The sequence below is a fragment of the Mesorhizobium sp. M0047 genome (assembly GCF_040323315.1).
Taxonomy (GTDB): Bacteria; Pseudomonadota; Alphaproteobacteria; order Rhizobiales; family Rhizobiaceae; genus Mesorhizobium.
In genome coordinates this window covers 54792-166573 of the sequence record NZ_JAMYUW010000011.1, presented here as the reverse complement: position 1 = coordinate 166573, position 111782 = coordinate 54792, and the positions used below count along the sequence as shown (strand labels likewise).

The 111782-nt window shown below is 63.2% G+C and carries 108 protein-coding genes, 2 tRNA genes and 2 riboswitches (2 of these 112 cut by a window edge); of the genes, 71 read left to right on the top strand and 39 right to left on the bottom strand.

All coding sequences use genetic code 11. The features are described 5' to 3' along the window. Together miaA and NKJ89_RS13490 are read left to right on the top strand one after the other, a co-directional pair. Positions 1–360, top strand: partial view of a tRNA (adenosine(37)-N6)-dimethylallyltransferase MiaA gene (gene miaA, locus NKJ89_RS13495; protein ID WP_352603012.1) — the final stretch only. The gene continues 585 nt to the left of window position 1, outside the view; the window shows 360 of its 945 coding nt (coding positions 586–945); its start codon lies off the left edge, out of view; its stop codon occupies positions 358–360. 130 nt (positions 361–490) lie between these two features. Continuing rightward, positions 491–1282: a GGDEF domain-containing protein gene (locus tag NKJ89_RS13490; protein ID WP_023757082.1), complete on the top strand. Its 792-nt coding sequence runs from the start codon at positions 491–493 to the stop codon at positions 1280–1282. Positions 1283–1506: 224 nt separating this feature from the next. Here the strand turns inward: NKJ89_RS13490 and NKJ89_RS13485 are convergent, their stop codons facing one another. Continuing rightward, positions 1507–3339, bottom strand: coding sequence for an ATP-binding protein (locus NKJ89_RS13485; RefSeq protein ID WP_352603010.1), 1833 nt, complete (start codon positions 3337–3339; stop codon positions 1507–1509). Positions 3340–3494: 155 nt separating this feature from the next. Here NKJ89_RS13485 and NKJ89_RS13480 point away from each other — a divergent pair, with 155 nt between their 5' ends. Genes NKJ89_RS13480 through NKJ89_RS13470 form a run of 3 tightly spaced genes read left to right on the top strand, consistent with a single transcriptional unit; the run spans position 3495 to position 4943 of the window. Continuing rightward, positions 3495–4058, top strand: a complete 564-nt coding sequence (locus NKJ89_RS13480; RefSeq protein ID WP_352603008.1) for a helix-turn-helix domain-containing protein — start codon at positions 3495–3497, stop codon at positions 4056–4058. Between the two features lie 4 nt (positions 4059–4062). Beyond that, positions 4063–4371 (top strand): hypothetical protein, encoded by a 309-nt coding sequence (locus NKJ89_RS13475; protein WP_352603006.1) that lies wholly within the window; start codon positions 4063–4065, stop codon positions 4369–4371. A 44-nt stretch (positions 4372–4415) separates the two neighbouring features. Then, positions 4416–4943 (top strand): GNAT family N-acetyltransferase, encoded by a 528-nt coding sequence (locus NKJ89_RS13470; RefSeq protein ID WP_352603004.1) that lies wholly within the window; start codon positions 4416–4418, stop codon positions 4941–4943. Positions 4944–5017: 74 nt separating this feature from the next. On the opposite strand, the gene NKJ89_RS13465 is transcribed toward NKJ89_RS13470, so the two are convergent. Next, positions 5018–6820: an NAD(P)-binding domain-containing protein gene (locus NKJ89_RS13465; protein WP_352603002.1), complete on the bottom strand. Its 1803-nt coding sequence runs from the start codon at positions 6818–6820 to the stop codon at positions 5018–5020. A gap of 361 nt (positions 6821–7181) precedes the next feature. Here NKJ89_RS13465 and NKJ89_RS13460 point away from each other — a divergent pair, with 361 nt between their 5' ends. From NKJ89_RS13460 to NKJ89_RS13415, 10 genes are all read left to right on the top strand, one after another. Beyond that, entirely contained in the window at positions 7182–8534 is a 1353-nt protein-coding gene (locus NKJ89_RS13460; protein WP_352603000.1) for a DUF6600 domain-containing protein, read from the top strand. Positions 8535–8653: 119 nt separating this feature from the next. Continuing rightward, positions 8654–10435: an acetolactate synthase 3 large subunit gene (locus tag NKJ89_RS13455; protein ID WP_352602998.1), complete on the top strand. Its 1782-nt coding sequence runs from the start codon at positions 8654–8656 to the stop codon at positions 10433–10435. 85 nt (positions 10436–10520) lie between these two features. Then, complete coding sequence (ilvN, locus tag NKJ89_RS13450) at positions 10521–11093, top strand: acetolactate synthase small subunit (protein ID WP_023757090.1); 573 nt, start codon at positions 10521–10523, stop codon at positions 11091–11093. Positions 11094–11205: 112 nt separating this feature from the next. Further along, positions 11206–11802, top strand: coding sequence for a LysE family translocator (locus NKJ89_RS13445; RefSeq protein WP_352602996.1), 597 nt, complete (start codon positions 11206–11208; stop codon positions 11800–11802). 238 nt (positions 11803–12040) lie between these two features. Further along, a complete protein-coding gene (locus NKJ89_RS13440) occupies positions 12041–13315 on the top strand; it encodes an efflux RND transporter periplasmic adaptor subunit (RefSeq protein WP_352602994.1) in 1275 nt (424 codons plus the stop codon). After that, positions 13312–16473, top strand: a complete 3162-nt coding sequence (locus NKJ89_RS13435; protein ID WP_352602992.1) for an efflux RND transporter permease subunit — start codon at positions 13312–13314, stop codon at positions 16471–16473. The genes NKJ89_RS13440 and NKJ89_RS13435 overlap by 4 nt, the downstream gene beginning before the upstream one ends. Positions 16474–16553: 80 nt before the next feature. Beyond that, positions 16554–17171: a nitrile hydratase subunit alpha gene (gene nthA / locus NKJ89_RS13430; RefSeq protein ID WP_352602990.1), complete on the top strand. Its 618-nt coding sequence runs from the start codon at positions 16554–16556 to the stop codon at positions 17169–17171. Next, positions 17168–17827 carry a nitrile hydratase subunit beta gene (gene nthB, locus NKJ89_RS13425; RefSeq protein WP_352602988.1) on the top strand — a complete coding sequence of 220 codons (660 nt, stop codon included), beginning with the start codon at positions 17168–17170 and terminating at the stop codon, positions 17825–17827. The genes nthA and nthB overlap by 4 nt, the downstream gene beginning before the upstream one ends. Further along, a complete protein-coding gene (locus NKJ89_RS13420; RefSeq protein WP_352602986.1) occupies positions 17814–18173 on the top strand; it encodes a nitrile hydratase accessory protein in 360 nt (119 codons plus the stop codon). The genes nthB and NKJ89_RS13420 overlap by 14 nt, the downstream gene beginning before the upstream one ends. A gap of 187 nt (positions 18174–18360) precedes the next feature. Beyond that, positions 18361–19488: an ATP-dependent DNA helicase gene (locus tag NKJ89_RS13415; RefSeq protein WP_023757098.1), complete on the top strand. Its 1128-nt coding sequence runs from the start codon at positions 18361–18363 to the stop codon at positions 19486–19488. Here the strand turns inward: NKJ89_RS13415 and NKJ89_RS13410 are convergent. Beyond that, a complete protein-coding gene (locus tag NKJ89_RS13410) occupies positions 19481–19906 on the bottom strand; it encodes a SpoIIAA family protein (RefSeq protein WP_352603080.1) in 426 nt (141 codons plus the stop codon). The two genes, NKJ89_RS13415 and NKJ89_RS13410, sit on opposite strands and share 8 nt — an antisense overlap. A gap of 136 nt (positions 19907–20042) precedes the next feature. Between NKJ89_RS13410 and NKJ89_RS13405 the strand changes: the two genes are divergently transcribed. Further along, positions 20043–20783: a pyridoxine 5'-phosphate synthase gene (locus NKJ89_RS13405; protein WP_352603078.1), complete on the top strand. Its 741-nt coding sequence runs from the start codon at positions 20043–20045 to the stop codon at positions 20781–20783. 103 nt (positions 20784–20886) lie between these two features. Next, positions 20887–22806: a potassium transporter Kup gene (locus tag NKJ89_RS13400; RefSeq protein WP_352602984.1), complete on the top strand. Its 1920-nt coding sequence runs from the start codon at positions 20887–20889 to the stop codon at positions 22804–22806. A 65-nt stretch (positions 22807–22871) separates the two neighbouring features. Here NKJ89_RS13400 and NKJ89_RS13395 read toward each other — a convergent pair whose 3' ends face one another. Then, a complete protein-coding gene (locus tag NKJ89_RS13395; RefSeq protein WP_352602982.1) occupies positions 22872–23765 on the bottom strand; it encodes an SDR family oxidoreductase in 894 nt (297 codons plus the stop codon). A gap of 136 nt (positions 23766–23901) precedes the next feature. Here NKJ89_RS13395 and NKJ89_RS13390 point away from each other — a divergent pair, with 136 nt between their 5' ends. Next, entirely contained in the window at positions 23902–24312 is a 411-nt protein-coding gene (locus NKJ89_RS13390) for a winged helix-turn-helix transcriptional regulator (protein ID WP_352602980.1), read from the top strand. Positions 24313–24432: 120 nt separating this feature from the next. Here the strand turns inward: NKJ89_RS13390 and NKJ89_RS13385 are convergent, their stop codons facing one another. Next, complete coding sequence (locus NKJ89_RS13385; RefSeq protein ID WP_352602978.1) at positions 24433–25161, bottom strand: glutathione S-transferase family protein; 729 nt, start codon at positions 25159–25161, stop codon at positions 24433–24435. Between the two features lie 144 nt (positions 25162–25305). Between NKJ89_RS13385 and NKJ89_RS13380 the strand changes: the two genes are divergently transcribed. Further along, positions 25306–25764 (top strand): MarR family winged helix-turn-helix transcriptional regulator, encoded by a 459-nt coding sequence (locus tag NKJ89_RS13380; RefSeq protein WP_352602977.1) that lies wholly within the window; start codon positions 25306–25308, stop codon positions 25762–25764. Between the two features lie 29 nt (positions 25765–25793). Here NKJ89_RS13380 and NKJ89_RS13375 read toward each other — a convergent pair whose 3' ends face one another. Beyond that, positions 25794–26228, bottom strand: coding sequence for an anthrone oxygenase family protein (locus NKJ89_RS13375; RefSeq protein ID WP_502904127.1), 435 nt, complete (start codon positions 26226–26228; stop codon positions 25794–25796). Between the two features lie 153 nt (positions 26229–26381). Here NKJ89_RS13375 and NKJ89_RS13370 point away from each other — a divergent pair, with 153 nt between their 5' ends. Both NKJ89_RS13370 and ilvC read left to right on the top strand, forming a co-directional pair. After that, a complete protein-coding gene (locus NKJ89_RS13370; protein WP_352602975.1) occupies positions 26382–27038 on the top strand; it encodes a TetR/AcrR family transcriptional regulator in 657 nt (218 codons plus the stop codon). 19 nt (positions 27039–27057) lie between these two features. Then, a complete protein-coding gene (ilvC, locus tag NKJ89_RS13365; RefSeq protein WP_023757108.1) occupies positions 27058–28077 on the top strand; it encodes a ketol-acid reductoisomerase in 1020 nt (339 codons plus the stop codon). A gap of 82 nt (positions 28078–28159) precedes the next feature. Here the strand turns inward: ilvC and NKJ89_RS13360 are convergent, their stop codons facing one another. Next, on the bottom strand, positions 28160–28756 hold the full coding sequence (locus tag NKJ89_RS13360; protein WP_352602973.1) for a BA14K family protein: 597 nt from the start codon (positions 28754–28756) through the stop codon (positions 28160–28162). A 193-nt stretch (positions 28757–28949) separates the two neighbouring features. Here NKJ89_RS13360 and NKJ89_RS13355 point away from each other — a divergent pair, with 193 nt between their 5' ends. The 3 genes from NKJ89_RS13355 to NKJ89_RS13345 all read left to right on the top strand — a co-directional run bounded on the left by NKJ89_RS13355 (position 28950) and on the right by NKJ89_RS13345 (position 32145). Continuing rightward, positions 28950–30062 carry an endonuclease/exonuclease/phosphatase family protein gene (locus NKJ89_RS13355; RefSeq protein WP_352602971.1) on the top strand — a complete coding sequence of 371 codons (1113 nt, stop codon included), beginning with the start codon at positions 28950–28952 and terminating at the stop codon, positions 30060–30062. 7 nt (positions 30063–30069) lie between these two features. Continuing rightward, positions 30070–30786, top strand: coding sequence for an NUDIX hydrolase (locus NKJ89_RS13350; RefSeq protein ID WP_352602969.1), 717 nt, complete (start codon positions 30070–30072; stop codon positions 30784–30786). Between the two features lie 93 nt (positions 30787–30879). Next, on the top strand, positions 30880–32145 hold the full coding sequence (locus NKJ89_RS13345) for a hypothetical protein (protein WP_352602967.1): 1266 nt from the start codon (positions 30880–30882) through the stop codon (positions 32143–32145). A gap of 29 nt (positions 32146–32174) precedes the next feature. Here the strand turns inward: NKJ89_RS13345 and NKJ89_RS13340 are convergent, their stop codons facing one another. The 4 genes from NKJ89_RS13340 to NKJ89_RS13325 all read right to left on the bottom strand — a co-directional run bounded on the left by NKJ89_RS13340 (position 32175) and on the right by NKJ89_RS13325 (position 35770). Beyond that, positions 32175–32414 (bottom strand): hypothetical protein, encoded by a 240-nt coding sequence (locus tag NKJ89_RS13340; RefSeq protein ID WP_352602965.1) that lies wholly within the window; start codon positions 32412–32414, stop codon positions 32175–32177. 131 nt (positions 32415–32545) lie between these two features. Then, positions 32546–33763, bottom strand: a complete 1218-nt coding sequence (locus tag NKJ89_RS13335; protein WP_352602963.1) for an ABC transporter permease — start codon at positions 33761–33763, stop codon at positions 32546–32548. Next, positions 33760–34473: an ABC transporter ATP-binding protein gene (locus NKJ89_RS13330; protein WP_023757113.1), complete on the bottom strand. Its 714-nt coding sequence runs from the start codon at positions 34471–34473 to the stop codon at positions 33760–33762. The genes NKJ89_RS13335 and NKJ89_RS13330 overlap by 4 nt, the downstream gene beginning before the upstream one ends. A 4-nt stretch (positions 34474–34477) precedes the next feature. Continuing rightward, a complete protein-coding gene (locus tag NKJ89_RS13325) occupies positions 34478–35770 on the bottom strand; it encodes an efflux RND transporter periplasmic adaptor subunit (protein WP_352602961.1) in 1293 nt (430 codons plus the stop codon). A gap of 102 nt (positions 35771–35872) precedes the next feature. Between NKJ89_RS13325 and NKJ89_RS13320 the strand changes: the two genes are divergently transcribed. The 3 genes from NKJ89_RS13320 to NKJ89_RS13310 all read left to right on the top strand — a co-directional run bounded on the left by NKJ89_RS13320 (position 35873) and on the right by NKJ89_RS13310 (position 38068). Then, entirely contained in the window at positions 35873–36781 is a 909-nt protein-coding gene (locus NKJ89_RS13320; RefSeq protein ID WP_352602959.1) for a PhzF family phenazine biosynthesis protein, read from the top strand. Between the two features lie 106 nt (positions 36782–36887). Then, positions 36888–36963 (top strand) — tRNA-Lys (locus NKJ89_RS13315). Between the two features lie 427 nt (positions 36964–37390). Continuing rightward, positions 37391–38068, top strand: a complete 678-nt coding sequence (locus NKJ89_RS13310; RefSeq protein WP_352602958.1) for an outer membrane protein — start codon at positions 37391–37393, stop codon at positions 38066–38068. 180 nt (positions 38069–38248) lie between these two features. On the opposite strand, the gene cobT is transcribed toward NKJ89_RS13310, so the two are convergent. The 7 genes from cobT to cbiE are packed head-to-tail and all read right to left on the bottom strand — an operon-like array spanning position 38249 to position 44589. After that, entirely contained in the window at positions 38249–39259 is a 1011-nt protein-coding gene (gene cobT / locus NKJ89_RS13305; RefSeq protein WP_352602956.1) for a nicotinate-nucleotide--dimethylbenzimidazole phosphoribosyltransferase, read from the bottom strand. A 39-nt stretch (positions 39260–39298) separates the two neighbouring features. Then, positions 39299–40075, bottom strand: a complete 777-nt coding sequence (gene cobS, locus NKJ89_RS13300) for an adenosylcobinamide-GDP ribazoletransferase (RefSeq protein ID WP_352602954.1) — start codon at positions 40073–40075, stop codon at positions 39299–39301. Positions 40076–40078: 3 nt separating this feature from the next. Beyond that, positions 40079–41392 carry a cobyrinic acid a,c-diamide synthase CobB gene (locus NKJ89_RS13295; RefSeq protein WP_352602952.1) on the bottom strand — a complete coding sequence of 438 codons (1314 nt, stop codon included), beginning with the start codon at positions 41390–41392 and terminating at the stop codon, positions 40079–40081. Next, positions 41389–42207, bottom strand: a complete 819-nt coding sequence (gene cobA, locus NKJ89_RS13290) for a uroporphyrinogen-III C-methyltransferase (RefSeq protein WP_352602950.1) — start codon at positions 42205–42207, stop codon at positions 41389–41391. Before cobA ends, NKJ89_RS13295 begins: the two co-directional genes overlap by 4 nt. Continuing rightward, positions 42204–42968, bottom strand: coding sequence for a precorrin-4 C(11)-methyltransferase (gene cobM, locus NKJ89_RS13285; RefSeq protein ID WP_352602948.1), 765 nt, complete (start codon positions 42966–42968; stop codon positions 42204–42206). Before cobM ends, cobA begins: the two co-directional genes overlap by 4 nt. Next, positions 42965–43351: a cobalamin biosynthesis protein gene (locus tag NKJ89_RS13280; RefSeq protein WP_352602946.1), complete on the bottom strand. Its 387-nt coding sequence runs from the start codon at positions 43349–43351 to the stop codon at positions 42965–42967. Before NKJ89_RS13280 ends, cobM begins: the two co-directional genes overlap by 4 nt. Continuing rightward, positions 43348–44589, bottom strand: coding sequence for a precorrin-6y C5,15-methyltransferase (decarboxylating) subunit CbiE (gene cbiE / locus NKJ89_RS13275; RefSeq protein ID WP_352602944.1), 1242 nt, complete (start codon positions 44587–44589; stop codon positions 43348–43350). The genes NKJ89_RS13280 and cbiE overlap by 4 nt, the downstream gene beginning before the upstream one ends. Position 44590: 1 nt before the next feature. Here cbiE and NKJ89_RS13270 point away from each other — a divergent pair, with 1 nt between their 5' ends. Continuing rightward, positions 44591–45367, top strand: coding sequence for a cobalt-precorrin-6A reductase (locus NKJ89_RS13270; RefSeq protein ID WP_352602942.1), 777 nt, complete (start codon positions 44591–44593; stop codon positions 45365–45367). Here NKJ89_RS13270 and NKJ89_RS13265 read toward each other — a convergent pair. The 8 genes from NKJ89_RS13265 to NKJ89_RS13230 all read right to left on the bottom strand — a co-directional run bounded on the left by NKJ89_RS13265 (position 45331) and on the right by NKJ89_RS13230 (position 55671). Next, positions 45331–46095 carry a precorrin-3B C(17)-methyltransferase gene (locus tag NKJ89_RS13265; RefSeq protein WP_352602940.1) on the bottom strand — a complete coding sequence of 255 codons (765 nt, stop codon included), beginning with the start codon at positions 46093–46095 and terminating at the stop codon, positions 45331–45333. The two genes, NKJ89_RS13270 and NKJ89_RS13265, sit on opposite strands and share 37 nt — an antisense overlap. Further along, a complete protein-coding gene (locus tag NKJ89_RS13260) occupies positions 46092–46850 on the bottom strand; it encodes a precorrin-2 C(20)-methyltransferase (RefSeq protein ID WP_352602938.1) in 759 nt (252 codons plus the stop codon). The genes NKJ89_RS13265 and NKJ89_RS13260 overlap by 4 nt, the downstream gene beginning before the upstream one ends. Further along, positions 46847–47479 carry a precorrin-8X methylmutase gene (locus tag NKJ89_RS13255; protein ID WP_352602936.1) on the bottom strand — a complete coding sequence of 211 codons (633 nt, stop codon included), beginning with the start codon at positions 47477–47479 and terminating at the stop codon, positions 46847–46849. Before NKJ89_RS13255 ends, NKJ89_RS13260 begins: the two co-directional genes overlap by 4 nt. 2 nt (positions 47480–47481) lie before the next feature. After that, on the bottom strand, positions 47482–48966 hold the full coding sequence (cobG, locus tag NKJ89_RS13250; RefSeq protein WP_352602934.1) for a precorrin-3B synthase: 1485 nt from the start codon (positions 48964–48966) through the stop codon (positions 47482–47484). Next, positions 48963–52712: a cobaltochelatase subunit CobN gene (locus NKJ89_RS13245; protein ID WP_352602932.1), complete on the bottom strand. Its 3750-nt coding sequence runs from the start codon at positions 52710–52712 to the stop codon at positions 48963–48965. Before NKJ89_RS13245 ends, cobG begins: the two co-directional genes overlap by 4 nt. Positions 52713–52730: 18 nt before the next feature. Next, positions 52731–53768: a cobalamin biosynthesis protein CobW gene (gene cobW, locus NKJ89_RS13240; protein WP_352602930.1), complete on the bottom strand. Its 1038-nt coding sequence runs from the start codon at positions 53766–53768 to the stop codon at positions 52731–52733. Continuing rightward, positions 53765–54199, bottom strand: coding sequence for a DUF1636 family protein (locus NKJ89_RS13235; RefSeq protein WP_352602928.1), 435 nt, complete (start codon positions 54197–54199; stop codon positions 53765–53767). Before NKJ89_RS13235 ends, cobW begins: the two co-directional genes overlap by 4 nt. 39 nt (positions 54200–54238) lie before the next feature. Then, positions 54239–54443: riboswitch (cobalamin riboswitch) on the bottom strand. 28 nt (positions 54444–54471) lie between these two features. After that, positions 54472–55671 carry a winged helix-turn-helix domain-containing protein gene (locus NKJ89_RS13230; protein WP_352602926.1) on the bottom strand — a complete coding sequence of 400 codons (1200 nt, stop codon included), beginning with the start codon at positions 55669–55671 and terminating at the stop codon, positions 54472–54474. Between the two features lie 318 nt (positions 55672–55989). Between NKJ89_RS13230 and NKJ89_RS13225 the strand changes: the two genes are divergently transcribed. From NKJ89_RS13225 to NKJ89_RS13105, 25 genes are all read left to right on the top strand, one after another. Then, positions 55990–56355 (top strand): NADH-quinone oxidoreductase subunit A, encoded by a 366-nt coding sequence (locus tag NKJ89_RS13225; protein WP_010910112.1) that lies wholly within the window; start codon positions 55990–55992, stop codon positions 56353–56355. Beyond that, the gene (locus NKJ89_RS13220; protein ID WP_023757133.1) at positions 56346–56927 is read left to right on the top strand and encodes a NuoB/complex I 20 kDa subunit family protein; all 582 of its coding nucleotides are present in this window, start codon (positions 56346–56348) and stop codon (positions 56925–56927) included. Before NKJ89_RS13225 ends, NKJ89_RS13220 begins: the two co-directional genes overlap by 10 nt. 4 nt (positions 56928–56931) lie before the next feature. After that, positions 56932–57534 carry an NADH-quinone oxidoreductase subunit C gene (locus NKJ89_RS13215; RefSeq protein WP_352602924.1) on the top strand — a complete coding sequence of 201 codons (603 nt, stop codon included), beginning with the start codon at positions 56932–56934 and terminating at the stop codon, positions 57532–57534. Between the two features lie 21 nt (positions 57535–57555). After that, a complete protein-coding gene (locus NKJ89_RS13210; RefSeq protein ID WP_352602922.1) occupies positions 57556–57939 on the top strand; it encodes a four helix bundle protein in 384 nt (127 codons plus the stop codon). 48 nt (positions 57940–57987) lie between these two features. Continuing rightward, positions 57988–59178 (top strand): NADH-quinone oxidoreductase subunit D, encoded by a 1191-nt coding sequence (locus NKJ89_RS13205; protein ID WP_352602920.1) that lies wholly within the window; start codon positions 57988–57990, stop codon positions 59176–59178. Further along, complete coding sequence (locus NKJ89_RS13200) at positions 59179–60468, top strand: NADH-quinone oxidoreductase subunit E (protein WP_352602918.1); 1290 nt, start codon at positions 59179–59181, stop codon at positions 60466–60468. Between the two features lie 10 nt (positions 60469–60478). Continuing rightward, a complete protein-coding gene (gene nuoF, locus NKJ89_RS13195; RefSeq protein ID WP_352602917.1) occupies positions 60479–61783 on the top strand; it encodes an NADH-quinone oxidoreductase subunit NuoF in 1305 nt (434 codons plus the stop codon). A 103-nt stretch (positions 61784–61886) separates the two neighbouring features. After that, on the top strand, positions 61887–62582 hold the full coding sequence (locus tag NKJ89_RS13190; protein WP_352602915.1) for a helix-hairpin-helix domain-containing protein: 696 nt from the start codon (positions 61887–61889) through the stop codon (positions 62580–62582). A gap of 73 nt (positions 62583–62655) precedes the next feature. Continuing rightward, the gene (nuoG, locus tag NKJ89_RS13185; RefSeq protein WP_352602913.1) at positions 62656–64737 is read left to right on the top strand and encodes an NADH-quinone oxidoreductase subunit NuoG; all 2082 of its coding nucleotides are present in this window, start codon (positions 62656–62658) and stop codon (positions 64735–64737) included. A 2-nt stretch (positions 64738–64739) separates the two neighbouring features. Next, complete coding sequence (gene nuoH, locus NKJ89_RS13180; RefSeq protein WP_023757141.1) at positions 64740–65783, top strand: NADH-quinone oxidoreductase subunit NuoH; 1044 nt, start codon at positions 64740–64742, stop codon at positions 65781–65783. Next, complete coding sequence (nuoI, locus tag NKJ89_RS13175; protein ID WP_013531098.1) at positions 65783–66274, top strand: NADH-quinone oxidoreductase subunit NuoI; 492 nt, start codon at positions 65783–65785, stop codon at positions 66272–66274. Before nuoH ends, nuoI begins: the two co-directional genes overlap by 1 nt. Positions 66275–66506: 232 nt before the next feature. Further along, complete coding sequence (locus NKJ89_RS13170) at positions 66507–67127, top strand: NADH-quinone oxidoreductase subunit J (RefSeq protein ID WP_023757142.1); 621 nt, start codon at positions 66507–66509, stop codon at positions 67125–67127. 1 nt (position 67128) lies between these two features. Then, positions 67129–67437 (top strand): NADH-quinone oxidoreductase subunit NuoK, encoded by a 309-nt coding sequence (gene nuoK / locus NKJ89_RS13165; RefSeq protein WP_019858930.1) that lies wholly within the window; start codon positions 67129–67131, stop codon positions 67435–67437. 10 nt (positions 67438–67447) lie between these two features. Then, on the top strand, positions 67448–69421 hold the full coding sequence (nuoL, locus tag NKJ89_RS13160; RefSeq protein ID WP_352602911.1) for an NADH-quinone oxidoreductase subunit L: 1974 nt from the start codon (positions 67448–67450) through the stop codon (positions 69419–69421). Next, on the top strand, positions 69421–70926 hold the full coding sequence (locus NKJ89_RS13155) for an NADH-quinone oxidoreductase subunit M (RefSeq protein ID WP_352602909.1): 1506 nt from the start codon (positions 69421–69423) through the stop codon (positions 70924–70926). Before nuoL ends, NKJ89_RS13155 begins: the two co-directional genes overlap by 1 nt. 18 nt (positions 70927–70944) lie before the next feature. After that, a complete protein-coding gene (gene nuoN, locus NKJ89_RS13150) occupies positions 70945–72381 on the top strand; it encodes an NADH-quinone oxidoreductase subunit NuoN (protein WP_352602907.1) in 1437 nt (478 codons plus the stop codon). Between the two features lie 5 nt (positions 72382–72386). Then, positions 72387–73208 carry a biotin--[acetyl-CoA-carboxylase] ligase gene (locus NKJ89_RS13145; RefSeq protein ID WP_352602905.1) on the top strand — a complete coding sequence of 274 codons (822 nt, stop codon included), beginning with the start codon at positions 72387–72389 and terminating at the stop codon, positions 73206–73208. Positions 73209–73326: 118 nt separating this feature from the next. Further along, positions 73327–74997 carry a ribonuclease J gene (locus tag NKJ89_RS13140; RefSeq protein WP_352602903.1) on the top strand — a complete coding sequence of 557 codons (1671 nt, stop codon included), beginning with the start codon at positions 73327–73329 and terminating at the stop codon, positions 74995–74997. Positions 74998–75098: 101 nt separating this feature from the next. Beyond that, positions 75099–75503 (top strand): methylmalonyl-CoA epimerase, encoded by a 405-nt coding sequence (gene mce / locus NKJ89_RS13135; protein WP_352602901.1) that lies wholly within the window; start codon positions 75099–75101, stop codon positions 75501–75503. Further along, positions 75500–75784 carry a DUF1467 family protein gene (locus NKJ89_RS13130; RefSeq protein WP_352602899.1) on the top strand — a complete coding sequence of 95 codons (285 nt, stop codon included), beginning with the start codon at positions 75500–75502 and terminating at the stop codon, positions 75782–75784. The genes mce and NKJ89_RS13130 overlap by 4 nt, the downstream gene beginning before the upstream one ends. 633 nt (positions 75785–76417) lie before the next feature. Further along, positions 76418–77746 carry a proline--tRNA ligase gene (gene proS, locus NKJ89_RS13125; RefSeq protein ID WP_023757149.1) on the top strand — a complete coding sequence of 443 codons (1329 nt, stop codon included), beginning with the start codon at positions 76418–76420 and terminating at the stop codon, positions 77744–77746. Then, positions 77743–79029 carry a lipoprotein-releasing ABC transporter permease subunit gene (locus NKJ89_RS13120; protein ID WP_352602897.1) on the top strand — a complete coding sequence of 429 codons (1287 nt, stop codon included), beginning with the start codon at positions 77743–77745 and terminating at the stop codon, positions 79027–79029. Before proS ends, NKJ89_RS13120 begins: the two co-directional genes overlap by 4 nt. Further along, a complete protein-coding gene (locus NKJ89_RS13115; RefSeq protein ID WP_023757151.1) occupies positions 79026–79709 on the top strand; it encodes an ABC transporter ATP-binding protein in 684 nt (227 codons plus the stop codon). Before NKJ89_RS13120 ends, NKJ89_RS13115 begins: the two co-directional genes overlap by 4 nt. A 406-nt stretch (positions 79710–80115) precedes the next feature. Beyond that, positions 80116–81258, top strand: coding sequence for a site-2 protease family protein (locus tag NKJ89_RS13110; RefSeq protein WP_352602895.1), 1143 nt, complete (start codon positions 80116–80118; stop codon positions 81256–81258). Further along, on the top strand, positions 81230–81367 hold the full coding sequence (locus tag NKJ89_RS13105) for a hypothetical protein (RefSeq protein WP_352602893.1): 138 nt from the start codon (positions 81230–81232) through the stop codon (positions 81365–81367). The genes NKJ89_RS13110 and NKJ89_RS13105 overlap by 29 nt, the downstream gene beginning before the upstream one ends. Before the next feature lie 21 nt (positions 81368–81388). Here NKJ89_RS13105 and lipB read toward each other — a convergent pair whose 3' ends face one another. Next, positions 81389–82132 (bottom strand): lipoyl(octanoyl) transferase LipB, encoded by a 744-nt coding sequence (gene lipB, locus NKJ89_RS13100; RefSeq protein WP_352602891.1) that lies wholly within the window; start codon positions 82130–82132, stop codon positions 81389–81391. Between the two features lie 178 nt (positions 82133–82310). Between lipB and NKJ89_RS13095 the strand changes: the two genes are divergently transcribed. The 3 genes from NKJ89_RS13095 to NKJ89_RS13085 all read left to right on the top strand — a co-directional run bounded on the left by NKJ89_RS13095 (position 82311) and on the right by NKJ89_RS13085 (position 84508). Further along, positions 82311–82395, top strand: a tRNA-Leu gene (locus NKJ89_RS13095). A 215-nt stretch (positions 82396–82610) separates the two neighbouring features. After that, positions 82611–84008, top strand: coding sequence for a magnesium transporter (gene mgtE, locus NKJ89_RS13090; RefSeq protein ID WP_502904128.1), 1398 nt, complete (start codon positions 82611–82613; stop codon positions 84006–84008). 113 nt (positions 84009–84121) lie between these two features. Continuing rightward, complete coding sequence (locus tag NKJ89_RS13085) at positions 84122–84508, top strand: MerR family transcriptional regulator (RefSeq protein ID WP_006203215.1); 387 nt, start codon at positions 84122–84124, stop codon at positions 84506–84508. Between the two features lie 41 nt (positions 84509–84549). Here the strand turns inward: NKJ89_RS13085 and NKJ89_RS13080 are convergent, their stop codons facing one another. The 5 genes from NKJ89_RS13080 to NKJ89_RS13060 all read right to left on the bottom strand — a co-directional run bounded on the left by NKJ89_RS13080 (position 84550) and on the right by NKJ89_RS13060 (position 91051). Beyond that, entirely contained in the window at positions 84550–86694 is a 2145-nt protein-coding gene (locus NKJ89_RS13080) for a beta-galactosidase (RefSeq protein WP_352602887.1), read from the bottom strand. A gap of 25 nt (positions 86695–86719) precedes the next feature. Then, entirely contained in the window at positions 86720–87859 is a 1140-nt protein-coding gene (locus tag NKJ89_RS13075) for an ABC transporter ATP-binding protein (RefSeq protein WP_352602885.1), read from the bottom strand. A gap of 67 nt (positions 87860–87926) precedes the next feature. Beyond that, positions 87927–88778, bottom strand: coding sequence for a carbohydrate ABC transporter permease (locus NKJ89_RS13070; RefSeq protein WP_023757157.1), 852 nt, complete (start codon positions 88776–88778; stop codon positions 87927–87929). Continuing rightward, on the bottom strand, positions 88778–89662 hold the full coding sequence (locus NKJ89_RS13065) for a carbohydrate ABC transporter permease (RefSeq protein ID WP_023757158.1): 885 nt from the start codon (positions 89660–89662) through the stop codon (positions 88778–88780). The genes NKJ89_RS13070 and NKJ89_RS13065 overlap by 1 nt, the downstream gene beginning before the upstream one ends. A gap of 117 nt (positions 89663–89779) precedes the next feature. Then, entirely contained in the window at positions 89780–91051 is a 1272-nt protein-coding gene (locus tag NKJ89_RS13060; RefSeq protein WP_023757159.1) for an ABC transporter substrate-binding protein, read from the bottom strand. Between the two features lie 114 nt (positions 91052–91165). On the opposite strand from NKJ89_RS13060, the gene NKJ89_RS13055 reads away from it, so the two are divergent. Then, a complete protein-coding gene (locus NKJ89_RS13055) occupies positions 91166–92341 on the top strand; it encodes an ROK family protein (RefSeq protein WP_352602883.1) in 1176 nt (391 codons plus the stop codon). Between the two features lie 37 nt (positions 92342–92378). On the opposite strand, the gene NKJ89_RS13050 is transcribed toward NKJ89_RS13055, so the two are convergent. Further along, positions 92379–92855, bottom strand: a complete 477-nt coding sequence (locus tag NKJ89_RS13050) for a methyltransferase family protein (protein ID WP_352602881.1) — start codon at positions 92853–92855, stop codon at positions 92379–92381. After that, complete coding sequence (locus NKJ89_RS13045) at positions 92852–93850, bottom strand: heparan-alpha-glucosaminide N-acetyltransferase (RefSeq protein WP_352602879.1); 999 nt, start codon at positions 93848–93850, stop codon at positions 92852–92854. The genes NKJ89_RS13050 and NKJ89_RS13045 overlap by 4 nt, the downstream gene beginning before the upstream one ends. Positions 93851–94074: 224 nt before the next feature. Between NKJ89_RS13045 and NKJ89_RS13040 the strand changes: the two genes are divergently transcribed. From NKJ89_RS13040 to cobO, 5 genes are all read left to right on the top strand, one after another. After that, entirely contained in the window at positions 94075–95274 is a 1200-nt protein-coding gene (locus NKJ89_RS13040) for an MFS transporter (protein ID WP_352602877.1), read from the top strand. Between the two features lie 125 nt (positions 95275–95399). Continuing rightward, positions 95400–95596, top strand: a riboswitch (cobalamin riboswitch). Between the two features lie 36 nt (positions 95597–95632). After that, entirely contained in the window at positions 95633–95812 is a 180-nt protein-coding gene (locus NKJ89_RS13035) for a CbtB domain-containing protein (protein WP_023757164.1), read from the top strand. Positions 95813–95827: 15 nt separating this feature from the next. Further along, positions 95828–96595, top strand: coding sequence for a CbtA family protein (locus NKJ89_RS13030; RefSeq protein WP_352602875.1), 768 nt, complete (start codon positions 95828–95830; stop codon positions 96593–96595). 172 nt (positions 96596–96767) lie between these two features. Continuing rightward, a complete protein-coding gene (cobU, locus tag NKJ89_RS13025; RefSeq protein ID WP_352485680.1) occupies positions 96768–97211 on the top strand; it encodes a bifunctional adenosylcobinamide kinase/adenosylcobinamide-phosphate guanylyltransferase in 444 nt (147 codons plus the stop codon). 1 nt (position 97212) lies between these two features. Further along, on the top strand, positions 97213–97827 hold the full coding sequence (gene cobO, locus NKJ89_RS13020) for a cob(I)yrinic acid a,c-diamide adenosyltransferase (protein ID WP_352602873.1): 615 nt from the start codon (positions 97213–97215) through the stop codon (positions 97825–97827). 40 nt (positions 97828–97867) lie between these two features. Here cobO and cbiB read toward each other — a convergent pair whose 3' ends face one another. After that, entirely contained in the window at positions 97868–98836 is a 969-nt protein-coding gene (gene cbiB, locus NKJ89_RS13015; protein ID WP_352602871.1) for an adenosylcobinamide-phosphate synthase CbiB, read from the bottom strand. Here cbiB and cobD point away from each other — a divergent pair. Then, positions 98835–99881 (top strand): threonine-phosphate decarboxylase CobD, encoded by a 1047-nt coding sequence (gene cobD, locus NKJ89_RS13010; protein ID WP_352602869.1) that lies wholly within the window; start codon positions 98835–98837, stop codon positions 99879–99881. The two genes, cbiB and cobD, sit on opposite strands and share 2 nt — an antisense overlap. After that, positions 99878–100387 (top strand): tyrosine phosphatase family protein, encoded by a 510-nt coding sequence (locus NKJ89_RS13005; RefSeq protein ID WP_352602867.1) that lies wholly within the window; start codon positions 99878–99880, stop codon positions 100385–100387. Before cobD ends, NKJ89_RS13005 begins: the two co-directional genes overlap by 4 nt. Here NKJ89_RS13005 and NKJ89_RS13000 read toward each other — a convergent pair whose 3' ends face one another. Both NKJ89_RS13000 and NKJ89_RS12995 read right to left on the bottom strand, forming a co-directional pair. Further along, positions 100388–101191, bottom strand: a complete 804-nt coding sequence (locus NKJ89_RS13000; RefSeq protein WP_352602865.1) for a creatininase family protein — start codon at positions 101189–101191, stop codon at positions 100388–100390. Positions 101192–101246: 55 nt separating this feature from the next. Then, on the bottom strand, positions 101247–101630 hold the full coding sequence (locus NKJ89_RS12995) for a RidA family protein (RefSeq protein WP_023757787.1): 384 nt from the start codon (positions 101628–101630) through the stop codon (positions 101247–101249). A 269-nt stretch (positions 101631–101899) separates the two neighbouring features. Between NKJ89_RS12995 and NKJ89_RS12990 the strand changes: the two genes are divergently transcribed. From NKJ89_RS12990 to NKJ89_RS12960, 7 genes are all read left to right on the top strand, one after another. Beyond that, positions 101900–102904, top strand: a complete 1005-nt coding sequence (locus tag NKJ89_RS12990) for an ABC transporter substrate-binding protein (RefSeq protein ID WP_352602863.1) — start codon at positions 101900–101902, stop codon at positions 102902–102904. 11 nt (positions 102905–102915) lie between these two features. Then, the gene (locus NKJ89_RS12985; RefSeq protein WP_352602861.1) at positions 102916–103743 is read left to right on the top strand and encodes an ABC transporter ATP-binding protein; all 828 of its coding nucleotides are present in this window, start codon (positions 102916–102918) and stop codon (positions 103741–103743) included. Then, positions 103730–104581, top strand: coding sequence for an ABC transporter permease (locus NKJ89_RS12980; protein WP_023757784.1), 852 nt, complete (start codon positions 103730–103732; stop codon positions 104579–104581). Before NKJ89_RS12985 ends, NKJ89_RS12980 begins: the two co-directional genes overlap by 14 nt. A gap of 78 nt (positions 104582–104659) precedes the next feature. Continuing rightward, a complete protein-coding gene (locus tag NKJ89_RS12975) occupies positions 104660–105961 on the top strand; it encodes a cytosine deaminase (RefSeq protein ID WP_352602859.1) in 1302 nt (433 codons plus the stop codon). Next, a complete protein-coding gene (locus NKJ89_RS12970; protein ID WP_352603074.1) occupies positions 105961–107364 on the top strand; it encodes an FAD-binding oxidoreductase in 1404 nt (467 codons plus the stop codon). Before NKJ89_RS12975 ends, NKJ89_RS12970 begins: the two co-directional genes overlap by 1 nt. A 202-nt stretch (positions 107365–107566) precedes the next feature. Then, positions 107567–108148, top strand: a complete 582-nt coding sequence (locus NKJ89_RS12965) for an NAD(P)H-dependent oxidoreductase (protein WP_352602857.1) — start codon at positions 107567–107569, stop codon at positions 108146–108148. Continuing rightward, entirely contained in the window at positions 108148–108735 is a 588-nt protein-coding gene (locus NKJ89_RS12960) for an NAD(P)H-dependent oxidoreductase (protein ID WP_023757780.1), read from the top strand. The genes NKJ89_RS12965 and NKJ89_RS12960 overlap by 1 nt, the downstream gene beginning before the upstream one ends. A 183-nt stretch (positions 108736–108918) precedes the next feature. Here the strand turns inward: NKJ89_RS12960 and NKJ89_RS12955 are convergent, their stop codons facing one another. Both NKJ89_RS12955 and NKJ89_RS12950 read right to left on the bottom strand, forming a co-directional pair. Continuing rightward, positions 108919–111369, bottom strand: a complete 2451-nt coding sequence (locus NKJ89_RS12955) for a GcvT family protein (protein WP_352602855.1) — start codon at positions 111367–111369, stop codon at positions 108919–108921. Continuing rightward, positions 111366–111782, bottom strand: the 3' end of a protein-coding gene (locus NKJ89_RS12950) for a pyridoxal phosphate-dependent aminotransferase (protein ID WP_352602853.1). Its footprint extends 765 nt past the window's final position; the window shows 417 of its 1182 coding nt (coding positions 766–1182); its start codon lies off the right edge, out of view; its stop codon occupies positions 111366–111368. The genes NKJ89_RS12955 and NKJ89_RS12950 overlap by 4 nt, the downstream gene beginning before the upstream one ends.

Here is a 111782-nt window from a genome sequence, read left to right as displayed (position 1 = left end):
CGCGGCCAGCCACTCATCGACAGGGAGACCGCGCATTTCTTCGTCATCGAGCCGGACAGGGCGGCGCTGGTCGACCGCATCGAAAAGCGCTTCGACCAGATGCTGGACAAGGGCGCGCTGGACGAAGTCAAACGACTATCGGCGCTTGGCCTCGACCCCCAATTGCCGGCGATGAAGGCGATCGGCGTTCGTGAACTGCAGGCCGCGATGGCGGGAGAGATTGGCTTTCCCGAGGCGATCGAACGCGCCAAGATCGCCACCAGGCAATATTCCAAGCGGCAAACGACCTGGTTCAGGCATCAACTGGGGCCGGAATGGCTGAGATTGCGCCCCGGTGATGATCTGGAAACCACGATCTGATTGGCTGTTTCAATTGCAACCTAAAAAGTTTATCTGCAAGGATAGGTTCTCGTTGCGGTTGTCCCAATTAACCCTCCGTAAGCCCTCCCATGCCATAAGGTCAGTGGGGTACTTTTCCAGCGGGGAGCAGATGCGTTTCCACAAGGCGGAATCAGCATTTTTCGTCTTTATCTTCGTGATCCTGGCCGCCGGCCTGGTGACGCTGCATGCCTATGGCCTTCTGCAATCCTTCGCCACCGAGTTGCATACGGCTTCGGGTCTGAACAAGGTCATTTATCTCAACAAGCTTTTGTTCGCGACCGGTGTGCTTTTGGCCACCGCGCTGTTCTTCGGCATTTTCTTCATCTACCCGCTGATCCGAAAACAGGCGACAGAAGAAGGCAAGCTACGTGCCATGACGGTCTCGCTCAGCGCGCGCTCGGAAACTTTCGAGCATGCGGCGCTGACCGACGGCCTGACCGGCATGCAGAACCGGCGTTATTTCGATGACGCGCTGAAGGAGTATCTTGAGGAGTTCCGGCGCATCGAAAAACCAGTCGGGCTGATGATCCTGGATCTCGATCATTTCAAGCAGGTCAACGATACTCACGGCCATGATGTCGGCGACGAGGTGCTCAAGGCCGTCGCGAACTGTCTCAAGGATATGACACGCTACCACGACGTGGTGGCGCGTTTGGGTGGCGAGGAGTTCGCCGTGGTCACGCCCAACATGGACGCCGACCTTCTGGGCAAGTTTGCCGAGCGGATCCGCAAGGCGATCGCCAACATGTCGGTGCTGTCGGGCAATGTCCGCCTCAAGATCACCACCAGCGTCGGGCTTGCCGTCTGGGACCGCAACGAAACGGCGGAGGAGTTCTATCGCCGGGCAGACCGCCAGCTCTATGAGGCGAAGAGGCAAGGCCGCAACCGCGTCTGCGCCTAGAATCCCGAAGAAGAATTCATGAGGCCGGTCGCCTGACGCGGCTTTCTCGACTTCCGGTGCTCACGGACTAAATGTCCGTTCCGCTCCGGCATCTCAAAAGCCACATCATGCAACTCGGCCTGATGAATTCTCTTTCGGGATTTACCCAGGCATGCCAACGAAGCTGAGCCCTGGAACCTTGGCGCCGTTCTCACTCAACCGGCAGAACAGCAGAGCCCGCAGGCTCAATCGTTTTGCGGGCGCAGGCCGAAGGTCGCGGGCTTGAGACCGTAGCGCATGTCGAAATCGTCGTCCGATGACGCGCGAGTGGTGGGTGGCTTGCGGTAGTCGGGATCGCCAGCCTGGCGGCCTGAATCGACGACTTCCGCGAAGGCCATCGCCTGCTGCGTTGGTTTCGGCACGTTGCGCAGTCGTTCGACGATTGCCACCAGATCGACATCGTCGCCTGACTTCGCAGAGGCGGCCTGTTCGCGCTTGGCCGTGCCCGGGAGCAGCTCGCTCGGCAGTTTTTCGAACTTCAGCCGCATGGTCGACGCCACGCCTTCGCCGAAGGCGATGGCTTCGCGCTGGCCCATGGAGGACAAGAAGGCAAGCGTCGAGGCGGAAGAGTCGGCAATCGCCGAACGGATGATCGCCTGGTCCTGCTCATTGGCAAGCCGCATGGCGAAGAAGGTCGAGCATTGCGACAGGATGGTCGGGTCGAGCTCGCCCGGGCGCTGGGTGACGACGCCAAGATAGCAGCCATATTTGCGGCCTTCCTTGGCGATGCGCGACAGCGCGTGCCTGGTCGGCGCGAAGCCGAGGCGCGGATCGGCCGGCATGTAGCGGTGCGCTTCTTCGCACAAAAACAGAAGCTGCAGCTTGCCTTCGCTCCACAAAGCGAGATCGAAAGCCAGGCGCGCCAGAACCGAGCAGACGGAATTGACCACTTCGGACGGCATGCCGGCCATCTCGAAGCAGGTCACCGGGCGGCCATGATGCGGCACGCGGAAGATGTTGCCGATCGTTTCGTGGATGGTGTCCTCGATCAGGCGCGAGTTGAACATGAAGCGGTAGCGTGGGTCGGCCGCCGCCGATTCGATGCGAGTCTTCAGCGATCTGAGCGTCGGGCGATCGGCCTTGCTTTCGAGCATGCCCATCCGCTCGTCGATCTGCTTGAGGAGGTCGGCGATCCGGTAAGGCACCGGCGTATCGGCGGTCAGCGCATCGTTGCCGCGCCGCAGATAGGCGCCGGAATTCGGATTGCGGTAAAGGTTCTTGGCGGCCGGGATGAGGTCGCGCAACGCGTCGATTTCTTCCGGCTCCGTCTCGCGGCCACGGAACAGTACCTCGGCGAATTCCTCCAGCGTGAACATCCAGAACGGAAGATCCAAGGTTTTGGAATCGACCCTGACACAATATTCGGGCAGCGACGCCGCGAACTCATTGTGCGGGTCGAGGATCAGGATGCGCAGGTCGGGTCGCGCCGCGATCGATTTGCGCAGCAGCAGCGAGACGGCGGTGGACTTGCCGACACCGGTGGTGCCGACAATGGCGAAGTGACGCGCCAGCGTATCGTCGATTGCGATGTTGGCGGCAATCGTTTCGTCCTGCGCGAGCGTACCGATGGTGATCGAATGACGCCCGGCGAGGTCATAGACAGCCTGCAGGTCACGGGTGCGGATGCGGTGCGCGACGGCGCCGATATGTGGGTAGGTGGTAATGCCACGGTCGAAGACCGGCTTGCCGCCGGGCTCTGCTGCATCACGTACTTCGCCGATCAGCTCGATGCTGACCTCGATGGCGTTCTGGCCCTCATTGCTCCAGGCGCGATCCGACTTGCCGATCCCGTAGACCAGGCCGACGGTTCGCGTGGGCCCGAGATTGATGGAAATCATCTTGCCGACCGTCCACAGGCCGGTCACCGCGCCGTCGACATCGTCCGCATAGGCGCTGATGGTGGCGCGTGCGCCGTCGCACTGCACGACATTGCCCAGGATGCGCCTGTCGTTCTGCTCGGCGTCGCGGCGCTCCTGCGATGTCGGTTCTCCAACAGAAGCTGCGCGTTCGACATACATGGACAGGCCAATCCCCATTTCCCCTGGAACATCGAGCCTACAGGAATGGGGTTAAGGCCCGATGAGGTCGGATGGTGTAGAGAGGCTTAATGGCCGCATGAAAATTGTCGCGAGGCACCTCTTTTGCGACGCAGATATTTCGCTATAATGGACGTATGGATGATATAGCGAACGATATTTCCTCGACGATCGGCCGAAGGATACACGCCGAAAGGATCATGCGGGACTGGTCCCTGGCCGAGCTTGCGGAGCGTTCCGGCGTCTCGAAAGCGATGCTGAGCACGATCGAGCGCGGCAAGACCAGTCCGACGGCTGCCCTTCTGGTGCGCATCGCGGCGGCCTTCGGCCTGACTCTGTCGACCTTGATCGCGCGTGCGGAGTTGCAAGGCGGCGGGCTGCTGCGCGAGGCCGACCAACCGGTGTGGCGCGACCCCGACACCGGCTATGTCAGACGGCACCTGTCGCCGGCTGGCGACATGCCGCTCGAACTCATCAGGGTGCAGCTGCCGGCGGGCGCCAAAGTCAGCTTTCCGGCCGCTTCCTACGCCTTCATCAAGCAGCAGATATGGCTGATTTCCGGGCGGCTCGAATTCGTCGAAGGCGAGGCGGTGCACAGGCTCGAACCCGGCGATTGCCTGGCGCTCGGGGCGCCGTCTGACTGCACCTTCCATGCTCTGGAGCACGGTGCCGACTATCTCGTCGCGCTGGTCAGGGCCTGACATCATGGCCACGAGACCAAAGCGCTCCCACAATGGGGGGCCGCCTCTTGATGAGTACAAGGGCCCGCCATGGGGCAAGGGCGATCCCTACATCTTCCTTGCCTGGCAGGCCGCCCATGCCAAGGCATGGAAGGCGCCGAGCCGCGAGGTCATGCTGCTGCGCATGGACAAGGCCGAGCGGCTGGGCCTGACCTATGAGGAGTACACGCTCGAAATTCTCGAGCGTGGGCGGCATCTCGGGCACGAAGACGCCGAACGCATCAGCGCCATCAAGGCGGCGCGAAAGCGACGCCGCGTGCGCCACCTGGACTGACGGCAATGTGCCACGCCTTTCGCAAACCACAGGACCTCATAAGCATGAACTCCATCGAGATCGGAACCCTGACCCCGACTGCCGAGACGCAAGACAAGCTGGCCGAATTGCTGGTCGCGACGGTGGCGGCCGGCGGATCGGTAAGCTTCATGCATCCGCTGGCGCCGCAGGCAGCCAGGGCATTCTGGGAGAAATCGCTAGCCGCGGCGGAAAGAGGGGAAAGAGCCGTGCTTGGCGCCTGGGACGGCGGGGTCCTGGTCGGCACAGTAACCCTGCTGCTCGACTGCCCGCCCAACCAGCCGCACCGGGCCGAGATCGCCAAGCTGATGACACGCGTCGACTACCGGGGCAGGGGTGTGGGAACGCGCCTGATGCGGGCGGCCGAGAGCCTTGCCGTCGAGAAGGGGCGGACGCTGCTGGTTCTCGATACGGCCGCTGACGAGGGCGCTTCAGGGCTCTACGAAAAGCTCGGCTTCACGCTGACCGGCGAGATACCGGACTATGCCCTGAAGCCGCATGGCGGGCTGACGGGCACGCTCATCTACTGGAAGCGTATCGGGCCAATCTCGTAAGGTCATCCAATCGGGGAAGGAGGCAGGGTGCAAGCCATGCCTCCATCATGCTGCTCAGCTGGAATGGCGGTCGACTAGCCCTTGTGGTGGACCTGCTGCAGGCCGTAGACCGGTGTCGCGATGCCTTCGTGCCGCGCCTTCAACTGCAGCGACAGGAACTGCGAATAGTGGCGTGACTGGTGCAAATTGCCGCCATGGAACCACAGCGCTTCCTGTTGCGTCGGCTTCCACATGTTGCGCAACTCGCCTTCCCACGGGCCGGGATCCTTGGTGGTGTTCGAGCCGAGGCCCCAGCATTTGCCAACCTTGTCGGCGACGTCCCTGGAGATCAGATCGGCGGCCCAGCCGTTCATCGAGCCGTAGCCGGTGGCGTAGACGATGAGGTCCGCGGGCAGTTCCGACCCGTCGCTGAGCAGAACAGAATGCTGCTTGATCTCCTCGACGTCTACGCCGCTCATCAGCTTGATCGAACCATCGATGATCAGCTGTGATGCGCCGACATCGATGTAGTAGCCAGAGCCGCGCCTCAGATACTTCATGAACAGGCCGGATTCGTCGTCGCCCCAGTCAAGCATGAAACCTGCGTTTTTCAGTCCCTCGTAGAACGCCGCGTCGCGTTTCTTCATCTCGGCATAGGCCGGGATCTGGAACTCGTGCAGGATCTTGTAGGGCAGCGAAGCAAAGATCAGGTCGGCCTTGGCCGTGGTGATGCCGTTCTGGACCGCCTGCTCCGAATAGAGCGAACCCAGCCCGATTTCCATCAGCGTGTCGGATCTGGAGATGTGGGTGGTCGAGCGCTGCACCATGGTGACGTCGGCGCCGGCTTCCCAAAGTGCCGCGGCGATGTCATGGGCGGAATTGTTGGATCCGATGACAACCGCCTTTTTGCCGACATAGGCGTCGGGCCCGGGATGCTTCGAGGAGTGATGCTGATCCCCCTTGAAGGTCTCCATGCCCTTGAATTTCGGCAGATTGGCCTTGCCGGACTGTCCGGTCGCCAGCACCAGTTGCTTCGGCCTCAGCGTGATGTCCTTGCCGTCGCGGTGGACGACGACGGTCCATTCCTTCTTCTTGTCGTCATAGGAAGCGCTTTTGGCCTCGGTCGAGGACCAGTAATTCAGCTCCATCACCTTGGTGTACATTTCCAGCCAGTCGCCGATCTTGTCCTTGGGCGAGAAGACCGGCCAGTTCTTGGGGAAGTCGATATAGGGCAGATGGTCGTACCAGACCGGGTCATGCAGGCAGAGCGACTTGTAGCGCTTGCGCCAGCTGTCGCCGGCGCGCTCGTTCTTCTCGATGATGATCGTCGGCACGCCCAGTTGCCGCAGCCGCGCGCCGAGCGCGATGCCGCCCTGGCCGCCGCCGATGATGACCGTATAGGGCTGCGTCTTGAAGCCGAGTTCGGCGGCCTCCTTTTCGCGCTCTTCCTTCCATGTCGGACGGTTCTTGCCCGAGCCATGTTTGGCGCCCATCGGCCGCGCGAAGCCCGCTGGCTCCTCGTGGCCCTTCAGCTCGACCATCGTGGTCAGCAGCGTCCAGATCTTGCCGTTCTTCAGCCTGATATGACCGAAACCGCGTGCAACTTCCGTCTCGAAGCTGATCCAGCCCTCGATCAGCCCGCCGCTCTCGGTCGCATCCTCGCCGTTGGCGATGGCAAAGTGTGACGGCTTGGTTTTCGACAGCTGGCTTTTCAGCATGTCGCGGACCTGGTCGCGGCCTTCCATGGTCTTGATGTTCCAGGTGAAGGTGACGAGGTCGCGCCAATAGCAATCCTCCTGAAAGCAATCGACCGCTTTCTCGATGTCATTGGCGGCCAGGGCGGCGCCGAATTGATCGAGCAGGTCGGACAGTTTCTTGTTTGGGGCCTTATCGAGCATCAGGGTTCCTCCCGTGAAATCCAGATCGTCATGATAGCTCAGCCCGACGTGCCGGCCGAACGATCAAGTATCGGCAAAGATAGTGGCCCTCGTCACGCCCCACCATAGTTTTCAGCGGTTTCAATGGCTTACCCGGAAATTGAGATCACCAAGCGGTTTTGGAACACCCAGCTGTTGGGAACGGACGCTCCGATTCCGAACGTCGGGGACAATGCCACGCCGGTCGCGCAAAATTGATGGTCATATGCCGCAATGCGGTCACCGGGGCTGACGACAACCGATCGGTGAGAAGCCGGGAAGCGGTGGCGGGCAACAGGGCGGTTCCCGGGGATTTTCTGGATGCGGAACTCTGGAGCCCGTTATGCAAGCATTTTCAGTTCATTCTATCGGCCGGCGCGGACGCGCCGCTGCCATGGCTCTGGTCATGGCCATGAGCGCGACCTTGACCAGCCCGCTGGTACTGCCCGGAACTCAGGCTCACGCGGCGGAAATTTCCGTTACCATCCGCGAAAGGCTTTCAAACTATGGCGGATGGCGAACCTCCGCGCGCTTCGGCGATGTCTGGGTTCCGACAGTCCGTACCGAATGGCGGCCCTACACCGAAGGTCACTGGGTCTGGACCGACGACGGCTGGTACTGGCAATCCACCGAGCCGTTTGGCGATGTCGTCTATCACTACGGCCGTTGGGCCTATGATCCAGATTTCGGCTGGGTGTGGATAGCCGGCGATCAATGGGCACCAGCCTGGGTGGTCTGGCGCCAGGGCGGCAACGATGTCGGCTGGGCGCCGGCGCCGCCCGATGTCGACGTCGCCTTCGACGATGCCTGGTGGTGTTTCGTGCCGGTGGCGGCGATCGGCGCGGTCGATCTGGTCAGGGTGGTGCGGCCGGTTCAGGAAAACGTCGTCATCGTGCGCAACACGACGATCATCAATCAGACCGTCGTGGTCAACAACGCGCCGCATGTGCGGCTCGGCAACCAGGTCGTTGCGATCAATGCCGGGCCCAGGCTGCAGCAATTGCCGAAGCCCGTCATCGAATCAATCCGGGCGGCAAAAGTGGTTCCGCCCCGCAAAGGGGTGTTTGCCAGTGCAAGGCTCGATGCTTCCAAGGGCGCGGAGATCAAGAGGCTGGCCGGCAATGGAATGCCCGTCGCCACGGCACCCAATGGAAACGGGCGAACTGTGGCGGGCCATGGCTCCAAGACGTCGATCGGCGACAAGGCCCTTTCTCCGGCCGCGGTGGCAGCGGGCAATCAGAGCGCCACCGTGCGCAAGCGCATGGCCGCCCGAAACGGTGCGAAGGCCGATGTGCTCAAGGCCCATGCCAACAAGACCGCAGGCAATGGGCGTATCATTGTAAAATCGCGGCCCAACCCGGCTTCGTCCAAGTCGGTTTCTGGCCAGCGCCTGACACGCGGGGCCGGGCCGCAAAAGCCGCACCAGCAGGCACTGGCCATGCGCGTGCCCCAGCACCGTGGCCCGGCGAAGGCGGCGCCCCACCACCCGCCGGCAAAGATGCAGGCCAGGAAGGTGTCCAAATGCGATCCGCGCGTTTCCCGCTGCAAGGCGCCGGCTGATCACCGCAATCGCGCCGGCACGCTGCGCGCCGGCGCGATTTTTCCCGTTGACAGGCTGCCTTTCCCGCCCTTAGTGTCCGCCACCATGAAAACGGCACTCATTCTCGTAGGAAAGCGCATGGGCAAGGCGGTGTAACCGCCGGGCGAAAACCCCCCATGCGCAGACACAGGCTCCCTCGGGAGCCTTTTTTATTGCCTGAAACACGACTAAACGACCAGCAATCGCCTGACGGCGGACAGTACGGGACAAGACCGATGAGCAACGGAAAGAACGAGCGGCGCGAGATGACAGGCGCCGAAATGGTGGTGCAGGCGCTGAAGGACAATGGCGTCAAGCACGTCTTCGGCTATCCGGGTGGCGCTGTCCTTCCGATCTATGACGAGATCTTTCAACAGGACGAGGTCGAGCACATCCTGGTGCGCCACGAGCAGGGTGCCGGCCATGCGGCTGAAGGCTATGCGCGTTCGACCGGCAAGGCCGGCGTGATGCTGGTGACCTCCGGTCCCGGCGCCACCAATGCCGTGACGCCGCTGCAGGACGCCTTGATGGATTCGATCCCGCTGGTCTGCCTGACCGGGCAGGTGCCGACCTCGCTGATCGGCTCCGACGCTTTTCAGGAATGCGATACGGTCGGCATCACGCGCCCCTGCACCAAGCACAACTGGCTGGTGAAGGACGTCAACGAACTCGCCGCGACCATCCACGAGGCTTTCCATGTCGCGACCACCGGCCGCCCCGGTCCGGTCGTCGTCGACATCCCAAAGGATGTGCAGTTCGCCAAGGGATTCTACGTCCCGCCGCAGATCGCGCCGCGCACCAGCTACCAGCCGAAGGTCCAGGGCGACCTGGACAAGATCAAGGTGGCGGTCGAGCTGATGGCCGGCGCCAAGAAGCCGATCATCTATAGCGGCGGCGGCGTCATCAATTCCGGCCCGGAAGCAAGCCATCTGCTGCGCGAGCTGGTCGATCTCACCGGTTTTCCGATCACCTCGACGCTGATGGGCCTCGGCGCCTATCCGGCATCGGGCAAGAACTGGATGGGCATGCTGGGCATGCACGGCACCTATGAAGCCAACATGGCCATGCATGATTGCGACGTGATGATCTGCATCGGCGCTCGGTTCGACGACCGTATCACCGGGCGGCTGACCGCGTTTTCGCCGAACTCGAAGAAGATCCACATCGACATCGATCCGTCGTCGATCAACAAGAATGTTCACACCGAGGTGCCGATCATCGGCGATGTCGGCCGGGTGCTGGAGGACATGGTGCGGCTGTGGCGGGCGAGCGCCAAGGCCGACAAGAAGGCGCTCTATCCCTGGTGGGAGCAGATCGCCAAATGGCGCGCGCGCGACTCGCTCGCCTACAAGATGAACAACGACGTGATCATGCCGCAATACGCCATCGAGCGGCTCTATGAACTGACCAAGGGCATGGACACCTACATCACCACCGAGGTCGGCCAGCACCAGATGTGGGCGGCGCAGCACTATCATTTCGAGAAGCCGAACCGCTGGATGACTTCGGGCGGGCTGGGCACGATGGGCTATGGCCTGCCGGCGGCGCTCGGCGTGCAGATCGCGCATCCCGACGCATTGGTCATCGACATCGCCGGCGATGCCTCGGTGCAGATGACAATGCAGGAGATGAGCGCTGCCGTGCAGCACGACGCGCCGATCAAGATCTTCATCTTGAACAACCAGTATATGGGCATGGTGCGGCAGTGGCAGCAGCTGCTGCACGGCAATCGCCTGTCCCATTCCTATACCGAGGCAATGCCCGACTTCGTCAAGCTGGCGGAGGCCTATGGCGGTCACGGCATCCGTTGCGAGAAGCCGGGTGAGTTGGACGACGCGATCAAGGAGATGATCTCGGTCAGGAAGCCGGTGCTGTTCGATTGCCGCGTGGCGACGCTCGCCAACTGCTTCCCGATGATCCCGTCGGGCAAGGCGCACAACGAGATGCTGCTGCCCGACGAGGCGACCGACGAGGCGGTGGCCAACGCCATCGACGCCAGGGGCAGGGAGCTGGTGTAGCCAGCAGAACCGGGGCAGGGCTGTCGCTAGAAGCCGTGCGCAAACAGAGAATTAGATCCAAGAGCTTGAAATCGAGATTCATGTCATGAACGCACAGCTACAACCGACCGGTTCCGCCTATTTCATCGCCAAGGAAACCGAAAAGCCGGAAAACCACACGCTTTCCGTGTTGGTCGACAACGAGCCGGGCGTGCTTGCCCGGGTCATCGGCCTGTTTTCAGGGCGCGGCTACAACATCGAGAGCCTGACCGTCTCCGAGACCGAACATGAGAAGCACTTGTCGCGTATCACCATCGTGACGCGCGGCACGCCGCATGTGCTGGAGCAGATCAAGCATCAGCTGGAGCGCATCGTGCCGGTGCACCGCGTCGTCGATCTGACCGTGCGTTCGCACGAATCCGGCCAGGAGCGGCCGCTGGAGCGCGAACTGGCGCTGGTCAAGGTGGCCGGCACCGGCGAGGCCCGCGTCGAGGCACTGCGGCTGGCCGACGCGTTCCGCGCCAGCGTCATCGACGCCAATACCGAGCATTTCATCTTCGAGATCACCGGCAAGGGCTCCAAGATCGACCAGTTCATCGCCATCATGAAGCCGCTCGGCCTGGTCGAAATCTGCCGCACCGGCGTGGCGGCGTTGAACCGCGGCCCACAGGCGATGTAAGCCCGCCGCATCGACAGTTTCGGCGGGGGCCTGGTTCGACCAGGAGCCGGCCGCTGGCCTTTGCGCTGCCCTCACGAAGCGACAATAATGCTGACATATCTGGGAGGATATCATGTCGCTTGACGCATTCCTTGCCCTGCTTGTCTACGCTTTCGTAACCTCGATCACGCCGGGGCCGAACAACCTCATGCTTCTGGCATCGGGAGTGAATTTCGGCCTCGTCAGATCGGTTCCACACATGCTGGGCATCAGCATCGGTTTTCTGGTGCTGCTGGTCGCCGTGGGTCTTGGCCTGGGTGCGGTGCTTACGGCTTTCCCGGCGTTGCACACCGGATTGAAGATCGCCGGCGGTGTCTATCTGCTCTATCTCGCCTGGAAGATCGCCATGTCGCGCTCGCTCAACGGCAAGGGCGAGGTGAAGGCGCGGCCGATGCGCTTCGTCGATGCGGCGGCGTTCCAGTGGGTCAATCCCAAGGCATGGGTGATGGCGATCACCGCCATGGCCGTCTACGCCAATCCTGAGCGTCCATTCCTGTCGGTGGTGTTGATCGCCGTGGCCTTCACCGTCGTCAATCTGCCAAGCGTCTCCGTGTGGGCGGGGTTCGGCACCGCGCTGCGCGGTTTCCTGTCGGATCCGGTGCGGTTGAAATGGTTCAACATCTCCATGGGCGTGCTCTTGGCGGCGACGCTTTGGCCGATGCTTGGATAGGTCGTGGGGCGCACCATCTGATCGTTACGAAACGGGATCCGGACTCTCGGATTGAGAGCCAAGCCGTGTTGCACATCCATTGTGCAGTGCACATTAAATCTTCGTAATGCCGTGTTTTGGCCCTTTTCCGACAAAGGCGTGACCTATCTATTCGGCGAAATCGCGGCAATGAGCCGTGAGTTGCGCTAGAATACGACCACCTGGCTATGGCGTGTCGGACAGAGAGGGCCTTTTGTCGATGCGTGGAAAAGTCATTCTTTCATTGCTTGCGGTCGCCTGTGTCGGCGCGGCCTGGCTCTATCTGTCTCCGGACACGCTGAGCAGAGTTCAGCAACTTACCGGCGCAAAGCAGGTCGCGGCGGCGGACAAACCGGCAACCGACAAGCCGACGGCGGGGGACAAGTCGGCAGGTGGCGGCAGTGGCGCCCGCTCGGCCTCGATCCTCTCGGCCGTCGCCTCCACCGCCGATTTCCCGATCCGGCGCTATGCGATCGGTTTCGTCTCCTCTCCGGCGGTCGTCAGCATCAATGCGCGGGTATCCAGCCAGATCGTCTCGATCGACGTCAAGGACGGGCAGATGGTCAGGGTTGGCGACGTTCTGTTTTCGCTTGATGACCGGGCGCTGAAGGCGCAACTGGCCAAGGACCAGGCGGCGCTCGCCAAGGACCAGGCAATGCTCGCCAGCTCGCAGTCCGATCTGCAGCGCGCCAAAGACCTGGTCGCCAAGCAGGCCGGCACGCAGCAGACCTATGACCAGGCAGTCGCTGCGGCGAAGGCTGCCGCGGCGACCGTCGATGCCGACAAGGCGACGATCGACGCCGACAACGTCCAGCTTGGCTTTGCCACGATCACGGCGCCGATTGCCGGCAGGCTGGGTGCGGTCAACGTCACCGTCGGCGACCTCGTCACCACCAGCAATGGCAACAGCAGCACGGCCACTCCGCTGGTGACCATCACCCAGATGGACCCGCTGCAGGTCAACTTCAATCTTCCTGAGAGCAACCTGGCGCTGCTGCACAAGGCACTCGCAAATCCGCAGCAAGGGGCAGTGACGCTGACCAAGGACGGCGACCCGACGCCGATCGGCAAGGGCACGCTCGATTTCGTTGATTCAAGCGTCGACACGGCGTCGGGCACGATCGCCACACGGGCAAGCATTCCGAATGCCGATCTTTCGCTATGGCCGGGGCAGTATGTGAATGTCGTGCTCGACGCCGGCATCATGCCGCGGATGACCTCCGTTCCCACGGTAGCGGTCCAGCCTAGCCAGAAGGGGCCGTTCGTCTATGTCGTCAATCCGGACAACACCGTCGAAATGCGCCCGGTGCAGGTGGCGCTGACCGAGGGCGAGAACAGCGCCATCAGCCAAGGGCTGAAAAGCGGTGAGAAAGTTGTCACCGAAGGCCAGACAAAGCTGAAGGACGGCGCCGCTGTGCATGAGGGCAACGCTGCGGCGGGTGCTGCCGCGCCCAAGGTGGCCGAGGCGGCCAAGGCCGGCGAGGCAGCCCGATGATCTCCGAATTTTGCATACGCCGGCCTGTCGCCACCCTTCTGATGTCGTTCGCCCTCGTGCTGGGCGGTCTGTTCGCTTACAAATTCCTGCCGGTGGCAGCACTTCCGAGTGCCGAATTCCCGGTGGTCAACGTCTCGGCTTCGCTGCCCGGCGCCTCTCCGGAAACCATGGCCACATCGGTGGCGACGCCCCTGATCAAGCAGTTCGCCACCATAGCCGGCATCGATTCGATCTCGACCAGCAACTCGCTTGGCTCGACCTCGATCGCCATCCAGTTCGTGCTTAACCGGGACATCGACGCCGCCGCCGCTGACGTGCAGGCGGCGATCGCGCGCACGCAAAGATCCCTGCCGCCGCAGATGACGTCGCCGCCGAGCTATCGCAAAGTCAATCCGGCCGACGCGCCCATTCTTTTGATGTCGCTGGTCAGCGACACGGTTCCACTGACCGATCTCGATGCTTTCGCGGAAAACGTCATCTCGCCGTCGCTGTCGACCATCGACGGGGTGGCTCAAGTTTCGATCTTCGGCCAGCAGAAATACGCCGTGCGCATCCAGATCGACCCGACCGCGCTTGCCGCGCGCGGCATCTCGATCGATCAGCTGCAGGCGGCGATCGCGTCCGCCAACAGCAACACGCCGCTCGGCGTGCTCCAGAACGACAAGCAGCAGCTCACGATCACCGCCAACACGCAGCTCAATGACGCGGCCGGTTTCTCCAACATCATCATCGCCACCAAAAACGGTCACCCGGTGCGGCTGGGCGAGGTGACCCGCGTCGTCGATTCGGTGCAGACGACCACGACCGCAAGTTGGTACGATGGCACCCGCGCGATCATCATGGCGGTGCAGCGCCAGCCCGACGCCAATACGGTCGACGTCGTCGACAAGGTCAAGGCGATGCTGCCGTCCTTCCAGGACCAGATGCCGGGCGCTGCCTCGATCAAGCTGCTCAACGATCGCTCGACCTCGATCCGCCAGGCCGTCGACGACGTGCAGTTCACGCTGGTGTTGACCATAGCGCTGGTGGTGATGGTGATCTTCGTGTTCCTGCGCCGGGTGACGGCAACCATCATCCCGGCCGTGGCGGTGCCGATTTCGCTGATTGCCACGCTTGGCGCGATGTTCCTGTTCGGCTTTTCCATCGACAACATATCGCTGATGGGCCTGACGCTGGCGGTCGGCCTTGTCGTCGACGACGCTATCGTGATGCTGGAAAACATCTTCCGCCACATGGAGGAGGATGGATTGTCGGCCTTCGATGCGTCGCTGAAGGGCGCGCGCGAAATCGGCTTCACCATCATCTCGATCTCGATCTCGCTGGTGGCCGTGTTCATCCCGGTGCTGCTGATGGGCGGCGTTATCGGCCGCATCTTCAACGAGTTCGCCGTCGTGGTGACGGTCGCCATCCTGGCGTCGATGTTCGTATCGCTGACGCTGACGCCGATGCTGTGCTCGCGCCTGCTGTCGGTCAGCAAGGCGGACCGCGACAAGCATGGCCCTGGCCATAAGCGGGATCTCGTTACACGCGGCTACGACCGGATCTTGAGTTTCTGCCTGAGGCACACCTTCCTGGTGTTCCTCGTCTTCATGGGAACCGCGGCAGCCTCGGTGTGGCTGATCGAGGCCTCGCCGAAGGGCTTCTTCCCGCAGGAGGATATCGGCCAGATATCGGTGACCACCATCGCGCGCCAGGACATCTCGTTCGACGCCATGTCCAAGCTGCAAGGGCAGGTCGCCAGCGTCTTCTCGCATTCGCCCTATGTCGACCATGTGGCGTGGTCGGCGGGCAGCGGCAACAATGCGCTCAACCAGGGGCAACTCTTCGTCCAGCTCAAGGGCAAGGACCAGCGTCCCGATATCGACAAGGTGCTTTCGGATCTGCGCAAGCAACTGGCCGGCGTGGCGGGTATCGAGACCTACATGCAGCCGGTGCAGAACCTGAGGCTGGGCGCACGGTCGTCGGCCAGCGCCTACCAGCTCGTGGTTCAAGGGCTCGATACCGGGCTGACCAACACCTGGGCGCAGAAACTGAATGACGCGATGGCAGCCGACCATACGAACTTCACCGACGTCACCAGCGATCTGCAGAACAATGCACTGCAGGCGACGCTGGTGGTGGATCGCGATAAGGCCGCGCAGCTCGGCATCGATACTGCCACGCTGCGCTCCGCCCTTTATGGCGGCTTCGGCACCGACCAGATTTCAACGATCTTCGGTTCGGCCGACAGCTACGAAGTCGTCACGGAGCTCGATCCCAAGATCGAATGGTCGCCGGAGCGGATGCTCGCCATCCAGATGAGGACTGCGAGCGGCAGTCTAGTTCCGCTTGGCGCCTTCGCCCGGGTCGATCGCACGGCAGGCGCCTTGACCGTCAACCAGCTCGGCCAGCTTCCGGCGGTGACGATCTCCTATAACCTGCCGCAGGGCGTGGCACTGGGTGACAGCGTAGCGCGCATCGACGCGCTCAAAGAGCAGATCGGCATGCCGACGGCGATCTCGACCACCTTTGCCGGCACGGCCAAGACCTTCCAGGATTCGCTAGCCAACCAGGGTCTTCTGGTCGGCGGCGCGATCCTGACCATCTATATCGTGCTCGGCATCCTGTACGAGAGCTTCATCCACCCGCTCACGATTCTCACCGGCCTGCCGTCGGCTGTGCTGGGTGCCGTCGTTGCCTTGCGCTTCGCCGGCATGGATCTGTCTGTCATCGCGGTGATCGGCATCCTGATGCTGATCGGCATCGTCAAGAAGAACGGCATCATGATGGTCGACGTCGCGCTCGAGCTCCGACGTGATGGCATGTCCGCGAAGGAATCCATCCACAAGGCCTGCCTGATGCGGTTCAGGCCGATCATGATGACGACGCTGGCGGCATTGATGGGAACCTTCCCGATCGCGCTCGGCACCGGCGCCAGCGCCGAGCTGCGCCAGCCGCTAGGTGTTGCCGTTGTCGGTGGTTTGCTTGCCTCGCAGGCGCTGACCCTGTTCGTGACCCCGGTGATCTATGTCTACATGGAGAATTTCTCGGGCTGGCTGGTCGGGCTTTGGTCGAAGCGCAAGGGCGATCGGAGCGCGGTCGAAGATGTCGACCAACCCTCATTACTCGATGCCAAGCAGGAAATGCCGCCCGAACCGCAGCGGGCGGCCGCCGAATGATGTAGCAGGGCCAGCGCCATGTGCCGCTGGCCCAAGGCGTTGCGCTTGCGGTGGCATCACGGGAAACGTAATTTGTCGCCATGTCCCACGACCATGACCATGACCACGACCACGACAACGAACTCGATCCGTTTGCCGCCCGCGTGCGCGCGCTGGAAACCATCCTCACTCAAAAGGGGCTGATCGATCCGGCGGCGATCGACGTCATCGTCGACACCTATGAAACAAAAATCGGGCCGCGCAACGGCGCCAGGGTGGTGGCCAGGGCCTGGGCCGACGCGGACTTTGCCGACTGGCTGAAACGCGATGCGACGGCGGCGATCGGATCGCTCGGCTATGCCGGCCGTCAGGGCGAACATATGCAGGCTGTCTTCAACACCGAGGAGACGCATAACCTCGTCGTCTGCACGCTGTGCTCCTGCTATCCGTGGTCGGTGCTCGGTCTGCCGCCGGTCTGGTACAAGGCCCCGCCCTATCGGTCGCGCGCCGTCATCGATCCGCGCGGGGTGCTGGAGGAATTCGGGCTGACGCTGCCGGCGGACAAGAAGATCCGCGTCTGGGATTCGACCGCGGAACTGCGCTACCTCGTCGTACCGATGCGGCCTGCGGGCACCGAGGGCTGGAGCGAGGAGCGGCTGGCGGAACTGGTGAGCCGCGACGCGATGATCGGCACCGGCCTGGCGAGACAGCCGGCGTGAACGGGCCGCAGGATCTCGGCGGACAGATGGGGTTCGGCCCGGTCGCGCCCGAAAAGGACGAGCCGTATTTTCATGCCGCCTGGGAAAGGCGGGCGCTCGGCGTGACGCTGACTGCCGGCGCCATGGGGGCGTGGAATATCGACGAGAGCCGGCATGCACGGGAATCGCTGCATCCGGCCGACTATTATGCCTCCAGCTACTACGAGATCTGGATCAAGGCGCTGGAGATCCTGCTCAAGCGCCATGGCTTCGTCAGCGAGCGCGATCTCGAGGCAGGCGTGGCGGTCGATCCGGCGGCGACACCAAAAAGGGTGCTGAAGGCGGAAAACGTGCCCGCAGTGCTGGCCAAGGGCGGTCCTTGCGACCGGGCGGTGGCGCAGCCGGCACGGTTCAAGGCCGGCGATGCCGTGCGGACCAAGAACTTCAACCCGACCGGCCACACGCGGCTGCCGCGCTACGCACGCGGCAAGCATGGAACGATCGAGGCGGTGCGCGGCGGGTTTGTGTTTCCCGACAGCAACGCGCATGGGCACGGCGAAAACCCGCAATGGGTCTACACCGTGGTTTTCGACGGGTTGGAGATTTGGGGCGAGGGGGCCGACCCGACACTGAGCGTGTCGATCGACGCCTGGGAGAGCTATCTTGAGCCGGCGTGACGGCGTCGTCGCAGATCTGCCACCGGGGATCGATGCCCCGGTGTTTGCCGAGCCATGGCAGGCCGAAGCCTTCGCCATGACGGTGGCGCTGCACGACAAGGGTGTGTTTTCGTGGAGCGAATGGGCGCAGGCGCTGTCGGCGCAAGTGAAGAACCCAGGCGCCGCGGCTGACGGCCATGACTATTACGAACATTGGCTGGCGGCGCTGGAGGGCCTGCTTGCCTCGAAAGGACTGGCCGCCAAGGCGGATGTAGACGCGATGGCCGAGTCCTGGGAACGCGCCGCACATGCCACCCCGCACGGCAAGCCGATCCTGCTGGAGAACGATCCCGGCCCGGCCCGATAGGGTCGTGGCGGCCCGACCCGATAGGTCGGCAACCCGTCCCAAGGACGTCGAGCGAGATCGTGTGTTCTCTTTACGTTCTGATTTGCCCCTGATAGCCTGACCCTGTCGGCGGCACTGAGGCGCCCGACCCGTCGATGGTGGTGATGGCTGTCTTGTCTTTCCCTTGCGAATCCGGTCTCTCGCGCTGATGGAATTCTCTCCCCAACAGGACGAGGCGTTGCAAGCGGTTGCTCGCTGGCTGAAGACCGGAAAGCCGCAGCTGTTCCGGCTGTTCGGCTATGCTGGCACCGGCAAGACGACGCTGGCACGTTATTTCGCCGAACATGTCGACGGCCAGGTGCAGTTCGCCGCCTTCACCGGCAAGGCCGCGCAGGTTCTGCGCTCCAAGGGCGCGGTCAATGCGCGCACCATCCATTCGCTGATCTACAGGCCCAAGGGCGAGGAATCGGTGTCGGACGAGGTCACCGGCAAGACCTCCATGTCGCCGACCTTCTCGCTCAACCGGCAAAGCCCGATCTCGCGGGCGAAACTGGTCGTCATCGACGAATGTTCGATGGTCGACGAACAGCTTGGCCGCGACCTGATGAGTTTCGGCACGCCGATCCTGGTGCTCGGTGACCCCGGCCAGTTGCCGCCGATCTCGGGTGGCGGTTTCTTCACCGATCACGAGCCGGATTTCCTGCTCACCGAAATTCACCGGCAGGCGCGCGACAATCCGATCCTGCGGCTGGCGCTCGACGTGCGCGAGGGCCGCGAGTTCATGCGCGGCGACTACGGCACGGCGCAGGTGATCGGCAAGGAAGACGTTACCCAGGAGCTGGTGCTGAAGGCGGACCAGGTGCTGGTCGGCACCAACCGCACCCGGCGCCGCTACAATCAGCGGCTGCGCGAGCTCAAAGGCTTCAATGCCGAGTATCCGCAGGCCGGCGACAAGCTGGTCTGCCTGCGCAACGATCCGGCCAAGGGCTTGCTCAACGGCTCGCTGTGGAAGGTGATGACCTCGTCGCGCGAGACAGTGAAGCCAGGCATCAATCTGCTGGTTTCACCGGAAGAGGACGATCCGGATCGCGGCGTCGCCAAGATCAAGTTGCTCAAGGCGGCTTTCGAGGATCCCGACGCCGATATCCCCTGGCAGCAGAAGAAGCGATTCGACGATTTCGACTATGGCTATGCGCTGACCGTGCACAAGGCACAGGGCTCGCAGTGGAACGAGATCGTGCTGTTCGATGAAAGCTGGGCCTTCAAGGAAACCCGCCAGCGCTGGCTCTACACCGCCATCACGCGGGCGGCGGAGCGGCTGACGATCGTCAGGTAGAGGCGGCGGGACGCTGTCGGTCCCCGACAGGCCGCGCAGCAAGCCATTGCCAGGCCGCGGCTTCGTCCTCGATCTTGAAGTGCCTGAATTCGATGGGCGGCGAGGACGGCAGAAAGCGTTGTGCGTCCGCTATCCAATCCGGTTCGCCTATCGTCGCGCAACGTCCGACATGTTCCAATGCATGGATGGCGCCCTGCTTCAGGGTCTCGTCCGCGATATCGGCCCAGTCGACGCCCTCATGGTCGATGAGGCGCACCAGCACGTCGATGCGCTGGTGGAGGGCATAGGCAGCCTCCAGCAACCCGAAAAGGTTTTCGCCGTCGGCCGCGGAAACGTGCCCGACGACATCGATGGCTAAAAGGTCGTCACGAGTGGTCTCGACACGGCGAATAGCCGGCACGGCATCGAGAAAATTCATGGGTGCGTCCTTTCCCGGACTCATTCATCAGGCTCCTGGAACACCCGAAACCCCCAGTCTGTTCCCACCGAAGGCATTACTGTTCCCGCTAAACGCATTATAGGTGGCGCATCGAATGATTTCCGAGGCCATCGCCATGCCCGCAAAACTCTCCGTCAATCTCAATGCCATCGCCATGCTGCGCAACCGGCGCGACCTGCCGTGGCCCAGCGTCACCGGCCTCGGCCGCATTGCACTCCAGGCTGGGGCGCACGGACTGACGGTGCATCCGCGCCCCGACGAGAGGCACACAAGACACTCCGACCTGCCCGAGATCCGGTCGCTGATCGACGACGAGTTTCCGCGCGCCGAATTCAACATAGAGGGCTATCCAACCGAGGAGTTCCTGGCACTTGTGGAAAAGCATCAGCCCGAACAGGTGACGCTGGTGCCGGACGATCCCGCCCAGGCAACCTCCGACCACGGCTGGAACTTCGCGGCCCAGGCTGCGTTCCTTACTCCGGTCGTCAAACGCCTGAAAAAGGGAGGCTTTCGCGTGTCGCTGTTTGCCGATCCGGACCCCGATTGCGTGGCTGCCGCGCGCGATACCGGGACCGATCGTATCGAGCTCTACACGGGTCCGTATGGAAGCTGTCATTCGGATTCCGCCAAGGCGGCCAAGGAATTGGAAAGGTTGGGAAAAACCGCCGATGCAGCGCTTGCTGCCGGGCTTCAGGTCAATGCCGGGCATGATCTGGTGGTTAGCAATCTGCCTGCGCTTGCCAAGCGCATTCCGGCATTGGCCGAAGTGTCGATCGGACACGGGTTGACAGCCGACGCGTTGGAGTATGGCATGGCCGGCACGGTGGGGCGATTTCTCAAGGCCTGCGGGTGGTAGCGATGGCAGCTTCGCGCGACAGACATGGCAGCCATTACCCGACGGCACTTGATATTGCATCGCAGCAAGCGTAGAGCACCGCGCGCTTATCGGAGTGTCGTCCATGGCCCTTACCAATGCTGGTACTGAGGCAGAACCCGTCGAACAATCAAGCCATCCAGAGGTCGAACAGCACAGCACCAAGGTCCTGATGCTGGGCGCGCTCGGTATCGTCTATGGTGATATTGGCACCAGCCCGATCTACGCCTTTCGCGAAGCTTTGCACGCCTCGTCCGGCGGCGATGTCGCCGATCGTGGCGACATCCTTGGTGTGTTGTCGCTGATTATCTGGTCGCTCACGATTACGGTTACTGTAAAATATATCATGTTCGTGCTGCGCGCCGACAACCGTGGCGAGGGCGGCGTGCTGTCCCTGATGGCGCTGGCGCGCGGCAGCTTCCCGACGCGCTCGGCGATCATTCTCGCCATCGGCATCGTCGGGGCCTCTCTGTTTTTCGGCGATGCCGTCATCACGCCGGCCATCTCGGTCCTTTCGGCGGTCGAGGGCATGAATGTCGTCACGCCTGCCTTCCAGCCTTATGTGGTACCGCTGACGTTGGTTATCCTGGCCATATTGTTCGCGGTGCAGCGGTTCGGCACGGGTGGTGTTGGCTTGGTGTTCGGCCCGGTAACCGCCGTGTGGTTCCTCGCCATTGGCCTTTCCGGCCTCAATCACATCATCGCCGACCCGGAAATCCTGTGGGCGGTGAGCCCGCACCATATCGTCGCCTTTCTGATCAATTCGCCCGACGTTGCCTTCGTCACCGTCGGCGCCGTCTTCCTTGCCGTCACCGGCGCCGAGGCGCTCTATGCCGATCTCGGTCATTTCGGCCGCAAACCGATCGTGCTCGCCTGGCTGGCGATCGTGTTCCCTTGTCTGCTGCTCAACTATGCCGGGCAGGGCGCCTTCGTGCTGGCCAACGGCGGAGTCGTCGGCCATCCATTCTTCGAGATGAACGGGGGTTGGACGCTGATCCCGATGGTGGTGCTGGCGACCGCTGCGACGGTGATCGCCAGCCAGGCGGTCATATCAGGCGCTTTCTCGCTGACCCGGCAGGCGGTGCAGCTCAACATGCTGCCGCGCCTGGAAATCCTGCACACGTCGGAAAAGCAGTCCGGCCAGATCTACATGCCGCGCGTCAATCTGTTGCTGGCGCTGGTGGTGATGATGCTTGTCGTTGGCTTCGGCGAGTCCAGCAGGCTGGCCTCGGCCTATGGCATCTCGGTGACCGGCAACATGCTGGTGACGACGACCCTGCTCTTCGTGATCATGACGCGTATCTGGAAATGGAACCTCTGGCCGGCAATCGCGCTGACGGCGCTGTTCTTGTTCATCGATATCGGCTTCTTTGCCTCCAACATCGTCAAGGTATTCGAGGGCGGTTGGGCCTCGTTGGCGGTGGCCTTCGCTATCATCATGGCCATGTGGACCTGGGTGCGCGGCAGTCGCTATCTGTTCGACAAGACCCGCCGCAACGAAATCCCGCTCGATTTCCTCGCCGGCAATCTGTTGAAGAAGAAACCTCAGCTGGTGTCGGGCACCGCCGTGTTCCTGACCAGCGATCCGCTCAGCGCGCCAACCGCGCTGATGCACAGCCTCAAGCACTACAAGGTGCTGCACGAGCAGAACGTCATCCTTTCGGTGGTGACGGCGCCTCAGCCGGTGGTGCCCGACAGCGACCGGGTCAAGATGGAGACGGTCAACGAGCTGTTCATGCGGGTGACGCTGACCTTCGGCTACATGGAGCAGCCCAACATCCCGCGCGCGCTGGCGATCTGCCGCAAGCAGGGGTGGAAGTTCGACATCATGACGACCTCGTTCTTCCTGTCGCGGCGCTCGCTCAAGGCCTCGCCCAATTCAGGCATGCCGGTGTGGCAGGACCGGTTGTTCATTGGCCTGGCGCGCACGGCGGCCGATGCGACCGAGTATTTCCAGATCCCGACCGGTCGTGTCGTTGAGATCGGTACACAAGTAGCGATCTAAACAGGCGATTGGCAAACGGGCTGTGCCTGACAGCACAGCCCTGCCATACCGGCGAAAATGCCGCCTCAGCCCGCCAATGCGGTTTTGTTCGCCTCGAGAAATTGCTTCAACGTCTTTGGCGTCCTGCCGGAAAGCGTCTCGATCGCGTCGGTCACAATGGCGATGCGGCCTGCGCGCGTGTTTGCGTCGAACGACACGACGACGTCAGCGAAATCCTCGGGAACGCCTGCTGCCTTCACCCCTTCCGTCAAGGCTTCATCCGGAACCTGCACGACATTGAGCGGCTTTCCGGTGACCTCGCTCACCAGGGCGGCGATTTCGGCCGTGGTGTAGGCGTGCGGGCCGGTCAACGTGTAGGTCTTGCTTTCGTTCGAGGCGCCGGCGAGGCCGGCGGCAATCGCTGCTGCCATGTCATCGCGTGCGCCGTGCGCAATGCGGCCTTCGCCGGCGGACGTATACCAGTGTCCAGAGGCGATCGCGTGCGGCAGGGCCATGAACAGGTTCTCCTGGTACCAGCCGTTGCGGAAGATCGTGTAGGGGATGCCACTCGCCTTGATCGCCTGCTCGGTGCCGTAGTGGTCGCCGGCAAACAGGACCGGCGACACCGGCTCCGGATTGGGCATCGAGGTGTAGAGCAGATGCGAAACGCCGGCGTTCTTGGCCGCCGCGACTGCATTTTCGTGCTGCCTCAGGCGCTTGCCGCTTTTGAGATCGAGATCGCCGGTCGAGATGATCAGCACCTTGTCGGCGCCCTTGAATGCGGTTTCCAGCGAGGCCGCGTCGTTGAAATCGGCGGCCCTGACGACAACGCCGCGCGCCGCTAGATCGGCCCCGTTTTCTGGATTGCGTGTGGTGGCGATGATCTTTGCCGGCGGAACTTTGTGCGTGTCCAAGAGATAGTTGATGACGCCGCGGCCAAGCTGGCCGGAGGCGCCGGTGACGAGAAGGGTTTCGGTCATGGGGGATCCTGACGTTGCGCCCGCAAGGGCGGATCGAGTGATGGTCTCGGAAAGAGACCAGCGCTAAAATAGGAATTGACCCACCGCCGTAAAGAAGGCAGTTTTTCGGGAGGTAGGCACAGGCAGGGAACCAGCCATGGACGGCAAGGTCATCAATCTGAAATCGAAGATGGAGGTCTACAAGGCCATCTCCGGCGGCGGCAATTTCGCCAATTGTCCAGTTCGCGATGTCATCCAGGGCGTCAGCGGCAAATGGAGATCGCTGCTGATGATGGCGCTGGCTGAAAGACCCTATCGCTTCGGCGAGTTGAGGCGCCTGGTGCCCGATATTTCGCAACGCATGCTGACCCAGACGCTGCACGATTTGCAGCGCGATGGCTATGTCCATCGTGAGGTGTTCCCGACCAAACCACCGAGTGTTGAATACAGCCTGACCGATCTCGGGCGCTCGATGTTCGGCGTCTTTCATCAATTGATTCTGTGGGCCGAACTCAACCACGATGCGGTGCGGGCAGCGCGCGCCGATTTTGATGCCGCCCAATGTTGAGCCGGTCCGTCAGCCGGAGAAAGCCCGATCCGCAACCTGATTTCGTCCGGCCGCTGAAGGATTGTCCCGGCCATTCGGCTTTCCTCGCCTCGATGGTGGCTGGAACCGTGATCGATCCGTTCAGGCGGATCGGGCTTGCAGAGGCGAAGTGGCCGGATCGCTTCGGCCAATGAGGCTCGAAAGGTACGATCCCTTTGCCTGCAGGAAGGCACCCAGGCCTTGCGGGTAGTCCGGCGCCACGGCATGCTTGATCGACGCCCGTTCACTCAACGCCTTGCGCCAGGCCCGGACGAGCGGCTTGCGGTCAAGAATGCCGAAATCGCCGATCCGGTCGAAGGCATCGAAGTAACGGAAGATCGGGCCGTAGACGGCATCGACGAGCGAAAAGCGCTCACCCGCGAACCATGGTCCGTTCCGTATGCATTCCGCCAACTCGGCCTCCACACGGTCGAACATCGCTGACAATGAACCGGATTCGGCAAGGAAGCCGGCCTCGGTCGACGCTGAATAGAACCGGCCGATGGCGTTTAGGGTTGCCGAGCCGAACTCGATCCAGGCACGATGCCGAGCGCGGGTATAGGGGTCGGCGGGATGGAGAGGATTGGCCTGCGTCTCTTCGAGGAATTCGAGGATGACGGCCGACTCGAAGACCACCGTTTCCTCGCCATTTCGCTGCACGCGCAGCAGCGGCACCTTGCCGAGCGGCGAGATCGCCCTGAACCAGTCCGGCTTGTTGGCAAGGTCGATATCGACGCGTTCGAACGGCACGCCCTTTTCAGCCAGTGAAATCGCGGCGCGCTGCACATAGGGGCAGAGATGATGGCTGACGAGGATGAGTTTATTGGCCATTTCGCTTTCCCCAATTTCGGTGAGTTTCCAGATTTCGTGTTTCATCGGGTTGGCTTTCCATAGTTAATGCAATTGCATCTATCTAGATGCATACGCATCGATCGTCGAGCTTGATGCAATTGCATCTATTGCCTATGCTGGGCCATGACCGAGAAAGCCGCGCCTTCGCCCGAAGCCATCAAGGCCTGGGCCCGCCTGATGCGCGTTTCGCGCCAGCTGATGGAAAGCGCTGAAGAGGCGTTGAAGGCCGCTGGCCTGCCGCCGCTTGCCTGGTACGACGTGCTGCATGAGCTCGCCGAGGCGGGCGAGGGCGGGCTGCGGCCGTTTCAGCTGATCGAGCGCACTCTGTTCGCGCAATACAATATCTCCCGGCTGCTGGCGCGGCTGGAGGCCGATGGGCTTGTGGAGAAGCTGCCGGTGGCCGATGACGGTCGCGGCCAGACCATCCGCATCACGGCCAAGGGCCGCGAGACGCGTCGTCAAATGTGGGCTGTCTACGGACGATCGATATCCGAACTGGTCGGCGCCAAACTCTCGGCCGAAGAGTTGACCATGGTCTCAGCACTGCTCGGACGGTTGCGTCATCCGCCCGCCGCAGACTGATGCCACGGCGGCGAGCCGGCTTGGCGAGATCAGGCCAGATGGCTGCCCCAGAGAAACGCCAGCGTCGCCAGCACGCCAAGTGCGGTGCGAACCAGATGCAGATTGCCCCATTTGACGATCAGGGACCTGGCTTGCGGATTGGCGGCGCCTGCGTCCATCGCCTCCAGCACCCTGTTGGTCGGCATCATGGCGATCAGCGTCCACGGCCAGGGCAGGATGATCAACACGGCGCCAACCAGAAAGGCGAGACCGCCGGCCTGCCACCAGGCAACCAGACCGAGAACGCAGGCGACAATGGCAATCGACGCCTGCATAGCGGCGCCTCGTTTGTAGGAAGGCTGCCATTCCTGCAGCAGCGCCTTGTCATCGAGACGAAGCCGCGCCGGTTGCTCGGCGACGCTGACATAGATCGCAGCGCCGAAGAACGCGGCGGCAACCGTCAAGGCAAGCAACCCGATCAGCATCTTCTTTCCCGCGCAAGCCGTCCGGCGCTGATGCCGTGCAGACAGAAATAGGGCTTGCAAGGCTCAAAACAATGCGCCATAGATTAGGCGAACCGTAACGTACGGTACGGCCGGCCGGGGATAACCGGTCAGCCTTGCCTTTGAGAGAAGAGCGTGTTGCACATCCTGCCCGAGGTCGACAACAGCCAAGCGCTGACAGAGCGGCAGAAGGCCGTTCTCGACGCGGCGTTGCGGCTGCTGGTCGAGGAGGGCGACCAACTGACCATGACAGCCGTGGCACGCCGTGCGAGTTGCTCCAAGGAAACGCTCTACAAATGGTTCGGCGATCGTGATGGATTGCTGACGGCGACAGTGCAGTGGCAGGCTTCGAAAGTGCGGGTGGCGCCGGTCGACGGCAAGGGGCTCGATCTGGACTCGCTGACGGCAAGCCTGGAACGCTTTGCTTCCGACTGGCTGAAGGTAATTTCGAGCGACACCTCGATCGCGCTCAATCGTGTGGCGGTCGGCCATGCCGGATCGGGAAAGGACAATCTCGGCGCCGTGGTGCTGGAGAATGGCCGTTTCGCGCTGGCCAAGCGGTTGAAGCCTGTCCTTGAGGCCGGTCGCCAGGCCGGGTGGCTCGACTTCGCGGATGCCGAAACGGCGTTCCGCACCTTTTTCGGGCTGGTCGCCCGTGACGTGCAGATACGTCTGCTGCTCGGCGACCGGCTGGAATTGACTGAGGCGGCGATCGGCGGCGATGCCGCGCGGGCGACGCAGCAGTTTCTCGCTCTTTTCGGAGCAAAAACCGGCCGCAAGGCTGATTCATAAAAACGGGAAGGAAGACAAAATGCGCGTCTATTACGATCGTGATGCCGATCTCAACCTGATCAAGGGCAAGAAGGTCGCCATCATCGGCTATGGCAGCCAGGGCAGGGCGCATGCGCTCAACCTCAAGGATTCCGGCGCCAAGGAGATCGCAATCGGCCTCAAGGCTGGCTCGGCGACCGCCAAGAAGGTGGAGGCCGATGGGCTCAAGGTGATGAGCGTGGCCGACGCCGCCAAATGGGCCGACCTGATGATGATGGCAACGCCTGACGAACTGCAGGCCGACATCTACAAGAACGAGATCGCGCCGAACATCCGCGACGGTGCCGCGATCGCCTTCGCGCACGGCCTCAACGTGCATTTCGGCCTCATCGAGCCGAAGTCGACCGTCGACGTCGTCATGATCGCGCCCAAGGGTCCCGGCCATACCGTGCGCGGCGAATACCAGAAGGGCGGCGGCGTGCCCTGCCTGGTCGCCGTCAACCAGGACGCTTCGGGCAATGCGCTCGATCTGGCTTTGTCCTATGCCTGCGGCGTCGGCGGTGGCCGTTCGGGCATTATCGAGACCAATTTCCGCGAGGAATGCGAGACCGATCTGTTCGGCGAGCAGGTCGTGCTGTGCGGCGGCCTGGTCGAACTGATCCGCGCCGGCTTCGAGACGCTGGTGGAAGCCGGATACGCGCCGGAAATGGCCTATTTCGAGTGCCTGCACGAGGTCAAGCTGATCGTCGACCTGATCTATGAAGGCGGCATCGCCAACATGAACTACTCGATCTCGAACACTGCCGAATGGGGCGAATACGTCTCCGGTCCGCGCATCATTACCGCCGAGACCAAGGCCGAGATGAAGCGCGTGCTGAAGGACATCCAGACCGGCAAGTTCACGTCGGAGTGGATGCAGGAATACCGCGCCGGCATGTCTCGCTTCAAGGGCATCCGCCGCATGAACGACAGCCACCAGATCGAGGAAGTCGGCGCCAAGCTGCGCGCGATGATGCCCTGGATTTCGAAGAACAAGCTGGTCGACAAGGCGAAAAACTAAGCGAAATCAGCACATACAGCTGGAATCGGAAACGGCGCCTCGAGGCGCCGTTTCCTTATCCTGCCGGTAGGTCGGCTGCAGCTCAGCTATAGGGCGAGTAGCACTGCTGGCGCGGGCCGCTATACGGCTGGAACGTGTTGTCCCAGGCGCGATACGACCGATAACGGTTGTAGCACCATTGGACATGGGCGCTCGAAAGCCGTCCTGCACGGTAATAATGGCGCGGCGCCGGCCTGACATAGTACCTGTCATAGTAGTTGTAGTTGTTGTACATGCTGCCGAGGCCGAGCCCCAGCCCAAGGCCCAGGATCGCGGCCGCTCCATCATCGTAATAGCGGCCGCCGCGATAATGGTGGCGACCGTGGCGCCAACGCCAGTCATCTCCGCCATTCCAGTTGCCGCGGTTCCATCCATTCCAGTTGCCGCGGTCCCAGTTGTCACGGTTCCAGTGGCGACGCCCATCATGGCGGCGCCACCTCCAATTATCACTGTAGAACGGACGGTTGTTGCCGCCCGCCCATTCCTCGCGGACCGGGGTGACCGCCGGTGCCGCCGTGCTGGTGGGAATCGACAGTGTCGGCTGTATGATCGGGCCGGCAGCGGACGGTGCCGTGGTGCCGGAGAGGATACTGAGCGCTACCAGTCCTGATGTTATCGTGGACGAAAAGAGCGAATTCATTGCACTCTCCAAGAGGTACAGGCCCCACGCCTACCCGAGGAATGGGCCTAATGTGGATGTTTGCATCTGAACGGCGGATGAACGGAAAGGTTCCGGTCAACCACGGCGCGTATGCCCCCAGGACCAACCGGTCTCCCTAGGAGGTGGTCCTGCAACCTTGTTTTCTGCAGCGCTTGCGGGCAAAGGTCATGGCATGTCGCTGCGCCTTGCCACTTTCAATGTCGAGAACCTGATGAACAGGTTCGATTTTTCCGGCTATCGCAACCAGCTCAACGAAGATCGAACGTTGGCGCTGTTCGATATCCAGAGCGAGGCGGAATACAAGATGCTGGAGCAGGCACGCGCCATCGCCCAGTCCGACGACACGCGCCAGTTGACGGCACTGGCAATCGCGGCCACCCGCGCCGACATCGTCTGCATGCAGGAGGTCGACAATATCGAGGCGCTGAAGGCCTTCGAATACGGTTACCTGTTCAAGATGGTGGGACAAGGCTACCGGCAGAAATACATCACATCGGGCAATGATTCGCGCGGCATCGACGTTGCCGTGATGATGCGCAACCAAACCGCGCACGGCCAGCCGATCGAATTCGTGCGCATGACCAGCCACGCCTATGTCACCTACGAGCAGTTCGGGCTGCATACGCCGGAGTTGGCGGCACTTGGCAACCAGGCCAATGAGCGCATCTTCCGGCGCGATTGCCTGGAAATCGACATCACGGTGGGCGGCGTGCCGCTGACGCTCTATCTCGTGCACTTCAAGTCGATGGGCTCGCCGCGCAACGGGTTTGACGGGCGTGAGGCGACGATGCCGGTCCGCATCGCCGAGGCGCAGGCCGTGCGGCGGATCATCGAGGAGCGCTTCGGCAAGGACCATGCCGCCGACAAGCGCTGGGCGATCTGTGGCGACATGAATGACTACCGGCAACGCGTAATGGTCGCCGGCGATGCGATCGACGGCTACCGCTTCGAGGTGATCGACGAGACCCTATCCTGCATCAACGTGCTGACGGCGGGCGGCTTCTGCGAAAATGTCGTCGAGCGGCGGCCCGAGATAGACCGCTGGAGTTTTTATCACACGCGCGGACCGGAAGAGCGGCATCTGTGCCAGCTCGACTATATCCTGCTGTCGAAGGGGCTCGCCGCCAGCAATGCTACGGCTGTTCCCGACATCATCCGCAACGGCCAGCCCTGGCGCACGATTTTCCCACCCGGCCAGGAGGTCGATCGCTTTCCGCGCGCCGGCTGGGATCGGCCGAAGGCGTCGGACCATTGTCCGGTGGCCATCACCCTGGACATCGTTTGATACGCCCATGAGTTTCGACCTGCCGCGCAATGTCATCCTGCCGGTCGACGCCGTCGACGTCAGGCTCGATCCCCGCCCGCATCCCTTCGCTTGGGACAATGCAGAGGCCATCGCCGAGAACTGGCAGCGCGAAATCGCCGCCAATCCGGCGCTGTTCGACGGCATAGTGGTGTTGCTGTCGCAACTCGCGTACCGCGACAACCGTCTCGTCGGCCGCTGCCATGCGGTCAATTACTCGACGTTCCTGCTATGGCGAAAACGGCGCGAGAATTCGGGCGCCGAGCATGCCTATGCGCATGCCGTGCTGGTGGCCGGCGACAATGCGCTGGTGGCGATCCGCATGGGGACGCACACGGTCAATGCCGGCCGCGTCTATTTCGCCGCCGGCTCGTTCGAGCCGCTCGATTTTCGCGATGGGCTGGTCGATGTCGATTTCAACATGATCCGCGAGGTGCGCGAGGAAACCGGCCTCGACCTGTCGGGTGCCGAACGCGGCAAGCGCTACCACGCCCTGTCGACCAACAGCGGAACGGTGATCTTCCGCCGCTATCACGCGACGGCGCCCGCCGATGAGATCGCGCGCCGCATCTCCGCCTTCGTCGCCACCGAAATCGATCCGGAGATCGAGGGACCGGTGATCATCCGTGATGCCGCCGACCTGCCGAAAGGGCTGTCGCCGCACATGAAGCCGCTGATCGATTGGCATTTTTCTGGCGGGAAGTAGTTGGGCCAACGTGACTAACTTGTACGCTGTAGCTTGAGCAACTTTCCCGGTCTTTATGACCCGCGGTTAACCTCTGTGCGCCATGATGCATATATGCGAAAGCTTGCGCTCTTCCTTGGTGGGCTGGTCCTGCTCATTGCCCTTTGGGCGACAATGACGACGAGCGGGCAGATCCTGACCGGTCGCTGGAGCTATACGGAGGAAACCCATCTTGATCGCGGCACCTATTTCCGCCTGAAGGTCGATGTAACCTATCGCGGTGAGCCGCAGCATTTTGACATCGTCGTCGGCTGCAACGTTCGCGGCATCGGCTACAAAGATGGGTCGAGCACACGCGAAGTTGGCCTGGTGCCGACCGTTTATGGCCGACGTATGAGCGATGGCAAAGGCCTCGTGGTCCGGGTGCCGGACGCATGTCACGGCGATACGAGCGCGGACGGTCGTGTGCCGGCGGATTTCGTGCCGGTGATGGTCGTCTACGACGACGCCGCTACGCTGGGCTTCGGCATGGCCTACATGGTCGATGAAGCCTATCACAGCCCGCACTCGCTGATGAGTTTCAGCAAAGCCTCAGTCGAAAAGGCTACGCGCGCCGAATTCGACGCCTTCCGGCAGAACGGTCAGCCAAATCTGGTCACGCGCGAACAATACCATTCCGCGCAGCCCCGGGATGTTGTGGAAAAAATGGGGCTCACGAAGATTTATCCGGCCTTTGGTCGGTCATGCTGGGCCTATAGCCGCTCGCTTATTCCGGAGGGGTATCGCGCCAATGTACGAAAATACTGGCCTGCCGAGCGTCCGAAATACTGGATGATCCCGGACTACAAGTCGCTGGCCGAACTCCGCGAGTCTATCAAGGAGGCCAATTTTTCGCGTGACGACGGTGGCAAATTGAAAGGGATTGGGCCGTGGATCGGCTCTGAGTGGCCGGATTATGGAATGATGCATCGAAGCGGCAGCAAGCCCATCGGACCCGCAAGCCGGAGTACGGTCAACACTCCTGCGTTTTACCCATTCACCAGTGATGTTTCGGAGGCCAGTTGGCCGCGCGACCCAAGCAAGTGGATAAGCTACATATCTCACCTTTCGCCAGTAAATATTCTGAACATTAGTATGGCCGAAACGTCAAACAGAGGGTTTGCCTATTGCTATCAACCCCCCAGTTTCTCTTCAAATGCCGAGGCAATCGATCTCCTGAAGAAACGCATTGCTTCCTTGACGATCGAAGACGATCCAGTCTGGGGTGCACCAACAAACTGGCAAATGGGTGTTTGGCTGACAGGGACACTCTTTGAAGACGACAAATTTATATACTATCACCAACAATTCTATCTTGAATCGACGGGAGGAGACGTTTGACTGTCGACAGCGCGGCCGCCTAGGGACGTTCAGCGTTGCGTCTTGTCCTGCGCCTTGCGGTCGTTGCGGGCGGCGACGAAGAACAGGATTACGCCGATGCCCAGCAAGCCGCCCATCGCCATCCCCATGGTCTGGCCGACGACTGCCTGGAAATCTGGTGTGACGCGGTCGGGATTGGCCATGCCGTAGCGGGCGAGATACCACCAGATGCCTGCAAGGAAGGCCTCGATGATAACCATCGCCAGGATCAGGCGCGCCTTCTTGCTCATGCGCTATTCCTCCACCCAGGGTGAATTGCCTAGCATCGCGAATGGTGCGGCGACAGTGGCGGGGCGGGGTGGGAACGTCGAAGCCTGTGCAAAAGCGGGCCGGGCGCGGGGTGCGTTCCGATCGGGTTGCCCTATTCGTGCCGAAGCGCGTCGATCGGATCGAGCCTGGCGCCGCGCAGGGCAGGGAAGAAGCCGAACACCATGCCGATCAGCGCCGAGAAGCCGACGGCGAGCAGGATGACCGCCGGGCTTGGCGCGAAGGGGATGGTCAGCGTCACCGCGGCGAGGCCGGCCAGCGCCAGGCCGATCAGGATGCCGATGATGCCGCCGAGCAGCGACAGCACCGTCGCCTCGACCAGGAACTGGATGAGGATGTGCCTTTCATGCGCGCCGATGGCCAGCCTGATGCCGATCTCGCGGGTGCGCTCGGTGACCGAGACCAGCATGATGTTCATGATGCCGATGCCGCCTACCAGCAGGCTGACGCCGGCGACCGCACCCAGCATGCCGGTCATGGTGGTGGTGGCGCTGGCCATGGCATCGGCGATCTGCGTCATGTCGCGGATGGCGAAATCGCTTTCGCGGTCGGGCGTGATGCGGCGCGCATCGCGCAAAATGTCCTCGACGCGCGGCTGCAGTTCGCTGGTCGGCGTGCGGTCGTCGGCGGCGATATAGATATTGTCGATGTCGCGATTGCCGGCGATGCGGCGCTGATAGGCATGCAGCGGCATCAGCACGACATTGTCCTGGTCCTGGCCGAAGCCGGTATAGCCCTTGGGCTCGAGCAGGCCGATGATCTTGCAGGAGGTGCGGTTGACGCGGATGATCTCGCCCTCCGGATCGCCGGCCCCGAAGAATTGCTGGCGCACCGTCTCGCCGATCAGGCACACGCCGGTGCCCGAGCGGGTTTCGGAATCGCTGAACGGGCGGCCGGACACCAGTTTCCAGTCGCGCGCATCGAGATAGGCGCTGTCGGTGCCGGTGACGCCCGAGGTCAGGCTCTCGGTGCCGAAGATGACACGCACCTGTTTTTGCGAGGCCGGCGAAATGGCGCGCGCGCCGGTCAGGTGCGCAACCAGCGCGGCCAGATCCTTTTCAGCCAGCGGACGCACTGCCTGATCGAGCCCGCCCGGAGCGCCTGGGCCGGCCGGACGGCCGGAGCGCACGACCAGCAGGTTGCTGCCGAGCTTGGAGATGTCGGCCTTGACCTTTTCGGTGGTGCCAGAGCCGATGGTCAGCATCGCGATAACGGCGGCAACGCCGATGACGATACCGAGCAAGGTCAGGAATGAGCGCAGCACGTTGCGGCGGATCGAGCGGAGCGAGAGACGGACGGTTTCCCAGATCATGGTTGTGCCACCTCGATCTTCATGGTGTCGGAGGCGACATGCCCGTCGAGGAAGCGAATTGTGCGTTCGGCATAGCCGGCGACGTCGGCCTCATGGGTGACCATGGCGATGGTCAGGCCAAGCTCCTTGTTCAGCCGGGTCAGCAATTCCATGATCTCGTGCGTACGTGCGGTGTCGAGATTGCCGGTCGGCTCGTCGGCGACGAGCAGCGTCGGGCGGGTGACGATGGCGCGGGCGATCGCCACGCGCTGCTGCTGGCCACCGGAGAGTTCCGCCGGCGTGTGGTGCTCGCGGCCGACAAGGCCGACCTCTGCCAACGCCTGCATGGCAAGGTCGCGGCGTTCGCGGGCGGCGACGCCGCGATAGATCAGCGGCAGTTCGACATTTTCCGTCGCCGTGGTGCGGGCCAGCAGGTTGTAGCCCTGGAAGACGAAGCCGACATAGAGGTTGCGCAGCATGGCGCGGCGGTTGCGGTCGAGCCGCCCGGCGTCGATGGCCATGAAGGAATAGGTTCCGGCCGTCGGCGTGTCGAGGCAGCCGATGATGTTCATCGCAGTCGACTTGCCGGAGCCGGACGGCCCCATGATGGCGACGAATTCACCGCGGCGGATGGCAAGGTCGACGCCGGCCAGCGCATGCACCCTGGCCTCGCCCTGGCCATAGCTTTTCCAGACCTTGTCGAAGGTGATGAGGGTCGCGCCCGCGGCCACGGTGTCAGCTCCGCTGCTGCGACGCTGTGATGACTTGAGCGCCTTCGTCCAGGCCCGAAATGATCTCGGTCAGTTCGCCGTCGGTGGAGCCGATCTTGACGTTGACCGGGCGCGGACGCCCATTCTCCAGCACGTAGAGCGTGCGCGAGCCGTCGGTGGGCGGCGTCGGGGCTTGGCTCTGGCGATTGCCGCCGGGGCGACCCATGCGGCCGGTAAACAGATCGCTCAGGTTCCACGTGCGGGCGGCAGGCGCCGTGGGCCGATAGCGAAAGGCCGTGGCCGGCACGGTGAGCACGCCCTTGGCCTGTTTGGTGACGACCGAAACGGTGGCGGTCATGCCGGGTCGCAGCAACAACTCGTCGTTGTCGACTTCCAGCCGCGCGTTGTAGGTGACGACGCCGTCGGTGGTGACCGAGGCGTAGGAAATATCGCGGATCTCGGCATCGAATGGCCGATCCGGAAAGGCATCGACGGTGAAACGGGCATGCTGGCCTGTCTTGACCGCGCCGATGTCTGCCTCGTCGACCGCAGCCACCAGTTCCATGTTCCTGAGATCGGCGGCGATGATGAACAACACCGGCGCCTGCAGGGAGGAGGCGACCGTCTGGCCGGGATCGACCGAGCGCGTCAGCACGATGCCGTCGATCGGCGCATAGATGGTGCTGTTGGCAAGGTCGGTCTGCTGCGATTTCAGATCGGCATTGGCGATGGCGAGGTTGGCCTGGGCGCTATCGAGCGCCGCCTTGGAGCGATCGCGGGTCGCGGTCGCCGCCTCGAGCGACTGGTCGGTCGCCATGCCGCGTTTGGTCAAAGCCGCCGCGCGGACAAGCGCCTTCTCGTTTTCGGCGAGCGTTACCGTGGCGTCCTCGACATTGGCCGCCGCACCCTTGGCGGAGGCCTCAGCCCGTTCGATCTGGACCTGCAGCTTGGCGGTGTCGAGCGCTGCCAGCACGTCGCCCTTCCTGACCCGCTGGTTCTCCTCGACCGACACCGAACGGATGATGCCGGAGAGCTGGCTGGAAATGTCGACCTGGGTGAGCGGCTGCAGCGTGCCGGTCGCCGACACCGCGACGGTGAGGTCGGCCTTTGCGGCTGGCACCGTGGTGTAGTCGATCCTGGCCGGCGTGCCGGCATACCACTGATAGGCGCCAAGCCCGCCGGCGAGCACGATCAGCGCCAGCAGGGCATAGAGCCAGCCGCGCCGGCGCGACTTGCGCAGACCTTGCTTGTCGAGCCCGAGCGCCGTCTCGATGGTGGTATCCGATTCCGTCTTTGGCAGATTGACAATTTGGTCCACGCTGGACCCCTATAATGCGCAAATGTCCCGATCTGTGCACAGATCAGGCTTGATGGTTCGAATATCAAATTAAATTTCGCCCATGTTTGGATTGAGGCAGGAATGAAAACCCGGAATTACTTGCTTTACGATGTGTTTACGACGGAGCGACTGGCCGGCAATCCTTTGGCCGTCGTGCTGGACAGCAAGGGATTGGACACGGCCGCGATGCAGGCAATCGCCCGCGAATTCAACCTGTCCGAATCGGTTTTCGTGCTGCCGCCGAACAATCCAAAGCATAAAAACCGCATCCGCATCTTCACGCCCGACTATGAAATGCCGTTCGCCGGTCATCCAACGGTCGGCTCGGCGATCGCGCTGGCCGAACTGGCGGAGGAGGGCGGCGCTGGCATCTTCGTACTGGAGGAAAACATCGGCCCGGTGCGTTGTGCCGTCAGCAAGCATGATGGAGCGACGTTTGCCGAGTTCGATCTGGCGAAGCTGCCGGAGCCGCTGAAGCTGGAGGCCGATCCGGAGGCTATCGGTGCAGCCCTTGGCCTGACGCCGCACGAAATCGGCTTCGAGAATCATCGCGTCGCGTTCTGGTCGGCGGGCGTGCCCTATGTGACCATTCCGGTCGCCAATCTCGAAGCGGCGGGCCGCATCCGTCTGGATAACCAAGCCTGGTCGGAACTGGCGCCGCGCAAGAGCGAATGGGCCTTCGCCAGCCCGTATGTCTATTGCCGCGAGACGGTGAACCACGAAAGCGCCTTCCATGTGCGCATGATCGTGCCCGGCACGCCATCGTATGAAGATCCGGCGACGGGTTCGGCGGCAGCGGCTTTTGCCGGCGCCATCATGCATTTCGACGCGCCGACCGACGGCATTTGGCAGCTGTGGATCGAGCAGGGGCTGGAGATGGGCAGGCCATCGCGAATTCGCCTCGAATTGAACGTGGAAGGCGGAAAACTGGCCTCCGCACGCATCGGCGGCAATGCCGTGAAGGTGGCGGAGGGCAAGCTGTTCGTTTGATCGCGATGGGCTGAAAGCGATTTGTCGGGAAATGACTCCGGCAGGGCTGGACATGACCGATGGTGGCGGCTATATGCCCGCCAACGCCGGTTTTTGCCGGCCGAGTGGGTGCGTAGCTCAGTTGGTAGAGCAGCTGACTCTTAATCAGCGGGTCCACAGTTCAATCCTGTGCGCACCCACCAAATTCCTAGAAGACTTGGTGGAAAGACCCTGAAAACGAGACGCGTTTGGCGTGTCACGAGCGCGTGAGCGTGACCGTGACTACCGTGCCGATGCCGTCACTTTCCCAGCCATGCGCCTGCAGAAACACGCCAGGGAATGGCCCGATGCCGGCCTAGGCATCGGCCATGAAGAAATTCAACAGTTGAACGGGCCAGATCCCGCATTGCGCCGCCCGGATCGCAGACCTGTCCATTCCAGCCATCGTCCCAGCCGCGGCGGCCGGAGTCTGGTTCAGTCCGGCATGCCATGATATGCGTGGCGCCGCTGCATGCCGGGATCGGGCAGGCGTCGAACAGCTTGTTTCCTTTAGTTGTTGCGAAAATATCACGTCTAATGCGAGCGAGCTGTAGTATTATTCGTGCAGGGCAATGCTTGGGGATCAAACGCATGCGGGCTTCCGTTTTTATCGGTTCTGTATTCTTTGCGGCTTTGATGGCTGGTACGGCACTTGCCGCGGACCGGACGGTCGAGCTGCCGGTCGCATCGAGCTACAACTGGACGGGCGGCTACATTGGCGCCCAGATCGGCGGCGGGTGGAGCAAGGTTGATCAGCCATGGGGTGTTACCGAGGCTAGTCCGAACATCTTCGACCAGGACAATGCGGATGGAAGCGGTGTCGTCGGCGGCTTGCATGCCGGCTACAACTGGCAATCCGGCTCATTCGTGTTCGGTGGCGAAGCGGACATCAACGCAACCGGCATAGATGGCGACGACGGCGGAAGCGGAGGCGACATCAATGGCTTCAAGGCGAGATGGGTTGCTTCCGTCCGCGCCAGGGCTGGTGTCGCATTTGATCGGGTGCTGATCTACGGTACGGGCGGTTACGCCTACCTCAATGGAAAAGCAGACACTCGAGATGTGGGTCGACAGGAAAGTCACTCGGCTTCATTCAACGGATGGACGATAGGCGCAGGCGCTGAATACGGTGTCACCGACAACATTACGGTTCGTGGCGAATATCGCTACGCAGATTTCGGCTCAAAGACCGTCGTCTTCAACAACTATGTCGAAGACATTAGCCCGGCCTTGCACACTGTCACGATAGGTGTGTCGTATAAGTTTTGACCGTCTTCGGCGCGGCCCCCCCCCCGCGTCGACCAGCTGCGGCAAAGTTAATCACCCGCATAGTCCCCGTTTCACGGAAACGGGGGAACCGGTTCAGCTCTTGTTTCGAGGCAATTCCCAAGGGGAGTGCTACGCGCCTTTCCCCGGGGAAAGCCGATACACACTTGTCCTGGAATTGCTCTACTTCTCCGACACACCAGCCTCGGCAAAACTGGCCATCCTCGCATGGCATTCCAGCGCTGAACGGACGATGTTGACGGCCAGACACGCGCCGGAGCCTTCGCCGAGCCGCATGCCAAGGTCGAGCAGCGGCGGCAGGCCGAGCGCTTCGAGCAGGCCACGATGGCCCGATTCAGCCGAAACGTGCGCGGCGATCGTGTGGGCGAGCCCGGTCGGATGCAGCTTTGCCAGTGGGGCCGCGGCGGCGGTGCAGACGAAGCCGTCGAGCAGCACGGGTATGCCCAGATGGCGGGCGGCCAGCGTGGCGCCGAAAATGGCGGCGAGTTCGCGTCCGCCAAGATTGGCTGCGACGTTTAGTGGGTCGGAAAGAGAATCGGCGTGGCGCTTCAGGCCGGTTTCGATGGCGACCACCTTGCGCCTCAGGCCGGCGTCGTCGACGCCGGTACCGCGCCCGGTCCATTTTTCAGCACCACCGCCGAACAGCGCGGCTGAAATGGCGGCGGCCGGCGTGGTGTTGCCGATGCCCATTTCGCCGAAACAGACGAGGTCGAGGTCTTTGGTCACCGCGTCGTAGCCGGCCGACACGGCGGCGAGGAAGGCTTTCTCATCCATCGCCGGCATTTGAGTGAAGTCGCCGGTCGGCTGGTCGAGATCGAGCGGAATGACGTCGAGTTCGGCGCCAGCCATGCGGGCGAGCTGGTTGATGGCGGCACCGCCACCGGCGAAGTTCGCCACCATCTGCACGGTGACCTCGGAAGGATAGGCCGACACGCCTTGCGCGGTGACGCCATGGTTGCCGGCGAAGACGAAAACCTTGACGCGATCGAGTTTTGGCATGTCGCGGCTCTGCCAGCGCGCCAGCCATGCAGCGATCGTCTCCAGCCGGCCGAGGCTGCCTTGCGGCTTGGTCAGGGTGTCCTGGCGGCGCGCAACGGCATTGGCCGCGGCGTCGCTGCCAGCCGGCAGCTCGAGGCAAGCGGCGCGCAGTCCATCGAGTGATTTGAAGGGCATGGGGGCAAAGTCTCCAAAAGAGAATCAGGTCAAAGGGAATCAGGAAAGGGCTACTGAAGCGACGAGAAGCACCGCGATTTCGCTCGCCTGCTGCAAGGCGCCGATCGTGTCGCCGGTCTGGCCACCGATCTGGTTGAGGCAAAGGGCGCAGAACGCGGCAAACAAAAGGCCGAGCAGGATGAGCGCAAAAACGGCGCCTCCCAGCCCGAGCAGGAGCAGCGGGATCGCACCGACCACGGCGCCGGCCATGGCGGCTTCCCGCGAGACGGCGCCGGCGTCGGCCGACAGGCCATCGGCCCGGGCCGGCGGCAAGAAATGCATGAAGGCGCCGAGCAGACCGCGCGAGGCCGCGTGTGCGGCCACGAGGGCGAAGAGCGCCTGTGTGGGGTCGACGAGTTGCGAAAGGACGCTCCAGCGGATCAGCAGCGACAGAGCCAGCGCCGCAGCACCATAGGCGCCGATGCGGCTGTCGCGCATGATCTCGAGTTTTTTGCCGCGCGACTTGCCGCCGCCAAAGCCGTCGGCAACATCGGACAGCCCGTCCTCATGCAGGCAGCCGGTGGTGAGCAGGGTAGCCGCAAGGGCAAGGGCGGCCGCCGGAGCCATGGCAAGGCCAAACCGTTCCGCCGTGGCAAAGACGATGGCGCCGATCAGGCCGACGACGAGGCCGGTGACCGGTGCGGCCCAGATCGCTGCGGCAAGGCTGCGGCCGCGAAAATCGAACACGGGCAGCGGCAGACGGGTGAAGAAGACCAGGCAAAGCGCGATGTCGTCGAGGACCTGCCGAGGCGACGGACTGATGTTTCGGAGCCTCATGCTCTAGCCCTTCGCTATGGCGTGGAAGAAGGTACCGCTGACATGGCCCCGCCGAAAGCCCGAGGCGCCGATCGGATTGCCCTGGCCGTCGGCAAGGTCGGCCAACGGCTCGTCATTACCGATGGCGGTCATCTGCGCATAGTGGAATTCGTGGCCGCGGATCAGCGCGCCAGCTGAGCCCAGCGGACAATCGGCACGCAACCGGGCCTCGCGGTAGCCGAGGTTCATCTTGCGCTTGGCAAAGCTGGTGGAATGGCCGAGCAGGCCAAGCATCTTGTGCGTCTCGGCGGCCGCGTCCTCCAGCGCTTCGCCAAGCACCATGAAGCCGCCGCACTCGCCATGGATGGGCTTCGTCGCGGCGAATCTTGCCATTCCGGCGCGGAAATTTGCGGCGGCCGCGAGCCGGCCGGCGTGAAGCTCGGGATAGCCGCCGGGCAGCCAGCAGACGTCGCAATCTTCATCGGGTGCCTCATCGGCGAGCGGAGAGAACGGGACGATTTCGGCACCCGCCTTGCGCCAGTAGACGGCGACATGCGGATAGAGGAAGGTGAAGGCGGCATCTTCGGCCAGCGCGATGCGTTGACCGGGCGGTGCCAGCGCGTCGGCGAAGCCGCCGGGCGCCGGGGTAAGCGGTGTCGCCAGGGCCATAATGGCGTCGAGGTCGAGCGATTTTTCCGCCATGTCGGCAAGCCGGTCGAGATGTGCCATCAGGTCGTCATATTCGCCGGCCTGCACAAGACCGAGATGGCGCTCAGGCAGGTTGAGGGTCGGATCGCGCAGGATAGCGCCGACGACCGGCAGGCCGATCGCCTCGATGGCATCGCCGGACAGCCGGCGGTGCCGCTCGCTGCCCAGCCGGTTGAGCACGACGCCGGCCATGCGCACGTCCGCATCATAGGTGGCAAAGCCCTTGGCGACGGCGGCCGCGGTGGTCGACTGGCCGGACACATCGAGCACCAGCAGCACCGGCAGGCCGTAGAGCCGCGCCAGGTCGGCTGCCGAACCGCTGCGCCCCTGCGAAGCCGGAATGCCGTCGAACAGTCCCATGGCGCTTTCGAGGATGACGAAATCGGTGTCGTCGGCTGCCTGCGCTGCCAATGCGTTGAGCAGCGACGGCGGCATCGCCCAGCTGTCGAGATTGACGCCGGAAAGCCCGGTGGCTGCGGTGTGGAAGCCTGGGTCGATATAGTCGGGACCGGATTTGGCGCCCCGCACCTTCAGCCCGCGCCGGGTGAGCGCGCGCAGGATGCCGATGGTGACGCTGGTCTTGCCAGAGCCCGAGCGCGGCGCGCCGATGATGATGGCGCGAGCCGTCATGCGTTCCCCGCCAGTGCCGCGCGCATGGCGACGATGCCGCCGACGACGATCAGCGCCGGCGAGGCAAGGCCGGCGGCAGCGGCTTCCTCGGCAATGGTGGCCAGCGTGGCGACGACCGTCCGCTCCTGCGGTGTCGTTGCGGCGACGATCACCGCCGCCGGCGTCGACGGCGCCAGCCCGCCATCGAGCAGCGCCGCGGCGATCAGCGGCAGATTGGCCATGCCCATATAGACGACGACAGGCTGGCCGGTGCGGGCGATTGCCGCCCAGTCGAGATCGTCATCGGTGCCGGCGGCATGGCCGGTGGCCAGGATCACGGCCTTGTTGATGCCGCGCATGGTGGCCGGGATGCCGGTGGCGGCCAGCGCGCTGAGCCCCGAGGTCAGGCCGGGCAGGACGCGAAACGGGATAGCTTCCCGCGCGAGCGCCAGAGCCTCTTCGCCGCCACGGCCGAAAATATAGGGATCGCCGCCCTTCAGCCTGACGACGCGACGGCCAGCACGCGCCAGCCGCACCAAGAGGGCGATGATGTCGTCCTGTTTCATCGACGGCTTGCCGCCGCGCTTGCCGGCAAAGAAAAGCTCGGCATTTTCGGCAACGGCGACGACATCTGATGAGACCAGCGCATCGTAGACCAGGGCATCCGCCTCGGCTAACGCCGCAAGCACTTCCATTGTCAGGCAGCCGGGGTCGCCGGGGCCGGCCCCGGCCAGCCAGACATGGCCTGGCTCGAGCCGGCGCGGTTTGAAATTCAGCCGGGACAAAGCTCTTTCGAGCGTGGCATTTTCGCCGGTATTTTTGGTGCTGCCGCTCACAATCCGTCCCGCCCGCGAAAACGCCGCTGATAGTGCGCGTCGTACAATGAACTCTCACCAAAACCTTCCGCTGCCAGCGAGCGGCCGACGAAGATGATCGCCGTACGCTCCATTGGGTCGGCGGCGAGCTGTGCCTCGATTGTGGCCAGCGTGCCGGTCAGCACGCGTTCGTCCGGCCAGGAGGCGCGGAAGACGATCGCCACCGGGCAATCGCTGCCATAGTGCGGTGTGAGTTCGGCGACGACGCGGTCGATGGCCTGGATAGCCAGATGAATGGCGAGCGTGGCGCCGGTGCGACCGAAGCCCGCAAGCGTCTCGCCGGGCGGCATTTTTGAGGCGCGGCCGGAGATGCGGGTCAGCACCAGGCTTTGCGCGACTTCGGGAATGGTCAGTTCGCGGCGAAGTGCTGCGGCAGCGGCGGCGAAGGACGGCACGCCCGGTGTCAGCGTGTAGGTGATGCCATGCTTTTCCAGCCGGCGGATCTGCTCGGCAACGGCGCTCCACACCGACAGGTCGCCGGAATGCAGGCGGGCGACATCATGGCCGGTATTATGGGCGTCCAGAAATGCGGCCTCGATCTCATCAAGCGACATCGGCGCGGTGTCGATCAGTTTTGTCCCCGGCGCGCAGTGCTGCAACAATTCGGGCGCTACGATCGAGCCGGCATGAAGGCAAACCGGGCAGCTTGCCAAGAGCCTCGCGCCGCGCAGCGTGATGAGGTCGGCGGCGCCTGGACCGGCGCCGATGAAATGGACGGTCATGGCGCGTCTCCGCTGATGGCGATGGCGCAAGTGACCGGGCCGAGCACCGTGCGGGGGCCAAGCAGTCTGGCGCCTTTGCCGGCGACGGCAAGGGCGGATGCCTCGGAAACCGATGGCGTGCCGGCCAGATCCTGCGAGAGGTCGGAATGGCTGAGCGTTTCCGGCGAGGCGGCCTGGAGCGCTGAGTCATCGACGACGATGGCTGGAAGACGCAGCGCGCGGCCAGCGGCAGGGATGGCTTCTTCATCCTTCTTCAGCGTGGCAGTCGCCAGCGCCGAAAGAGCCGTCATCGCCAGCCCATGCGCTTCCAGGGCGGTTTCTATCGCGGCAAGCACGTCCTCGACGCGTACACCTTTTCGGCTGCCGATGCCCGCGACCATCATGGCTTCACCCAACTCCATTGGGTGACCGGCATGGCCGGCCGCCAGGCCTGCATCGAGCCGACGGGCGATGCGCGGGATATGGCGATCCGGGTAAGGTCGCCGCCGAGCTTCGTATGCTGGGCAAGAAGCAGGGCTTCCATCTCCAGCGTCACCGCATTGGCAACGAGGCGGCCGCCGTCGCGCAAGGCCTTGATGGCGGCGTTCAGCACGCCGGGATCGCTGCCGCCGCCGCCGATGAAGATCGCGTCAGGCGTGTCCAGCCTGGCAAGCGCCTTGGGCGCGGTGCCTTCGACCACGACGAGACCGGGAACGCCGCAGGCGGCGGCGTTGCGGCCGATGCGGGCGGCGCGGATCGGGTCGGCCTCGATGGCGATGGCGCGCATCGAGGGGTGGGCCAGCATCCATTCGATGCCGATGGAACCGGAGCCGGCGCCGATGTCCCACAGCAATTCGCTACGCCTCGGCGCCAGAGCCGACAGGGTGACGGCACGGATTTCGCGCTTGGTGATCTGGCCGTCATGGTCGAACAGATGATCGGCAAGGCCTGATGTGAGCGGCAGCACGCGGGCTTGCGGGCTAGGATCAATCTCAATAGCCAGCACGTTGAGCGGATTGATGTTTTCGAGATCGAAGGCATCGGCGCGGGCCGAGCGCCGATTCTCGTTTGGCCCGCCCAGCGCCTCCAGGACAGTCAGCGGCGAGGCACCGAAATCGAGTTCCGTGAGCAGGCGGGCGATTGCCGCAGGGGCTTCGGCATCCGAGGTCAGCGCCAGGATGCGGGCGTCCGGCTGCAGCAGCGGCCGGATCAGGTCGATCGGTCGGCCATGCAGCGACACGGTCTCGATGTCCTGCAGCGCCCAGCCAAGCCTGGCGGCCGCCAGTGAAACGGCCGACGGGGCGGGAATGACATGCATCTCTTGGGGCTTGACCTTGCGGGCGAGGGTGGCGCCGACGCCGTGGAAGAAGGGGTCGCCGGAGGCGAGCACGCAGACGTTTTTGCCGGCAAGCGCCAGCACGTCGGCCATCTCGGCATCGAATGGAACCGGCCAGGGGCGCGCTTCGCCCTTGGCGAAGGAAGCAACAAGCGCCAGGTGCCGCTTGCCGCCGAAGATGATCTCCGCCTGCGCAATCCGCTGCTTGGCCTCGTCGCCGAGACCCGCTAAACCGTCCTCGCCGATACCGACGATGGTGAGCCATCGTGAGTTGACCCTGGCACCGTGCGGACGCTCAGCAGGCATGATGACCCACCGTATTCTGATCCTCGGCGGCACCGCTGAAGCCCGGCAACTGGCCGGAAAACTGGCGGCGCGTGCCTCGGTCACGCTGTCGCTGGCTGGCCGTACCGAGAGCCCTGTCGAACAGGGCGTGCCGGTGCGAACCGGAGGCTTTGGCGGTGCCGATGGATTGGCCGCCTATCTCAGGGAGATGCGCGTCGACCTGATGATCGACGCCACGCATCCTTATGCGGCGCAGATCTCCGCCAATGCCGCGCAAGCCGCACGCGCGTCCGGCGTGCCGATCCTTGCCCTGCGACGCCCTGGCTGGGAGCCTGTCGAAGGCGACCGCTGGACGCTGGTCGATACGTTTGGCGATGCCGCGCAGGCGCTTGGACCGGCGCCGCGCCGTGTCTTCCTGGCGCTCGGCCGGCAAGAGGTTGCGGTTTTCGAAGCCGCGCCCCAGCACCACTATCTCATTCGCAGTGTCGATCCGGTCGAGCCCACGTTGGCCATGCCTGATGCCGAATATCTGTTGGCCCGTGGCCCGTTTCGCGAGCCCGATGAGCGCGCGCTGCTCGAAAAGCATCGCATCGAAGTCGTCGTGTCCAAGAACAGCGGCGGCGCGGCCACATACGGCAAGATCGCTGCGGCGCGGGCGCTTGGCCTCGACGTGGTCATGGTCCGACGGCCTGATCTGCCGGATGTCCCTTCGGCTGAAACCGTCGAAGCGCTGACCGCCATTGTTGATCAATTTGGGGTCGATCATTTTGTCGAGCCCGCTGCCGAACGCGGCGTGTAGACCAGCGCCGGCTTCTCCGCGCGCCTGATGATCCGGGTTTCCGGCGAACCGATGATGATGCAGGTCGCCATGTCGGCCTTTTCAGCTTCGACATCGGCCAGCAGGTAGACCTCGATACGCTCGTCCGGGCGGCCGGCGGCGCGGCCGAAAATCACTGGCGTGGTGCCGGGCAGGAGCGCGGTCAGGCATTCAAAGGCGCGGCCGAGCTGCCAGGGCCGCGCCTTGCTGATCGGGTTGTAGAGCGCGATGACGAAGCCGGCACCGGCCGCCGCCAGCAGGCGCAGCTCGATCAGCTCCCACGGCTTCAGATTGTCGGACAGCGAGATGGCACAGAAATCATGGCCGAGCGGGGCGCCGATACGGGCGGCAACCGCGAGCATGGCGGTGATGCCGGGCACGACGGCGACATCGACCGCGCGCCATTCGGCCGGGCCAGCCTCGATCGCCTCGCAGACGGCCGCCGCCATGGCGAACACACCGGGATCGCCGCCGGAGACGACCGCAACAGCGTGGCCCTCGGCGGCTTTGACCAATGCATCCTTGGAGCGGGCGAGCTCCTCGCGATTGTCGGAAGCGACGCGGGTCTGATCCGAGCGCAGTTCCAGCCGGTCGAGATAGGGTTTGTAGCCGTAAAAGAATTTGGCCTCGGCGACAGCGCGGCTGGCTTCCGGCGTGACCTGATCGGCATTGCCGGGGCCAAGGCCGATGACGGTGAGACGGCCACTCATGCTTTGCCTCCCAGGGCGCCGGGGCGGCCGGACCAGCCGGCGACCAGCACGATGGCGAAGTAGGGCGCCTTGTCATCCTGCTTGTCGGCAAGCTTCATGGACACACTGCCAGCCATGGTGCCGCGCTCCACGTAGACGGCGCGCGTCAGCTTGCCGGTAGCTTCCAGAGCCCGCCTGATCTTGGGCAGGTTGCGGCCGACCTTCATGATGACGGCGGCATCTGTGTCGGCCAGCCGGCGTGTCAGCTCGAACTCGCTCATCGTGCCCGGCAGAACCGTCAGCACATCATCGCCCTGGACGATCGGGACACCAGTCTGCGACCAGCAGCCGGACATGGCGGTGACGCCGGGAATGACCTCGGTTGGAAAGCGATGGGCGAGCCGCACATGCAGATGCATGTATGAGCCGTAGAAAAGTGGGTCGCCCTCTGACAGCACGGCAACCATCCTGCCTGCCTGAAGGTGTTCGGCGACCTTCTCGGCCGAGTCCTCGTAGAATGCCGTGATCTGCGACCGATAGTCGTCGTGATCCTTGTCGATCTCTATGGTGACCGGATAGAGCAGCGGCAATTCCGTCATCTCGGGCCGGAACTGCGCTTCGACGATGGCGCGTGCGTTGCTGTTGTTGCCGCGCTTGGCGAAGTACGCCACGACATCCGCCTCGGCCAAGAACCGCGCGGCCTTTAGCGTCAGCAGCTCAGGGTCGCCGGGACCGGTGCCGACGCCAACGAGACGACCTTTTGGGAGTGCGTTCACAGGCCCGGCCTCGCCAACGCATTGACCGCCGCGGCGGTCATGGCGCTGCCGCCGAGCCTGCCGCGAACAATGGCGTATGGCACGCCATAGGAATTCTCGGCCAAAGCATCCTTGGATTCGGCCGCACCAACGAAGCCGACCGGCATGCCGATGATGGCCGCCGGCTTCGGCGCGCCGTCGCGCAGTTTTTCCAGCAAATAGAACAGCGCGGTCGGCGCATTGCCGATGGCGACCACTGACCCGGCCATGCGCTCGCCCCACAGGTCGATCGCGGCGGCGGAACGGGTGTTGCCGATCGCTTTGGCGATGTCGGGCGTGCGCGGGTCACGCAAGGTGCAGATCACCTCGTTGCCGGCCGGCAGCCTGGCGCGGGTGACGCCATGCGAGACCATTTCCGCGTCGCAGAAAATCGGCGCGCCGGCCGCCAAAGCGGTGCGTGCGGCGGCAACGAAATCGGTGGAGAAGACGAAATGACTTGATGCTTCGACCTGGCCGCAGGCATGGATCATGCGGATGGCGACGTCGGCCTCGGCTTCGGAGAAGCGCGAAAGATCAGCCTCGGCGCGGATGATCGCAAACGAGCGTTCGTAGATCGCCGTCCCATCATGGATGTAGTCGTAGGCGGCCATGCTCATTCCTGTTGGTAAGTTCGGGCCTGTCGGTAAGCCTCGGCGATACCGGCCGGCCCGAGCCTTGTCAGGCAAGCGGCGGCGGTTTCGCCTTGATATCGTGCGCTGCGGACCATTGCCGCGACTCGGCCGATGCCGCGCGCGGCGTCATAGCCCGGCCTGTAGCCGGCAGGAAGGGCCTTTGCCGTCGCGTTCACGACAAGTCCGGCTCCGTTTTCGCCGCCGACTATTGTCAGCGCCGTCGGGCCGGGGTGTGCGCAGCCCTTGGCGCAGCCCGAAATGTGCAGGGTGAAGTCGAGAATGTCGGCGTTTTCGGCGGCGATCGTCTCGGCAATATCACGCGTGGCGATCCGGCCGGAGGCGCAGGCCGGCGTGCCAGGACAAGCGGCAATGCGGGTGCGCGGGTCGGTGGGGAAGGTGACGAAGCCGAGGCTGGCGGCGGCGTCTTGGAGCGGCTGGCTGGCGGCTTCTGATTGGCCGAGGAGAAGCAAGGCGCGGCCGGGGGCGAGGCGGATTTCGGTTGTGCCGAGGGTGAGGGCGCTTTGGGCAAGGGCGATGATCCTGTCGGCTGGCATGCTGCCGTAGGGGAGACCGATGCCGAGGGCGATGGCGTGGCTTACGTTGAAGAAGCCAATTGGCCGACGAGAGTGCTCTACGGCGCCCCCCTCTGTCCTGCCGGACATCTCCCCTTCAAGGGGGGAGATTGGCAGTTTTGCCGCCGGCCCTCCTTTTGCAGCATCGACAATTGGCGAACGCGGCTCTCGGAGCGCAATCTCCCCCCTTGAGGGGGAGATGTCCGGCAGGACAGAGGGGGGCGCCATAGAATGCCAACCTGCGAGAGAAGCCAACTGCCTCACCGACAGATCCCTTGCGTGGCCTTCGCGCCCTTTCTCGGCAACCATCCTAAGCACGGCAACAGCAATATCGCGCGCTGCGTCGTCTTCAACCGTGACCAGCGGTCTCGCGTTCTGCCCGTCACCCGCGACAGACACCTGCCAGCGAACTCCCGCATCGGTGCGTGTTGCAGCAAGCCGCACATCGGCGGTCACCGCATCCAGCCCAAGCTGCCCGCCGCCGTCCAAAACGACCGACACCTTCGGGCCGAGCCGTTGCGTTAGCCCAGTCTCTTCGACCGCTGCCCTGATCCGTACCGCCAAAGGCCGGGGATCGACGATCTCCTGAGGATCGATGCCGGCAAGCGGCCCGGTCTCGACCGGCACACCGGTGCGCACCGCGATGCCCAGCGCATCGACCTCCGCCGCCAGCACGGTCGCGCTTTCCGCCGTCAGGCCGCGTATCTGCAGGCTGCCGCGCGCGGTGACTTCCATGATGCCATTGCCAAGCCGCAATGCGGATTCGGCCAGTCCGATCAAAAACTTCGGCGACAATTCTCCCGCGACCGGGTTGAGCCGCACCAGCAGGCCGTCGCCGGTCTGCATCGGCGCTGACAGGGCGGGGCAGGCGCCACGACGTGAGAAGTCGTTCATGCCGCCACCCCAAGCGCTTCCGCCTCGGCAATCAGGGCCGTGAGATCGTCGTCGATGGAATTGCGCAAGGGATGCCATAGGCCACGCCGGCGCGCCGACAGCAAGCGCTCGGCGATGATTTTTGCGGCGGCGGGGTTCTCGCGCAGGATGAAGGCGCGGACGGCTGGATTGCCGACATACGCATCGTGAACGGCCTCGATCAGCGTTCCCGATATGGCATGAGTGGTTTCGGCGAAGCCGACCAGCCGGTCGACCGTTTCGGCGAATTCGGAAGCGCCGCGCGGGCCATGGCGCATCTGGCCCGATATGAAGCGCGGATTGACGGCGCGGGCGCGCACGACGCGGGCCACCGCCTCGCCAACCGAGCGCGGCTTCGGCTTTTGCGGGTCCGTGGTGTCGAGCACGATGACGTCGGCATTTCTGCCGAGCGCCGCCAAGGCTGCCGAAAAGCCGCCGATGAAGGCGACATCGGCGGAGCCTTCGAGAATGTCGCGGCCTGGATCGTCGCCGGTGTGGACGAGAAGATCCGCTTCGGCGATGCGACCCTCGAAGGCGCCAGGGGCCGAGATGCCTTCGCCCTCGGCGCCGCCATAGGCATGCGAGGTCGCGTCGAGATAGGCGCGGCCGACCTCTTCGCGCACTTCCCAATCGCCGGAGGACAAAAGATCCTCGACGCCGGCGCCATAGGTGCCGGGCGAGGTGCCGAAAATGCGTGGGCTGACCTTGCCATCGGCGCGGGTCCTCGCCGCGAGCGGGTTTTCCGAATCCTCCTCGTCACGCGCGGCAACGGCGTTGGCGGCGGCATCGATCAGTGCGATCTGGGTCGGGAACATGTCGCGAAACAGGCCTGATATGCGCCAGGTGACGTCGACACGTGGGCGGCCAAGCGTGGCCGGCGGCAGCACTTCGATGCCGGTGATACGGCCGGTCGCAGGGTCCCATTGCGGCCGGCAGCCCATCAGCGCCAGCCCTTGCGCGATCTCCTCGCCGCCGGTGCGCAGCGAAGCCGAGCCCCAGAGATCGATGACCAGCGAGCGCGGCCAGTCGCCATGCGATTGCATGTAACCGCGTACTACCTCCTCCGCTGCCGCTCGGCCCAGATCATAGGCGGTCGGCGTCGGCATGGTGCGCGGGTCCGACGTGAACAGGTTGCGGCCGGTGGGCAGCACGTCCGAGCGTCCCCGCGCGGGCGCGCCGGCCGGACCGGCCTTGACGTGGCGGCCGTCGAGCGCGGCGAGCAGCGCCGTCTTCTCGGCGTCAGCGCTTTGGCGGCGCATGGCGTCGGGCTCGTCATCGGGGGCACGGCCATAGATATGCAGACCGTCCTTGACGGCGAAATCCTTGAGATCGCACAGCCAGGCGTCGATGCGGCGCAGTGCTTCGTCGGGCACGTCGGTCCTGGCGACGCCAGCTTCGGTGGCGAGGCCGGTCTTCTGCGCGGCGTCGACGATCAGCTTGGCCAGGCGGTCGCGGCGGCGGCGGTCGAGCCCGTCGGCCTGGGCATATTCGTCGACCAACCGCTCGAGCTTATGTTGATTCTCGTCCAGCCCGGCACCGGTCAGTGGCGGCGGCAGATGGCCAAGGGTGACGGCGGCAATGCGCCGCTTGGCCTGTGCCGCTTCGCCGGGGTTGGAGACGATGAACGGATAGATGACGGGCAAGGGACCGGTGACGATCTCGGGAAAGCAGTTTTCCGACAGGGCAACCGTCTTGCCCGGCAGCCATTCCAGCGTGCCATGCGCGCCGACATGGACCAGCGCATGAACGCCGAGCGATTTGCGCAGCCACAAGCCGAAAGCGATCAGCGCATGGCGCGGCGGTAGCGTCGGGTCGTGGTAGTCGGCGCGGCGGTCGGCCGAGCGGCCGCGGTCTGGGGCGAGGGCTACGGTGATGTTGCCGAAAGTGGCGGCACGGAAGGGAAATTTGGCGAAGGTAGGCGCCTGAGCACCCCCCTCTGTCCTGCCGGACATCTCCCCCGCAAGGGGGGAGATTGGCAGTGCCGTCGCCTGCACCTTTCCTGCAACGTTTGAGATTGGCGGAAGCGCAGATGACAGCTCAATCTCCCCCCTTGCGGGGGAGATGTCCGGCAGGACAGAGGGGGGTGCCTCACACCAACCTGTCTCGCCTTCTGCCTTCCCCCAAGCCGCCTCCATGGCAGCGACAGCCGCAGCCGGCAGGCTCTTGGAGAAGTCCAGATAATCCTCCAGCCCCAGCCCATCTTTGCTACCTTCAAGAAGCCCTAGCAACGCACGCGGCGTTTCCGGAATCCCCTCAACACCATAGCCCTGTTCCCTCAGGTCGTGCAGCATCGCCAACACGCTGGACGGCACGTCGAGGCCGACGGCGTAGCCGGTGCGGCCGGGGGCGCTCGGATAGTCCGGGATCAGGATGGCGAGCTTGCGCTCGGCGCGTGGCGTCTGCTGCAGGCGGATGAAGGCCGCAACGCGATCAGCTACCTGCGCCACACGATCCGCTTCAGGTCGGTTGGCGAAGGCGCGGTGGCCAAGCGCGGGATCGGTCTCGTTCTCGCCCTTGAAGGAAATGGCGCCGGCCAGGATGCGGCCGTCGAGCTCGGGCAGCACGACATGCATGGCAAGGTCGGCGGGGGCGAGCCCACGCTGGTTGTTCTGCCAGATGTCGCGGCGAGTGGTGGCGACGATGACCTGGAAGACGGGCACGCCGGCGCGGTCGAACAGAGTTTCGACGCCGGGCTCGGCGCCGGAAGCGAAAGCGGTCGCGGTGATGATGGCGGCGGGTTTCAGGAAGGCCAGTGACGTTTCCACGAACGCCAGGGATGCTGGGTCCTTGAGGCTGGAGACGAAGATGGGGACGGGGTTGATGCCGCGCTGCCGCAGCGCCTCAAACAGCGCGTCGATGGGCGCGACATCGGCGGCCAGCAGCATCGAGCGGTAGAACAGGATGGGCACGACTGGGGCGTTGACGTTGTCAACGTCGAGTTCCGTCACACCCCCCTCTGTCCTGCCGGACATCTCCCCCGCAAGGGGGGAGATTGCGCCGTCATCAGGGATTTCGCCAATCGCGGATATCCGAGATAGATTCCTATCTGACGGGGCAGATGAGGAGCCGGCTTTGGTGACAGCCGATCTCCCCCCTTGCGGGGGAGATGTCCGGCAGGACAGAGGGGGGTGTGACGGAACGCCAACACTCGATGCGTCCGGCTTCTCCACAACTCCGCATGCGGGCTCGTAAAACCCAGCCTTCGGGACCGCGACCGGCTCGACGACAGGCTCATTCTGTCCCGCTAACCTTGCCAGCTTCCGCACCAGCGCGCTCATATTCGCCGGGCCGCCCTCGCGGAAATAGTCGAGCAAGCCGTCGAGTTCTTCGCGCGGCAGCGTCGAGGCTTCGATCAGCCTTAGGTCCTCGTCGCGGCATTCGCCAGGAAGCAGCGCCAGTTTTATACCGCGCGCCCGCGCCGTCGAGGCAAGCTGGTCGCAGCCGTAGCGCCACCAGTCGTAGCCGCCGAGGATGCGGACGAGGATGATTTTGGCGTGACGGGCGACGCTGTCGACCCAGAGGTCGACGGACATGGGATGGCGCAAGTCGCGCAGTGCCGCCAGCCGCATCGAGGGCAGGCGGTCGGCGTCGGCCTTCCACGCTGCCGCCAGTCCGGCGAGGTCGCTGTCGGTGAAGGACAGGGCCACGATATCCGCCGGCGTCTGCCGCAGATCGACCGGCTCGGCGAGGTCGTCGAGCGAGGCGGATGTCGTGGTTAGGATGTGCATCGCAACCTATGTCCGAAATCAGCCGGCGAGTATACGCTCGATAGCCGGGCGGTTCAGCCCCTTGAGGCCGATGACGACGAGGCGCGAGCGGCGGTCGTCCTGCGCCGTCCAGGCGCGGTCGTAGTAGTGGTTGACGCGCGGCCCGACGGCCTGCAGCAAAAGCCGCATCGGCTTGCCGCCGACCTCGACGAAGCCCTTCACGCGCAGCACGTTCTCTTCTTCGGCGGCGGTGGTGACTCGTTTCGCCAGTTCGTCCGGATTGGCTATCGAGGCAATATCGACGATGAATGTATCGAAGTCGTCATGCTCGTGGTCGAACGCGCCGTCGTGATGAGACTTGCGGTTTTCGATATCGTCCTCGACGGCGAGACCGAGGCCGAGCAGCACGGAGGGATCCACCTTGCCATGCGACGTCGGCACGATCTTCACCGCGCGGGCGGAGTGTTCGCCAATGATGGCATTGGCGCGGGCGGTGCCGGCGGCGTCCATCAGGTCGCTTTTGGACAGGATGATCAGGTCGGCACAGGCGATCTGGTCCTCGAACACCTCCTCGACCGGATCGTCGTGGTCGAGCGTCTCATCCTGAGCGCGCTGCGCCTGCAAGGCGTCCATGTCGTTGGCGACGCGTCCCTCGGCCAATGCCGGCCCGTCGACCACGGCGATGACGCCATCAACGGTGACGCGGCTTTTCACGCTCGGCCACTGGAAAGCCTGGACCAGCGGCTTGGGTAAAGCGAGGCCGGAGGTCTCGATCAGGATGTGATCGACCTTCGGCGTCAGCGCGAGGATCTGGTCGAGCGCCGGCACGAAATCGTCGGCGACGGTGCAGCAGATGCAGCCATTGGCCAGTTCGACGATGTTTTCCTCCGGGCAGGTGTCGATGCCGCAGCCCTTCAGGATCTCGCCGTCGATGCCGATGTCGCCGAACTCGTTGACGATGATGGCAATACGCTTGCCGCCGGCGTTTTCCAGGAGATGGCGGACCAGCGTCGTCTTACCGGCGCCGAGAAAGCCGGTGACGACGGTGCAGGGGACGCGGGAGACGGAAGCGGTCATTTCAGGTCCTTCAACAGGTCGAGGGGAGGGATGCGGGCAACAAGGCCGCGCTTCAGGCTATCGGGGCGGCCGCGCCATGGGATCAGGCCGTCCGTCGAAGTGGCGAAGAGTTTGGCTCCAGTGACCAGATCGGCGCCGCTGGTTGGTGTCAGGTCGCCGAAGACATAGCTCCAGCAGCCGTTGCGCAGGATGGCGGCGCTGAGCCGCCGCTTGCAATTGCCGAGACATTCGACGCTGCTGATGCGAATGTTGTCGCCCGACGCGGCGCGTCGCGTGTCGTCCGCCAGCAGTTCGCCGGCGCGGGGATGGGCGTCGGAGCCGGTTTCATCGCGGCAGGAGGCGCAGACGATCACGGTGACGCCAGCCAAGGCATCATCATGGCCGGACGAAACATCCGCTGTGCCAGCCGAAAAACTGCTGTCGTGGTCCAAAGATCGTGCTCCTTGCCCGGAAACCCGCCGGACGATCGGATTCTGTAGTCGCAGACGGCAGGTCTCCTGGCTCGCGGGTCATTGCCTTGGGTAGCCGCCTTCCCGGGATCACCCCAGTGGCTTTCGGCCTTGGCTCTTCGCTTACAGTTGCGGGGACAGCCGCGGATTTGGGATTTCGTCCCGCACCGCATTCCCTCTTAGCTCCTCTCGTTGAAGAGAAGAGACCGTCTGTACCGGATTTAGGCTTTTGCAGGCGGCGGTGTCAACGCGGCTTACGACACGGCGATTTCGGCCAGCGCCGGCCCCAAATCTCCGGCGGGCGTCACTTCCATGCGCTCAAGGCCAAGCCAGCCCTGCATCTGCTTCAATTCCTCGAAGAGCTGAGCAGCGGTTTCAGGCGGCGCACTGGACTCCGCATAGGCCGCATGGACGCGCAGGGCACCGGCCGGCCGGTCGGCCTTGAGGTCGACGCGCGCGACAATCCTGTCGCCGAGCAGGAACGGCAGGACATAATAGCCGTATTGCCGCTTGTCGGCCGGCGTGTAGATTTCGATGCGGTAGTGGAAATCGAACAGCCGCTCCGTGCGCGAGCGTTCGAAGACGACCGGATCGAACGGCGCCAGCAGGGCGCGTGCCTCGATCTTGCGCGGCAGACGGGCGTCCTTGTGAAGATAAGCCGGCTTGTCCCAGCCTTCGACGCGCACCGGCAGCAATTCGCCTGTTTCAACCAATTCCTCCAGCCGGCCTTTCATGTCGGCCGGCGAGAGGCGGAAATAGTCGCGCAAATCGCCTGATGTCGCGATGCCGTGGGCGCGGGCCGAAATGCGCAGCAATTCGCGGTGCGCGTCCTCGGCGGCGGGAACCGGCAGATCGAGGATCGCCTGCGGCAGCACGCGTTCGGGCAGGTCATAGAAGCGTTCGAAACCGCGACGGTGCGCCGTAGTGATGCGTCCGGCCCAGAACAGCCACTCGAAGGCATGCTTGGCATGGCTCCAGCCCCACCAGCCGCCCGAGCCCTTCTGGCCCTCGAGCGCGGAGGCGGCGGTCGGGCCGCGCTCGACGACCTGGCGGTAGATCTCTTCGACATAGGCGGCGTGCTCGCGGCCCCATTTGGCGAGGCCCAGATACATTTCGTCGCCGCGCTCGGCCCGTTGCATGCGCCAGCGCATCAGCGGGTATGTCTCGACCGGCAGGAAAGAGGCCTCATGCGCCCAATATTCGAAGACCGTGCGCTTGCGCGTCATGGCCGCATTGTCGAGCAAGGCGAGAGGGTAAGGGCCAAGGCGCGAATAGAGCGGCATATAATGAGCGCGCACCACCGCGCTGACGGAATCGATCTGCAGCAGACCGGTTCGAGCCAGCACGCGGGCAAAATGGCGGCGGTCGGGCGTAGCTGTTGGGCGGGGATCGAGAAAACCTTGGGCTGCAAGCGCGATGCGCCGGGCCATGGGGAGCGAGATCTTTTCCTTCATGCAGGCGTCACTCTGAGGGCGATGATGGGTGATTCCGGACAATGCTAGCAGGGTTTTGGCGCCAACCATGTCAGGAGAGAAAAGTGGAGTAAAAGGCGAAGGAAATCAAACAGGAGCGGATCGGACCAGTTTGCCGCGATAAGCCGTCCAGGTCAGTGTTTTGAACAAGGTTTGACTTGCTTCGCTGGAAGTGCTGCGCTAACCCTCGCCGCGTTGCAGCATAGGCCCTTAAAACGGTTCAGCGGTTAAACTGTCACGCTTCCGCATTAGGGTCCGGTGCTGTAATCAACGTGGATTGGCGCCAACGGAAAGCCGAGCATGAACGCACTCTTGAGCTCATACCTGCCCATCGTCCTGTTCATTGGCGTGGCGCTGGTTGTCGGCCTGGCGCTGCTGGCCGCACCCTTCCTGGTGGCTTACCGCAACCCCGATCCCGAAAAGCTTTCCGCCTACGAGTGCGGTTTCAACTCGTTCGACGACGCACGCATGAAGTTCGACATCCGATTCTACCTGGTGTCGATCCTGTTCATCATCTTCGACCTGGAAGTGGCCTTCCTGTTTCCGTGGGCGGTGTCGTTCTCGAAGATCGGAATGCTCGGCTTCTGGTCGATGATGGTGTTTCTGGCGGTGCTGACCATCGGCTTTGCCTATGAATGGAAAAAAGGAGCGCTGGAATGGGATTGAACGACAGTTCAGGCACCCTCGTCGCGCCGAAGCCCAAAGGTATCCTCGATCCCAATACCGGCCGGCCGGTAGGGGGAGACGATCCCTTCTTCCTCGAGATCAACAACGAACTGGCCGACAAGGGCTTTCTCGTTACGTCGACAGAGGCGCTGATCACCTGGGCACGCAGCGGTTCGCTGATGTTCATGACATTCGGTCTCGCCTGCTGCGCGGTTGAGATGATCCACACCTCGATGCCGCGCTATGACAGCGAGCGCTTCGGTGTCGCGCCGCGCGCGTCTCCGCGCCAGTCCGACATCATGATCGTCGCCGGCACGCTGACCAACAAGATGGCGCCGGCGTTGCGCAAGGTCTACGACCAGATGCCGGAACCGCGCTACGTCATCTCGATGGGCTCCTGCGCCAATGGCGGCGGCTACTACCACTATTCCTATTCGGTGGTGCGTGGCTGCGACCGCATCGTGCCGGTCGACATCTATGTGCCCGGCTGCCCGCCGAGCGCCGAAGCGCTGCTTTACGGCATTCTTCTCTTGCAGAAGAAGATCCGCCGCACCGGCACGATCGAACGGTAAATCCATGACCGCATCCCTGAGCGAACTGTCGACCCATCTCGGCGAGAAGCTGATCGACCGCGTGAATGACGCTGATATCGCCTATGGTGAGCTTACCATTGGCGTCGAGCCGCGCGATCTGGTCGAGGTCATGACCTTCCTGCGCGACGATGCGCGCTGCCAGTTCATCTCGATCATCGACGTCTGCGGCGCCGACTATCCGTCACGCGCCAAGCGCTTCGACGTCGTCTACCATCTTCTGTCGCCGAAGCAGAATGTGCGCATCCGCGTCAAGGTGCAGGCCGACGAGGAAACCATGGTGCCGTCGATCACCGGCGTCTTTCCGGGTGCCGACTGGTTCGAGCGCGAGACCTACGATCTCTACGGCGTGCTGTTCTCCGGCCATCCCGATCTACGGCGCCTGTTGACCGATTACGGTTTCGAAGGCCATCCGCTGCGCAAGGATTTCCCGCTGACCGGCTTCGTCGAGGTGCGCTACGACGACGAGGCCAAGCGCGTCATCTACGAGCCGGTCGAGCTCAAGCAGGAATTCCGCAATTTCGATTTTTTGTCCCCGTGGGAAGGTACTGATTACGTCCTGCCCGGGGACGAAAAGGCGAAACAGTGAATGGTGAATAGTGAATGGTGAATGGACAAGACGCCGGAAGCTATACGCGACTATCGCGATCTCATCGTCTGGAAAGAGGCGATGGATATCGCCGAGGAAATCTATGTTTTGACGCGCGCGTTTCCGCGCGAGGAATTGTATGGGATCACCTCCCAGATGCGACGTTGCGCGGTCTCAATCCCGGCAAATATCGCGGAGGGGTTTGGTCGCGCACAGCGGCGAACATTCATTCAGTTTCTTCGCATCGCACAAGGCTCGTTGAAGGAATTGGAAACACATACCATGCTGTGCATACGGATCGGGTTGTTGTCCCAGGAGCAGGCGGCGAAGCTGGAACCGAATTACACAAAACTCGGCAAGAGGCTGGTTTCGTTCGTCCGGTCTCTGGACCAGGATGGCGCATGACCATTCACCATTCACCATTCACCATTCACTCATCGCCAAGGGCGATCCATGGCTGAAACCTCCGTCCGCAATTTTAACATCAACTTTGGGCCTCAACACCCTGCGGCGCATGGTGTTTTGAGGTTGGTCCTTGAACTCGACGGCGAAGTCGTCGATCGCGTCGATCCGCATATCGGGCTCTTGCATCGCGGCACGGAAAAGCTGATCGAGGCCAAGACCTATCTGCAGGCGATCCCCTATCTCGACCGGCTCGACTATTGCGCGCCGATGAACCAGGAGCACGCCTTCGCGCTGGCTGCCGAGCGTCTGCTCGGCATCGAGGTGCCGAAGCGCGGCCAGCTGATCCGCGTGCTCTACTGCGAAATCGGCCGCATCATGTCGCACATCCTCAATGTGACGACGCAGGCGATGGACGTCGGTGCGCTGACGCCGCCGCTGTGGGGCTTCGTCGAGCGCGAAAAGCTGATGGTGTTCTATGAGCGCGCCTCCGGTTCGCGCATGCATGCCGCCTATTTCCGTCCGGGTGGTGTCCATCAGGACCTGCCGCAGAAGCTGGTCGAGGATATCGGCAAATGGATCGATCCGTTCCTCAAGTCGATCGACGACCTTGATCAACTGCTGACCGGCAATCGCATCTTCAAACAGCGCAATGTCGATATCGGCATCGTAACGCTGGCCGATGCCTGGGCCTGGGGTTTTTCCGGAGTCATGGTGCGCGGCTCGGGCGCTCCTTGGGATCTGCGCAAGTCGCAACCCTATGAATGCTATTCGGAAATGGATTTCGACATTCCGATCGGCAAGAACGGCGACTGCTTCGACCGTTACCTCGTGCGCATGGAAGAAATGCGCCAGTCTGCAAAAATCATGCGCCAGTGCGTCGATCTCTTGCTGGGCAAGGAAAGCACCGGTCCAGTGTCGAACCTCGACGGCAAGGTGGTGCCGCCCAAGCGTCCGGCGATGAAGCGCTCGATGGAAGCGCTGATCCACCACTTCAAGCTCTACACCGAGGGTTATCGCGTGCCGGCCGGCGAGGTCTATGCGGCGGTCGAGGCGCCGAAGGGTGAATTCGGCGTCTATCTGATCTCCGACGGCTCCAACAAGCCCTACCGCTGCAAGCTGCGCGCGCCCGGCTTCGCGCATCTGCAGGCCATGGATTTCCTCTGTCGCGGCCACATGCTGGCCGACGTCACCGCCGTTCTCGGCTCCCTCGACATCGTGTTTGGTGAGGTCGATCGCTAAATGTCAGTCCGCCGTCTCGCAGAAGCCAGCGTCCAGCCAGCATCCTTCGCCTTCAACCGGGCGAATGCGGCCGCGGCGAAGCAATGGATCAAGAAGTACCCGAAGGGCCGCGAACCGTCGGCCATCATCCCGCTTCTGATGCTGGCGCAGGAGCAGGAAGGCTGGGTGACGAAGGCGGCGATCGAGACGATCTCCGACATGCTCGGCATGCCCCGTATCCGTGGCCTCGAGGTCGCGACCTTCTACACCCAATACCAGTTGAACCCGGTCGGCACGCGCGCGCATATCCAGGTCTGCGGCACCACGCCCTGCATGCTGCGCGGCTCGGAAGCGCTGATGGATGTCTGCCGGTCAAAGATCCATCACGACCAGTTCCACACCAACGACAAGGGCACCTTGTCGTGGGAAGAGGTCGAATGCCTCGGCGCCTGCGTCAACGCGCCGATGGTCATGGTGTTCAAGGATACTTTCGAAGACCTCACCCCGGAACGGCTGGCCGAGATCATCGACCTCTATGATGCGGGCAAGGGCGCCTCGGTAACGCCGGGGCCGCAGAACGGCCGCACGGGCTCGGAGCCGGCCTCCGGCCTCACCAGCCTGAAGAGCGAAAAGGCGATTCTCAAGTCGACCCGCGATAGGGAAGCCAGGGAGGCGGCCAAGGCCGCCAAGGCGGCGCCTGATGCGATCATCGCCACGGTCGCGCCAGTAGCAGCTGACGCTCCGGTTGCGCCGTCGAAGGCCAGCAAGCCGAAAACCGATGCGCCGGAAACCAGCCCGGCGCTGAAATCGCCTTCGCCGGTCAAAGTGGCGCCGGCCGTTGAAAAGGCGGCGAGCGTTTCGGCACCGTTGCATTCGGCCGCCAATGCCAACAAGGCGGACCCCGAGGTCGAGCAGGTTTCCCAGCAGCGCAGCGGCCCGAAGAACAAGGCCGAGCCGGCTTCTGCCTTCAAATCGCCGGAAGTCAAGGTGCCAGCCGCGAAGGCAGCCAAGCCGGCAAAACCGTCGCTGGAAGACAAGAACCGTCCGGCCGGCATCGACAGGCCGGCGCTGGTCGACGACCTCAAGCTGATCTCCGGTGTCGGCCCGAAGATCGAGGGCATCCTGCATACGCTGGGCATCTTCACCTTTGCTCAGGTCGCTTCGTGGAAGAAAGCCGAGCGCGCGTGGGTGGACGGCTATCTCTCGTTCCAAGGCCGCATCGATCGCGACGACTGGGTCAAGCAGGCCAAGGCGCTCGCCAAGGGCGGCGTCGCCGAATACATCCGCGTCTTCGGCAAGAAGCCGGTCTGAGGGACGAAAAATGCTTCAGGACAAAGATCGCATTTTCACCAACATCTACGGCCTGTTTGACAAGTCGCTGGCCGGCGCGCAGGCGCGCGGTGCCTGGGACAACACGCCCGGCATCGTTGCCAAGGGACGCGACTGGATCGTCAATGAGATGAAGGCGTCGGGCCTGCGCGGCCGCGGCGGCGCAGGCTTTCCGACGGGGCTCAAATGGTCGTTCATGCCCAAGCAAAGCGACGGCCGGCCGAGTTACCTCGTCATCAACGCCGACGAATCCGAGCCAGGCACCTGCAAGGATCGCGACATCCTGCGCAATGACCCGCACACGCTGGTCGAGGGGGCGCTGCTTGCCGGTTTCGCGATGGGTGCGATTGCAGCCTACATCTATGTGCGCGGCGAGTTCGTCCGTGAGCGCGAGGCGCTGCAGCGGGCGATCGACGAGGCCTATGAGGCCAAGCTGATCGGCAAGAACAACACCTCCGGCTATGATTTCGAAATCTACATGCACCACGGCGCCGGCGCCTATATCTGCGGCGAGGAGACAGCACTCCTCGAAAGCCTCGAAGGCAAGAAGGGCCAGCCCAGGCTGAAGCCGCCATTTCCGGCCAATGTCGGCCTTTATGGTTGTCCGACCACGGTCAACAATGTCGAATCGATCGCCGTGGCGCCAACCATTCTGCGCCGCGGTGCTGCCTGGTTCTCGTCCATCGGCCGGCCCAACAATGTCGGCACCAAGCTGTTCTGCATCTCCGGCCACGTCAACAATCCGTGCACGGTCGAAGAGGCGATGTCGATCCCGTTCCGCGAGCTGATCGAGACGCATTGCGGCGGCATTCGCGGCGGCTGGGACAATCTTTTGGCGGTCATCCCCGGCGGTGCATCGGTGCCCCTGGTGCCGGCCGAGCAGATCATCGATACGCCGATGGATTTCGACGCATTGCGCGACCTCAAGTCCGGCCTCGGTACGGCGGCTGTCATCGTCATGGACAAGTCGACCGATATCGTGAAGGCGATCGCTCGGCTTTCCTACTTCTACAAGCACGAGAGCTGCGGCCAGTGCACGCCGTGCCGCGAAGGCACGGGCTGGATGTGGCGGGTGATGGAGCGCCTTGTGCGCGGCGAGGCGCAGAAGCGCGAGATCGACATGCTGCTCGACGTCACCAAGCAGGTCGAGGGTCACACGATCTGCGCGCTGGGCGATGCGGCGGCATGGCCGATCCAGGGCCTGATGCGGCATTTCCGCGGCGAGGTGGAGCGGCGCATCGACGAGTTTTCGCGCAACGCGCACCGGGCCGAGCCGGTGATGGTGGCGGCGGAATAGAAGAATTTTTTTGGATGCGGGCGAGAGCCCGAAGCGAAATACGGGCAAGTGCCCGATTTGAGACAACCGGGGCGGGCGAACGAAGAAACGACCAGGAGAATCTATGGCGCCGTATTCGACACCCAATCCACTGATGCCCAATTTGGACCAGCTCGAGAAAATGAACCAGGACCTGACCAGGATGATGCCGAAGGAGATGGCCAGTGCCGTCAATCTTCTCGTGCACCCCGTGGCGGGTGCGGCGGCGATGTCGGCGCTTGGCCTCGGGTTAGCCAATCACGCGTTCGGCGTGTGGCTGGGCGCGCTTTCGGGGGCGGCTGAGGCCTCGCAACGGCTATTGCAGCCGATCGTCGATGATTTCGAGGCGCGCGTCGCGCAGTTCGACGATCCGAGCCCGTCCTCTACCAGGGCGCGTGCGACGGCGAAAACCATGATTGCCGAGGCGCAGTCCTTTGCCCAGGAAGTCACGGACATTGCCGCGAAGGAACCGGCCGCTGCAGTGCCGGCGGCGAATGCCGTCCCGGCGGCCGGCGACGCCGCCGATGTGCTGATGCCAGAGGATTTCAGACAGCCCAAGGCGATGGAGAAGCCGGCAGAACCGGCGGATCTCAAGGCCATATCGGGTATCGGTCCCAAGCTGGAAAAGGTTCTCAACGGCCTGGGCATCTGGACGTATGCCCAGATCGCGGCATGGACACCGCAAGAGGTTGCCTGGGTCGAGGACTATCTGTCGCTCGGCGGCCGTATCGGCCGCGACGACTGGACGGCCCAAGCGGCGGCGCTCGCCGTCACGAAGTGAATGAAATGCCCGGTGTGGTTTCGACCACGCCCGGAAAAAGAGATTGCGGGAACTCCGCAGGGGTTTGAGGCGAATGGCAAAGCTCAAGGTCGACGGGAAAGAGATCACTGTACCCGACCACTACACGCTGCTGCAGGCAGCGGAAGACGCTGGCGCGGAAGTGCCGCGCTTCTGCTTCCATGAGCGGCTGTCGATCGCCGGCAATTGCCGGATGTGCCTGATCGAGGTGAAGGGCGGACCGCCCAAGCCGCAGGCTTCCTGTGCCATGGGCGTGCGCGACCTGCGCCCCGGCCCGAATGGCGAGGCGCCGGAAATCTTCACCAACACGCCGATGGTCAAGAAGGCCAGGGAAGGCGTGATGGAGTTCCTGCTGATCAACCATCCTCTGGATTGCCCGATCTGCGACCAGGGCGGCGAATGCGACCTGCAGGACCAGGCGATGGCCTTCGGCGTCGATTCCTCGCGCTATCATGAAAACAAGCGCGCGGTCGAAGACAAGTATATCGGGCCTCTGGTCAAGACGGTGATGAACCGCTGCATCCATTGCACGCGCTGCGTCCGCTTCACCACGGAAGTCGCCGGCATCTCCGAACTCGGCCTGATCGGCCGTGGCGAGGACGCCGAGATCACCACCTATCTCGAAAGCGCGATGACCTCGGAGCTGCAGGGCAATGTCATCGACCTGTGTCCGGTCGGCGCGCTGACCTCGAAACCCTTCGCCTTCCAGGCGCGGCCGTGGGAACTGACCAAGACCGAATCCATCGACGTGATGGACGCGGTCGGCTCGGCGATCCGCGTCGACAGCCGGGGCCGCGAAGTGATGCGCATCCTGCCGCGCGTCAACGAAGCGGTGAACGAGGAGTGGATTTCCGACAAGACCCGCTTCATCTGGGACGGCCTGCGCACGCAGCGCCTCGACCGCCCCTATGTGCGCAAGGACGGCAAGCTGGTTCCGGCAAGCTGGGCCGAGGCGTTCGCCGCGATCAAGGACGAGGTGTCGAAGACCGCTCCCGAGAAAATCGGCGCCATTTCAGGCGATCTCGCCGCGGTCGAGGAAATCTACGCGCTGAAGCTGCTGATGGCCTCGCTCGGTTCAAGAAATATCGACTGCCGCCAGGACGGTGCCGCCCTCGATCCGGCGCTTGGCCGTGCGAGCTATATCTTCAACCCGACCATTGAAGGCATCGAGCAGGCCGATGCGGTGCTGATCATCGGCGCCAACCCGCGCTACGAAGCCTCGGTGCTCAACGCCCGCATCCGCAAGCGCTGGCGGATCGGCAATTTGCCGGTCGGTGTCGTCGGCGATGTCGGCGACACGCGCTATGACTACGAACAGCTGGGCGCCGGCCCGGATTCGCTGAAGGATCTGGCGGACGGCAACGGCAAGTTCTTCCAGGTGCTTAAGAAGGCGACACGTCCGCTTGTTATCGTCGGCCAGGGCGCGCTGGCGCGCGCCGATGGCGCGGCCGTGCTCGGCCAGGCGGCAAAACTAGCCGCCGCTGTGAACGCTGCTCGCGCGGACTGGAACGGCTTTGCCGTACTGCACAATGCGGCCGGACGTGTCGGCGGCCTCGATCTCGGCTTCGTGCCGGGCGAGGGCGGCAAGAATGTTGCCGGCATGCTGGGCGACATGGAGCTGCTGTTCCTGCTCGGCGCCGACGAGATCGACATGGCCAAGACCGGCGGCGCCTTCGTCGTCTATATCGGCACGCATGGCGACAAGGGCGCACACCGCGCCAATGTCATCCTGCCGGCTGCCGCCTATACCGAAAAGTCGGCCACCTATGTCAACACCGAGGGCCGCGTGCAGCAGACCAACCGCGCCGGCTTCGCGCCGGGCGAAGCGCGCGAGGACTGGGCGATCCTGCGGGCCCTGTCGGATGTACTGGGCAAGAAACTGTCGTTCGATTCGCTGCCGCAACTGCGCGCAAAACTCTACGGAGAATACCCGCACCTGGCCCGCATCGATCAGGTCGCGGCCGGCAATGCCGAGGACATCGCCAAAGTGGCCAAGCTCGGCGGGCGCCTGAACAAGGGCACCTTCACCTCGCCGGTCAAGGATTTCTACCTGACCAACCCGATCGCGCGGGCATCGGCCGTGATGGCGGAATGCTCGGCGCTGGCCAAGAGCGGCTTCAAGCAGGCGGCGGAATAAGCATGGACACTTTCTTCTCCTTCTACGTGCTGCCGGCGCTGCTGATCCTGTTGAAGTCGGTCGTGCTGATCGTCGTGCTTTTGATCTTCGTCGCCTACATCCTCTACGCCGATCGCAAGATCTGGGCGGCGGTGCAATTGCGCCGCGGCCCGAACGTCGTCGGCCCCTGGGGCACGCTGCAGGCCTTCGCCGATCTGCTGAAATTCGTCTTCAAGGAACCGGTGATCCCGTCCGGCGCCAACAAGGGCGTCTTCCTGCTGGCGCCGCTGGTCTCGGCCGTGCTGGCGATCTCGGCCTGGGCGGTCATCCCGGTCAGCCAGGGCTGGGCGATCGCCAACGTCAATGTCGGCATCCTCTATGTCTTCGCCATTTCCTCGCTCGAGGTCTATGGCGTGATCATGGGCGGCTGGGCGTCCAACTCGAAATATCCGTTCCTCGGCGCGCTGCGTTCGGCCGCGCAGATGGTGTCCTACGAAGTCTCGATCGGCTTCGTCATCGTCACCGTGCTGCTCACTGCCGGCTCGCTCAACCTGTCCGAAATCGTGCTGTCGCAGCATGACGGGCTTGGTACGCGGCTTGGCCTGCCCAACACCTTCCTCGATTGGAACTGGCTGGCACTGTTCCCCATGTTCATCATCTTCTTTATCTCGGCACTGGCCGAGACGAACCGTCCGCCTTTCGACCTGGTGGAAGCCGAATCGGAACTGGTCGCCGGGCACATGGTCGAGTACTCGTCGACGCCGTTCCTGCTGTTCTTCCTCGGCGAGTATGTCGCCATCGTACTGATGTGCGCGCTGGCCACCATCCTGTTCCTCGGCGGCTGGCTGCCGCCCTTCGATTTCGCGCCGTTCACCTGGGTGCCGGGCGTCATCTGGTTCGTGCTGAAGGTCTGCTTCGTGTTCTTCGGCATTTCCATGGTGAAGGCCTTCGTGCCGCGCTATCGCTACGACCAGCTGATGCGGCTTGGCTGGAAGGTGTTCCTGCCTATCTCGCTGTTCATGGTGGTCGCCACCGCCGCCGTCCTCAAGATCACGGGGTTTGCGTGATGTCCGCTCTTTCCCAAGCCGCAAAATCGCTGCTGCTGCAGGATTTCGTCAGCGCCTTCTTCCTGTCGATGCGCCAGTTCTTCGCGCCGAAGGAGACGATCAACTATCCGCACGAGAAGGGGCCCACCAGCCCGCGCTTCCGGGGCGAGCACGCGTTGCGCCGCTATCCCAATGGCGAGGAACGCTGCATTGCCTGCAAATTGTGCGAGGCCATCTGCCCGGCTCAGGCGATCACCATCGAGGCCGGGCCGCGCCGCAATGACGGCACGCGCCGCACGGTGCGTTACGACATCGACATGGTGAAGTGCATCTATTGCGGCTTCTGCCAGGAAGCCTGCCCGGTCGATGCCATCGTCGAGGGGCCGAATTTCGAATTCGCGACGGAGACGCGCGAGGAACTCTACTACGACAAGGACAGGCTGTTGGCGAATGGCGACCGTTGGGAGCGCGAACTGGCGCGCAACATCTCGCTGGACTCGCCGTACCGCTGATATTTGACGCATTGACGGGGCGAGGCCTCGGCCAGAGGATGATCCCGAAAAGTTGCAGACTTTTCGGACCTGATCATCCTCAGGAATTTTGAGTGGCGCATGTTTCTTTCGCTCGGGTCTTTCAACCCGATCGGAACATGGGCTAGGAACACGCAACTTGCCGACCGGAGGCGGTGGCAAAGATCGAAACAGGACGAGCGTCCTGTTCGGACAGGAACCTGGGGGAACCCCAATGCTGAGTGGACTAGAGGCGGCCTTTTTCTACCTCTTCGCCTTTGTCGCGGTGGCGTCGGCGTTCATGGTCATTTCGTCACGCAACCCCGTGCATTCGGTGCTGTTCCTGATACTGACCTTCTTCAACGCTGCCGGCCTGTTCATGCTGACCGGGGCCGAGTTCCTGGCGATGATCCTGCTCGTCGTCTATGTCGGCGCGGTCATGGTACTTTTCCTGTTCGTCGTCATGATGCTCGACGTCGATTTTGCCGAGATGAAGGAAGGCGCCCTGCAATACGCGCCGATCGGCGCGCTGGTCGGGCTGATCCTGGCAGCGGAGCTGATCGTCGTGCTCGGCGGCTATACATTCGCGCCGCAGCTCGCCTCGACGGTCTCGAAGCCGATCCCGGATCTCGCGGCGCGGACAAATACGGCCGCACTCGGCGACATCCTCTATACCGACTACCTCTATTACTTCCAGATTTCGGGCCTCATCCTGCTGGTCGCCATGATCGGGGCCATCGTACTGACGCTGCGCCACAAACCGGGGATCAAGCGGCAGTCGATCGCAGCCCAGGTCGGCCGCACGCCGGCGACGGGCATGGAAATCCGCAAGGTCAAGACAGGCGAGGGGCTCTGAGATGGTTGTCGGCATCGCGCATTACCTGACCGTATCGGCGATCCTGTTCACGCTCGGCGTGTTCGGCATCTTCCTGAACCGCAAGAACGTCATCGTCATCCTGATGTCGGTCGAGCTGATCCTTCTTGCGGTGAACATCAATTTCGTCGCCTTTTCGGCTGCACTTGGCGATCTGGTCGGCCAGGTGTTCGCGCTGTTCGTGCTGACGGTGGCGGCGGCCGAGGCCGCCATCGGACTTGCCATTCTCGTCGTCTTCTTCCGCAACCGCGGCTCGATCGCGGTCGAAGACGTGAACATGATGAAGGGTTGACGGAACCACCATGTATCAGGCCATCGTCTTCCTTCCGCTGCTCGGCTTCCTGATCGTCGGCCTGTTCGGCACGTCGCTCGGCGCCAAGGCGTCCGAATACATCACCTCCGGCTTCCTGGTGATCGCGGCCGTGCTGTCGTGGATCGCGTTCTTCACCGTCGGTTTCGGCCATGGCGAGGTGTTCACCGTGCCCGTGCTGCGCTGGATCCAGTCGGGCGGACTGGAAGCGTCCTGGGCGCTGCGGATCGACACGCTGACGGTGGTGATGCTGGTGGTGGTCAACACCGTGTCGGCGCTGGTCCACATCTACTCGATCGGCTACATGCACCACGATCCGAACCGCCCGCGCTTCTTCGCCTATCTGTCGCTGTTCACCTTCGCCATGCTGATGCTGGTGACGGCGGACAATCTGGTGCAGATGTTCTTCGGCTGGGAAGGGGTCGGTCTCGCCTCCTACCTGCTGATCGGCTTCTGGTACAAGAAGCCGTCGGCCAATGCCGCGGCGATCAAGGCCTTCGTCGTCAACCGCGTCGGCGATTTCGGCTTTGCGCTCGGCATCTTCGGCTTGTTCGTGCTGTTCGGCTCGGTCAATCTCGGCACTATCTTCGCCAATGCGGCTACGTTCGTTCCGGCCGAAGGCGCGCCACAAGGCGCCGCCGTGCTGACCTTCCTTGGCTATGCGCTGGACAAGCAGGCGGCCATGACGATCGTCTGCCTGCTCTTGTTCATGGGTGCCATGGGCAAGTCGGCGCAGGTGCCGCTGCACACCTGGCTGCCGGACGCCATGGAAGGCCCGACGCCGGTTTCCGCACTGATCCATGCCGCCACCATGGTGACGGCCGGCGTATTCATGCTGGCGCGCCTGTCGCCGCTTTTCGAACTGTCGCATTCGGCACTGATGGTTGTCACCTTCATCGGCGCCTTCACCGCCTTTTTCGCGGCGACGGTCGGCCTTGTGCAGAACGACATCAAGCGCGTCATCGCCTATTCGACCTGTTCGCAGCTCGGCTACATGTTCGTGGCGCTCGGCGTCGGCGCCTATGGCGCGGCGATCTTCCACCTGTTCACGCATGCCTTCTTCAAGGCACTGCTGTTCCTCGGCTCCGGCTCCGTCATTCACGCCGTTTCCGACGAGCAGGACATGCGCAGGATGGGCGGCTTGCGGACGCTGATCCCGACCACTTACTGGATGATGGTGATCGGCACGCTGGCCCTGACTGGCGTCGGCATTCCGGTGACGGTCATCGGCACCGCCGGCTTCTTCTCCAAGGACGCTATCATCGAGAGCGCCTTTGCCAGCCACAACCCGGTCGCCGGCATGGCCTTCATCCTTCTGGTCATCGCCGCCTGTTTCACCTCCTTCTACTCCTGGCGGCTGATCTTCATGACCTTCCACGGCCAGCCGCGGGCGAGCCATGAGGTGATGCACCACGTCCATGAATCGCCGCCGGTGATGCTGGTGCCGCTGTTCATCCTGGCCGCGGGCGCGCTGTTTGCCGGCATTATCTTCCACGGCGCCTTCATCGGTGAAGGCTATGCCGAGTTCTGGAAGGCGTCGCTGTTCACGCTGCCGGACAACCACATATTGCACGAGATCCACGAATTGCCGCTGTGGGTCGAACTGTCGCCGTTCATCGCCATGCTGATCGGCTTCGCGGTGGCCTGGAAGTTCTACATCCGCTCGCCGGAAATGCCCGTCAATCTGGTTGCCCACCATCGCGGGCTCTATGCCTTCCTGCTCAACAAATGGTATTTCGACGAGCTTTACGACTTCCTGTTCGTGCGGCCCGCCAAGCGCCTCGGCCATTTCCTGTGGAAGACCGGCGACGGCGCCGTCATTGACGGCCTCGGCCCGGATGGCATCTCGGCGCGGGTCGTCGATGTCACCAACCGCGTGGTCAAGCTGCAGACCGGCTATCTCTACCACTATGCCTTCGCCATGCTGATCGGCGTTGCCGCACTCGTCACCTGGATGATGCTCTGATGACCGCCTGGCCAATCCTCTCGCTGGTCACCTTCCTGCCGCTGGTTGGTGTGCTGCTCATCCTGTTCATCAACGATGACAGTGAAAACGCGCGCCGCAACATCCGCGCGATCGCTCTGTTGACGACGACGTTCACGTTCGTCATCTCGCTGTTGATCTGGACCGGTTTCGACAATTCGCAGTCCGGCTTCCAGTTCGTCGAGAAAGTTGCCTGGCTCGACTCCGGCATTTCCTACCATATGGGCGTCGACGGCATCTCGATGCTGTTCGTCATCCTGACGACCTTCCTGATGCCGCTCTGCATCCTGGCGTCGTGGGAATCAATCGAGAAGCGCGTCAAAGCCTACATGATCGCCTTCCTGCTGCTCGAAACGCTGATGATCGGCGTGTTCTGCGCGCTCGATATCGTGCTGTTCTACGTCTTCTTCGAAGCCGGCCTGATCCCGATGTTCATCATCATCGGCGTCTGGGGCGGCAAGCGGCGCGTCTACGCCTCGTTCAAGTTCTTCCTCTACACGCTGGCCGGCTCGGTGCTGATGCTGCTCGCCATCATGGCGATGTTCTACCAATCCGGCACGACCGACATCCCCACTCTGTTGACGCACAATTTCCCGGCCAACATGCAGACATGGCTATGGCTCGCCTTCTTTGCCTCTTTCGCGGTGAAGATGCCGATGTGGCCGGTGCATACCTGGCTGCCGGACGCGCACGTCGAGGCGCCGACGGCGGGGTCGGTCATCCTGGCAGCTATCCTCTTGAAGATGGGCGGTTACGGGTTCCTGCGTTTCTCCTTGCCGATGTTCCCGCTGGCGTCCGAGATGTTCGCGCCGCTGGTCTTCGCGCTCTCCGTCGTCGCCATCATCTACACTTCGCTGGTGGCGCTGATGCAGGAGGACATGAAGAAGCTGATCGCCTATTCGTCGGTCGCCCATATGGGCTTCGTCACCATGGGCATCTTCGCCATGAACCAGGAAGGCGTGCAGGGTGCCATCTTCCAGATGCTCAGCCACGGCCTCGTCTCCGGCGCGCTGTTCCTGTGCGTCGGCGTTATCTACGACCGCATGCACACGCGCGAGATCGACGCCTATGGCGGCTTGGTCAACAACATGCCGAAATACGCCGCCGTGTTCATGATCTTCACCATGGCCAATGTCGGCCTGCCCGGCACCAGCGGCTTCGTCGGCGAGTTCCTGACCATGCTCGGCGTGTTCCGGGTCAACACCTGGGTGGCGTTCTTCGCCGCCACCGGCGTCATCCTGTCGGCCGCCTACGCGCTCTGGCTCTATCGCCGGGTAATCTTCGGCGCGCTGACCAAGGACAGCCTGAAAAACCTGCTGGATCTGTCGCCGCGCGAGAAGCTGATCATCTACCCGCTGGTCATGCTGGTCATCTTCTTCGGCGTCTATCCCGCACCCGTCTTCGACGCGACGGCCGAATCGGTCAAGTCGCTCGTCACCAATGTCACTGCATCCATCGGCGCCGCGCAGACCGCGGCGGCGAACTGACCAGAGGTTTTGCGAAACATGACGCCGGACCTTCTCTCCAGCCTGTCGCTCTCGACGCCAGAGTTGATCCTTGCCGTCGGCGCCCTGGCGCTGCTGATGGTCGGGGCCTATTCGCGCGCCAACACCGCCAACACGGTGACTGGCATTGCCGTCGCCGTGCTGGTGATCGCCGGAGCCTGGCTGATCTTCCAAACCGGGCAGGGCAGCGCCTACGGCAATGCCTTCATCCAGGATACCTTCGCCCAGTTCATGAAAGTGCTGGCGCTGGTCGGCTCGGCGGTGACGCTGGTTATGTCGATGCGCTTTGCCAAGGCGGAACGGTTCGACAAGTTCGAATATCCCGTGCTGATCCTGCTCTGCACGCTCGGCATGATGCTGATGATCTCCGCCAACGGCATGATCGGCCTCTATCTCGGCCTCGAACTGCAGTCGTTGGCGATCTATGTGCTGTGCGCGATCAATCGTGACAATCTGCGCTCGACCGAGGCCGGCCTCAAATATTTCGTCCTCGGCGCGCTGTCGTCGGGCATGCTGCTCTACGGCATCAGCCTGGTCTACGGCTACACCGGCAACACCGGCTTCCAGGAGATCGCAACGGCACTGGGCAGCGGCGAGCGCCAGCTTGGCCTCGTCTTCGGTCTCGTCTTCGTGCTGGCCGGCCTTGCCTTCAAGATCTCGGCGGTGCCCTTCCACATGTGGACACCCGACGTCTATGAGGGCGCGCCGACCCCGGTGACGGCCTTCCTGGCGGCGGCACCGAAGATGGCGGCGATGGCACTGATCGTGCGCGTCACCATGGGCGCATTCAAGCCGATCGCCGCTGACTGGCAGCAGATCATCGTCTTCATTTCGATCGCGTCGATGGCGCTCGGCGCTTTCGCCGCGATCGGCCAGACCAACATCAAACGGCTGATGGCTTATTCCTCGATCGGCCATATGGGCTACGCGCTGGTCGGCCTTGCCGCCAACAGCCAGGCCGGCGTGCGCGGCGTCGCCATCTATATGCTGATCTATCTGGTGATGACGCTCGGCACCTTCGCCTTCATTCTCGCCATGCGGCGCAAGGAAGGCAACGTCGAGCAGATCAGCGATCTGGCCGGCCTGTCGTCGACCAATCCGATCATGGCGACGATCCTGACCATCCTGATGTTTTCGCTCGCCGGCATTCCGCCGCTCGCCGGGTTCTGGGGGAAATGGTACGTCTTCCTCGCCGCCATCAATGCCAATCTCTACGCGCTGGCGATCATCGGCGTGCTGGCCTCTGTCGTGGGCGCCTATTATTATCTGCGCATCATCAAGATCATGTGGTTCGACGAACCGGTCGGCGGCTTCGTGCCGATGGCGAGCGAATTGCGTGTCGTGCTCGGCGTCTCCGGCGCCTTCGTGCTGTTCTATGTGCTGATCGGCGGACCGATCGGCACCTATGCCGAAGCCGCCGCCAAGACGTTTTTCTAGACGGCATGGCGTTTCGGCTGGCTCCAACCTCGGCGTCGGAAGGGTTCCGGCTCGAGGCGCATGACAGCGTCGGCTCCACCAATGCGCTGGCACTGGACCACGCAAAGGCCGGCGATCCAGGCAGGCTGTGGGTCGTTTCCAAGAAACAGGAAAGCGGGCGTGGACGGCGTGGCCGCGTCTGGTCGACGCCCGAAGGTAATCTGGCGGCGACGCTGCTCGTCATCACCAAGACCGAGCTTCGCCTTGCCGCAACGCTGGGCTTCGTCGCCGGCCTAGCGCTGGCCGATGCACTCGACGCCGTGGTGCCGAAGGGCCGGATCGCCATTGGCCTCGACGGCGGCAGTGAGGGAAAGAACCGTTTCGAGCTGAAATGGCCGAATGACGTGCTTGCCTCCGGCGCCAAGCTGGCCGGCATCCTGCTGGAATCGGCGATCCTTGACGGCGGCCGTTTCGCGGTGGCGGTCGGCATCGGCGTGAATGTGGTGGCATACCCTGAGGATTTGCCCTATCCGGCAACATCATTGCGTGCGCTGGGCGCGACATGCGATGCGGAAACACTGTTTCTGGCGCTGTCGGATGCCTGGAGCGAAAATGCCCGGTTGTGGGATGAGGGGCGCGGACTTGCGGCCGTCAGGCGACGCTGGTTGGCTCGCGCGGCGGGGCTCGGCGGGCAGGTTGCTGTCAGAATTGACGGTAATGTCGTGCGTGGGATCTTTGAAACCATTGACGAGGACTGCCGTTTCGTGATCCGCGACGATGAAGGTTCTGTTCTGACGATCGCCGCCGGCGACGTGCATTTCGGCGCGGTCGCGTCTGCCCGCGTCTAGGGCCGTTCGCTAGTGGCTCTAAGTGTTTGTTTTCATGCAGTTCCTGTGGGAAAATCGTTAGACACTTTTCCTGGAATTGCTTTATGGACTTGGTCTGAGGACCAGGAAGGGAAAAATCATGGCGAAAGCGGAAAACGCCGACCTTGTCTTCGTGCCGCTCGGCGGGGTTGGCGAGATCGGCATGAACTTCGCTCTTTACGGCTACGGTCCGCCGAGCGCGCGCGAGTGGATCGTTATCGATGTCGGTGTGACCTTCCCCGATGCCACCCTCCCCGGGGTCGACCTCGTGCTGCCAGATACGCGCTTTATCGAGGAGAACCTCGCCAATCTGCGCGGCATCGTCATCACCCATGCGCATGAAGACCATTATGGCGCGCTGCTCGACACCTGGCCGAAGCTGAAGGCCCCGGTCTGGATGACGCCGTTCAGCGCCGGCTTGCTCGAAGCCAAGCGGCAAGGCGAGCAGGGGGCTCCGAAAATACCGGTGACGATCTACAGAGCAGGTGAGAAATTCACCGTCGGTCCGTTCGAGATCGAGGCCATTCCGGTCGCGCACTCCATTCCCGAGCCGATGTCGCTGGCGATCACCTCGCCGGCCGGCACCGTCATCCACACGGGTGACTGGAAGATCGATCCGGAGCCGACGATCGGGCCGAAGACCGACGAGGCGCGTTTCCGCGCCTATGGCGACAAGGGCGTTCTGGCGCTGATCTGCGATTCGACCAACGCGCTGCGGGAAGGCGAGTCGCCGTCGGAGGTCGCGGTCGGCGAAGGACTGAAAGGCGTCATCCAGGCGGCCAAGGGCCGTGTTGCCGTCACCACATTTTCCTCCAATGTCGGCCGCATCGTCTCCATCGCCAGGGCGGCGCGCGATGCCGGCCGCCAATGCCTGGTGCTCGGCCGCTCGCTGAAGCGGGTGATCGATGTGGCTGGCGAACTTGGCTATATGGACGGGCTGCCGGAGTTCATCGCCGAGGAGGATTTTGGCTTCATCCCGCGCGAAAACCTCGTCATCATCTGCACCGGCAGCCAGGGCGAGCCACTTGCCGCATTGGCCAAGCTGTCGCGCGACGAGATGAAATCGGTTTCATTTACGGCCGGCGACACGGTGGTGTTTTCCTCGCGCACCATTCCAGGCAACGAGAAGGCGATCCTCGAGATCAAGAACCGCCTCATCGACCTCGGCATCAAGATCATCGAGGACGGCGATGCGCTGGTGCATGTCTCCGGCCATCCGCGGCGCAGCGAATTGCGCAAGATGTACGAATGGGTTCGACCGCAGATCGGCGTTCCCGTGCATGGCGAAGCGGCGCATCTTGTGGGGCAGGGGTCGCTGATGTCGAGTTCGGGCATCGGCCAGGTGGCGCAGGTGCGCGACGGCGACATGCTCAGGCTTGCTCCCGGTCCCGCCACCATCATCGACCAGGTGCCGTTCGGCCGCATCTACAAGGATGGCAGGCTGATCGGCACCGATCAGGCGATGGGCATACGCGACCGGCGCAAGCTATCCTTTGCCGGCCATGTCGCGGTCAATGTCGTGCTCGACGAGAAGTATGAGCTTGCCGGCGATCCCGACCTGGTCGCCATCGGCGTCGCCGAGGCCGACGGCCGTGGTGAGACGCTGGAGGACCTGATGATCGATGCGGCAATCGGCGCTGTGGACTCGATCCCCCGTCAGCGCCGAAAAGACCTCGACCTTGTGCAGGAAGCAGTCCGGCGCGCGGTGCGCGGCGCCGCCAACGAAGCCTGGGGCAAGAAGCCGCTGGTGACGGTGTTTGTGACGAGATGAGGGAGTAGGCAGTAGGCATTAGGCAGCAGAGGAAAAATGACAGAGATGCAGATCTATCACCATTCCCTACTGCCTACTGCCTACTGCCCTGAGGAAAACCTATGCTCGAACGCCTGAACCATGTCGCGCTTGTCGTGCCGGATCTGGCTGCTGCCGTCGCCGCCTATCGCAACACGCTTGGCGCTGAAGTGACGGAGCCGCAGGCGCTGCCGGAGCATGGCGTCACGGTGGTGTTCGTCAATGTCGACAACACCAAGATCGAGCTTCTGGAGCCGTTGGGCGAGGGGTCGCCGATCGCTGCCTTCCTGGAGAAGAACCCTTCCGGCGGCATGCATCATCTTTGCTATGAGGTCGACGACATCCTGGCCGCGCGTGACCGTCTCAAGGCTGCCGGCGCCCGTGTGCTCGGCGACGGCAACCCGAAAATCGGCGCGCACGGCAAGCCGGTGCTGTTCCTGCATCCGAAGGATTTCTTCGGCACGCTGATCGAACTGGAGCAATCATGAGCTGGGTTTCGTTCACCGCCCTTTTTTTCGCGACCTGGTGGGTGGTGCTGTTTGCCGTGCTGCCGTTCAGTGTGAAGACGCAGGATGACGATCATGATGTGACGCTGGGCACGGTTCCGAGCGCGCCGCGCGGTCCCCATATGCTGCGCGCCGTGATCCGCACCACCCTCGCCACGGCCGTCCTCATGGGCATTTTTTATGGCCTGACGCATGGGTTGGGATATAGCCTCAACGACATCCCGCACATCGTGCCTGAATTCAACCAAACCCCAACCAAATAAACCGTCCCGCAAGGGCGTTTTTATCACTCGGAATGCTGCGCGTTCCGAACAGGAATGCCGTGCCGTTCGCGGCTGCACGAGTGCTGCCGCAAGGTAAGGTAGTTTGGCAACTCGTTGCGCTAAGCGGGTGATTGCACAAAAAAAATGCAAGGCACAAGGCCTTGCAATTTAAACGCGTCCGATCTGTTTCCGGTTTCCGGTGGCAGCGAGTAACCGCGCCTAGATCGCATCCTCCCAAGACTTTGACCGCGTAGGAGAGCAGATTTTTTTCTACCCTCTCGGTTATGAGGGCACATTAGCCTAACGCGAATGAAAATGTCACGAAGAATTTTGCCTTGAAACGGGCATTCTCGTGCTGCACTGCACAATAGTGCGGCAGGCGTTGCTTGGGAAACGACCTGCAAGGCGCGCGGGGCAATCACGGCGCCTTGGAACGCCGCGCGTTTGCCCGATCCGCGAAGGACAGTGCAACAGTTTTACTCGCAGTAGCGCCGTATTTTTGAAAATCAATTTCCGATTTTCGGACCGGTGCGTCCGGGTTTCCATTCCGCCATGAAATGGCTATGAAGCCGGGGCAAGCAAGCCCGTGCCGCGCCGATTCCCGCGCGGCGATCCTCACTCACGGACCAGTCCATGCGTTTGTCGCGCTATTTCCTGCCTATCTTGAAAGAAAATCCGCGCGAGGCTGAAATCGTCTCGCATCGGCTGATGCTGCGCGCCGGCATGATCCGCCAGCAGGGGCAGGGCAGTTTCTCGTGGCTGCCGCTCGGCAAGCGGGTGCTGGACAAGGTCTGCCGCATCATCCGCGAGGAGCAGAATCGTGCCGGTGCGCTGGAAATCTTGATGCCGACCATCCAGTCGGCCGATCTGTGGCGCGAAAGCGGCCGCTATGACGACTACGGCAAGGAGATGCTGCGCATCAAGGACCGGCAGGACCGCGACATGCTCTACGGCCCGACCAATGAGGAAGTGGTCACCGAGATCGTCCGCGCCTATGTGAAATCCTACAAGGACCTGCCGCTCAATCTCTACCACATCCAGTGGAAGTTCCGCGACGAGGTGCGGCCGCGCTTCGGCGTCATGCGCAGCAGGGAATTCCTGATGAAGGATGCCTATTCCTTCGACCTCGACTTCGAGGGCGCCAAGGCGGCCTACAACAGGATGTTCGTGTCCTATCTCAGGACGTTTACGCGCATGGGCCTGCAGGCTATTCCGATGCGGGCCGACACCGGACCGATCGGCGGCGACCTCAGCCATGAATTCATCATCCTTGCCGATACCGGCGAGAGCCAGGTCTACTGCCATCGCGACTATCTTTCGCTCGATGTGCCCGGAGAGAAGACCGACTTCACCAACGACGCCGAGATCGGCGACATCGTCAAGACGTGGACGACGCCTTACGCCGCCACCGACGAGATGCATGACGAGGCGGCTTGGGAAAAGATCGGCGAGAACGACAAGGTTTCGGCTCGAGGCATCGAGGTCGGCCACATCTTCCATTTCGGCGACAAATATTCCAAGCCGATGGGCGCCAAGGTGACCGGCCCCGACGGCAAGGATCATTTCGTCTCCGGCGGCTCCTACGGCATCGGTCCGTCGCGCCTTGTCGCGGCGATCATCGAAGCGAGCCATGACGACAACGGCATCATCTGGCCGGAGGCGGTGGCGCCGTTCGACATCGGGCTGATCAACATGAAGGCGGGCGACGCCGAGTGCGACCGCGTCTGCGACGAGCTGCATGCCGCTTTCGTCGCTGACGGCAAGGACGTGCTCTATGACGACACCGACCAGCGCCCCGGCGGCAAGTTCGCCACCGCCGACCTGATCGGCCTGCCGTGGCAAGTGATCGTCGGACCGCGCGGCGTGGCTGCCGGCGAGATCGAGATCAAGAATCGCAGGACCGGCGAGCGCGAGACGCTGCCGATCGCGGATGCGAAAAAGCGCTTCGGTATCGCCGCATGAGCGAAGCGGTGGCGGCAAGATCGGCGGGCGCCGGGCCCTTTTCCATCTTCGAGCGCATGGTCGCCTGGCGCTATTTGCGCTCGCGGCGCAAGGAGACGGTGATCTCGGTGATCGCGTCGATCTCCTTCCTCGGCATCATGCTGGGGGTCGCCACGCTGATCGTGGTGATGGCGGTGATGAACGGCTTCAGGGCGGAGCTGCTGACACGCATTCTCGGCGTCAACGGTCATCTCATCGTGCAGCCGCTCGATTCGCCGCTTGAGGACTATGCCCAGGTCGCCGGCCGCATCAACGGTGTATCAGGCGTCAGATACGCCATACCGCTGATCGATGGCCAGGTGCTGGCACAGGGCAATGTCGGCGGCGGAACCGGTGCGCTGGTGCGCGGCATCCGCGGCGAGGATCTCGGCAAGATCGCCATCGTTGCCGGCAACATCAAGCAGGGCTCGATCGCCGATTTCGATACGGGCGAGGGCGTGGCCATCGGCAAGCGCATGGCCGAGAATCTCGGCTTGACGCTCGGCGACACCATTACCCTGATCTCACCGGAAGGCGACGTGACCCCGATTGGCACGACGCCGCGCATGAAGGGCTACAAGATCTCGGCGATCTTCGAAGTCGGCATGTCGGAATATGACACGTCCATCGTCTACATGCCGTTCTCCGAGGCGCAGCTTTATTTCAACATGGACGGCCGGGCGCAAACGATCGAGATCTATGTCGACAATCCCGATGACGTCGACGCGCTGAAACCGAAGGTGGAGGCGGCGGCGCAGCGGCCGATCGACATGGTCGACTGGCGCCAGCGCAACGAGACGTTCTTCTCCGCCCTGCAGGTCGAGCGCAATGTCATGTTCATGATCCTGACGCTGATCGTGCTGGTGGCGGCGCTCAACATCATCTCCGGCCTGATCATGCTGGTGAAGGACAAGGGCCACGACATCGCCATCCTGCGCACCATGGGAGCGTCGCGCGGCGCCATCCTGCGCATCTTCCTGATGACGGGGGCAGCGATCGGGGTGACCGGCACGCTCGCCGGCGTGCTGCTCGGCGTGCTGATCTGCACCAACATCGAATCTATCCGCCAGTTCTTCTCCTGGATGACCGGCAAGGTGCTGTTCAACCCGGAGCTCTATTTCCTCAGCCAGCTCCCGGCGAAGATGGATCCGCGCGAGACGACCTATGTCATCCTGATGGCGCTCGGCCTGTCATTCCTGGCAACGGTTTTTCCAGCATGGCGGGCCGCGCGCCTCGATCCCGTCGAAGCCTTGAGGTACGAGTGATGGCCGAGGCCATTATCGAGTTGAAGAGCGTCGAGCGGCACTATGTCCAGGGGCCGCGCAAGCTCACCATTCTCAACGGCGCCGATTTCTCGCTGAAGCGCGGCGAGATGGTGGCGCTGGTGGCGCCGTCGGGCACCGGCAAGTCGACGCTGTTGCACACGGCCGGCCTCTTGGAGCGTCCCGATGCCGGCGACGTCATCCTCGCCGGCCGCGCCTGCGGACGCCTTTCCGACGACGACCGCACGGCGATCCGCCGCAACGATGTCGGGTTCGTCTACCAGTTCCATCATTTGCTGCCGGAATTCTCGGCGCTGGAAAACATCATGATGCCGCAGCTCATCAAAGGGCTGAGCCGCAAGGAAGCGGCGGAGCGCGCCGCGCAGCTGCTCGACTACATGCAGATCGGCAAGCGCGCGTCGCACCGGCCGTCCGAGCTTTCCGGCGGCGAGCAGCAGCGTGTCGCCATCGCCCGCGCCGTTGCCAATGCGCCGCTGGTGCTGCTGGCGGATGAGCCGACCGGCAATCTCGACCCGGTCACTGCCTCCTATGTGTTCGAGGCGCTGGCGGCGCTGGTCAAGCAATCGGGCCTCGCGGCGCTGATCGCCACCCACAATCACGAACTGGCGTCGCGCATGGACCGGCGGGTGACGCTGGCCGATGGCAAAGTCGTCCCGCTCTAGCGCATGCCGATATTCAGATAATGCCGGCCTGACCTGAATCTCGACGGGCCCTGGTCGGCGCCGGGCCACCGTCGCACGCCCGTCAACCTTTTCTTAACCCTGCCGATCCGACCTCCCGAAAATTCCGGAGGCGGCCGGATTGTGCACGTTGACATTTGAACAAAATTAGAACAAAATACGAACATATCAACAACAGGAGAGAGTTATGACCGATCTGGTTCAGGATGTCATCTCACTGGTTTGCATGAGCACTTTCCTCGTTTCCATGGCGATCTGGATCGGAGCCATGTGATTTTTGGCGGCATTCGCCGCCGCGGATCCTGCGCGGCCGAGACCGTTGCGCCCGTTAAGCCTTTCTTGCCGCCGCGACGATAGGGTGATCTGAAAGACAGGGGAGCAACGTCACGTGTCGCCCATCGTCACGGCCATTCTGGTGGCCAGCAATCTCGGGCTGATCTTTCTCTTGATGACCGTGCCGTTTGGTTTGCGCACGGTCCGGCTGTCTCGTCTGGTGGCGATGGACCGTCAGCGTCTCTGGCAGGCGCTGTGGCCGCTCGGCAGCGATGCCGGCTGGTCCGGTGAAATCCTTTCCGCCGAGGAGCCGGACGGAGAGGGCGTGGCTCGAATCATGCTGTCCTGGGAAGGAAGCGACGGCAAGCCGATCGAGCGCAAGTCGCGGTTTGAAGACGTCGTAGAGGGAAGCCGCTTTTCGATGCGCGTCATCGAGGACACCGCGCTCGACGCTTCGTTCTGGAAGGACTATCGCGAAACCGCCGAACTCGTTTCCGAGGGCAACGGTACGCGGGTGACGCTCAGCCAGACCGATCGTTATCGCGGCGTTGCCTTCCTGGTGTTCCGCTATTTCGCCATGCGCCGCGAACTCTCCAAGCTGCAGCGCTGGGCGCGGACCGGGCAGTATCGCAAGGGCGGCTGGTTCGAGCATCCGCTGAGCCAGGTGGGGTTCGCCGGTCTTTCGGCGCTGATCCTGTGGCCGTTCTTCGGCCTTCACCTTGGCGGGCTGGCACTTGCCGCGATCCTGACATCGGTGGTCGCCCTGCATGAGCTCGGTCACATGGCTGCATTTCGGCTGATGGGCCACAACAGGGCGCGGATGATCTTCATTCCGTTGCTCGGTGGCATCGCCATTGGCGGGCGGCCCTATGACAGCCGTTTCGAGGTCGCCTTCGTGGCGTTGATGGGCGCCGGCTTCTCCGCCTTCCTGGTGCCGATCGCAATCGCTGCGAGCACCTTTGCCGGCGCGGAAGGGCATCGGTTGGCGGCTGGGCTGCTGGCGACGCTGGCTGGCTTCGCCGCCCTGTTCAATATCGCCAATCTTGTGCCGGTGTGGAAGTTCGACGGCGGCCAGGTGCTGCGCCAGATCTGTCCGGGGCCCATCGTGCTGGCGCTGGCCTCGTTCTTCCTGCTCTCGGCCTTTCTGGCGGTGGGTTGGCAGGCCGGCTTTTTCCTCCAACTTTCTGCTCGCTACAGGGGCGGTGTTTTCAATTCTCAGCCTGCTGACGATGAGCAGCGGGTTCAAGCCGCGTCATGAGCTGAAGCCGATCCGCACCGTTGACCGCTTCGCCATGGCGGCGGCGCTGCTGGCGGTGTTCGCCATCCACGGCTACGGCGTCTTGTGGGCCTCAGCTCAGCTAATTTGAGCCGTATCGGATCAGGAAGAATCAACCCGCCTTGCGGGCAGTTTCGATAGACAAGGCCGTGGCGGGACCAAAGACATCCTCGAAGGCGGATTTCAGCGCGAGATCAAGGTCGGCCATTGTCAGGGGAAGACCGAGGTCGACGAGGCTGGTGACGCCATGGTCCTGCACGCCGCAGGGCACGATGCCGCTGAAATGGTCGAGATCCGGTTCGACATTGATGGCGATGCCGTGAAAGCTCACCCAGCGTCGCAGCCGGATGCCTATTGCCGCGATCTTGTCTTCGGCCGGCGAGCCGTCCGGCAGGGAAGGGCGATCTGGACGCACAACCCAGACACCGACCCGGTCCTCGCGGCGCTCGCCATGCACGTTGAAGGCTGCGAGCGTGCCGATGATCCACTGTTCGAGCGCGGCGACGAAGGCGCGCACATCCTCGCGTCGTCGCTTCAGGTCGAGCATGACATAGGCAACCCGCTGGCCCGGTCCATGGTAGGTGTATTCGCCGCCGCGTCCTGCTTCAAACACCGGGAAGCGGTTGGCGTCTATCAGATCCTCGCCGCGGGCACTGGTGCCGGCCGTGTAAAGCGGCGGATGTTCGACCAGCCAGACCATTTCGCCGGCGGCGCCGCTGCGGATCGCCTCGGCGCGCGCCTCCATGAATGCAAGCGCATCGGGGTAGGCGGTGAGGCCCGGTTCGACGCGCCATTCGACCGGTGCCGACCCGGGGAGCGGCAGGAACGACGTGGCGATCTGGCTGCGTTCTGGCATGACGTATCTCGTGTTGCCCTCATATGGCGCCAATCCGGCGAAACGTCCAGTTCGGCCCTGCATTGCCATCCTGTGGAAGGTTATGCCAATCGCCTGACATTATTGCGTGCCGCGCACTTGTTTCGCCGGAAACGATTTGCTACACGCCGCGAGCCGGTCGGTTCCGGCTCTACCACGTGCGGTCGTGGCGGAATTGGTAGACGCGCAGCGTTGAGGTCGCTGTGGGGCAACCCGTGGAAGTTCGAGTCTTCTCGACCGCACCAGTATCTCTTCCCAGAATCCGATTTGTGCCAGCCTCCGCCCGCTGCGGGCAGGGCGCATTTCGTTTGATATTCCCGCGCTTTACGCCATTTCCTTATTGAACATCGGATTCTCCCAAAACCGGTTTCCACTTTTGGGCCCGATGTTCTAGACCTGATTTGCACCTTTTCCGGGATTGCGATGGCGGGAGGCGCTGGTGGAAGGCCAGGACGAACGGATGACCGGCGCCAGGGCCGCCGAGGAACACCAAGCCGATATCTATGGCGAGGACGGCGCCGTTCTTTCGTCCTTCCTAGCCCAGATCGGTGCTGCGATCGCCGATCGCGACACGCTCGCGCTGAAGCGTGAAGTCGACGATCTGCACCAATCGGAACTCGGCGACCTGCTCGAGGCGCTGCACCCCGACCAGCGCCGCGCGCTGGTTGAACTGTTGGGCGCCGACTTCGACTTCTCCGCGCTGACCGAGGTCGACGAGGCGATCCGCATGGAGATCGTCGACAGTCTGCCCAATGCGCAGATTGCCCAAGCGGTGCAGGAACTCGATTCCGACGATGCGGTCTACATTCTCGAGGATCTCGACCAGGAAGACCAGGACGAGATCCTGTCGCGGCTGCCGTTCACCGAGCGGATCAGGCTGCGCCGCTCGCTCGACTATCCGGAAGAGACCGCCGGCCGCCGCATGCAGACCGAGTTCGTCGCGGTGCCGCCGTTCTGGACGATCGGTCAGACCATCGACTACATGCGCGAGGACAACAATCTGCCCGAGCGCTTCAGCCAGATCTTCGTCATCGATCCGAGCTTCAAGCTGCTCGGCGCCATCGACCTCGACCAGATCCTGCGCACCAAGCGCTCGGTCAAGGTCGAAGAGGTGATGCATGAGACGCGGCACGCCATTCCCGCCACCATGGACCAGGAAGAGGCGGCGCGGGAATTCGAGCAGTACGATCTCTTGTCGGCCGCCGTCGTCGACGAGAACGAGCGGCTGGTCGGCGTGCTGACCATCGACGATGTCGTCGACGTCATCCAGCAGGAGGCCGAGGAAGATCTGATGCGCATGGGCGGCGTCGGCGACGAAGAGCTCTCCGACAGTATCTTTTCGACCTCGCGCTCGCGCGTTCCGTGGTTGCTGATCAACCTTTTGACCGCGTTCCTGGCGGCGTCGGTGATCAGCCTGTTCGACCGCACGATCGAACATATCGTGGCACTGGCGGTGCTGATGCCGATCGTCGCGGGCATGGGCGGCAACGCCGGCTCGCAGACCATGACCGTCACCGTGCGGGCGCTGGCGACCAGGGATCTCGACATCTACAACGCCAGCCGCATCATTCGCCGCGAGATGGGGGTCGGCTTCATCAACGGCATCATCTTCGCCATCCTGATCGGTGTCGTCGCGGCAGCCTGGTTCCGCGATCCCAATCTGGGCGGCATCATCGCGGCGGCGATGATCATCAACATGTTCGTGGCCGCGCTCGCCGGCATCCTGATCCCGCTGCTGCTCGACCGTTTCAAGGTCGATCCAGCGGTCGCTTCTGCGGTCTTCGTCACCACGGTTACCGATGTCGTCGGCTTCTTTGCGTTTCTGGGCATCGCCACATGGTGGTTCGGCGTGCGTTGAGGTGCGCCCTTCAATTGACTTTTACGTAAACGCCGTGCGAGGCTGGCGCGGGGCGCCATGTCGATTCCGGCATGGCGTGGGTTTGGTCGGGATTCCGGCGTGTGGGAGTGACAATGCGGGAATATTATTCGATCACCGAGTTGACTCGCGAGTTCGACGTATCGACGCGGACGCTGCGCTTCTATGAGGATGAAGGACTGGTGCAGCCGGTGCGGCGTGGCCGCACACGACTGTTTCGCCCCTCCGATCGCCACCTCATCCGGCAAATCATGCGCGGCAAGAGACTTGGTTTTTCGATCAACGAAATCCGCGAAATCATCCAGATGTACAAGGAGCCGCCCGGCGAGGTCGGTCAACTCAAGCTGATGATCAAGCGCATCGAGGAAAAGCGCGAGGACCTCAGGCAGAAGCGTCGCGACCTCGAGGAAACGCTCGCCGAACTCGACCAGGCCGAAGAGTCCTGCGTCGAGCGGTTGGTGGAGCTTGGCGTCAACACCTGAATGGCCAATGATCGCGGTCGTTCCGGCAAATCTGCGTCTTCTCACAGCGCGAGCGACACAACCGCGCAGCCATAGGCTTCGAGTTCAATATCGCCGCCAACCGGTCGGCCCGTCAAGAGATCGATACCCAGCGGTACGTTCGGCACGGTGATGGAAGTATCCCTGGTATTCAAAACGAACATCAGTTGACGGTCGTTGGTTTCGCGCATGGACACCTCCACCCCGGCCGGCAGTTCCGGCAGCAAGGGCACCACGCCGGCCTTGGCCAGCACGACATCGGCGATTGCTTCGGCAAGCTCGGGCGTCAGATAGGTGCCGACATAGACGACGCGACCCTGGCCGAGTTGGCGAGAGGTGATGGCCGGCTGTCCGGCGCAAAAACGGTTCGACCATGTGCCCAGCACCTCGGCGTCCGGCTCGACCTCGAGCAGCTCGTAGAGGTGGGCTGCCTCGAACTGCCTGTTGCCCAGGGTGAAGCGATATTTGCGCTCTGCCGACGAAGACGGCAGTGGTGACGGAGGCACGTAGGCGCCCATCGCGGCCTGCCGGAACAAGGGGAACAGCCCAGTGCCGCCCTCCGGAACCAGGCGGCCGAATTCGGTGACCCTGACGCCGCTCAACGCCGAAAGCTCGCGCCCGGGTGCTTGCTCGCGAACAATGTGGTTGTTCTCGTCTCGGGTGCCGGTCAACGCCGACAGGATCAGCGTGCCGCCGTTGCGGACGAACGTCTCGACCGGGGCAGTCCATTCCTGCTTCCACATCACCCAATGCGGAACATAGAGCGCCTTGAGCCGTGACAGATCGTCCTCAGGGTGGATGAAGCCGCAGGCAATGCCATTCTGGTAGCAGTAGCGATGCAACAGCGTGGCGTCTTCGAGCGGGCTCGGTAATCCCATAGGATAGGTCTTGTGCGCCTCCTGGTTGTCGAAATCGGCGCTGGCAATGCCGAGGTCCATGCGCACGACGGTGCCGAGGATCTGGTCCTTGATGGCGGCGATCTCATGGAAGAAGCGGCTTGCCTCGTCGTAGCGGCGACGCGGCACATCGTCGTGATCGATGACCCCCATCCAGTAGATCTCGGCACCGAAATGGGCAGGGCGCCATCGGAAAAACATTATGCCGTCAGCGCCGCGCGCCACGGACGTCATTGCCATGCGGCGCATCTCTCCCGGCTCCGGCGTCATTGTCGAAAAACCCGGCTGGCTGCCGAAACCGGAAGCCTGCTCCGGCACGATGTAATTGCCGGTGTATGCGCGGCAGATGTCGAGATGCAGCGCCTGGGTGGCCGCATGTCCACCGGTGCGCCTCATCTCGTCGTACAGCATCGGATAGATATCGAAGCCGATGAAATCGAGGTCTTGCCCGAACTGGCCGCGGAAATCGATGTCGGCGAGCTGGCCAAGATTGTGAAAGATGAACCAGTCCGGATTGGTGGCACGCAGGATCTCGACCTGGTCGTGCTGGAAAGCGGCCGTCGCCGCGGCCAGGAACCGGTGGTAGTCCTGCACATGCCCAGGGCTCGGATAGGACGGCATCAGCGGGCGCGGCAGGTCGATCTGCGAGAAATCGTCGTAGGCGGTCGCCCAGAAATGGCCGCCCCAGGCGAAGTTCAGCGCGCCGATCGCACCGTATTTGTGCTGGAGGAATTTCTGGAATTCCAGCCGTGTCGCCGGCGCGAACGATTCCGAAACGGTCGTATTGAGCTCGTTGTCGGTCTGCCAGCCGATGACGCGTGGATTGTCCCGGTAGTGTTCGGCCATGGCGCGCGTGATGCGCCGGCTATGGCCGCGGAACACCGGGCTGGTGGTGTCGGCATGTTGGCGCGATCCGTGGCTTGCGGGGCGGCCGCTCACATCGACACGCAGCACCTCCGGATAGTTGGCGGTGAGCCAGCGCGGCGGCGTGGCCGTCGGCGTGCACATGATGGTGTCGATCCCTGCGCTCGCGAGAACCTCGATCGCGCGATCGAACAGGCCGAAGTCGACCTTGCCTTCGTAGGGTTCGAAGATGTGCCAGGCGAACTCGCCCATCCGGACCGTATTGACCCCGGCCGCGGCCATGCGTTCGGCATCGCGCTGCCAGCAGCTTTCGTCGACATGTTCGGGATAATGCGGCGCTCCCAGCAGGAAGCGGTCGAGGTTGAGTGGTCGCCATACCGAAAGCGGGGCGGGCTTGTTGCGCTGCATACGAGGATACTCTTGGATTCGGGGGTCAGGTTGCGGGGACGGGTTTTCGCGGCGTCAGCGTGCGGCCATCGGGTCCGAAGAGATAGGCATCGGCGACATCGAAGCCAGCCGTGAGCTGGGCCCCGACGCTGATCGGAGACACCTTGTTGAGCTGGACCGTGAAATTGCCTGTGCCGCTGTCCGAATTGGTCGCCTGAAGAGGAGAGGCGTCGAGGTAGAGAACCGTTTCCCGGCCCAGATGTTCGACCAACCGCACCTGGCCTGGGAACGATGCCTGGCCCGTGTTCGCCGCCTCGACCAGGAGCAGATTTTCCGGCCGGATCCCGACGGTCACCGCGTCGCCTGCCGAAAGGCCGTCGATGCCGCCAAAGGCAAGCGCCGGCATTCCGGCCGCCGTCAGCGTGATCTCGCCCGCACCGACGGTTTCCACCCGAGCTTCGATGAAGTTCATGCGCGGCGCGCCGAGAAAGCCGGCGACGAAGATATTCGCCGGATTGGCGTAGAGTTCGAGAGGAGAGCCGACCTGCTCGACTCGCCCTTTATTCAGCACCACGATCCGGTCCGCCATGGTCATGGCCTCGATCTGGTCGTGGGTGACGTAGACCATGGTCGATCCGAGCTGGGCGTGAAGGCTGGAAAGCTCGACCCGCATCTGCGTACGAAGCGCGGCGTCGAGGTTCGACAGCGGTTCGTCGAACAAGAAGACTTCAGGCGAGCGCGTTATGGCGCGGCCGATCGCGACGCGCTGGCGCTGCCCGCCCGACAATTGCTTCGGGCGCTTGTCCAGTTGCTCCTCGAGGCGAAGTATCTGCGCGGCGCGCTTGACGGCGGCGTCGATCTCCGCCTTCGGGCGTTTCGCCATCCGCAGGCCGAAGCCCATGTTCTCGGCCACGGTCATGTGCGGATAGAGTGCATAGGACTGGAAGACCATGGCGATGCCGCGATCGCCGGGCTCTTCCCTGGTGACGTCGCGCCCGTTGATCACGACCTGGCCGGAGTTGATGGTCTCAAGCCCGGCGATCGTCTTCAGCAATGTCGATTTTCCGCAACCGGAGGGCCCGACCATGACGACGAACTCGCCCTTTTCGATCCTCAGGTCGACCGCCTTCAAGGCGTGATAGCCGGCGTAGTGCTTGTCGACCTTGCGCAGTTCCACGCTGCTCATCGCGCGCCGCCTTTCTGTATTGACCGGTTGCGTCCGTACGGTGCGGCCTGAATTCCTCGAACAAAAATCATCCCTTGACCGCCCCCATGGTGAGGCCGCTGATGAAGTGCTTCTGCATCAGGAAGAACATGACCACGGGCGGCAGGGCGACGAAGATCGTTGCCGCCGAGACGATGTTCCAGGCGGACGTCCATTCGCCGCGCAGATTGTTCAGCCCGGCTGTGACGGGTTTGACGGCGTCGCTCTGGGTAAGCACGATCGCCCAGAAATAATCATTCCAGATGAAGGTGAAGGTGAGGATGGCCAGCGCCGCCAGCGCCGGTCGTACCAGGGGTACCACCACATGGCGCAGCACCTGGAAGGGCGACGCGCCCTCGGCGCGCGCGGCCTGGAACAATTCGCCCGGCAGTGCCGCGATGAAGTTTCGCATGAACAGCGTCGCAAAGCCGGTCTGGAAGGCGATGTGGAATACGATCAGCGCGTAGACCGTGTCGTAGAGGCCGAGCCTGACCATGAGGTCACGCACCGGGATCATCATGACCTGGGCCGGCAGGAAATTGCCGCCGACGAACAGCGCGAAAATGAGATTTGAGCCGCGGAACGGATAGCGCGACAGCACGAAGCCGGTCAACGTCGACAAGATCAGCACGCCGATCACCGAGGGGATGGTGATCAGCAGGCTGTTGAGGAAGAAGCGCAGCATCGCGGTCTGCTCGAAGACCGCCGTGTAGTTCTCGATCAGGCTGAACTTCTGTGGCCAGCCCCAGTAATTGCCTGCCATCAATTCCTCATTGGAGCGGATCGAGGTCAGCATGACGGCAATCAGCGGCAGCAGCCACAGCGCGACGACCAGCGTCACGCCGCCGACGTAGAGCCCGCGCTTGATCTTGGCGTCTTCGGGGATCGGGCGCGGATACATCAGGCATTGCTCCGTTCGGCCTTGATGAGGCCGTGCAGGTACCAGGCGATGAAGGCGCTCATAATCACGAAGAGCACCGTGGCGATCGCCGCGCCATAGCCGAAGCGATAGGAAAAGATCGATTCCTCGTACATCTGGTAGGCGAGCACAGTCGATGAGCCGTAGGGACCGCCGGTGGTCATGACGGCGACCATGTCGAAGGAGCGCAGCGCACCGATCACCGTCACCGCGATGGCGATGAAGCCGACCTGCGACAACTGCGGCAGGACTACGTGGCGAAGCATGCGCCAGCCGCGTGCTCCGTCGACGCGTCCGGCGCCGATCAGATCCTCGTCGAGGTTGTTCAGCCCCGCCAGGAACAGAACCATGCAGAAGGCGATCTGCGGCCAGAGAGCTGCGGCGGCGACCGCGAAAGTGGCGAAATTCTCGTCGGAAAGCAGCGCCGGCGCGGTGGCACCGAACAGGCCGAAGATCAATTGCAGCAAGCCGAAGGTGGGATCATAGACCCAGCCGAAAACGACACCCACGGTCACCGTAGCCAGCACCAGAGGGACAAAGAACAGGGACTTCAGAATGCGCATGCCGCGGATCTGCTGGTTGACGATCAGCGCCAGCGCGAGACCGATCGGCGGCGCCAGCATGAAGATCAGCAACCAGATGACGTTGTTCTTCAGCGAGACGTAGAATTGCGGGTCCTCGGCCAACTCGGCATAGTTGGCGAGGCCGACCCAGGTCTTGGCGCCGATACCGTCCCATTCGTGCAGCGAAATCCAGACCGTCTCGACGGAGGCGGCAAGGATCACCAGGCTGAACAGGATGAGGCCCGGCAGAAGGAACAATGCCGGCGTCAACCAATGACGATGTCTGCGCCAGAAGCGGGGCATGGGAATTCATCCAAAAAGGAGACGGGGCCGCCAGGGCAAGCGGCGCCCGTCAAGTCCGGGAGGACTAAGCTGCGTTCAATTTGTCTCAAAACCGCTGCGCGCTTTTGTGCGACAGCATCAGCTGAATATTCTCTTGCGGGTCTTTTCCAGCCGTTCGAGGATCTGATCGCGCCGTTCGGGTTTGACCATGAATTCCTGAAGCCCGGTCATGCCTTCCTGGGCCATGTCCGGATCGGTGTCGCGATCGTAGTATTGCGACGTGCCGACCACTTTCTTCAGCTCTTCCACGGCGGCGTTGACCAGCGGGTCGTTGCTGGGTGGGCAGTCGTTGCGCGGCGGGATCGCTCCCTCGGCGGCGAGGAAGGCTCCGAGATTCTCCGGTTTGTAGAAATAGGCGAGGAAGTCGCGCGCGCCTTGCTTGTTCTTGGCGTTGGCCGGAACATGAACGGAGTTGACCGAAAAATCCTCATATCTGGCGACACCGGGGATGATTTCGGGAAACGGCGCGTAGGCGAGCTGCGGGAGGTCTGCCTCCGGGAAGGCGGACCTGACGAAACCACCAAGGTCCATCATGGCGGCCTTCTTCTGCGCCAGGGCGGCGCCGGCCTGCTCCCAGCCGAAGGAACTGTGGTTCGGCGAGAAGAACCCGGCCTTGATCAGCTCGCTCCATTTGTCGAAGACGGGCGTAAGCATCGGGTCGGTGTACTGGACCTTCCCGTCCATCAGGGCGATGTGCTTGTCGAGGCCGTTGATGCGCAGGTTCATATGGTCGAACCAGCCGCCCGCGGGCCAAAGCTCCTTGGTACCCATGCTCATCGGGATCATGCTTGCGGATTTCGCGGCCTCGCCAAAGGCGAGAAAATCGGTCCACGTCTTCGGCGGCGTCCAATTGTGTTCGGCAAAAACATCCTTGCGGTAGAACAGACCCCAAAGCAGGCCGCCCATCGGCAGGCCATACTGCTTGTCGCCGACCGTGACTGCATTTGTCGTGGCGCCGAGCACGCTCTTGTAGTTCTCCCGGGCAAACAGATCGGAGATGTCGTCGAACAGGCCCTTGGTGACAAAGGCCTTCATGCGGTTGCCGGAGAACCAGAAGCAGATGTCGGGGGCGCCGACGACGAGATAGCTGCGGATCGCCGTCTTGTGCGCCTCGTGGTCCATGTTGTTGATGGTGATCTTGGCGCCGGATTTCGCCTCGTATTCGGCTGCCAGCCTGTGCAGGATGTCGCGTTGCCCGGCGTTGCTGAGATTGGAAATGATGGTGATTTCCTGCGCCTGCGCCAGGGCCGGCAAGCAGAGGCTCCCGGTGGCAGATGCAGCGAGAGCCGCGCCCGTGCCCTTCAGGAATCGGCGTCTTGTCGTGGATAGCATTGTAGCGGTGATGGTCATGGCTTTTATCTCCTCCCTGAGAACAGCCGGATTCCAATTGAACCACGGCGAGTCGTAGCGTATGCAGATGGAGCCGGTCAATATTTAATTTACAAAATTAACAATGAGGAAAGAATGAAACTGAAAGGCGACCAGCAGACGTCGCGCTCGATCAATCGCCGGCTGATTCTCAACCTGCTGCGAAGGGAAGGGGCGATCAGTCGTGCCGAGATTGCCGCGATCACCGGACTAAGCCCGGCGGCGGTGACGTTCGTCGTCACCGACCTGTTGCACGAGAACATTCTGATGGAGGGAGAGGCCAGCATCGGCGCGCCGGGGCGACGGCCAATCCCGATCAACATCAATTATGCCGGCCGCCTTGTCGTCGGGTTCAAGCTGATGGTCGGTGCGATCGATTGCGTGCTGACTGACCTGGCCACGACACCGCTTGTCTCCAAACGCGTCGCTGTGCCCGATCAGTCGCCGCGAAGCACGGTAGAAGCCTGCGCCGCCGCCGTCAGCCAATTGCTTGCCGATCGGGCCGCGCCAACCGGGGCGCAGCTCAGCGGCATCGGCATCGCCGTGCCTGGGGTCATCGACAATGGCATCTGCCGGCTCAGTCACCGGTTCAATTGGACCGACGTGCCGATAGCGGCCATGCTGGCCGATCTCGTCAATGTGCCCGTGTGGGCCGACGACGATACCAACGCTTTCGCGCTGGCGCAGCAATTGTTCGGTCTCGGCCGGCATCACCGCACTGTCGGCGCGCTGGCCATCGGCGCCGGCATCAGTTGCGCGGTGGTGATCGATGGTTCGGTCCATCACGGCGCGAACGGGGCCGCGGGCAAGATCGGGCACTCCATCTACGATCCAAACGGGCCGCAATGCGAGTGTGGCCGCCGCGGATGCCTTCAGACGTTCTTCTCCGAACCAGCATTGGTGAAGCGGTGGCGTGAGACGAAGGGCCTCTCGGCCGAGGTTGACCGCTACGACATGGTCAGAGCGGCCAAGACCGGTGACGAGGTGGCCGTGAATTTGCTGCGCGAAGCAGGCGAAGGCATCGGCCGGTTTCTGGGCAGCTTCTGCAATATCATCGATCCGGAGGTGATTGTCGGCGGCGGCGAAGCGGTGAGCTTCGGCGACTACCTCTTCGAACCCATGCGCGACGCGCTGCGGCGTTACGCAATGTGGACTCCACCGCCGATCACGCCGGACTGGGCAGACGATTCGTGGGCGCGGGGCGCCGCCGCCCTCGCTACCCAGCGGCTGTTTGATTTCGAAAGCAGGCCTGGAGAAGTCGCGGCCGTATAGGCAATACTCGAACTCCGACGCCCGCGGTGAGGCTTGCTCAAATCCAGCGCCGCACGCGTTTGGCGTAGTCGCGGTATTTCTTGCCGAACTTCGCCGCCAGCACCTTTTCCTCGCCCTCGATCGCCATCTTCTGCGTGGCGAAGGCCGCGATGAACGCCAGCGGCAGGAACCAGACTATCCCTGAGACAAAGGCGACGCCGATCAACAGCAGCGTGTTGGCCAGATAGATCGGATTGCGCGTGATGCCAAAGGGACCTGTGGTGACGAGGTGGTCGGGCACCGCGTTCGGATTGAGCGTGGTTCTGGCGCGGATCATGGTGCGGATGGCGGTGAACCAGAGTGCCGCGACGCCGAACAGTGCTACCCAGCCGGCGGCGAACAGAATATCGCCCAGGAGGTCACCGATCCAGGGCAGGGGATAGAGCAGGCCCAGCGCGATGCTGATGGCGATGGCGGCGATGTAGATCAGCGGCGGCCACGGGATGAGCCCCGGCTTCGGCTGTTTCTCGGTCATTTGACCCCTTCCTCCATCAACTTGCTGTCGGTTTTGGCGGTACACATGCCGGCAAGGTCGGACAAGTGTGCTTTCCATTCCGCAGTCTGGTCGTTGTTGTAGAGCCGATCAAGCGTCGCCTCGCCCTCGAGCGTATCGAGCATGCAGACACAGTAGCTTGAACAGAACTCGGTGTCGCGCGACTGCTCGCAGGACAGCTGGCAGGTTTTGAGGAAATTCACCTGCGGGGTTTCGACCTGCGCCGGCATGATCTGCGAGAACAGCCAAACGCAGCCGATCAGCAATGGCTGGTGGATCAGGTAGAAGGCCAGGCTGTGCCGGCCGATGAAGACCAGCGGGTTGGCCCAACGCCCGGTCTTGAGGTTCGCCAGCCACGTCAAGACACCCGCGCCCGCGGCAAGCCTGGCGGAGCCTATGCCGAAAAGCACAGCGCCGAACCATGGGAACAGTGGAACGTAGTCGTTGGAACGCGGATTGATCGCCGACAGGCCGACCCACCACAGCCATGGATGGTCGAAGGCCTCGAAGCGCAAATAGACCGGCGCCGCGATGACCAGCGCGGCAACCACCATGGTCAGCAAAGCCGGCAGGCGAAGAAACAGCAGGCCGAGCAGGCTGGCCAGCGCAATCTCGTGCAATATGCCGAAGAAGATGAAGCCGTCCGGGGTGGCGATGCGGGTGACGATCGAAATCGCGATCGCGGCTCCCGCGACCATGGCGAAACGCTTCCAGAAGCCGTTCCAGCGGATTTTCTTGCCGTGGGCGAGGTACAGGCTGACGCCGACCAGGAACAGGAAGGTCGAGGCGATGCAGCGCGCGTAGATCTTCCACCAGCCGAAGGCGGTCAGGCCGGGATCAGTGTAGCCGAAGAATTCCAGATCCCAGGTGAAATGGTAGCTCGCCATGGCGATCAGCGCGATGCCGCGCACGATGTCGATGACGACGATGCGCCTTGGTCGATCCTGGACGGGTGCGGTCGGCGTTTGGATGGTCATGGTCTCGCATTCTGTTTCGGCCCCGCAAAACGACTATCACGGTTGCACCGGGCAAAAGAAGGCCGGGCGTCTGACAACGCGGACAGGATCAGGCGCCGCTTTAGGCCAGTGGCGGAAAGCCTTTGGCCGACTTCGTTTTTTGCCGGGTACGCGTCGGTTTCCTCTTATTGGCGCAGGGATCGCCACGGCAGATTTGGTCCGATAGATTCTGCTTTGGGGAAGCAATGTCCACCCATGTGCGCCATCCGATCTGGCTTCCGGCCCTAAAGGCCGCGGACGCGCGCACCTTCGCCTCGCTCTATGCAGTCGAATCCTTCGCCCGCGCCACGGTGTCGAGCGTCATCCCGATCCAGGCCTATGAGATCCTGCACAACGAGCAGATCGTCTCGATCCTCTACACCGTCGTGGCGATGCTCGGCCTGTCGGTGACGCTCTTCATGCCAATGCTGATCCGCCGCTTTGCGCGGCGCTGGGTCTACACCGCTGGCGCCTGCCTGCTTGCCATCGGCTCGCTGTTCTTCGTCACCCATACGCTTGCCGGGCAACTGGCCGGCATGCTGTGCCGCGTGATGGGCGCCAGCGCGCTGTCGATCACGCTCAACCTCTATATCATGGACCATATCCGCAAGACCGATTTCATGCAGGCCGAATCGCTGCGCATGGCGTGGTCGATGTTGGCGTGGACCGGCGGGCCGACGCTCGGCATCTTCCTCTACACGCACTTCGGCATCTATGCCGCGCATGGCGCCGTGGCGATCTTCGCCCTGGCCTTGCTGGCGCTGTTCTGGACCTACCGGCTCGGCGACAACCCGTCGATCCGCCCGGGCAAGACGCGCCCGGTCAACCCGCTCGCCAATATCGGCCGCTTCGTCGCGCAGCCCAGGCTCAGACTGGCCTGGCTGATCGCTTTCGGCCGCTCCTGTTTCTGGACGACTTTCTTTGTCTATGGGCCACTGTTCATGGTCATCACCGGCGAAGGCAAGCTGGCCGGCGGCGTGCTGGTTTCGGCCGGCAACGCGCTGCTGTTCATGGCCATCTTCTGGGGCAAGGCGGGAAAGCGCTTTGGCGGCCGCAGGACGATGACATTTGCCTATTTCGCCATGTCGGCCATGCTGCTGGCGGCAGGCTTCGTCGGCGAGACCGTGCCGCTGCTCACCGGCGCCTTCCTGCTTGGCGGCGCCTTCTTCACCATCGCGCTCGACGCACTCGGCTCGACCGCCTTCATGCGCTCGGTGCGCTCCTATGAAAGATCGCAGATGGCGGCGGTCTACCGGACCTATCTCGACTTTTCCGAACTGACGCCGCCGCTGGTCTATTCGGTGGTGCTGGCGTTTTTCGGCCTAGGCTCGGTGTTCGTCACGCTGGGCCTGCTGGCTGCGGTCTGCGGCTTCGTGACGTGGCGCTATCTGCCGAAATCGCTTTGATCTTCAGGGCTTTGGTGGAAGTGCCGCATGCCAAGGTGCCTGCGGCAGCGGAGGCCCTCACTGGCACGACGCATTCGCGATGGTTGCCGCCGGAATTTGGTTTGCTGGAGGCGAGGATTCTGCCTATAGTCGGCAATGTCGTCGGTTCCATTTTGGAGCCAAGAGGGAATGCGGTGAGGGCGAGTTTCGCCCAATGCCGTGGCTGCCCCCGCAACTGTGTGCGGTAGTCCTCTCCATATGCCACTGAAGATTTCTTCTTCGGGAAGGTGGGGAAGGGCGCTGATCCGCGAGCCAGGAGACCTGCCGGCGACAGGAAACTGACTTCGATGCCCTCGGGTGGAGGGCGAAAGGACAAGACATGACTACTGCTTCCGTCTCCCTCGGCGCCTCCGTCTCCTCGCAGTCGCGCTTCATGCAGCTCGCGCTTGCAGCGCTGCTCGGCGTTTTCGTGATGGGCTTTGTCGGCTTCTCGCATATCGATGCGGTCCACAATGCGGCTCACGACTATCGCCATTCGATGGCGTTTCCCTGCCACTGACGAGGATCTGACATCATGAACCTGTTTCGCAACGTCGTGTTCATCGCGGCGATCGCAGGGCTCGTGGCCGGTGTCGTTCTCGCCGGCATGCAGGCCTACGCTACCGTGCCGCTGATTCTGAAGGCGGAAGTCTACGAACAGGCTGGCGGCGGGCATCACCATGACCATGCCGCTCCGGCCGCAACGGATAGCAATGCCATGAGCTCTGCCGCTCCGGCAGCGGAAGCCGCCCCGGCCGCCGAAGACGAGGGTTGGGCGCCGGCAGACGGTTTCGAACGTTTCGCCTTCAGCGTGCTTGCCAACATCGTCACCGGCATCGGCTTCGCCTTGATCCTGGTCGCGGTTTCCGAATTCGCCGGCGGCATCGGTGGCTGGCGCCAGGGCGTCTTCTGGGGGCTGGCCGGCTTTGCCGTGTTCACGCTGGCGCCGGGCCTAGGCCTGCCGCCGGAACTGCCGGCCATGCCAGCGGCCGATCTGACCGAGCGCCAGATCTGGTGGTGGGCGACCGTAGCGATGACCGCGGCCGGGCTCGGCGTGATCGCCTTCCGCAAGTCGCTGCCGCTGGCGATCCTGGCTGTGGCCTTGATCGTCGCTCCGCACATCGTCGGCGCGCCGCAGCCCGGCAGTTACGAGACGGCGATCCCCGAAGGCCTGCACCACCAGTTCGTGGTGGCGGTGACAGTGACCAATCTGGTGTTCTGGCTGGTGCTCGGCGCGGTCGTCGGCGTGGTGCGCGGCCGCTTCACCGGCACCGCGACCAGCCTGCGCGACAGCTTTGCCTGACAGCAAGGCACTGACCTTCCTCATCGGCGGTGGGGGGGGGGGGGCGGGGGCGGCCCCCCCCCCCCCCCCCCCCGCCCCCCCCCGCCGTCTCCCCTCTCCCGCCCGCCCCCCCCCCCCCCCCCCGCCGCGCCGGCGGGCCCCCCCCCCCCCCCCCCCCCCCCACGCCGAAACCCTGGCGACGGCCTTGCCCTCGCCATGGACCTATATCGCGACGGCGCAAGCCTATGACGATGAGATGCGCGAGCGCATCGCGCTGCACCGCTCACGCCGCGGCGAAGGCTGGACGACCATCGACGCACCGCTCGATCTTGCCGGCGCGCTCGCGGCGTTGCCCGACAACCAGCCGGTGCTTGTCGACTGCCTGACATTGTGGCTGACCAATCATATGCTGGCCGAACATGATCTCGAGCTGGAATGCCGGCGACTGGCGGAGGTGCTGTCGCGGCCGCGCGGGCCCTGGTTCGTGGTGTCCAATGAAGTCGGGCAAGGTATCGTGCCTGACAACGCACTGGCGCGCCGGTTTCGCGATGCCGCCGGCCGGCTTAACCAGCAGATCGCTGCCGTCGCCGACACAGTGCTGCTGATGGTGGCGGGACTTCCGCTGAAGGTGAAATGACATGACCGACGTCGACAATAAGGACGAAGAACGCCACCGCGCCAAGATGGCCAAGCGCAAGACGGTGCAGGATGCCGAGGTGGCGAGCAAGACGGTCGAGAAGGGGCTGCTGATCGTCAACACCGGGCCGGGCAAGGGTAAGACGACGGCCGCCTTCGGTCTCGCGTTGCGGATGCTCGGCTACGGCAAGCGCGTCGGCGTCGTCCAGTTCATCAAGGGCAAATGGCATACCGGCGAGAAAGACGCCTTCGCCGCCTTCGGCGACCGCATCGTCTGGCACGCGATGGGCGAGGGCTTCACCTGGGAAACGCAGGATCTGAAGCGCGACATCGCCGCGGCCGAAGCGGCGTGGGCCAAGGTGCTCGAGCTGATGGCCGATCCGTCAATCAGCCTGCTGGTGCTCGACGAGTTGAACATCGCGCTGCGCTACGACTATCTCGATCTCGACAAGGTGGTTGCGGCGCTGAAAGCCCGCCGCGAAGGCCTGCACGTCGTCGTCACCGGCCGCAACGCCAAGCCGGCGCTGGTCGAGGCGGCCGATCTCGTCACCGAGATGGGCGTGACCAAGCACCATTTTTCCGCGGGCGTTAAGGCGCAGCAGGGCATCGAGTTTTGAACGTTTCTTACCCTCCTCACAAGGGGGAGGGTGAAATGGGTCACGCCACAATGACGATGATCGAAATCACTCCAAACAGCGCAATCAGCAGATAGTCGGCGACGCGATAGAGTTTCAGCGCCTGCCTTATATCGGCGCTGTCGGCTTCGCGGCGGCCGCCTCCGCCCATGAAGACGTCGTCGACCAGGACGCCGCCGTAGCTGCGCGGCCCGGCGAGTGCCAGGCCGAGCGCGCCAGCCATCGCCGCTTCCGGCCAGCCGGCATTCGGCGAGCGGTGCTTCTTCGCGTCGCGCCACACCGTGTGCCAGGCATTGCGCGGGTCGGCGTCTCTGACCAGGAAAGCCGCCAACACGATCAGCAGCGCCGTCAGCCGTGACGCCGGCAAATTGATCCAATCGTCGAAGCGTGCCGCCGCCCAGCCGAACGCCTCATGGCGCGGGGTACGGTGACCGATCATCGAATCGGCGGTGTTGGCGGCCTTGTAGGCGGCGCCGCCGGCGAGGCCGCCGAGACCGGTCCAGAAGGCGGGAGCAACGATGCCATCGGAAAAATTCTCGGCCAGGCTCTCGATCGCAGCGCGGCTGACACCGGCCCGGTCCAGCGTCTCGGGATCGCGGCCAACGATGCGCGAGACGGCCACGCGGCCCAGGGCGAGGCCGCCAGTGTCGAGCGCGTCCGCCACCGCCTCGACATGTTCGTAAAGGCTTTTCTGCGACAGGAGCGAGGTTGCCAGAAGGGCCGTGATGATGAGTCCCATGGGAACGAACCAGAGCAGGATCTGCACGCCGAGGCCGATCAGCGCCGGCACGAGCACGATGACCAGCAGCGCCTGGACACCGCGCTTGCGACGCAACGCGTCGGGATCAGTGGCGTGGTTGAGCCAGCGGTCGAGAAAGGATATCAGCCTGCCGAACCACGTCACCGGATGGCCGATGGCGCGAAACAGCCAGTCGGGGTAACCGAGGGCAAATTCGACGGCCAATGACAGGAAAGCGATCAGGACTGACATGAAGCTTCTTGAAGGAGCGGTGGACCATGGTGGAAGTCTTGGCCGGGCGAGGGCGCTTTTCCCCAACGCTTCGCAGCCTTTCGTCGACCTCTCGACCGGTATCAATCCGCACTCCTACCCGCTTTTCGACCTGCCCGCCACCACCCTGTCGCGGTTGCCGGAATCAGGGCGTGCGCGCGACCTGATAGAGATCGCGGCCAATACCTATGGCGCGCCGTCACCGGCCAACGTCGCGGCGGCACCGGGCACGCAGATCCTGTTGCCGCGCGTGGCGTCGCTGATCGCGCCCGGCAAGGCGCTGGTGCTGGGGCCGACCTATGCCGAACATGCCCGTGCTGCGGCGATTGCCGGACACGAGGTGGCCGAGGTCAGCAATTTCGAAGGGCTGGCGGACGCCGACCTTGCCATCATCGTCAATCCGAACAATCCGGATGGACGCATCATCGAGCGGGATCGTTTGCTGGCGCTGGCCGCCGGACTGCGCGCCAAGGGCGGGCTGCTGGTCGTCGACGAGGCGTTCATGGATGTCGGCCCGCGTGAACATAGCCTTGCCGGCGATGTCGAGAGTGGCGGCATCGTCGTCCTGCGTTCGTTCGGCAAGTTCTTCGGCCTGGCCGGGCTGCGGCTCGGCTTTGCACTTTCAGATGCGGTGACGGTCGAACGGCTCGAAACGCAATTCGGGCCATGGGCCGTAGCCGGTCCGGCGCTTGAATACGGCATCCGCGCGCTTGCCGATATCGGCTGGCAGGACGCGATGCGGACATCCCTTGCGGAAGCATCGGCGCGGCTCGATACGCTGTTCGGCCGCTTCGGTATTCCCGTCGCGGGCGGTACGACCTTGTTTCGCTATCTCCGCCTGGCCGATGCCGAAGGCCTGTTTGCAGCCCTTGGCGAGCGCGGCATCCTGCTTCGGCATTTTGCCGACCGGCCGCATGTCCTGCGCGCCGGCCTGCCCGGGAGTCAGGATGAATGGCAGCGGCTTGAATCCGCTCTTGCCGAATGGGCGGCGCGGCGCGAGGATCGATCAAAGGGTTCAAAACAATGATCCATGTCTGCTCGTTGGCAAAGATCGAGGAAACGGTGGCAAGGACCGGTGCCGAGCGCATGCTGTCGCTGCTTGCCGCTGGAACGGAGGTGGTACGTCCCGCCTCGATATCGAGTGAAAACCATCTGCACCTGGTCATGCATGACATTGCTGTGGCGCAGGACGGCATGACCATGCCGGGCGAGGATCATGTCCGCAACCTGCTCGATTTCGCGCGCCGGTGGGACAGGGCAAGGCCGATGGTCGTGCATTGCTATGCCGGCATCAGCCGCTCGACCGCCTCGGCCTATATCATCGCTGCAGCACTGGCGCCGAAACGCGATGAGGCCGAACTGGCTCAAACGCTGCGAGCGCTGTCACCATCGGCGACACCCAATCCGCGACTGATTGCGGTGGCCGACACGCTGCTCGATCGCAACGGCCGCATGGTCGAGGCGATCGAGGCGATCGGGCGCGGCGCCGACGCCTTCGAAGGCACGCCTTTCGCGCTCAAGATAGACGGCTAGCTATTTCAGCCAGTCGACGAGTTTCGCCTTTCGCACATCCCGCAGCAGGCTGATGAAGCCATCGGCCTGATATTCTGCCGTCAGCCGGCCTTTCTCCGCTGTCGCAATGCTGGCGTCGCCGACCACGCAATTCGGGTTGAGATCGCCAGCCATCCAGGCAAAGGCGTGGGTGCCGGTGTGGCGCAGCAGCGAGAATTCCTTTTCGGCCTTGGCGACATTGGAAACGAAATTGTCGGCCTTGCCCATGTCGACAAGGTCCGGCCGGAAATGCAGCATCAGCGAGGTCTCGACATCGCCGCCATGGATGCCGTGACGGTCCTCGAGCTCGGTGTACATGCCGGCCGGGCGGCCAAAACGCTGCCAGCTGGTCTTCACCGCCAGCATTTTTTCGCGCACGCGCAATTCGCGCGTGACGATGCCCATGATCTCCTCGTTGCCACCGTGCGAATTGACGACGACCAGTTTTCGCACGCCGGCGCGCGCGATCGACAGGCCTAGCTCGGTCCAAGCTTCGATCAGCGTGGTTGCCGGCAAGGTGAGTGTGCCCGGCGCGTGCAAATGCTCGTTCGACTTGCCCACCGCCTGGACCGGCAGGATGCGGATGTCGAGATCATCGGGCAGGCGCGAGATGACCGTGTCCAGCATGCCGTTCATGATCGAGGTGTCAGTCGAAACAGGCAGGTGCGGCCCATGCTGCTCGATCGCCGCCAGCGGCAGCACGGCGATCGTAGCCTCCGGATCGATCGAGGCGTATTCGGTGGTCCGGTAATCGCCCCACCAGACGCGTTTCTTCGCAACCGTCATGTCATGCCTCTTCGATCAACGAGCCAGACCTAGCGCGGGAAGGACGGCCTGTCGATCACCCAGCCGCGATCGCCTCGACCTCGACCTTGAATTCGGGCCGCGCGAATCCGGAGACGATCATCAGCGTCGATGCCGGGGCGGGGCTGGAGAACAGGCGGTCGCGGACGTCCATGTAAGGCCGCAGATGCGCGCGGTCGGTAACATAGGCGTTGATGCGCACGATATCCCCGAGGGCCAGCCCGGCCTCGCCGAGCACCGCGGCGATGTTGCGGAAACAGAGCTCGGCTTGTGCCCCCGCGTCTTCCGGGATCTCGTCGTCCGCCGTAATGGCAACCTGGCCCGAGCACAGTACCAGCCGCTTGCCGGCCGGCACTTCGACGCCATGGCTGTAGCGGGCAAAGGGCGGCTTGATCGACTTCGGGGTGAGGAATTTGAACATGGCAATCTCCTGGATGCCGCCAGCCTAAGGCCTGACCCGTCACGCCTTCAAGATGGCGGTGCATGTTGCCGGTGCGATTGTGGACAGGCGTTCAAAAAATAGGCACGATGCCTCTAGTGCAGCACGACCTTGTCCGGCTTTCGCAGATGGCTGTGGTGCAAGCGGGCGGTCCCGGCGCAAGGCGCTGGTGGCATATGTCTTGCTTCTTGAATCTTTGGTGTCGAGCCTGGCGCGTGGCGCGCCGGTGCAAACAGAGGGTGGTGGTGTCGATGTACGGAAAACAGAAGATTTCGGCGGCGGTGGTGGCGCTGCTTGCAGCCGGCACGCTGAGTGCCGCTGCGAATGAGAAAGTCACCTTCGGCACCAACTGGTTGGCCGAGCCGGAACATGGCGGATATTACCAGTCCGTGGCCGATGGCACCTACGCTGCCTGCGGCCTCGATGTCACCATCATGCAGGGCGGCCCGCAGGTCAGCGGTCGGCCGATGCTGCTTGCCGGCAAGATCGATTTCTACATGGGCGGCAATCTCCTGTCGGCTTTCGATGCCGTCCAGCAAGGTATTCCGATGCGCGTGGTGGCGGCGGACTTCCAGAAGGATCCGCAGGTCATCATGTCCCACCCCGGCGAAGGGCTCGACAAGTGGGAAGACCTGAAGAACGCCGACCAATATATATTGGGCGACGAGGGCGTGCAGACCTTCTTCCAATGGATGGTCATCGAACTCGGTTTCGACGCCTCCAAGCGCGCGCCCTACACCTACAACACCGCTCCTTTCCTCGCCGACAAGAAGTCGATCCAGCAGGGCTACGTCACCTCCGAGCCGTTCGCGGTAAAGAAGGAAGGCGGCTTCGTGCCGAACCAGTTCCTGCTGGCCGACTATGGCTGGGACACCTACGCGACGACGATCGAGGTGATGCAGGACACGATCGACAAGAAGCCGGAGGTGGTCCAGTGCTTCGTCGATGGCTCGGCCAAGGGCTGGTACAAATATCTCTACGGCGACAACAAGGCCGCCAACGACCTGATCAAGAAGGATAATCCCGACATGAACGACGAGCAGATCGCGTTCTCGATCGATCAGATGAAGAAGTTCGGCCTGGCCGATTCCGGCGACACGGAAAAGCTCGGAATCGGCGCAATGACCGACGCGCGGGTCCAGAGCTTCTACGACAAGATGGTCAAGGCCAAGGTCACGCCAGCCGGCATCGACATCAAGAAGGCCTACACGCTGACCTTCGTCAACAAGGGCGTCGGGCTCGAGCTGAAGAAGTAGGCCGTCCCGGCATGATGCAGGAAAAAGTGGCGCCAGCGCCGTCTGCGTCGGGCACGTCCTCGACGCTTCTGGCGCTGCGTGGCGTCGGCAAGGTTTTTTCCAACGGTGTGACGGCGCTGAGCGATGTCGACCTGACGATCCGGGAAGGCGATTTCCTCAGCCTGCTCGGACCGTCGGGTTGCGGCAAGTCGACAGCGCTGCGGCTGATCGCCGGCCTGTCGACGCCGACCTCCGGCGTGCTCGACTGGCGCGGCGGCGGCTCGCTTGACCGCTCGAACATCGGCTTCGTCTTCCAGGAGCCGACCCTTTTGCCCTGGGCAAATGTCTTTGACAATGTCTGGCTGCCGCTTCGGCTGAAAGGCATTTCGCGCGCCAAGGCGACACCGGCGATAACGGAAATGCTGGCGCGGGTGCATCTGACCGGTTTCGAAGACGCGGTGCCGCGCGAACTGTCCGGCGGCATGAAGATGCGCGTCTCGATTGCGCGGGCTATGGTGACCAAGCCGCGCGTGCTTTTGATGGACGAGCCGTTCGCGGCACTCGACGAGATCACCCGCTTCAAGCTCAACAATGATCTGCTGGAGCTGTGGCAAGACGAACGCTTCACCGTCGTGTTCGTCACCCACAGCGTCTTCGAAAGCGTCTTTCTCTCCAACCGCGTCGTCATCATGGCGGCGCGGCCGGGCAGGGTGTTCGACGAGCTCGCTATCGAGGCTTCCTATCCTCGCGACCAGGCGTTTCGCACCTCGCCCGACTATGCGGCACAGTGCCGCCAGGCCTCCGATGTGCTGGTCAAGGCCATCAACTCAACAGCAGGCACACACCATGACGGCCATTGACGAGCGGGTGCTCGAACTCGACCCCGAGGAAGCGCGCCGGGTGCGCCAGGAACGCTTCGAGCGGATCGGCCGCTGGGTGCTGCCGCTGGCGATCATGATCCTGGCGATCTGGCTGTGGGACCGCATCTGCGTGTGGAACGAGATTCCGCAGTACATCCTGCCGCGCCCCGGCGTGGTTCTGTGGACGCTCTACAACGATGCCGGCCTGCTGTTTTCCTCCCTGCTGGTCACCTTGCGCATCACCTTCCTCAGCCTGGCTCTGGCCGTCATCGGGGGGGTCGGGCTAGCGGTGCTGTTCGCGCAATCGAAATGGGTCGAGATGTCGTTCTTCCCCTTCGCGATCGTGCTGCAGGTGACGCCGATCGTGGCGATCTTTCCGTTGATCAACATCTATGTGAACGACCAGACGACCAAGCTTCTGCTGTGCGCCTGGATCGTCGCCTTCTTTCCGATCCTGTCCAACACCACGCTTGGCCTCAACTCCGTCGATCGCAATCTGCGCGACATGTTCAAGCTCAACGGCGCGACGCGCTGGCAGCAGTTGCGCTATCTCAGGCTGCCGGCGGCGATGCCTTATTTTCTCGGCGGGTTGAAGATCGCCGGCGGCCTGTCGCTGATCGGCGCCGTCGTGGCCGAATTCGTCGCCGGCACCACCGGCCAGTCGTCGGGGCTTGCCTCGCGTATCATCGAGGCTGGCTACCGGCTCAACGCGCCGCGGCTGTTCGCGGCGCTGTTTTTGATTTCGCTCACCGGCATCCTGATCTTCCTCGTGCTGTCACTGATTTCGCATCTCATTTTGCGGCGCTGGCACGAAAGCGCACTGAAGCAGGAGCGCTAGGATGACTGAAAGGTTGGTGCGAAACACCCCCCTCTGTCCTGCCGGACATCTCCCCCTCAAGACAGAGGGGGGCAAGCCTTGATACCAGCCTCCGGCTCTTATCAGCTCGCCAACGTCCGTGTTCATCAATCACTGACGTCGGGCCTTACTGCAACTTACGATGATGATGGTTTCGCCCTGGCTGACATTACCGTTGCCGACGGCAAAGTCGCCAGCATTGCAGCGCATGGCAAATTGAAGGCACGTGCCGATGCCGTCGACCTTGCCGGCCGCATAGTGCTGCCGTGCTTCATCGACTGCCACACGCATATCGACAAGGGCCATATCTGGCCGCGAATGCCCAATCCCGACGGCACCTTCATGGGTGCGCTGAACGCCACCGGCACCGACCGTGCCGCTCGCTGGAGCGCAGAGGACGTGGCGCGGCGCATGGATTTTTCGCTGCGCTCGGCCTATGCGCATGGCACAAGGGCGCTGCGCACGCATCTCGATAGCGTCGCACCGCAGGAGGAGATCTCCTGGCCGGTGTTCGAGACGATGCGCGAGGCATGGCGCGGCCGTATCGAGTTGCAGGGCGCGTGCCTGATCGGCATCGAGGGCGTGCGCGACAAGAAGTGGTTCGACAGGCTGGCCAAGCGGGTCGCCGCCGCGAAGGGCGTGCTCGGGGTCGTCACCTATATGGTGCCGGACCTCGAAGAGCTGCTTGACCATGTCTTCGCGCAGGCGATCAAGCATGGCCTCGATCTCGATTTCCATGCCGACGAGACCGACGATGTTGCCGCCATATCGCTGAAGAAGATCGCGGAAGCCGCCCTTTGGAACGGCTTCGAGAGCAAGATCCTCATCGGCCATTGCTGTTCGCTGGCGCGCCAGCCGGACCTCGATGTGCTGGACACGCTGGACAAGGTGGCGAAGGCGGGGCTGGCCGTCGTGTCGCTGCCGATGTGCAATCTCTATCTGCAGGACCGGCGCGGCAACGGCACCACGCCGCGCTGGCGTGGCGTGACGCTGCTGCATGAGATGAAGGCGAGGGGCATTCCGGTGGCGGTCGCATCCGACAATACGCGCGACCCGTTCTATGCCTATGGCGATCTCGACATGCTGGAGGTCTACCGCATGGCGACGCGCATCCTGCATTTCGATCATCCGGTCGCCGACTGGCCGCAAGCAATCACCGCGACGCCGGCCAAAGTGATGCGGCTCGACGGCTTCGGTACGCTCGCCGCTGGTGGCGATGCCGATTTCATCGTGTTCAAAGGTCGAAGCTGGACGGAATTGCTGTCGCGGCCCGAATCGGATCGCGTTGTCGTGCGCGGCGGCAGGGCGATCGACCGGCAATTGCCCGACTATGCCGAACTCGACGAACTGATGGTGGAATGATGGACGTTTCGGCGCTCAAACGCGATCTCGAAGGCCTGAAGGTCGACGACAATCCGGCCATCGTCCAGCAGAAGAGCCGCGATTTCTATTGGTATAGCCCGGTGCTGAGGCAGCAGCTCGATCATGTCACCGGCGATTTGATCGTGACGCCGAAGACCGAGGCCGAACTGATCCGCGTGCTTGCGACCTGCCATCGCCATGGCGTGCCGGTAACGCCGCGCGGCAGCGGCACCGGCAATTACGGGCAGGCGATGCCGCTCTCCGGCGGCGTCGTGCTCAACCTTGCCGAAATGAATGAAATCAAGTCGATCGCGCCGGGTCGCGTGGTGACCGGACCGGGAGCCATTCTGGCCGACATCGACAAGGCAACGCGGGCGCATTCCGGCCAGGAGCTTCGGCTGTCGCCGTCCACCTATAACACAGCCTCGATCGGCGGCTTCATCGCCGGCGGTTCGGGTGGCGTCGGTTCGATCAATTTTGGTGGCCTGCGCGATTTCGGCAATGTGCTGCGGCTGCGCGTGGTGACGATGGAAGCGGAGCCGAAAGTGCTCGAACTCACCGGCGAGGACCTGCACAAGGTGACCCATGCCTATGGCACCAACGGCATCATCACCGAAGTCGAGATGCCGCTGACCGCCGCTTACGATTGGGTCGACGTCATCGTTGGCTTCGACGCTTTCATGGATGCGGCCCGCTACGGCAACGCGCTGGCCTGCCAGGACGGCATCCTGACCAAGCTGATCACGCCGATAGCGGCACCCGTGCCGCAGCTCTATTTCAAGCGCCACCAGAAATTCCTTCGGGAAGGGCAGAGCATTTGCGTGGTCATGGTGGCGCGGCACGGGCTCGATGCCTTCCTGGCCTTCACCCGGCGCGCCGGCGGCGAAGTGATCTTTAACGCCGCCACCGTGACGCCGGAGGAGAAAAAGGGCTTGCCGCCGGCCTATGAGCTGGCCTGGAACCACACGACGCTCAGGGCGCTGCGCGTCGACCCTTCGATCACCTATCTGCAATCGCTTTATCCCTTTCCCCACCAGCTGGCGCTGGTCGAAAAGATGGACGCGATGTTTCCGGGCGAGGTTTTTTCGCATCTGGAATTCGTGCGGCTGGACGGCAACATCACCTGCTTCGGCTTGCCATTGGTCAAATTCACCACCGAAGCGCGGCTCGACGAGATCGTGCGCCTGCATGAGGAGAACGGCTGCCCGATCTTCAACCCGCATCGCTACACGTTGGAAGAGGGCGGCATGAAGCAGACGGACGCGGTGCAGCTTGCCTTCAAGCGGGAGACTGATCCGCAAGGGTTGCTCAACCCCGGCAAGATGATCGCCTGGGAGAATCCGGACTACGACTACCGATCGGGTCGGACATTCCTGTTCAAGGGGCTGCAGAGGATGGGATGAGAGGTTCGCGCTTGAGCACCCCCTTCTGTCCTGCCGGACATCTCCCCCGCAAGGGGGGAGATTGGCAGCCTCTCGGTCGCGACCATTCTGCGGCGTTGAAAGTTGGCGAAAGCGATGCGGCGGTCCGATCTCCCCCCTTGCGGGGGAGATGCCCGGCAGGGCAGAGGGGGGTGCCTCGCGCTGACCTGGGGGATATTCCCCTGTGAACATCCTCGTCCTCTACGCCCATCCGGTCGAGACCAGCTTCAATGCCGGCCTGCACCGGATGATCGTGGAGCGGTTGACGGCAGCGGGCCATACCGTCGATGACTGTGACCTCTATGCCGAGGATTTCGATCCTCGGCTGACGCGCCGGGAAAGGCTGGACTATCACAACCAGCGCGGCTCCTCCGATGCGGTGGCTTCCTATGTCGAACGCCTGCTGCGGGCGGATGCGCTGGTGCTTTCCTATCCGGTCTGGAACTACGGCTTTCCGGCGATCCTGAAAGGCTTCTTCGATCGCGTCTTCCTGCCGGGCGTGTCGTTCAAGCTGGTCAACGGCAAGGTGCAGCCGTCGCTGCACAATATCCGTAAGGTTGCAGCGGTGACCACCTATGGCGGCAGCCGGTTCCGCGCCATGCTGATGGGCGATCCGCCCCGCAAATTGATCAAGCGTATGCTGCGCGCCACCGTAAAACCGGGCGCGCCGGTGAGCTATCTCGCTCACTATGCAATGAACCTGTCTACAGACGGCACGCGCAAGGCCTTCGCGGCAAGAGTCGCAGCCAGCATGGACGCCTTCTGATGCGCGCGCTGTTGGTCTACTGCCATCCGGTGCCGGAGAGTTTTTGCGCCGCAATCCGCGATACCGCCGTGGACGTGCTGAAGGCGAGGGGCTGGGAGGTGCGGCTGCTCGACCTCTATGCCGAGAAATTCGACCCGGTGATGACCTGCGACGAGCGGCGCTCCTACAACGACCAGGCGCCGCAGGACCCGGCGCTGAGGCCGCATTTCGAACTGCTCAACTGGGCCGAAGCGATCCTGTTCGTCTATCCGACCTGGTGGTATGGGCTGCCGGCGATGCTGAAGGGCTGGCTCGACCGGGTGTGGGCGACGGATGTCGCCTTCAAGCTGCCTGCTGGCAAGGGACGCATCAAGTCGCTGATGACGCATGTGACCAAGGTCGGCGTCATCACCACCTGCGGCGCGCCGACCTGGTGGAGCGTCGTCGTCGGCCAGCCCGGACGCAAGACCCTTTTGCGCGGCATGCGGGCGCTGTGCGCGACGCGTTGCCGGACATTCTTCCTGGCGCACTATCTGATGGATTCCTCGACGCCACGGTCGCGCGCAGCGTTTCTGGCGAAAGTGCGGGCGAAGCTGGAGCGGTTTTGAGTGGCACGCCTTTCCCTTCTCCCCTTGTGGGACCCCTTGTGGGAGAAGGTGTCGCCGAAGGCGACGGATGAGGGGTGTTCCAGGGAACGCCAACGTCTCACTCCGCTGGAACACCCCTCATCCGTCTCGGCGCTGCACGCCGATCCACCTTCTCCCACAAGGGGAGAAGGACAGGACTGCGTGCTACATCCTCACCCTCTCCGACTTCGGGTCGTACATCGGCTTCAGCGATACTTCCGCCTCAAAACGCTCGCCGGCGATCTCGATTTCGTAGGACGAGCCCAGCACGTCCGCCTCGCTCTCGCCCAGGCACTTGATATAGCCCAGCCCGACGGCGCCGCCGAGATGATGGCCGTAATTGCCTGAGGTGATCGGACCGGCGATCTTGCCGTCGCGCAGGATCGCCTCGTTGTGGAAGAGCAGGGGTTGCGGGTCCTTCAGGCGGAATTGCACCAACCGGCGTGACAGTCCGGCTTCCTTCTTGCGCAGCACGGCATCGCGGCCGATGAAGTCGCCCTTGGCCGTTTTAACCGCGAAGCCGAGGCCGGCTTCCAGCACGTCGTCCTCATCGGTGATGTCATGGCCGAAATGCCGAAAAGCCTTTTCGATGCGGCAGGAATCCAGCGTGTGCAGGCCGCAGAGTTTCAGCCCGACATCGGCTCCTGCCTCTTCGATTGCTTCGAAGATATGGGCTGCCTGGTCGGTCGAGACATAGAGTTCCCAGCCGAGCTCGCCGACATAGGTGACGCGGTGGGCGCGGGCCAGGCCCATGCCGATCTCGATCTCCTGGAACGTACCGAACGGATTGGCTTCGTTGGAGAAATCGTTCGGGCTCACCTTCTGGATCAGCTTTCGCGAGTCCGGCCCCATCAGGCACAGCACGCCTTCGGCTGCCGTCACATCGGTGATGACGACGAATTCGTCGGTGAGGTGTTTTCTCAGCCAGGCGAGATCGCGCTGCAGCGTGGCGCCGGGAACGACCAGAAAGAACGCCGTCTCCGACAGGCGCGAGACGGTGAGGTCGCTCTCGATGCCGCCGCGCTGGTTGAGCATCTGGGTATAGACGATCTTACCCGGCGCGACGTCCATGTCGTTGGCGGATAGTTTTTGCAGGAAGGCACAGGCGTCACGGCCCTCGACGCGGATCTTGCCGAACGAGGTCATGTCGAACAGGCCGACCTTGTTCCTGACCGCCAGATGTTCTTCGCGCTGGTTGTCGAACCAGTTCTGCCGCTTCCAGGAATAGCGGTATTCGCGCTCCTGGCCCTCGCGAGCGAACCAGTTTGCGCGCTCCCAGCCGGCGACTTCGCCGAAGACAGCGCCGCGCGCCTTCAGATGCTCATGCAGGGGCGAGCGGCGGACATTCCTCGATGTCGCCATCTGGCGATAAGGGAAATGGTCGGCATAGAGCAAGCCGAGCGTTTCGGAGACCCGCTCCTTGAGATACCGGCGGTTCTTCTGGAACGGCTGGGCGCGGCGGATATCGACTTCCCAAAGGTCGAAAGGCGCTTCGCCATCGTTGATCCACTGCGCCAGCGCCATGCCGGCGCCGCCGGAGGAGACGATGCCGATCGAATTATAGCCGGTCGCCATCCAGTAGCCGGACAATTCTGGTGCCTCGCCAAGATAATAGCGGTCGTCCGGCGTGAAACTCTCGGGCCCGTTGAAGAAGGTGTGGATGCCGGCGGTCGCCAGCATCGGCATGCGGTTGACGCCCATTTCGAGGATCGGCTCGAAATGGTCCATATCCTCGGGCAGTTGGTCGAAGCAGAAATCCTCGCGGATGCCGTCCATGCCCCAGGGCTTGGCCACCGGCTCGAAGGCGCCCAGCATCATCTTGCCAGCGTCCTCCTTGTAGTAGGCGCATTCGTCGGGCACGCGCAGCACCGGCAGCCGGCCGAGGCCGGGGATCGGCTCTGTGACGAGATAAAAATGCTCGCAGGCATGCAGCGGGATGGTGACGCCGTTCTGCGCGCCAAGCTCGCGCGCCCACATGCCGGCGCAGTTGACGACGATTTCGGCTTCGATGGTGCCTTGGTCTTCGCCCTGTGCCCAGGACACGCCGGTGACGCGACCAGCCCTGGTGTGGATCTTGGTGACCTTCACATTCTCGACGATTGTGGCGCCGCGCTGGCGCGCGCCCTTGGCCAGCGCCATGGCGATGTTGGCGGGGTCGCACTGGCCGTCGAGCGGCAGATGCACGGCGCCGACGACATCGGACACATTGAGATGAGGGTACATCTCTTTGACTTCATTGGGCGAAATCTCGCGGACATCGACATCGAAGGCGCGGGCGAGAGAGGCTTGTCGATAAATCTCGTGCTTGCGCTCCTCGGTCAGCGCCACGGTGATCGAGCCAACCTGGCGCATGCCGGTGCCGACCTCGGTCTCGGCTTCCAGCTTGACGTAGAGGTCGGCGGAATATTTCGCCAGCCGCGTCATGTTCTGCGAACCGCGCAACTGGCCGATCAGGCCGGCGGCATGCCATGTCGTGCCCGACGTCAGCTGCTTGCGTTCCAGGAGCACGATGTCGGTCCAGCCGAGCTTGGCAAGGTGATAGGCGACCGAACAGCCGGAGACGCCGCCGCCGATGATGACGGCTCTTGCTTTGGCGGGAACTGCCTTGGCGGTCATGCGGCCTCGCGACGGTAGCTGGAGGCAAAGCGGCGCAGCCGGAGCGCTGCTTCCTGCAGCACGGGTTCGGGCTGGCAGAGGCTGATGCGAATATGGCCGGCTGCGGCTTCGCCGAAGCTGGAGCCGGGCATCACGGCGACATTTTCCTTGTCGAGCAGAGCCCAGGCGAATTTCTCGTCGTCGGGTTCGAACGCACTGATGTCGAGCATGACAAACATGCCGCCCTCGGAACCGCGCACGTTGACATTGTTCATGCCGCGCACGGCGTCGAGCAGGACGGTACGGCGCGCCGCATAGCGCTCGGCGATCTCCTTGACGCCATAGCGGTTCTCCAGCGCCTCGGCGCAGGCGATCGAGATGAAGGCCGGCAAGCCGTAAGTCGTCACCAGATTGAGATTGGTGAGCAGTGTGAT

What these genes read in the sequence shown, in the direction of transcription:
- NKJ89_RS13490 (WP_023757082.1), top strand. Translation starts at nt 491, where the DNA reads ATGCGTTTCCACAAGGCGGAATCAGCATTTTTCGTCTTTATCTTCGTG.
- NKJ89_RS13485 (WP_352603010.1), bottom strand. Translation starts at nt 3,339, where the DNA reads ATGTATGTCGAACGCGCAGCTTCTGTTGGAGAACCGACATCGCAGGAG.
- NKJ89_RS13480 (WP_352603008.1), top strand. Translation starts at nt 3,495, where the DNA reads ATGGATGATATAGCGAACGATATTTCCTCGACGATCGGCCGAAGGATA.
- NKJ89_RS13475 (WP_352603006.1), top strand. Translation starts at nt 4,063, where the DNA reads ATGGCCACGAGACCAAAGCGCTCCCACAATGGGGGGCCGCCTCTTGAT.
- NKJ89_RS13470 (WP_352603004.1), top strand. Translation starts at nt 4,416, where the DNA reads ATGAACTCCATCGAGATCGGAACCCTGACCCCGACTGCCGAGACGCAA.
- NKJ89_RS13465 (WP_352603002.1), bottom strand. Translation starts at nt 6,820, where the DNA reads ATGCTCGATAAGGCCCCAAACAAGAAACTGTCCGACCTGCTCGATCAA.
- NKJ89_RS13460 (WP_352603000.1), top strand. Translation starts at nt 7,182, where the DNA reads ATGCAAGCATTTTCAGTTCATTCTATCGGCCGGCGCGGACGCGCCGCT.
- NKJ89_RS13455 (WP_352602998.1), top strand. Translation starts at nt 8,654, where the DNA reads ATGAGCAACGGAAAGAACGAGCGGCGCGAGATGACAGGCGCCGAAATG.
- ilvN (WP_023757090.1), top strand. Translation starts at nt 10,521, where the DNA reads ATGAACGCACAGCTACAACCGACCGGTTCCGCCTATTTCATCGCCAAG.
- NKJ89_RS13445 (WP_352602996.1), top strand. Translation starts at nt 11,206, where the DNA reads ATGTCGCTTGACGCATTCCTTGCCCTGCTTGTCTACGCTTTCGTAACC.
- NKJ89_RS13440 (WP_352602994.1), top strand. Translation starts at nt 12,041, where the DNA reads ATGCGTGGAAAAGTCATTCTTTCATTGCTTGCGGTCGCCTGTGTCGGC.
- NKJ89_RS13435 (WP_352602992.1), top strand. Translation starts at nt 13,312, where the DNA reads ATGATCTCCGAATTTTGCATACGCCGGCCTGTCGCCACCCTTCTGATG.
- nthA (WP_352602990.1), top strand. Translation starts at nt 16,554, where the DNA reads ATGTCCCACGACCATGACCATGACCACGACCACGACAACGAACTCGAT.
- NKJ89_RS13415 (WP_023757098.1), top strand. Translation starts at nt 18,361, where the DNA reads ATGGAATTCTCTCCCCAACAGGACGAGGCGTTGCAAGCGGTTGCTCGC.
- NKJ89_RS13410 (WP_352603080.1), bottom strand. Translation starts at nt 19,906, where the DNA reads ATGAATTTTCTCGATGCCGTGCCGGCTATTCGCCGTGTCGAGACCACT.
- NKJ89_RS13405 (WP_352603078.1), top strand. Translation starts at nt 20,043, where the DNA reads ATGCCCGCAAAACTCTCCGTCAATCTCAATGCCATCGCCATGCTGCGC.
- NKJ89_RS13400 (WP_352602984.1), top strand. Translation starts at nt 20,887, where the DNA reads ATGGCCCTTACCAATGCTGGTACTGAGGCAGAACCCGTCGAACAATCA.
- NKJ89_RS13395 (WP_352602982.1), bottom strand. Translation starts at nt 23,765, where the DNA reads ATGACCGAAACCCTTCTCGTCACCGGCGCCTCCGGCCAGCTTGGCCGC.
- NKJ89_RS13390 (WP_352602980.1), top strand. Translation starts at nt 23,902, where the DNA reads ATGGACGGCAAGGTCATCAATCTGAAATCGAAGATGGAGGTCTACAAG.
- NKJ89_RS13385 (WP_352602978.1), bottom strand. Translation starts at nt 25,161, where the DNA reads ATGGCCAATAAACTCATCCTCGTCAGCCATCATCTCTGCCCCTATGTG.
- NKJ89_RS13380 (WP_352602977.1), top strand. Translation starts at nt 25,306, where the DNA reads ATGACCGAGAAAGCCGCGCCTTCGCCCGAAGCCATCAAGGCCTGGGCC.
- NKJ89_RS13375 (WP_502904127.1), bottom strand. Translation starts at nt 26,228, where the DNA reads ATGCTGATCGGGTTGCTTGCCTTGACGGTTGCCGCCGCGTTCTTCGGC.
- ilvC (WP_023757108.1), top strand. Translation starts at nt 27,058, where the DNA reads ATGCGCGTCTATTACGATCGTGATGCCGATCTCAACCTGATCAAGGGC.
- NKJ89_RS13360 (WP_352602973.1), bottom strand. Translation starts at nt 28,756, where the DNA reads ATGAATTCGCTCTTTTCGTCCACGATAACATCAGGACTGGTAGCGCTC.
- NKJ89_RS13355 (WP_352602971.1), top strand. Translation starts at nt 28,950, where the DNA reads ATGTCGCTGCGCCTTGCCACTTTCAATGTCGAGAACCTGATGAACAGG.
- NKJ89_RS13350 (WP_352602969.1), top strand. Translation starts at nt 30,070, where the DNA reads ATGAGTTTCGACCTGCCGCGCAATGTCATCCTGCCGGTCGACGCCGTC.
- NKJ89_RS13345 (WP_352602967.1), top strand. Translation starts at nt 30,880, where the DNA reads ATGCGAAAGCTTGCGCTCTTCCTTGGTGGGCTGGTCCTGCTCATTGCC.
- NKJ89_RS13340 (WP_352602965.1), bottom strand. Translation starts at nt 32,414, where the DNA reads ATGAGCAAGAAGGCGCGCCTGATCCTGGCGATGGTTATCATCGAGGCC.
- NKJ89_RS13335 (WP_352602963.1), bottom strand. Translation starts at nt 33,763, where the DNA reads ATGATCTGGGAAACCGTCCGTCTCTCGCTCCGCTCGATCCGCCGCAAC.
- NKJ89_RS13320 (WP_352602959.1), top strand. Translation starts at nt 35,873, where the DNA reads ATGAAAACCCGGAATTACTTGCTTTACGATGTGTTTACGACGGAGCGA.
- NKJ89_RS13310 (WP_352602958.1), top strand. Translation starts at nt 37,391, where the DNA reads ATGCGGGCTTCCGTTTTTATCGGTTCTGTATTCTTTGCGGCTTTGATG.
- cobT (WP_352602956.1), bottom strand. Translation starts at nt 39,259, where the DNA reads ATGCCCTTCAAATCACTCGATGGACTGCGCGCCGCTTGCCTCGAGCTG.
- cobS (WP_352602954.1), bottom strand. Translation starts at nt 40,075, where the DNA reads ATGAGGCTCCGAAACATCAGTCCGTCGCCTCGGCAGGTCCTCGACGAC.
- NKJ89_RS13295 (WP_352602952.1), bottom strand. Translation starts at nt 41,392, where the DNA reads ATGACGGCTCGCGCCATCATCATCGGCGCGCCGCGCTCGGGCTCTGGC.
- cobM (WP_352602948.1), bottom strand. Translation starts at nt 42,968, where the DNA reads ATGACCGTCCATTTCATCGGCGCCGGTCCAGGCGCCGCCGACCTCATC.
- NKJ89_RS13280 (WP_352602946.1), bottom strand. Translation starts at nt 43,351, where the DNA reads ATGATGGTCGCGGGCATCGGCAGCCGAAAAGGTGTACGCGTCGAGGAC.
- cbiE (WP_352602944.1), bottom strand. Translation starts at nt 44,589, where the DNA reads ATGCCTGCTGAGCGTCCGCACGGTGCCAGGGTCAACTCACGATGGCTC.
- NKJ89_RS13270 (WP_352602942.1), top strand. Translation starts at nt 44,591, where the DNA reads ATGACCCACCGTATTCTGATCCTCGGCGGCACCGCTGAAGCCCGGCAA.
- NKJ89_RS13265 (WP_352602940.1), bottom strand. Translation starts at nt 46,095, where the DNA reads ATGAGTGGCCGTCTCACCGTCATCGGCCTTGGCCCCGGCAATGCCGAT.
- NKJ89_RS13255 (WP_352602936.1), bottom strand. Translation starts at nt 47,479, where the DNA reads ATGGCCGCCTACGACTACATCCATGATGGGACGGCGATCTACGAACGC.
- cobG (WP_352602934.1), bottom strand. Translation starts at nt 48,966, where the DNA reads ATGAACGACTTCTCACGTCGTGGCGCCTGCCCCGCCCTGTCAGCGCCG.
- NKJ89_RS13245 (WP_352602932.1), bottom strand. Translation starts at nt 52,712, where the DNA reads ATGCACATCCTAACCACGACATCCGCCTCGCTCGACGACCTCGCCGAG.
- cobW (WP_352602930.1), bottom strand. Translation starts at nt 53,768, where the DNA reads ATGACCGCTTCCGTCTCCCGCGTCCCCTGCACCGTCGTCACCGGCTTT.
- NKJ89_RS13230 (WP_352602926.1), bottom strand. Translation starts at nt 55,671, where the DNA reads ATGAAGGAAAAGATCTCGCTCCCCATGGCCCGGCGCATCGCGCTTGCA.
- NKJ89_RS13225 (WP_010910112.1), top strand. Translation starts at nt 55,990, where the DNA reads ATGAACGCACTCTTGAGCTCATACCTGCCCATCGTCCTGTTCATTGGC.
- NKJ89_RS13220 (WP_023757133.1), top strand. Translation starts at nt 56,346, where the DNA reads ATGGGATTGAACGACAGTTCAGGCACCCTCGTCGCGCCGAAGCCCAAA.
- NKJ89_RS13215 (WP_352602924.1), top strand. Translation starts at nt 56,932, where the DNA reads ATGACCGCATCCCTGAGCGAACTGTCGACCCATCTCGGCGAGAAGCTG.
- NKJ89_RS13210 (WP_352602922.1), top strand. Translation starts at nt 57,556, where the DNA reads ATGGACAAGACGCCGGAAGCTATACGCGACTATCGCGATCTCATCGTC.
- NKJ89_RS13205 (WP_352602920.1), top strand. Translation starts at nt 57,988, where the DNA reads ATGGCTGAAACCTCCGTCCGCAATTTTAACATCAACTTTGGGCCTCAA.
- NKJ89_RS13200 (WP_352602918.1), top strand. Translation starts at nt 59,179, where the DNA reads ATGTCAGTCCGCCGTCTCGCAGAAGCCAGCGTCCAGCCAGCATCCTTC.
- nuoF (WP_352602917.1), top strand. Translation starts at nt 60,479, where the DNA reads ATGCTTCAGGACAAAGATCGCATTTTCACCAACATCTACGGCCTGTTT.
- NKJ89_RS13190 (WP_352602915.1), top strand. Translation starts at nt 61,887, where the DNA reads ATGGCGCCGTATTCGACACCCAATCCACTGATGCCCAATTTGGACCAG.
- nuoG (WP_352602913.1), top strand. Translation starts at nt 62,656, where the DNA reads ATGGCAAAGCTCAAGGTCGACGGGAAAGAGATCACTGTACCCGACCAC.
- nuoH (WP_023757141.1), top strand. Translation starts at nt 64,740, where the DNA reads ATGGACACTTTCTTCTCCTTCTACGTGCTGCCGGCGCTGCTGATCCTG.
- nuoI (WP_013531098.1), top strand. Translation starts at nt 65,783, where the DNA reads ATGTCCGCTCTTTCCCAAGCCGCAAAATCGCTGCTGCTGCAGGATTTC.
- NKJ89_RS13170 (WP_023757142.1), top strand. Translation starts at nt 66,507, where the DNA reads ATGCTGAGTGGACTAGAGGCGGCCTTTTTCTACCTCTTCGCCTTTGTC.
- nuoK (WP_019858930.1), top strand. Translation starts at nt 67,129, where the DNA reads ATGGTTGTCGGCATCGCGCATTACCTGACCGTATCGGCGATCCTGTTC.
- nuoL (WP_352602911.1), top strand. Translation starts at nt 67,448, where the DNA reads ATGTATCAGGCCATCGTCTTCCTTCCGCTGCTCGGCTTCCTGATCGTC.
- NKJ89_RS13155 (WP_352602909.1), top strand. Translation starts at nt 69,421, where the DNA reads ATGACCGCCTGGCCAATCCTCTCGCTGGTCACCTTCCTGCCGCTGGTT.
- nuoN (WP_352602907.1), top strand. Translation starts at nt 70,945, where the DNA reads ATGACGCCGGACCTTCTCTCCAGCCTGTCGCTCTCGACGCCAGAGTTG.
- NKJ89_RS13145 (WP_352602905.1), top strand. Translation starts at nt 72,387, where the DNA reads ATGGCGTTTCGGCTGGCTCCAACCTCGGCGTCGGAAGGGTTCCGGCTC.
- NKJ89_RS13140 (WP_352602903.1), top strand. Translation starts at nt 73,327, where the DNA reads ATGGCGAAAGCGGAAAACGCCGACCTTGTCTTCGTGCCGCTCGGCGGG.
- mce (WP_352602901.1), top strand. Translation starts at nt 75,099, where the DNA reads ATGCTCGAACGCCTGAACCATGTCGCGCTTGTCGTGCCGGATCTGGCT.
- NKJ89_RS13130 (WP_352602899.1), top strand. Translation starts at nt 75,500, where the DNA reads ATGAGCTGGGTTTCGTTCACCGCCCTTTTTTTCGCGACCTGGTGGGTG.
- proS (WP_023757149.1), top strand. Translation starts at nt 76,418, where the DNA reads ATGCGTTTGTCGCGCTATTTCCTGCCTATCTTGAAAGAAAATCCGCGC.
- NKJ89_RS13120 (WP_352602897.1), top strand. Translation starts at nt 77,743, where the DNA reads ATGAGCGAAGCGGTGGCGGCAAGATCGGCGGGCGCCGGGCCCTTTTCC.
- NKJ89_RS13105 (WP_352602893.1), top strand. Translation starts at nt 81,230, where the DNA reads ATGAGCAGCGGGTTCAAGCCGCGTCATGAGCTGAAGCCGATCCGCACC.
- lipB (WP_352602891.1), bottom strand. Translation starts at nt 82,132, where the DNA reads ATGCCAGAACGCAGCCAGATCGCCACGTCGTTCCTGCCGCTCCCCGGG.
- mgtE (WP_502904128.1), top strand. Translation starts at nt 82,611, where the DNA reads ATGACCGGCGCCAGGGCCGCCGAGGAACACCAAGCCGATATCTATGGC.
- NKJ89_RS13085 (WP_006203215.1), top strand. Translation starts at nt 84,122, where the DNA reads ATGCGGGAATATTATTCGATCACCGAGTTGACTCGCGAGTTCGACGTA.
- NKJ89_RS13080 (WP_352602887.1), bottom strand. Translation starts at nt 86,694, where the DNA reads ATGCAGCGCAACAAGCCCGCCCCGCTTTCGGTATGGCGACCACTCAAC.
- NKJ89_RS13075 (WP_352602885.1), bottom strand. Translation starts at nt 87,859, where the DNA reads ATGAGCAGCGTGGAACTGCGCAAGGTCGACAAGCACTACGCCGGCTAT.
- NKJ89_RS13070 (WP_023757157.1), bottom strand. Translation starts at nt 88,778, where the DNA reads ATGTATCCGCGCCCGATCCCCGAAGACGCCAAGATCAAGCGCGGGCTC.
- NKJ89_RS13065 (WP_023757158.1), bottom strand. Translation starts at nt 89,662, where the DNA reads ATGCCCCGCTTCTGGCGCAGACATCGTCATTGGTTGACGCCGGCATTG.
- NKJ89_RS13060 (WP_023757159.1), bottom strand. Translation starts at nt 91,051, where the DNA reads ATGACCATCACCGCTACAATGCTATCCACGACAAGACGCCGATTCCTG.
- NKJ89_RS13055 (WP_352602883.1), top strand. Translation starts at nt 91,166, where the DNA reads ATGAAACTGAAAGGCGACCAGCAGACGTCGCGCTCGATCAATCGCCGG.
- NKJ89_RS13050 (WP_352602881.1), bottom strand. Translation starts at nt 92,855, where the DNA reads ATGACCGAGAAACAGCCGAAGCCGGGGCTCATCCCGTGGCCGCCGCTG.
- NKJ89_RS13045 (WP_352602879.1), bottom strand. Translation starts at nt 93,850, where the DNA reads ATGACCATCCAAACGCCGACCGCACCCGTCCAGGATCGACCAAGGCGC.
- NKJ89_RS13040 (WP_352602877.1), top strand. Translation starts at nt 94,075, where the DNA reads ATGTCCACCCATGTGCGCCATCCGATCTGGCTTCCGGCCCTAAAGGCC.
- NKJ89_RS13035 (WP_023757164.1), top strand. Translation starts at nt 95,633, where the DNA reads ATGACTACTGCTTCCGTCTCCCTCGGCGCCTCCGTCTCCTCGCAGTCG.
- NKJ89_RS13030 (WP_352602875.1), top strand. Translation starts at nt 95,828, where the DNA reads ATGAACCTGTTTCGCAACGTCGTGTTCATCGCGGCGATCGCAGGGCTC.
- cobO (WP_352602873.1), top strand. Translation starts at nt 97,213, where the DNA reads ATGACCGACGTCGACAATAAGGACGAAGAACGCCACCGCGCCAAGATG.
- cobD (WP_352602869.1), top strand. Translation starts at nt 98,835, where the DNA reads ATGAAGCTTCTTGAAGGAGCGGTGGACCATGGTGGAAGTCTTGGCCGG.
- cbiB (WP_352602871.1), bottom strand. Translation starts at nt 98,836, where the DNA reads ATGTCAGTCCTGATCGCTTTCCTGTCATTGGCCGTCGAATTTGCCCTC.
- NKJ89_RS13005 (WP_352602867.1), top strand. Translation starts at nt 99,878, where the DNA reads ATGATCCATGTCTGCTCGTTGGCAAAGATCGAGGAAACGGTGGCAAGG.
- NKJ89_RS13000 (WP_352602865.1), bottom strand. Translation starts at nt 101,191, where the DNA reads ATGACGGTTGCGAAGAAACGCGTCTGGTGGGGCGATTACCGGACCACC.
- NKJ89_RS12995 (WP_023757787.1), bottom strand. Translation starts at nt 101,630, where the DNA reads ATGTTCAAATTCCTCACCCCGAAGTCGATCAAGCCGCCCTTTGCCCGC.
- NKJ89_RS12990 (WP_352602863.1), top strand. Translation starts at nt 101,900, where the DNA reads ATGTACGGAAAACAGAAGATTTCGGCGGCGGTGGTGGCGCTGCTTGCA.
- NKJ89_RS12985 (WP_352602861.1), top strand. Translation starts at nt 102,916, where the DNA reads ATGATGCAGGAAAAAGTGGCGCCAGCGCCGTCTGCGTCGGGCACGTCC.
- NKJ89_RS12980 (WP_023757784.1), top strand. Translation starts at nt 103,730, where the DNA reads ATGACGGCCATTGACGAGCGGGTGCTCGAACTCGACCCCGAGGAAGCG.
- NKJ89_RS12970 (WP_352603074.1), top strand. Translation starts at nt 105,961, where the DNA reads ATGGACGTTTCGGCGCTCAAACGCGATCTCGAAGGCCTGAAGGTCGAC.
- NKJ89_RS12960 (WP_023757780.1), top strand. Translation starts at nt 108,148, where the DNA reads ATGCGCGCGCTGTTGGTCTACTGCCATCCGGTGCCGGAGAGTTTTTGC.
- NKJ89_RS12955 (WP_352602855.1), bottom strand. Translation starts at nt 111,369, where the DNA reads ATGACCGCCAAGGCAGTTCCCGCCAAAGCAAGAGCCGTCATCATCGGC.